General features: G+C 68.4%; 122 protein-coding genes, 1 tRNA gene, 1 rRNA gene, 1 other RNA gene and 1 riboswitch. Of the genes, 90 read left to right on the top strand and 35 right to left on the bottom strand.

Annotated features, from left to right (window positions below; all coding sequences use genetic code 11):
• Positions 1–8: 8 nt before the first annotated feature.
• A complete protein-coding gene (locus BM150_RS21150) occupies positions 9–512 on the top strand; it encodes a DUF3145 domain-containing protein (protein WP_092929324.1) in 504 nt (167 codons plus the stop codon).
• A gap of 40 nt (positions 513–552) precedes the next feature.
• Here BM150_RS21150 and BM150_RS21145 read toward each other — a convergent pair whose 3' ends face one another.
• Complete coding sequence (locus BM150_RS21145; RefSeq protein ID WP_092929322.1) at positions 553–1,221, bottom strand: ABC transporter ATP-binding protein; 669 nt, start codon at positions 1,219–1,221, stop codon at positions 553–555.
• Positions 1,218–2,306 (bottom strand): ABC transporter permease, encoded by a 1,089-nt coding sequence (locus BM150_RS21140; protein ID WP_092929320.1) that lies wholly within the window; start codon positions 2,304–2,306, stop codon positions 1,218–1,220. Before BM150_RS21140 ends, BM150_RS21145 begins: the two co-directional genes overlap by 4 nt.
• Before the next feature lie 286 nt (positions 2,307–2,592).
• Here BM150_RS21140 and BM150_RS21135 point away from each other — a divergent pair, with 286 nt between their 5' ends.
• From BM150_RS21135 to BM150_RS21125, 3 genes are all read left to right on the top strand, one after another.
• Entirely contained in the window at positions 2,593–3,816 is a 1,224-nt protein-coding gene (locus BM150_RS21135) for a sensor histidine kinase (protein WP_245755652.1), read from the top strand.
• Positions 3,813–4,451 (top strand): response regulator, encoded by a 639-nt coding sequence (locus tag BM150_RS21130; RefSeq protein WP_092929318.1) that lies wholly within the window; start codon positions 3,813–3,815, stop codon positions 4,449–4,451. The genes BM150_RS21135 and BM150_RS21130 overlap by 4 nt, the downstream gene beginning before the upstream one ends.
• A 171-nt stretch (positions 4,452–4,622) precedes the next feature.
• A complete protein-coding gene (locus tag BM150_RS21125) occupies positions 4,623–5,225 on the top strand; it encodes a hypothetical protein (RefSeq protein ID WP_092929316.1) in 603 nt (200 codons plus the stop codon).
• A 122-nt stretch (positions 5,226–5,347) separates the two neighbouring features.
• On the opposite strand, the gene BM150_RS21120 is transcribed toward BM150_RS21125, so the two are convergent.
• The 7 genes from BM150_RS21120 to BM150_RS21090 form a co-directional block, all read right to left on the bottom strand.
• Complete coding sequence (locus tag BM150_RS21120; protein WP_092929314.1) at positions 5,348–6,787, bottom strand: acyl-CoA carboxylase subunit beta; 1,440 nt, start codon at positions 6,785–6,787, stop codon at positions 5,348–5,350.
• 109 nt (positions 6,788–6,896) lie between these two features.
• Positions 6,897–8,144 carry a beta-ketoacyl-[acyl-carrier-protein] synthase family protein gene (locus tag BM150_RS21115; RefSeq protein WP_092929312.1) on the bottom strand — a complete coding sequence of 416 codons (1,248 nt, stop codon included), beginning with the start codon at positions 8,142–8,144 and terminating at the stop codon, positions 6,897–6,899.
• Positions 8,141–8,380 (bottom strand): acyl carrier protein, encoded by a 240-nt coding sequence (locus tag BM150_RS21110; protein WP_092630548.1) that lies wholly within the window; start codon positions 8,378–8,380, stop codon positions 8,141–8,143. The genes BM150_RS21115 and BM150_RS21110 overlap by 4 nt, the downstream gene beginning before the upstream one ends.
• Before the next feature lie 70 nt (positions 8,381–8,450).
• Positions 8,451–9,434 carry a beta-ketoacyl-ACP synthase III gene (locus BM150_RS21105; protein ID WP_092929310.1) on the bottom strand — a complete coding sequence of 328 codons (984 nt, stop codon included), beginning with the start codon at positions 9,432–9,434 and terminating at the stop codon, positions 8,451–8,453.
• On the bottom strand, positions 9,431–10,378 hold the full coding sequence (locus BM150_RS21100) for an ACP S-malonyltransferase (protein ID WP_175496951.1): 948 nt from the start codon (positions 10,376–10,378) through the stop codon (positions 9,431–9,433). The genes BM150_RS21105 and BM150_RS21100 overlap by 4 nt, the downstream gene beginning before the upstream one ends.
• Before the next feature lie 213 nt (positions 10,379–10,591).
• A complete protein-coding gene (locus BM150_RS21095) occupies positions 10,592–11,821 on the bottom strand; it encodes a PucR family transcriptional regulator (RefSeq protein WP_175496950.1) in 1,230 nt (409 codons plus the stop codon).
• 77 nt (positions 11,822–11,898) lie between these two features.
• Positions 11,899–12,162: a DUF3263 domain-containing protein gene (locus tag BM150_RS21090; RefSeq protein ID WP_092929306.1), complete on the bottom strand. Its 264-nt coding sequence runs from the start codon at positions 12,160–12,162 to the stop codon at positions 11,899–11,901.
• 266 nt (positions 12,163–12,428) lie between these two features.
• A riboswitch (FMN riboswitch) is annotated at positions 12,429–12,560 on the top strand.
• Between the two features lie 85 nt (positions 12,561–12,645).
• Between BM150_RS21090 and BM150_RS21085 the strand changes: the two genes are divergently transcribed.
• Positions 12,646–13,305: a nicotinamide mononucleotide transporter family protein gene (locus tag BM150_RS21085; RefSeq protein ID WP_092929304.1), complete on the top strand. Its 660-nt coding sequence runs from the start codon at positions 12,646–12,648 to the stop codon at positions 13,303–13,305.
• Between the two features lie 91 nt (positions 13,306–13,396).
• Here the strand turns inward: BM150_RS21085 and aceE are convergent, their stop codons facing one another.
• Positions 13,397–16,171, bottom strand: coding sequence for a pyruvate dehydrogenase (acetyl-transferring), homodimeric type (gene aceE / locus BM150_RS21080; RefSeq protein ID WP_217641797.1), 2,775 nt, complete (start codon positions 16,169–16,171; stop codon positions 13,397–13,399).
• Between the two features lie 419 nt (positions 16,172–16,590).
• On the opposite strand from aceE, the gene BM150_RS21075 reads away from it, so the two are divergent.
• The 4 genes from BM150_RS21075 to BM150_RS21060 all read left to right on the top strand — a co-directional run bounded on the left by BM150_RS21075 (position 16,591) and on the right by BM150_RS21060 (position 18,711).
• Positions 16,591–17,028: a DUF3052 domain-containing protein gene (locus tag BM150_RS21075; RefSeq protein WP_092630533.1), complete on the top strand. Its 438-nt coding sequence runs from the start codon at positions 16,591–16,593 to the stop codon at positions 17,026–17,028.
• A 103-nt stretch (positions 17,029–17,131) separates the two neighbouring features.
• The gene (locus BM150_RS21070) at positions 17,132–17,596 is read left to right on the top strand and encodes a peroxiredoxin (protein ID WP_092929300.1); all 465 of its coding nucleotides are present in this window, start codon (positions 17,132–17,134) and stop codon (positions 17,594–17,596) included.
• A 46-nt stretch (positions 17,597–17,642) separates the two neighbouring features.
• A tRNA-Val gene (locus BM150_RS21065) sits at positions 17,643–17,717 on the top strand.
• Between the two features lie 85 nt (positions 17,718–17,802).
• The gene (locus BM150_RS21060; RefSeq protein ID WP_092929298.1) at positions 17,803–18,711 is read left to right on the top strand and encodes a tyrosine-type recombinase/integrase; all 909 of its coding nucleotides are present in this window, start codon (positions 17,803–17,805) and stop codon (positions 18,709–18,711) included.
• A gap of 857 nt (positions 18,712–19,568) precedes the next feature.
• On the opposite strand, the gene BM150_RS21055 is transcribed toward BM150_RS21060, so the two are convergent.
• Positions 19,569–19,967 (bottom strand): helix-turn-helix domain-containing protein, encoded by a 399-nt coding sequence (locus BM150_RS21055; RefSeq protein ID WP_092929296.1) that lies wholly within the window; start codon positions 19,965–19,967, stop codon positions 19,569–19,571.
• 168 nt (positions 19,968–20,135) lie between these two features.
• On the opposite strand from BM150_RS21055, the gene BM150_RS21050 reads away from it, so the two are divergent.
• The 27 genes from BM150_RS21050 to BM150_RS20930 all read left to right on the top strand — a co-directional run bounded on the left by BM150_RS21050 (position 20,136) and on the right by BM150_RS20930 (position 32,587).
• Positions 20,136–20,432: a helix-turn-helix transcriptional regulator gene (locus tag BM150_RS21050; protein WP_092929294.1), complete on the top strand. Its 297-nt coding sequence runs from the start codon at positions 20,136–20,138 to the stop codon at positions 20,430–20,432.
• Entirely contained in the window at positions 20,429–20,680 is a 252-nt protein-coding gene (locus BM150_RS21045; protein WP_092929292.1) for a hypothetical protein, read from the top strand. Before BM150_RS21050 ends, BM150_RS21045 begins: the two co-directional genes overlap by 4 nt.
• Before the next feature lie 64 nt (positions 20,681–20,744).
• On the top strand, positions 20,745–20,936 hold the full coding sequence (locus BM150_RS23885; RefSeq protein ID WP_139219613.1) for a hypothetical protein: 192 nt from the start codon (positions 20,745–20,747) through the stop codon (positions 20,934–20,936).
• Complete coding sequence (locus BM150_RS21040) at positions 20,936–21,556, top strand: hypothetical protein (protein WP_092929290.1); 621 nt, start codon at positions 20,936–20,938, stop codon at positions 21,554–21,556. Before BM150_RS23885 ends, BM150_RS21040 begins: the two co-directional genes overlap by 1 nt.
• Positions 21,553–21,690 carry a hypothetical protein gene (locus tag BM150_RS24280; RefSeq protein ID WP_175496949.1) on the top strand — a complete coding sequence of 46 codons (138 nt, stop codon included), beginning with the start codon at positions 21,553–21,555 and terminating at the stop codon, positions 21,688–21,690. The genes BM150_RS21040 and BM150_RS24280 overlap by 4 nt, the downstream gene beginning before the upstream one ends.
• Before the next feature lie 3 nt (positions 21,691–21,693).
• The gene (locus BM150_RS21035; RefSeq protein WP_092929288.1) at positions 21,694–22,086 is read left to right on the top strand and encodes a hypothetical protein; all 393 of its coding nucleotides are present in this window, start codon (positions 21,694–21,696) and stop codon (positions 22,084–22,086) included.
• A complete protein-coding gene (locus BM150_RS21030; RefSeq protein WP_092929286.1) occupies positions 22,086–22,577 on the top strand; it encodes a hypothetical protein in 492 nt (163 codons plus the stop codon). The genes BM150_RS21035 and BM150_RS21030 overlap by 1 nt, the downstream gene beginning before the upstream one ends.
• The gene (locus BM150_RS21025) at positions 22,574–22,759 is read left to right on the top strand and encodes a hypothetical protein (protein ID WP_092929284.1); all 186 of its coding nucleotides are present in this window, start codon (positions 22,574–22,576) and stop codon (positions 22,757–22,759) included. Before BM150_RS21030 ends, BM150_RS21025 begins: the two co-directional genes overlap by 4 nt.
• Before the next feature lie 5 nt (positions 22,760–22,764).
• Positions 22,765–23,220, top strand: coding sequence for a hypothetical protein (locus BM150_RS21020; RefSeq protein ID WP_092929282.1), 456 nt, complete (start codon positions 22,765–22,767; stop codon positions 23,218–23,220).
• Position 23,221: 1 nt separating this feature from the next.
• Complete coding sequence (locus BM150_RS21015; protein WP_092929280.1) at positions 23,222–23,989, top strand: hypothetical protein; 768 nt, start codon at positions 23,222–23,224, stop codon at positions 23,987–23,989.
• Positions 23,990–23,997: 8 nt separating this feature from the next.
• On the top strand, positions 23,998–24,294 hold the full coding sequence (locus BM150_RS21010) for a helix-turn-helix domain-containing protein (protein ID WP_139219612.1): 297 nt from the start codon (positions 23,998–24,000) through the stop codon (positions 24,292–24,294).
• Entirely contained in the window at positions 24,233–25,270 is a 1,038-nt protein-coding gene (locus BM150_RS24275; protein ID WP_092929276.1) for an HNH endonuclease, read from the top strand. The genes BM150_RS21010 and BM150_RS24275 overlap by 62 nt, the downstream gene beginning before the upstream one ends.
• Positions 25,267–26,022, top strand: a complete 756-nt coding sequence (locus BM150_RS21000) for a phage antirepressor (RefSeq protein WP_092929274.1) — start codon at positions 25,267–25,269, stop codon at positions 26,020–26,022. Before BM150_RS24275 ends, BM150_RS21000 begins: the two co-directional genes overlap by 4 nt.
• A gap of 19 nt (positions 26,023–26,041) precedes the next feature.
• Complete coding sequence (locus BM150_RS20995) at positions 26,042–26,362, top strand: hypothetical protein (RefSeq protein ID WP_092929272.1); 321 nt, start codon at positions 26,042–26,044, stop codon at positions 26,360–26,362.
• A complete protein-coding gene (locus tag BM150_RS20990; protein ID WP_092929270.1) occupies positions 26,362–26,622 on the top strand; it encodes a hypothetical protein in 261 nt (86 codons plus the stop codon). The genes BM150_RS20995 and BM150_RS20990 overlap by 1 nt, the downstream gene beginning before the upstream one ends.
• Entirely contained in the window at positions 26,622–26,954 is a 333-nt protein-coding gene (locus tag BM150_RS24270; RefSeq protein ID WP_092929268.1) for a hypothetical protein, read from the top strand. The genes BM150_RS20990 and BM150_RS24270 overlap by 1 nt, the downstream gene beginning before the upstream one ends.
• Positions 26,951–27,529 carry a crossover junction endodeoxyribonuclease RuvC gene (locus tag BM150_RS20980; RefSeq protein WP_092929266.1) on the top strand — a complete coding sequence of 193 codons (579 nt, stop codon included), beginning with the start codon at positions 26,951–26,953 and terminating at the stop codon, positions 27,527–27,529. The genes BM150_RS24270 and BM150_RS20980 overlap by 4 nt, the downstream gene beginning before the upstream one ends.
• Positions 27,526–28,056, top strand: coding sequence for a hypothetical protein (locus BM150_RS20975; protein WP_092929265.1), 531 nt, complete (start codon positions 27,526–27,528; stop codon positions 28,054–28,056). Before BM150_RS20980 ends, BM150_RS20975 begins: the two co-directional genes overlap by 4 nt.
• 1 nt (position 28,057) lies before the next feature.
• Positions 28,058–28,252, top strand: a complete 195-nt coding sequence (locus BM150_RS20970; RefSeq protein ID WP_092929263.1) for a hypothetical protein — start codon at positions 28,058–28,060, stop codon at positions 28,250–28,252.
• Positions 28,249–28,701, top strand: a complete 453-nt coding sequence (locus BM150_RS20965) for a hypothetical protein (RefSeq protein WP_092929262.1) — start codon at positions 28,249–28,251, stop codon at positions 28,699–28,701. Before BM150_RS20970 ends, BM150_RS20965 begins: the two co-directional genes overlap by 4 nt.
• Before the next feature lie 146 nt (positions 28,702–28,847).
• A complete protein-coding gene (locus BM150_RS20960; RefSeq protein WP_092929260.1) occupies positions 28,848–29,222 on the top strand; it encodes a hypothetical protein in 375 nt (124 codons plus the stop codon).
• Positions 29,223–29,378: 156 nt separating this feature from the next.
• A complete protein-coding gene (locus BM150_RS20955) occupies positions 29,379–29,618 on the top strand; it encodes a helix-turn-helix domain-containing protein (protein WP_092929258.1) in 240 nt (79 codons plus the stop codon).
• Between the two features lie 24 nt (positions 29,619–29,642).
• Positions 29,643–30,146, top strand: a complete 504-nt coding sequence (locus BM150_RS20950) for a DUF6221 family protein (RefSeq protein WP_092929256.1) — start codon at positions 29,643–29,645, stop codon at positions 30,144–30,146.
• A 127-nt stretch (positions 30,147–30,273) separates the two neighbouring features.
• A complete protein-coding gene (locus tag BM150_RS20945; protein ID WP_092929254.1) occupies positions 30,274–30,912 on the top strand; it encodes a DUF7341 domain-containing protein in 639 nt (212 codons plus the stop codon).
• A gap of 210 nt (positions 30,913–31,122) precedes the next feature.
• Positions 31,123–31,566, top strand: a complete 444-nt coding sequence (locus BM150_RS20940; protein WP_092929252.1) for a hypothetical protein — start codon at positions 31,123–31,125, stop codon at positions 31,564–31,566.
• A gap of 153 nt (positions 31,567–31,719) precedes the next feature.
• Complete coding sequence (locus BM150_RS20935; RefSeq protein ID WP_092929250.1) at positions 31,720–31,965, top strand: hypothetical protein; 246 nt, start codon at positions 31,720–31,722, stop codon at positions 31,963–31,965.
• 7 nt (positions 31,966–31,972) lie between these two features.
• Positions 31,973–32,587: a hypothetical protein gene (locus BM150_RS20930; protein WP_092929248.1), complete on the top strand. Its 615-nt coding sequence runs from the start codon at positions 31,973–31,975 to the stop codon at positions 32,585–32,587.
• 102 nt (positions 32,588–32,689) lie between these two features.
• Here the strand turns inward: BM150_RS20930 and BM150_RS20925 are convergent, their stop codons facing one another.
• A complete protein-coding gene (locus BM150_RS20925; protein WP_092929246.1) occupies positions 32,690–32,869 on the bottom strand; it encodes a hypothetical protein in 180 nt (59 codons plus the stop codon).
• Positions 32,870–33,468: 599 nt separating this feature from the next.
• Between BM150_RS20925 and BM150_RS20915 the strand changes: the two genes are divergently transcribed.
• The 22 genes from BM150_RS20915 (at position 33,469) to BM150_RS20810 (ending at position 51,119) form a co-directional block, all read left to right on the top strand.
• Entirely contained in the window at positions 33,469–33,924 is a 456-nt protein-coding gene (locus tag BM150_RS20915; RefSeq protein WP_217641796.1) for a phage terminase small subunit, read from the top strand.
• Positions 33,908–35,530, top strand: coding sequence for a hypothetical protein (locus BM150_RS20910; protein WP_092929242.1), 1,623 nt, complete (start codon positions 33,908–33,910; stop codon positions 35,528–35,530). The genes BM150_RS20915 and BM150_RS20910 overlap by 17 nt, the downstream gene beginning before the upstream one ends.
• A gap of 13 nt (positions 35,531–35,543) precedes the next feature.
• Positions 35,544–37,025, top strand: a complete 1,482-nt coding sequence (locus tag BM150_RS20905) for a phage portal protein (RefSeq protein ID WP_092929240.1) — start codon at positions 35,544–35,546, stop codon at positions 37,023–37,025.
• The gene (locus tag BM150_RS20900; RefSeq protein ID WP_139219609.1) at positions 37,022–38,029 is read left to right on the top strand and encodes a hypothetical protein; all 1,008 of its coding nucleotides are present in this window, start codon (positions 37,022–37,024) and stop codon (positions 38,027–38,029) included. The genes BM150_RS20905 and BM150_RS20900 overlap by 4 nt, the downstream gene beginning before the upstream one ends.
• 45 nt (positions 38,030–38,074) lie before the next feature.
• Positions 38,075–38,854 (top strand): hypothetical protein, encoded by a 780-nt coding sequence (locus tag BM150_RS20895; protein WP_092929236.1) that lies wholly within the window; start codon positions 38,075–38,077, stop codon positions 38,852–38,854.
• 12 nt (positions 38,855–38,866) lie between these two features.
• Entirely contained in the window at positions 38,867–39,718 is an 852-nt protein-coding gene (locus BM150_RS20890; protein ID WP_092929234.1) for a major capsid protein, read from the top strand.
• A 14-nt stretch (positions 39,719–39,732) separates the two neighbouring features.
• A complete protein-coding gene (locus BM150_RS20885) occupies positions 39,733–40,086 on the top strand; it encodes a hypothetical protein (protein WP_139219608.1) in 354 nt (117 codons plus the stop codon).
• Positions 40,087–40,095: 9 nt separating this feature from the next.
• On the top strand, positions 40,096–40,689 hold the full coding sequence (locus BM150_RS20880) for a hypothetical protein (RefSeq protein WP_092929231.1): 594 nt from the start codon (positions 40,096–40,098) through the stop codon (positions 40,687–40,689).
• A complete protein-coding gene (locus tag BM150_RS20875; RefSeq protein ID WP_092929229.1) occupies positions 40,686–41,012 on the top strand; it encodes a head-tail adaptor protein in 327 nt (108 codons plus the stop codon). Before BM150_RS20880 ends, BM150_RS20875 begins: the two co-directional genes overlap by 4 nt.
• 10 nt (positions 41,013–41,022) lie before the next feature.
• Positions 41,023–41,358 (top strand): hypothetical protein, encoded by a 336-nt coding sequence (locus BM150_RS20870; protein ID WP_092929227.1) that lies wholly within the window; start codon positions 41,023–41,025, stop codon positions 41,356–41,358.
• Between the two features lie 14 nt (positions 41,359–41,372).
• Positions 41,373–41,732, top strand: a complete 360-nt coding sequence (locus BM150_RS20865; RefSeq protein ID WP_092929225.1) for an HK97-gp10 family putative phage morphogenesis protein — start codon at positions 41,373–41,375, stop codon at positions 41,730–41,732.
• Positions 41,729–42,175: a DUF3168 domain-containing protein gene (locus tag BM150_RS20860; protein WP_092929223.1), complete on the top strand. Its 447-nt coding sequence runs from the start codon at positions 41,729–41,731 to the stop codon at positions 42,173–42,175. Before BM150_RS20865 ends, BM150_RS20860 begins: the two co-directional genes overlap by 4 nt.
• An 11-nt stretch (positions 42,176–42,186) precedes the next feature.
• The gene (locus tag BM150_RS20855) at positions 42,187–42,606 is read left to right on the top strand and encodes a phage tail tube protein (RefSeq protein ID WP_092929221.1); all 420 of its coding nucleotides are present in this window, start codon (positions 42,187–42,189) and stop codon (positions 42,604–42,606) included.
• Positions 42,603–42,980, top strand: a complete 378-nt coding sequence (locus BM150_RS20850; protein ID WP_092929219.1) for a hypothetical protein — start codon at positions 42,603–42,605, stop codon at positions 42,978–42,980. The genes BM150_RS20855 and BM150_RS20850 overlap by 4 nt, the downstream gene beginning before the upstream one ends.
• Positions 42,977–43,321, top strand: a complete 345-nt coding sequence (locus BM150_RS20845; RefSeq protein ID WP_092929217.1) for a phage tail assembly protein T — start codon at positions 42,977–42,979, stop codon at positions 43,319–43,321. Before BM150_RS20850 ends, BM150_RS20845 begins: the two co-directional genes overlap by 4 nt.
• A gap of 18 nt (positions 43,322–43,339) precedes the next feature.
• On the top strand, positions 43,340–45,619 hold the full coding sequence (locus tag BM150_RS20840) for a phage tail protein (protein WP_139219607.1): 2,280 nt from the start codon (positions 43,340–43,342) through the stop codon (positions 45,617–45,619).
• 1 nt (position 45,620) lies between these two features.
• Positions 45,621–46,481, top strand: coding sequence for a hypothetical protein (locus BM150_RS20835; protein WP_092929213.1), 861 nt, complete (start codon positions 45,621–45,623; stop codon positions 46,479–46,481).
• A 3-nt stretch (positions 46,482–46,484) separates the two neighbouring features.
• Positions 46,485–48,938, top strand: coding sequence for a hypothetical protein (locus BM150_RS20830; protein WP_092929211.1), 2,454 nt, complete (start codon positions 46,485–46,487; stop codon positions 48,936–48,938).
• A 5-nt stretch (positions 48,939–48,943) separates the two neighbouring features.
• Positions 48,944–49,633, top strand: coding sequence for a hypothetical protein (locus tag BM150_RS20825; protein WP_092929209.1), 690 nt, complete (start codon positions 48,944–48,946; stop codon positions 49,631–49,633).
• A 65-nt stretch (positions 49,634–49,698) separates the two neighbouring features.
• Positions 49,699–50,016 (top strand): hypothetical protein, encoded by a 318-nt coding sequence (locus BM150_RS20820; protein ID WP_092929207.1) that lies wholly within the window; start codon positions 49,699–49,701, stop codon positions 50,014–50,016.
• Position 50,017: 1 nt separating this feature from the next.
• Positions 50,018–50,872, top strand: a complete 855-nt coding sequence (locus tag BM150_RS20815) for a peptidoglycan recognition protein family protein (RefSeq protein WP_092929205.1) — start codon at positions 50,018–50,020, stop codon at positions 50,870–50,872.
• Positions 50,862–51,119: a hypothetical protein gene (locus BM150_RS20810; RefSeq protein WP_092929203.1), complete on the top strand. Its 258-nt coding sequence runs from the start codon at positions 50,862–50,864 to the stop codon at positions 51,117–51,119. Before BM150_RS20815 ends, BM150_RS20810 begins: the two co-directional genes overlap by 11 nt.
• A gap of 47 nt (positions 51,120–51,166) precedes the next feature.
• Here the strand turns inward: BM150_RS20810 and BM150_RS20805 are convergent, their stop codons facing one another.
• From BM150_RS20805 to BM150_RS20780, 7 genes are all read right to left on the bottom strand, one after another.
• Complete coding sequence (locus BM150_RS20805; RefSeq protein ID WP_175496948.1) at positions 51,167–51,676, bottom strand: type II toxin-antitoxin system VapC family toxin; 510 nt, start codon at positions 51,674–51,676, stop codon at positions 51,167–51,169.
• Positions 51,669–52,412 (bottom strand): hypothetical protein, encoded by a 744-nt coding sequence (locus BM150_RS23875; protein ID WP_139219606.1) that lies wholly within the window; start codon positions 52,410–52,412, stop codon positions 51,669–51,671. Before BM150_RS23875 ends, BM150_RS20805 begins: the two co-directional genes overlap by 8 nt.
• A 138-nt stretch (positions 52,413–52,550) precedes the next feature.
• Entirely contained in the window at positions 52,551–53,702 is a 1,152-nt protein-coding gene (locus BM150_RS20800; RefSeq protein ID WP_092929199.1) for a methyltransferase domain-containing protein, read from the bottom strand.
• Positions 53,689–54,672: an ATP-grasp ribosomal peptide maturase gene (gene tgmB / locus BM150_RS20795; protein WP_092929197.1), complete on the bottom strand. Its 984-nt coding sequence runs from the start codon at positions 54,670–54,672 to the stop codon at positions 53,689–53,691. Before tgmB ends, BM150_RS20800 begins: the two co-directional genes overlap by 14 nt.
• An 18-nt stretch (positions 54,673–54,690) precedes the next feature.
• Positions 54,691–55,032, bottom strand: coding sequence for a putative ATP-grasp-modified RiPP (gene tgmA / locus BM150_RS20790; protein ID WP_245755651.1), 342 nt, complete (start codon positions 55,030–55,032; stop codon positions 54,691–54,693).
• Between the two features lie 278 nt (positions 55,033–55,310).
• Entirely contained in the window at positions 55,311–55,670 is a 360-nt protein-coding gene (locus BM150_RS23870; RefSeq protein WP_139219605.1) for a hypothetical protein, read from the bottom strand.
• Positions 55,663–55,869 (bottom strand): hypothetical protein, encoded by a 207-nt coding sequence (locus BM150_RS20780; RefSeq protein WP_092929193.1) that lies wholly within the window; start codon positions 55,867–55,869, stop codon positions 55,663–55,665. The genes BM150_RS23870 and BM150_RS20780 overlap by 8 nt, the downstream gene beginning before the upstream one ends.
• A gap of 339 nt (positions 55,870–56,208) precedes the next feature.
• Here BM150_RS20780 and BM150_RS20775 point away from each other — a divergent pair, with 339 nt between their 5' ends.
• The 6 genes from BM150_RS20775 to BM150_RS20750 all read left to right on the top strand — a co-directional run bounded on the left by BM150_RS20775 (position 56,209) and on the right by BM150_RS20750 (position 63,369).
• A complete protein-coding gene (locus tag BM150_RS20775; RefSeq protein ID WP_217641795.1) occupies positions 56,209–57,066 on the top strand; it encodes a helix-turn-helix domain-containing protein in 858 nt (285 codons plus the stop codon).
• Positions 57,063–57,260: a DUF397 domain-containing protein gene (locus BM150_RS20770; RefSeq protein ID WP_092929189.1), complete on the top strand. Its 198-nt coding sequence runs from the start codon at positions 57,063–57,065 to the stop codon at positions 57,258–57,260. Before BM150_RS20775 ends, BM150_RS20770 begins: the two co-directional genes overlap by 4 nt.
• A gap of 1,070 nt (positions 57,261–58,330) precedes the next feature.
• Positions 58,331–58,912, top strand: a complete 582-nt coding sequence (locus BM150_RS20765) for a TMEM165/GDT1 family protein (RefSeq protein WP_092929187.1) — start codon at positions 58,331–58,333, stop codon at positions 58,910–58,912.
• A 107-nt stretch (positions 58,913–59,019) separates the two neighbouring features.
• The gene (locus tag BM150_RS20760; protein WP_092929185.1) at positions 59,020–60,081 is read left to right on the top strand and encodes a saccharopine dehydrogenase family protein; all 1,062 of its coding nucleotides are present in this window, start codon (positions 59,020–59,022) and stop codon (positions 60,079–60,081) included.
• A 200-nt stretch (positions 60,082–60,281) separates the two neighbouring features.
• Entirely contained in the window at positions 60,282–60,665 is a 384-nt protein-coding gene (locus BM150_RS20755) for a hypothetical protein (RefSeq protein ID WP_092929183.1), read from the top strand.
• A 223-nt stretch (positions 60,666–60,888) separates the two neighbouring features.
• Entirely contained in the window at positions 60,889–63,369 is a 2,481-nt protein-coding gene (locus BM150_RS20750) for a beta-glucosidase family protein (protein ID WP_092929181.1), read from the top strand.
• A gap of 107 nt (positions 63,370–63,476) precedes the next feature.
• On the opposite strand, the gene BM150_RS20745 is transcribed toward BM150_RS20750, so the two are convergent.
• Genes BM150_RS20745 through BM150_RS20730 form a run of 4 tightly spaced genes read right to left on the bottom strand, consistent with a single transcriptional unit; the run spans position 63,477 to position 72,014 of the window.
• A complete protein-coding gene (locus BM150_RS20745; protein ID WP_092929179.1) occupies positions 63,477–64,760 on the bottom strand; it encodes a DUF2399 domain-containing protein in 1,284 nt (427 codons plus the stop codon).
• Positions 64,757–68,968 carry a TIGR02680 family protein gene (locus tag BM150_RS20740; protein WP_092929177.1) on the bottom strand — a complete coding sequence of 1,404 codons (4,212 nt, stop codon included), beginning with the start codon at positions 68,966–68,968 and terminating at the stop codon, positions 64,757–64,759. Before BM150_RS20740 ends, BM150_RS20745 begins: the two co-directional genes overlap by 4 nt.
• Positions 68,965–70,221, bottom strand: coding sequence for a TIGR02678 family protein (locus tag BM150_RS20735; protein ID WP_092929175.1), 1,257 nt, complete (start codon positions 70,219–70,221; stop codon positions 68,965–68,967). Before BM150_RS20735 ends, BM150_RS20740 begins: the two co-directional genes overlap by 4 nt.
• Positions 70,218–72,014: a DUF2397 domain-containing protein gene (locus BM150_RS20730; protein WP_245755650.1), complete on the bottom strand. Its 1,797-nt coding sequence runs from the start codon at positions 72,012–72,014 to the stop codon at positions 70,218–70,220. Before BM150_RS20730 ends, BM150_RS20735 begins: the two co-directional genes overlap by 4 nt.
• 133 nt (positions 72,015–72,147) lie before the next feature.
• Here BM150_RS20730 and BM150_RS20725 point away from each other — a divergent pair, with 133 nt between their 5' ends.
• Positions 72,148–73,089: a cobalamin biosynthesis protein gene (locus BM150_RS20725; RefSeq protein WP_092929173.1), complete on the top strand. Its 942-nt coding sequence runs from the start codon at positions 72,148–72,150 to the stop codon at positions 73,087–73,089.
• Positions 73,090–73,113: 24 nt separating this feature from the next.
• Here BM150_RS20725 and BM150_RS20720 read toward each other — a convergent pair whose 3' ends face one another.
• Both BM150_RS20720 and tnpB read right to left on the bottom strand, forming a co-directional pair.
• The gene (locus tag BM150_RS20720) at positions 73,114–74,004 is read right to left on the bottom strand and encodes an SURF1 family cytochrome oxidase biogenesis protein (RefSeq protein WP_092929353.1); all 891 of its coding nucleotides are present in this window, start codon (positions 74,002–74,004) and stop codon (positions 73,114–73,116) included.
• A 74-nt stretch (positions 74,005–74,078) separates the two neighbouring features.
• Positions 74,079–75,437: an IS607 family element RNA-guided endonuclease TnpB gene (gene tnpB / locus BM150_RS20715; RefSeq protein WP_092929171.1), complete on the bottom strand. Its 1,359-nt coding sequence runs from the start codon at positions 75,435–75,437 to the stop codon at positions 74,079–74,081.
• A 55-nt stretch (positions 75,438–75,492) separates the two neighbouring features.
• Here tnpB and BM150_RS20710 point away from each other — a divergent pair, with 55 nt between their 5' ends.
• On the top strand, positions 75,493–75,696 hold the full coding sequence (locus BM150_RS20710; RefSeq protein WP_139219603.1) for a helix-turn-helix transcriptional regulator: 204 nt from the start codon (positions 75,493–75,495) through the stop codon (positions 75,694–75,696).
• 48 nt (positions 75,697–75,744) lie between these two features.
• On the opposite strand, the gene BM150_RS20705 is transcribed toward BM150_RS20710, so the two are convergent.
• Both BM150_RS20705 and BM150_RS20700 read right to left on the bottom strand, forming a co-directional pair.
• Positions 75,745–76,638 carry a fructosamine kinase family protein gene (locus tag BM150_RS20705; RefSeq protein ID WP_092929169.1) on the bottom strand — a complete coding sequence of 298 codons (894 nt, stop codon included), beginning with the start codon at positions 76,636–76,638 and terminating at the stop codon, positions 75,745–75,747.
• Positions 76,639–76,720: 82 nt separating this feature from the next.
• On the bottom strand, positions 76,721–77,278 hold the full coding sequence (locus BM150_RS20700) for a low molecular weight protein-tyrosine-phosphatase (protein ID WP_092929167.1): 558 nt from the start codon (positions 77,276–77,278) through the stop codon (positions 76,721–76,723).
• A gap of 151 nt (positions 77,279–77,429) precedes the next feature.
• Between BM150_RS20700 and cobC the strand changes: the two genes are divergently transcribed.
• Genes cobC through BM150_RS20680 form a run of 4 tightly spaced genes read left to right on the top strand, consistent with a single transcriptional unit; the run spans position 77,430 to position 81,341 of the window.
• Positions 77,430–78,563: an Rv2231c family histidinol phosphate aminotransferase CobC gene (cobC, locus tag BM150_RS20695; protein ID WP_092929165.1), complete on the top strand. Its 1,134-nt coding sequence runs from the start codon at positions 77,430–77,432 to the stop codon at positions 78,561–78,563.
• Positions 78,560–79,420, top strand: a complete 861-nt coding sequence (locus BM150_RS20690; RefSeq protein ID WP_092929163.1) for a Nif3-like dinuclear metal center hexameric protein — start codon at positions 78,560–78,562, stop codon at positions 79,418–79,420. The genes cobC and BM150_RS20690 overlap by 4 nt, the downstream gene beginning before the upstream one ends.
• Positions 79,417–80,151, top strand: a complete 735-nt coding sequence (locus BM150_RS20685; RefSeq protein WP_092929162.1) for a zinc ribbon domain-containing protein — start codon at positions 79,417–79,419, stop codon at positions 80,149–80,151. The genes BM150_RS20690 and BM150_RS20685 overlap by 4 nt, the downstream gene beginning before the upstream one ends.
• The gene (locus BM150_RS20680) at positions 80,148–81,341 is read left to right on the top strand and encodes a bifunctional RNase H/acid phosphatase (protein WP_092929159.1); all 1,194 of its coding nucleotides are present in this window, start codon (positions 80,148–80,150) and stop codon (positions 81,339–81,341) included. The genes BM150_RS20685 and BM150_RS20680 overlap by 4 nt, the downstream gene beginning before the upstream one ends.
• A gap of 16 nt (positions 81,342–81,357) precedes the next feature.
• Here the strand turns inward: BM150_RS20680 and BM150_RS20675 are convergent, their stop codons facing one another.
• Positions 81,358–82,521, bottom strand: coding sequence for an ROK family protein (locus BM150_RS20675; RefSeq protein ID WP_092929157.1), 1,164 nt, complete (start codon positions 82,519–82,521; stop codon positions 81,358–81,360).
• Between the two features lie 179 nt (positions 82,522–82,700).
• Here BM150_RS20675 and BM150_RS20670 point away from each other — a divergent pair, with 179 nt between their 5' ends.
• The 14 genes from BM150_RS20670 to BM150_RS20605 all read left to right on the top strand — a co-directional run bounded on the left by BM150_RS20670 (position 82,701) and on the right by BM150_RS20605 (position 98,229).
• Positions 82,701–84,137, top strand: coding sequence for a sugar porter family MFS transporter (locus BM150_RS20670; protein ID WP_092929155.1), 1,437 nt, complete (start codon positions 82,701–82,703; stop codon positions 84,135–84,137).
• A gap of 220 nt (positions 84,138–84,357) precedes the next feature.
• Positions 84,358–84,760, top strand: an RNA gene (gene rnpB, locus BM150_RS20665) — RNase P RNA component class A.
• Positions 84,761–85,127: 367 nt separating this feature from the next.
• Positions 85,128–85,916: a class I SAM-dependent methyltransferase gene (locus BM150_RS20660; RefSeq protein WP_175496947.1), complete on the top strand. Its 789-nt coding sequence runs from the start codon at positions 85,128–85,130 to the stop codon at positions 85,914–85,916.
• Positions 85,917–86,403: 487 nt separating this feature from the next.
• Positions 86,404–86,676, top strand: coding sequence for a hypothetical protein (locus BM150_RS20655; RefSeq protein WP_092929349.1), 273 nt, complete (start codon positions 86,404–86,406; stop codon positions 86,674–86,676).
• 38 nt (positions 86,677–86,714) lie between these two features.
• Positions 86,715–87,305, top strand: a complete 591-nt coding sequence (locus BM150_RS20650; protein WP_092929151.1) for a hypothetical protein — start codon at positions 86,715–86,717, stop codon at positions 87,303–87,305.
• Positions 87,280–90,210: an ATP-binding protein gene (locus BM150_RS20645; RefSeq protein WP_092929150.1), complete on the top strand. Its 2,931-nt coding sequence runs from the start codon at positions 87,280–87,282 to the stop codon at positions 90,208–90,210. Before BM150_RS20650 ends, BM150_RS20645 begins: the two co-directional genes overlap by 26 nt.
• Positions 90,211–90,212: 2 nt before the next feature.
• Positions 90,213–92,210, top strand: coding sequence for a hypothetical protein (locus tag BM150_RS20640; RefSeq protein ID WP_092929148.1), 1,998 nt, complete (start codon positions 90,213–90,215; stop codon positions 92,208–92,210).
• Between the two features lie 27 nt (positions 92,211–92,237).
• Positions 92,238–92,864 (top strand): hypothetical protein, encoded by a 627-nt coding sequence (locus BM150_RS20635; RefSeq protein ID WP_092929146.1) that lies wholly within the window; start codon positions 92,238–92,240, stop codon positions 92,862–92,864.
• A gap of 1 nt (position 92,865) precedes the next feature.
• Positions 92,866–93,855, top strand: coding sequence for a C40 family peptidase (locus BM150_RS20630; RefSeq protein WP_092929144.1), 990 nt, complete (start codon positions 92,866–92,868; stop codon positions 93,853–93,855).
• A 131-nt stretch (positions 93,856–93,986) separates the two neighbouring features.
• On the top strand, positions 93,987–94,418 hold the full coding sequence (locus tag BM150_RS20625; RefSeq protein WP_092929142.1) for a hypothetical protein: 432 nt from the start codon (positions 93,987–93,989) through the stop codon (positions 94,416–94,418).
• Between the two features lie 77 nt (positions 94,419–94,495).
• A complete protein-coding gene (locus BM150_RS20620; protein WP_092929140.1) occupies positions 94,496–94,699 on the top strand; it encodes a hypothetical protein in 204 nt (67 codons plus the stop codon).
• A gap of 6 nt (positions 94,700–94,705) precedes the next feature.
• Positions 94,706–96,226, top strand: a complete 1,521-nt coding sequence (locus BM150_RS20615; RefSeq protein WP_092929138.1) for an RNB domain-containing ribonuclease — start codon at positions 94,706–94,708, stop codon at positions 96,224–96,226.
• Positions 96,227–96,377: 151 nt separating this feature from the next.
• Positions 96,378–97,043 carry an NADPH-dependent F420 reductase gene (gene npdG, locus BM150_RS20610; protein ID WP_092929348.1) on the top strand — a complete coding sequence of 222 codons (666 nt, stop codon included), beginning with the start codon at positions 96,378–96,380 and terminating at the stop codon, positions 97,041–97,043.
• Between the two features lie 205 nt (positions 97,044–97,248).
• Positions 97,249–98,229, top strand: coding sequence for a glutathione S-transferase family protein (locus BM150_RS20605; RefSeq protein ID WP_092929136.1), 981 nt, complete (start codon positions 97,249–97,251; stop codon positions 98,227–98,229).
• Positions 98,230–98,344: 115 nt separating this feature from the next.
• Here BM150_RS20605 and panB read toward each other — a convergent pair whose 3' ends face one another.
• Positions 98,345–99,238, bottom strand: a complete 894-nt coding sequence (panB, locus tag BM150_RS20600) for a 3-methyl-2-oxobutanoate hydroxymethyltransferase (RefSeq protein WP_092929346.1) — start codon at positions 99,236–99,238, stop codon at positions 98,345–98,347.
• A 205-nt stretch (positions 99,239–99,443) separates the two neighbouring features.
• Here panB and BM150_RS20595 point away from each other — a divergent pair, with 205 nt between their 5' ends.
• Positions 99,444–100,277 carry an arylamine N-acetyltransferase family protein gene (locus tag BM150_RS20595; protein ID WP_092929344.1) on the top strand — a complete coding sequence of 278 codons (834 nt, stop codon included), beginning with the start codon at positions 99,444–99,446 and terminating at the stop codon, positions 100,275–100,277.
• A 93-nt stretch (positions 100,278–100,370) separates the two neighbouring features.
• On the opposite strand, the gene BM150_RS20590 is transcribed toward BM150_RS20595, so the two are convergent.
• From BM150_RS20590 to BM150_RS20570, 5 genes are all read right to left on the bottom strand, one after another.
• Positions 100,371–100,997, bottom strand: a complete 627-nt coding sequence (locus BM150_RS20590) for a hypothetical protein (protein ID WP_139219602.1) — start codon at positions 100,995–100,997, stop codon at positions 100,371–100,373.
• 106 nt (positions 100,998–101,103) lie between these two features.
• On the bottom strand, positions 101,104–101,289 hold the full coding sequence (locus tag BM150_RS20585; protein ID WP_092929342.1) for a DUF397 domain-containing protein: 186 nt from the start codon (positions 101,287–101,289) through the stop codon (positions 101,104–101,106).
• Positions 101,290–101,351: 62 nt separating this feature from the next.
• Positions 101,352–101,549, bottom strand: a complete 198-nt coding sequence (locus BM150_RS20580; RefSeq protein WP_092929132.1) for a DUF397 domain-containing protein — start codon at positions 101,547–101,549, stop codon at positions 101,352–101,354.
• A 57-nt stretch (positions 101,550–101,606) separates the two neighbouring features.
• Complete coding sequence (locus tag BM150_RS20575) at positions 101,607–101,807, bottom strand: DUF397 domain-containing protein (RefSeq protein WP_092929130.1); 201 nt, start codon at positions 101,805–101,807, stop codon at positions 101,607–101,609.
• Complete coding sequence (locus BM150_RS20570; protein ID WP_092929128.1) at positions 101,794–102,672, bottom strand: helix-turn-helix domain-containing protein; 879 nt, start codon at positions 102,670–102,672, stop codon at positions 101,794–101,796. Before BM150_RS20570 ends, BM150_RS20575 begins: the two co-directional genes overlap by 14 nt.
• A 135-nt stretch (positions 102,673–102,807) precedes the next feature.
• Here BM150_RS20570 and BM150_RS20565 point away from each other — a divergent pair, with 135 nt between their 5' ends.
• Positions 102,808–103,233 (top strand): hypothetical protein, encoded by a 426-nt coding sequence (locus BM150_RS20565; protein ID WP_092929126.1) that lies wholly within the window; start codon positions 102,808–102,810, stop codon positions 103,231–103,233.
• Between the two features lie 178 nt (positions 103,234–103,411).
• On the opposite strand, the gene BM150_RS20560 is transcribed toward BM150_RS20565, so the two are convergent.
• Entirely contained in the window at positions 103,412–105,187 is a 1,776-nt protein-coding gene (locus BM150_RS20560; protein ID WP_092929124.1) for an NAD+ synthase, read from the bottom strand.
• An 86-nt stretch (positions 105,188–105,273) separates the two neighbouring features.
• On the opposite strand from BM150_RS20560, the gene BM150_RS20555 reads away from it, so the two are divergent.
• The 4 genes from BM150_RS20555 to BM150_RS20540 all read left to right on the top strand — a co-directional run.
• The gene (locus BM150_RS20555) at positions 105,274–106,851 is read left to right on the top strand and encodes an alpha/beta hydrolase (protein ID WP_092929122.1); all 1,578 of its coding nucleotides are present in this window, start codon (positions 105,274–105,276) and stop codon (positions 106,849–106,851) included.
• Between the two features lie 173 nt (positions 106,852–107,024).
• Entirely contained in the window at positions 107,025–108,368 is a 1,344-nt protein-coding gene (locus tag BM150_RS20550; RefSeq protein WP_092929120.1) for a glutamine synthetase family protein, read from the top strand.
• Positions 108,369–108,418: 50 nt separating this feature from the next.
• The gene (locus BM150_RS20545) at positions 108,419–112,222 is read left to right on the top strand and encodes a hypothetical protein (RefSeq protein ID WP_092929340.1); all 3,804 of its coding nucleotides are present in this window, start codon (positions 108,419–108,421) and stop codon (positions 112,220–112,222) included.
• Between the two features lie 583 nt (positions 112,223–112,805).
• A 16S ribosomal RNA gene (locus tag BM150_RS20540) occupies positions 112,806–112,958 on the top strand; the annotation flags it as partial.

Below are 112,958 nucleotides of genomic sequence, written 5' to 3'. Positions count from 1 at the left end.
GGGCAGCAGTGAGCACGTGTGACCATACAAGCGGTGTCGTCTACATCCACTCGTCACCCGGGGCGGTCTGCCCGCACGTCGAGTGGGCGATCGCGAGCGTGCTCGATACCCGTCTCGGGTTCCGCTGGACCGCCCAGCCCGCCGCTCCCGGAGAGCTTCGCGCCGAGAACATCTGGTACGCCGAGCCCGGAACCGCCGCACGGTTGGCCGGGGTGTTGTGCACCTGGCCGATACTGCGTTTCGAAATCACCGAGGATCCCGGCCCCGGGACGGACGGCGAACGGTTCTGCCACGTCCCGGAGCTGGGGCTGTGGCGGGCCCGAACCGGTGCGAACGGCGACATCGTGGTCGCCGAGGACCAACTGCGCACCCTGGTCGCCGACTGTCAGGACGTGGACAGCATGCGACATCGTGTCACCGAGCTGTTGGGGACCAGCTGGGACGAGGCGTTGGAGCCGTATCGGGGGGCGGGTGAGGGGCCGCCCGTCGAGTGGCTGCACAGTGTCGGCTGACGTCGCCTCCTCCCGGTTCCACGCCCGGGCGCGAAACTCCTTACCCCGACAGTTTTCCGTCGTGTATCGCCACGGTCCGGTCCGTCTGCGCCAGGTGCTGGGTGTCGTGCGTGACCAGCACGGTGGCGACACCGTACTGCCGGGTCACGTCCCGGAGCAGTTCCACGATTCGCGCGCCGCGCTCCTGGTCCAGGGCGGCGGTCGGCTCGTCCACCAGCAGCACCTCGGGACGGGCCGTCAACGCCCGTGCGATGTTGACCCGTTGTCGCTCCCCGCCGGAGAGCCTGCTCGGCCTGCGGTGCTGCTTCCCCGACAGCCCCACCGTGGCCAGCAGCTGAACCGCCTTGTCCCGTGCCTTCCGCGCGGAACGCCCCCGCATGTGCTCGGTGACCTGCAGCTGTTCGACCGCCGTCAGCGATGCCACGAGGTTGTGCTGTTGGAACACGATTCCGATCCGGTTCAGCCGCAGCCTGCTCAGCGCCGCACCGTTCAAACCGGTGATATCCGTTTCGCCCACGTGGACCGAACCCGCCGTGGGCCGGACGAGCCCCGCAGCCACGGCGAGCAGGCTCGACTTGCCCGAGCCCGAAGGCCCGGTCACCGCCAGCAGTTCGCCGGGGTCGACTCGCAACGAAACCTCGTCCAGCGCGTGCACAGTTCGTTCCCCGTCGGGATAGGTCAGCCCGATCCCGTGCAGTCTCAGACTCATCGTCCAGCTCCCAACGCTGTCAGCGGTTCCACGGAAGTTATGCGGCGTACTGCCAGCGCCGCTCCGACCATGCCGAGCGCGATCATCACCAGCACCGGCACCAGCGTCGTGCGCGCGGTCAGTTCGAACGGCACCACCTCGCCCGCCGCGCTGCCCAGCGCGACGCCCGCCGCTCCGCCGAGACCGGCCCCGGCCAGCAGCACGATCAGCGACTGGGCCAGCGCGTCGCGCAGCAGGTACCCGGTGGAACCGCCGAGTGCCTTGAGCACCGCGACGTCACCGCTGCGCTGAATCGTCCACACGGTCAGGAACGCGCCGATCACCAGTGCCGAGATGGCGTACAGCAGTAGCCGCATCGTCAGCAGCGAGCCGTTCTCGGACGAGAACGAGCCGACGGCTTCCAGGCTGTCCCCGACGGTCGCCGAGAGCGTGTTCGCGGCCGAATCGGCCTCGGACAGCCGTGCGTCCGGTTCCGCCTCCACGCTCAGGACCGTGGCGAGCGGCGTTTCCGCTCCCGCGCTCCGCGCGGTACGCAGCTCCCGCCAAGTGTCCAATGTGGTCCAAATTACCGGGGTGTGGCTGTAGAACTCGTCCGAGGTGATCGCGCTCACCGGCAGCTCGCCCGCGGTGGTGGACAGTCGATCACCGGTGTGCAACCGCTGTTCCTCGGCGAGGGAACGGCTGATCACCACGGCCGAGTCGGATGTTCCTGTCGGTGCGGAGGGCGCGTCCGGTGGCAGGCCGAACACGGTGGCGCTCGCCTCGGAGCCGTTCGGGGTTCCCACGCGGGTGGTCGTTATTCCCAGCGGGCTCACTCGCCGCACGCCCGCCGTGTTCTCCCAGACAGCGCGTTGTCGCGGTGTCACGGTGCTGTCCGCGAAGGACTTCTCCGGTTGTTCGTCCCCCGCGCCACCGAACACCAGATGTGTGGCGGGGAGGTTTCTGACGGCCGATACCGACCGATCGGCCAGCCCCGAAGTGAGTCCGGAGAGCAGCACGATCAGCAGGGTGATCAGCGCTACGACCGAACCCATCAGCGCGAATCGCCCCTTGGCGAAGCGGATGTCTCGGATGGCGACGAACACGGGTCACTTCTCTCCTGGTGGTTGTGTCTGAACCGCTCCCCGGCGCTCGGGGCCGGGGACTGTCACCCACTCTCGCCGGCCCGCCCCGCGCCGCCATCGACATCGGGATCGATATCCGGGTGTCGTTCGGTCGAGGCGAAAGTCAATCGAACGATTGATGCCCCGGCCGGACAGCCGTGTGGAGACTGGTTCCGGGAGTCCCCGGGCGATTTCCGGGGCACACCCGAGCGGTGCTCCGCCGCCCGCGAACCGGCAGGGCCGGGCACCGAACCGCTAAGCTGCCGGAGTGGGAGGGAACGAGTCGTTGACCGGGCACGACCCCAGTGACTCCGTGGTGCTGCGTGTACTTCGCACGGCGCTGCACGCGGGTTTCTACCTGCTTCTCGCGGTCGCCGTCGCCCGGTTGTTCACCACCTCCCAGCCCCGGGGCGTCATGATGTTCGCGCTGTTCGGGGTGCTCGCGCTGGCGGTGCTCTACGCCGTGGGAGCGCTACCTCGCCGCGTTGCCTACAACCGGCGGACCGCTTTGCTCTGGCTGGCCTGCGTGACGGCGCTCTGGGCCGCCCTGCTGGCTGTCAGCCCGGATTTCTCCTGGATAGCCTTCCCGCTGTTCTTCCTGCACATGCATCTGTTGCGCGGTCCGCACGCCGTCGTGGCCGTGGTCGTCGTGACCGGGCTCGTGATCGCCACCCAGCTGGCGCACGCCGACGAGTTCAGCGTCGCCGTGGTCTTGGGGCCGAGCCTTGGGGCAGGATTCGCGGTCCTCGTGGCCTGGGGATACGCGGCCGTCCACCGCGAGAGTCAGCAACGTCGTCTGCTGATCGAGGACCTGCGACGGACACGCTCCCAACTGGCCGTCTCCCAGCACGAAGCGGGCGTCGCCGCCGAGCGGGAACGTCTCGCGGGCGAGATTCACGACACGATCGCACAGGGGCTTTCCAGCGTCGTGCTGCTGCTGCGCGCCGCCGAGGCCGCGTTGCCCGCCGGAGCCGACACCGCACGCGGTCATCTCGTGGAGGCTCGTGACACCGCTTCCGAGAATCTCGCCGAGGCGCGCGGACTGGTCAGCGAGCTCGGTCCGCCCGCGCTGAGCGAAGCCGGGCTCGCCGATGCGCTGCGCAGGCTGTGCGAGCGCGTCGAACGTGAGTCCGGACTGCGTTGCCGGTTGCGGCTCGACGGAACCGCTCTCGGTCTGCCTGCCGACTACGAGGTGGCCCTGCTGCGCGCCGCTCAGGCGAGTCTGGCCAACGTGGTGCAGCATGCCGGGGCCGACTCGGCGACCGTCACGCTCGGATACCTGCGGACCGAGGTCACGCTGGACGTCTACGACGACGGTGCCGGTTTCGACCCGGAGTCTCCGCGTGCTCCGCGCCCGGACGGCAGCGGCTTCGGACTGCGATCGCTGCGTGAGCGGATCGAGCGGTTGGGCGGTGTGTTCGAACTTGAGAGCACCGGCAGCGGAACCGTCGTGGCGATCAGGCTTCCGCTGCGCGAGGAGGTGAGTCGGTGAACGAGCCGCTGCGGTTGCTGCTGGTCGACGACCATCCCGTCGTCCGCCGCGGTCTTCGCGCCATGTTCGACGAACGTTCCGACATGCTGGTGGTGGCCGAAGCGGGCGACGGTCGTGCGGCGCTGGACGCACTGGCGGACACCAGCGTGGACGTGGTGCTGATGGACCTGCGCATGGGGAGTGGCACGGACGGCGTCACCGCCACGGGGCGGATAACGGCCCTGCCCGATCCGCCCGCGGTGCTGGTGCTCACCGTCTACGACACCGACGCCGACATTCTGGCCGCGGTGGAGGCAGGAGCGACCGGGTACATGCTCAAGGACTCCCCACCGGAGCAGCTGGCCCAGGCGGTCCGTTCGGCGGCGCGGGGTGAAACCGCACTCGGCCCGAACGTCGCTGCCCGGCTGTTCGAGAGGCTGCGCGGCCCCGAGGAGGCGTTGAGCCCGCGCGAGGTGGAGATACTCCGGATGCTCGGACAGGGACTGTCCAACCGAGCGCTCTCCCGAGAGCTGTTCATCAGCGAGGCGACCGTCAAGACGCATCTGGTGCACATCTTCGACAAGCTCGGGGTGGACAACCGCACCGCGGCGATCACCACCGCCATCCAGCGAGGAATCATCCGCCCCACCCCGTAACCGGACTTTCCCGGGCCGAAGCGGGCGGCGATTTCGCGAGAAACCGACGCCGCCTCGACGCCGTCCGGCGGATCCTCTCGACGTTTCGTGAGCGGGTGACTCCGCACGGCAGGCTCCCACCGGTGTCGGTGTGGATCGAGCGGTGATTTTCCCGTATGGCACGCTCGTGGTGTGCCGTCGAAATCCGTGTCCTCCGAGCGAGGGCTGTTGCTGTGGGCGCTCCCGGTAACCGCGGTGGCCCTGCTCGGTGCGGTCGCAGCCGGTTTGTTCGCGCGGAACGTCTACGGCGACGTGGCGCAACGTGCCGAACCGGTTCCCGAGAGCTCCGCGTCGCCCACTCCGGAGGGCGATCCTCCCGGCACTCGAAGGGTCGCCCTGAGCGAGGGTGCCCGGCGGCATCCGGACGCCGAGGCCGTGCAGCAACTGCTGCAACGTCACTTCAACGCGATCAACAAGGACAAGTATTACCTGTGGCGCAGCACCGTGGTCCGCGCCAAGCGGATCAACCAGCCCTATGAACAGTGGCAGGACGAGTACCACAGCACCGAGGACGGAACGGTCGTGATCCACCGGATCGTGCCGGGACCCGAGGCCACGATGCGGGTGGTCATGTCCTTCATCAGTACGCAGGATCCCGCCGACGCGCCGAAGTCGATGCCCGCGGGGTGTCTGCGCTGGCGGGTCGTCTACCGGATCGTTCCCGTATCGGAAGGATTACGGCTGGGGCAGGGACTGCCGGACAGTTCGTTGTCGAAGCGCTGTGCCGAAAACTGATCAGCACTGTTCGCCGCGCGGGTCGTCGCTACCTCCCGACGTCGGACACCCGGAGCGGAGCCGGCGGGCGACCCCGCCGCGCGAGTAGCTCGACGACCCGAGCGGAAAACTTCGGTGAGCACTCACAGCGGAATGTTGCCGTGGGAGCCGCGTCGCGGTTCGGCCTCGTTCAGTGCCTCGGCCAGCCGTGCTCGGGTGTCAACGGGATCGATCACCTCGTCGACCACCCCGATCGCCTTGGCACGGTCCACACCGCCCGAGACCCGCTGGTGCTCCTCGGCCAGCCGGTCCTGCAGCGCCTCCCGCTCCTCCTCGGGAGCGGCCGCGATCTCCTTGCGGTGCAGCACGCCCACCGCCGCGCGGGCTCCCATCACCGCGATCTCGGCCTCCGGCCAGGCCAGCACGGTGCCCGCACCCAGTGAGCGGGCGTTCATGGCGATGTAGGCACCGCCGTAGGACTTGCGCATTATCAGGGTGACACTCGGAACGACCGCCTCGCCGAAGGCGTGCAGCAGCTTGGCGCCCCGGCGCACCACCCCGCCCCATTCCTGGTCCACGCCCGGCAGATAGCCGGGAACATCGACCAACACGACCAGGGGAACACCGAACGCGTCGCACATCCGCACGAAACGGGCCGCTTTCTCGGCGGACAGCGAGTCCAGGCAGCCACCCTTGCGGATCGGGTTGTTGGCCAGTACGCCCACTGCCCGTCCACCGAGCCTGCCCAGGCCGGTGACCATGTTCGGCGCCCATTCGGCCTGCAGTTCCTCGAAGACGGCTTCCCCGGAGACGTCGGTGTCGAGAATTCGCCGGATCACCGGTTTGACGTCGTAGGCCCGCCGTGCCGTGTCGGGCAGCAGCGCTCCCGGATCCTCACCGCGGGCCTCGACGGTGTCGAGATCGAAATCGCCCTGGTCGGCCAGCAGACCTGTCACCCGACGGGCACGCTCGTAAGCGTCCGGTTCGTCCGAGGCGACCACGTGCACCACGCCCGACTTGGTGCCGTGGGCATCCACACCGCCGAGCCCCTCCTGGTCGATCTGCTCACCGGTCACGCTGCGCACCACGTCCGGACCGGTGACGAAGACCCGTCCGGACGGCGCCATGATGACCACGTCCGTCAGCGCCGGACCGTAGGCCGCACCACCCGCGGCGGGCCCCAGCACCACCGATATCTGGGGCACGCGTCCCGAGGCCCGGATCATCGCCGCGAACACCTGACCGACCGCGTCCAGTGCCTCGGCGCCCTCGGGCAGGCGCGCGCCACCCGAGTGCCACACACCCAGCACCGGGCATCCCTCGGCCACGGCGGCGTCGATCGCGGCGACGATGCGGGAACACCCCGCACTGCCCATCGCCCCACCCTTGACCGTTCCATCAGTGCAGTAGGCGATGACGGGTGAGCCGCCGATACGGCCGCGCACCGCCAACACTCCGCTGTCGTCCCGCTCGTACAGCGCGACGATCGAATCGGTGTCCAGCAACTGCGACAACCGCAGCTCGGGGTCGCGGGGATCCCAGTCTGTCCCCGATGTTTCGGAATGAGACGCCACTGCTGTCACGGGATTCTCCGATATCGAAAGTGGGGCGGTGTCAGGTTCGGGAATCGTCGTCACCCTGGTTGCCGGTGACGTGGTCGGTGGAGTGTCGGCCGCCACGCTCGTGGTGACATCAACTCCTGGTGAATGCCAGTGCGACGTTGTGGCCACCGAACCCGAAGGAATCGTTGACCGCGGCCGCCGCGTTCGTCTCGCGAGGTTCGCCCGAGATCACTTCGAGTTCGACCTTGGGATCGGGGTTCTCCAGATTTCGGGTCGCCGGAACCACGCCGTGATACAGCGACAGGATCGTGACGATGCTCTCCACCGCGCCCGCTCCGCCGACGAGATGCCCCAGGGCACCCTTCGGGGCTGTCAGCACCACGTCGTCGCCCAGCGCCTTGCGGACGGCGGTGGCCTCACCCACGTCGCCGACCACCGTGGAGGTGGCGTGCGCGTTGACGTGCCCGATGTCCGTGGTCGACAGTCCGGCGGTTCCGATGGCGGTGTTGATCGCGTTGATCTGCCCGAGACCGTCGGGATGGCTACCCGTGATGTGGTAGGCGTCGGCGGTGATGCCCGCCCCGGCCAGCCGTCCGTAGATCCTGGCACCGCGCGCCGCCGCGTGCTCGGCACTCTCCAGCACCACGACACCGGCACCCTCGCCCATGACGAAGCCGTCCCGGTCGACGTCGAACGGGCGGGAGGCCCGCTCCGGCTCGTCGTTGCGGGTGCTCAGCGTGCGCGACTGCGCGAAGCCCGCCACCGTGATCGGGTGGATGCACGCTTCCGCTCCGCCGGCGACGACCACGTCGGCCCGTCCGGAGCGGATCATGTCCATCCCGGTGGCCAGCCCCTCCGAGCCCGAGGCGCACGCCGCGGCCGGGGTGTGCACTCCGGCGCGTGCCCTGAGTTCCAGGCTCACGTGCGCGGCGGGCCCGTTGGGCATGAGCATCGGGACCGTCAGCGGTGAGACCTTGCGCAGCCCCTGGGACTTCAACGTCTCGTGCTGATCCAGCAGTGTCAGCGGACCGCCGATGCCGGTCCCGATGGCGACGCCGAGCCGCTCGGGATCGACGGGCTCCGCGTCCTCGGAGGGAAGTTCGAAGCCCGCGTCACTCCACGCCTGGTGTGCCGCGATCAGAGCGATCTGTTCGCAGCGGTCCATGCGCCGCAGCCGGACCCGGGGCAGCACCTCGTTGGGCTCCACCGCCAGCGGAGCGGCGATCCGGCTGGGCAGCTCGTAGGTGTCCACCCAGTCGGCTTCGATCGTGCGGGTGCCGCTGGCGCCGTTCAGCAAACCGTCCCAGGTGGACGCGACGTCCCCGCCGAGCGGAGTCGTCGCGCCCATCCCGGTGATCACAACGTCCTTGGTCGTCATGCGTTCTTGACGATGTAGTCAACCGCATCGCCCACGGTCTTGAGGTTGGCCAGTTCATCGTCGGGGATCTTGACCCCGAACTTGTCCTCGGCCTGGACGGCGATCTCCACCATGGACAGCGAGTCGATGTCCAGGTCGTCGACGAAGGACTTCTCGACGGACACTTCCTCAGCGTCGACCCCTGCGACCTCTTCGACGATGCTCGCCAGGCCCGAAGTGATTTCCTCGTTCGTCACGTTCGTTTCCTTCCTGCTTCGATTCGCTCGACGTCGTCGGCCGGCGCGTGCCGACCGGTTCTTCGTCCGGTCACGGACAAATGATCACCTGGCCGCCGTAGGACAGTCCCGCCCCGAAGCCGACCAGTAGCAGCACGTCACCACTGTTGATCTCTCCTGTCGATCGCATGTGATCGATCGCAAGTGGGATCGAGGCGGCCGACGTGTTGCCGGAATGCACGATGTCACGAGCCACGACGAGATCGTCACGGGCTCCCTGTTGCCGCAGTTTCTTCGCCACGGCCTCGACGATTCGCAGGTTGGCCTGGTGCGCGACCAGAGCATCCACATCGGACAGCCGCAGTCCCGCCTGTTCCACCGCTCGCGCTGCTACCGGCGCCACCTCCGATGTGGCCCAGCGGAAGACGGTCTGCCCCTCCTGGTAGATGTAGCGGTTCTCCCGCAGGTAGATGGTGTCGACCATGTCACCGGCACTACCCAGTGCGGCCGGGCCGATGGCGGGTTCCTCGGCCGGTCCCACGACCGCTGCGCCCGCGCCGTCGGCGAAGATGATGCAGTTGGCCCTGTCCTCCCAGTCCAGCCATTCCTGGAACCGTTCGGCACCGATCACCAGCACGCGGTGCGCCGAACCACCACGGATGAAGTCGGAGGCGGTGCTGAGGGCGTAGCAGAATCCCGCACAGGCCGCGTTGAGATCGAACGCGCCGGGAGCCGTTATCCCGATCCGGTCGGCCACCTGGGCCGCGGCGTTCGGGATGGGGCCGGGCATGGTGCAGGTCGCGATGATGACCTGATCCACATCGGCGGGGGACAGCCCCGCGTCGGCGACGGCCTTCGAACCCGCCTCCACCGCCATGCTCACGACCGTCTGGTCGTCCTCGCCGAGCCTGCGGCTGACGATCCCCACCCGTTGCTGGATCCACTCGTCGTTGGTCTCCACGTACTGGGTCAGGTCGTCGTTCGTGACGACCCGGTTGCCCTGCGCGCTGCCGAAGCCGAGGACCCGGGTGGCCGCGGGGCCACTGGTCTGGCGCAACGTCGAAGGTTTGCTCACGAATCGCTCCCGGAGTCGGCCCGGCCGTGTTCGGCCAGTACTTCCGCGACCTTGTCCAGGTCGGCGGGGGTTTTCAGTGACACCGTCTTGGTGCCCTTGAGGTCACGGCGAACCATGCCCGACAGGGTTCCCGCAGGCGGGAACTCGATCGTGGCGGTGATGCCGAGCTCACCGAGAGTGGCCATGCAGGAGTCCCACCGCACCGGCCGAACGACCTGTTCGACCAGCCGGTGCAGGATCTCGTCCCCATCGGTGACCGCCGTGCCGTCGGCATTCGACAGCATCGCACGTCCGGCGTTCGACACGGAAAGCTTGTCCCCGTGCACCCGCAGCGCCTCCCGCGCGGGCGCCATGAACTCGGTGTGGAACGCACCGGCCACGGCCAGCGGTCGCACCCTGCTGTTCTCCGGCGGGTTCTCGGCCAGCTCCGCCAGCGCCTCTTCACGGCCCGCGGCGACGATCTGGCCCGCCCCGTTGCGGTTGGCCGGCCGCAGTCCGAGCTGGTCCAGCCGGTCCAGCACCTCGTCCTGATCGCCACCGAGAACCGCCGACATCGAGGTCGGCTCCGCGGCGCAGGCGGCGGCCATCTCCCTGCCGCGTATCGCCGCCAACGACATCGCGTCCTCGAAGCTGAGCACACCCGCGATGGCCGCGGCCGCGAGCTCGCCCACCGAGTGCCCGGCCACCGGTGCGTCGAGCGGCAGCTCGGGGTGGCGTCGCCACATCTCCTCCGCCGCGAGTAACGTGCTCGCCACCACGAGTGGTTGGGTGACAGCGGTGTCCTTTATCTCTTCGGCGTCGGCCGTGGTGCCGAGTCTTACGAGGTCGAGACCGGTGGCCTCGGACCACTCGGTCAGCCGTCGCTCGGTTCCGTCCAGTTCCAGCCACGGTTGGAGCATGCCGGGCGTCTGGGCGCCCTGGCCGGGGGCTAGCAGCGCGATCACACTCTTCACTGAACACGTCGCAGCCGGGGTGACGTGATGCTGACATCAACTAAGTCAATGTCGATTTTTTGTGGAAACCCTACAAAGGGGTATCCGCCGATGGTGCTAACCGGTCACGGCAACCCTTGTTGATTGTGACCGGTGAGTGACCACCGGATCAACCGTGCGTTCCGCCCGGCGGCGAATGTGGCCCCGGTCCCGTCGCCGCACGGCTCACCACACCCCGCGCGACCTGGCCAGCCTGCCCACCCCGAGCGCCACCCGCAGGGTGTGCGCCCCGCGCGGATTGGACGGGCTGCGCCCGGTCACCTCGGATATCCGGCGCAACCGGTAGCGAACCGTGTTGGGGTGCACGTACAGCTTCCGTGCGCAGCTCTCCAGCACACCTCCCACCTCCAGGTAGGTGTCCAGCGTCTCCAGCAGCGTGCCGCCCGACTCGTTCAGCGGTGACACGATCGTTTCCACCAGCAGCCGTTCCGCCTCCTGGTCACCCGCCAGCGCCCGCTCCGGAAGCAGATCCTCCGAAGCCACCGGTCGAGGTGCCTCCGGCCAGGCGACCACGGCACGCAGTCCCGACATGGCGTCCTCCGCCGACCTGTGCGCCTCGGCCAGACTGGGCACGGTCGGCCCGATAACCACCGGACCCTCCTCGAAGGCCTCGGCGATGGTGCTCGCCGGATCCCGCACGGCGCGTCCGTCCGATGCCTCGCCGAACACCACCACCAGTCTGCTGCCCTGCACGACGAGCAGTACCGACCTGCCCGCGCGGGCGGCTCTGCTGCGTACCTGGTAGACGATCGTCGGCGGGTCGTCCGACGGCGCGCTGCCGACCATCACCGTGGCCTCCGAGGACGGTTCCCAGCCCAGCGCCGCCGCGCGGGAGAGCAGCGACTCCTCCGTGTCGCCCCGGACGATCCCGTCCACCACCAGCGCTTCCAGTCGCGCGTCCCAGGCGCCGCGGGCTTCCGCCGCGGCCGCGTACGAGGTCGCGGCGGCGAACGCGATCTCCCGGGTGTAGCGCAGGATCGACTCCGTGAGCAGGATCCGCTCCCGCTCGTCCTCGGCCAGGTCGGGCAGCTGTTGCTCGAAGACGTCGATGGCGGTGCGCACCATCTCCAGCGTCTGGCGCAGGCTGATCCACCGGGACAGATCCCTGGGGGCCGCCCGGAACGCCTCGGCGGTGAGCCTGATGGACTCGGAAGGGTCCTGCAGCCAGGAGACGAAGTTGGACACCCCTGTCTGGGTCACCAGCAGTATGTTGGAGCGCTGATCGGCGGGAAGCCGGGAGAACCACGTCAGCCGATCCTCCATGGCGGTGATACTGGCGGTGGCCAGTCCCCCGGAAGCACGCTCCAGCTTGCGCAGGGTCCTGCCCGACAACTCGGTGCGTTCGGTCTTCGACACGTTCGTGTCGTGGGTTTCCGGTTCACTGCCACCCGCCATGTCGCCAGCTTCGCACACCGCTCGGTTCGCACGACGTGGTCAGGTGGCCCGTTCGCCGGGCGGAGCGGGGGAGGCGGTCAGGAGGGGGTTTCGGGTCCTCTCGTGCCGGTTCCGCCGGCGTCGTCCCGCTGCGCGATCCGGCCGTCCCGGACTCGTAACAACCTGTTGACCAGGGCGGGGGAGGTGGCCAGTGTCTCGGGGTCGTCCAGCAGCCGGTTCAGCCGTTGGTAGTAGCGGATGGCGGACAGCCCGAACCGCTCCTGGATGAGCCGTTCCTTGGTTCCCGAGTGCCGCCACCACTCGTTCTCGAAGGCGAGAATCGCCCGGTCGGTGTCGTTCAACCTGACTCTCCCTGGAGACGAGATGGCGGCGAGCTCCACTGGCCCGGTGAGCTCCACGGGCGGAGTGAAGCGTGGGGATTTTCTCCGGCGGCTCACGGGCCGTCGCCACGACGCGATCACCGGGTGGGCGCGGTGCATCGGTCCGCCGCCAGTCTACGCCTGGGGGCGCGGGGCCCCGACAACGCGAACGGTTCACGGTGTTCCACCGCACACTCCGATCTTGGAAGTGGCCGGGGAGCGTCGTTGTTGTCCACGAAGAGCGAAACGTGCGCTCCGGGGCTCGGTGAAAGTCCGAACCGGCGGTGACAGTCCGCGAACCGTGTTCCACTCCTGGTGGATCGGCCGATCCGGTGAAACTCCGGAACCGACGGTGAAAGTCCGGATGGGAGGAAGCGCACGCCGACCGCGCTCGGCCCTTGGTGCCGCGCGGTTCGGTGTCGCTGCCCCTCGCGTCCCCGAAGGACGTCTCGGAAGGAGTGGGCAGTGCGGACGATCGCCGAGTGGTTGCTCAGCAGCGGTGTCGTCGTTCTCGGACAGTCGATTTCCTGGGCGGAGCTGGTCGGTCAGCTGTGCGCGCTGGCGGTGGTCTTCCTCGCGCAGCGACGCACCCTGGCCACGTGGCCGGTGCAGATCCTGGCCACCCTGCTGCTGTTCGCGGTCTACGCCGCCGCGGAGCTGGGTGGCATGGCCTTCCGGCAGGTCGTGATCATGTCGATCTCGGTGTACGGCTGGGTTGCCTGGTACCGCCACCGCGACGCGGTGCACGGCGTGATCGTGCGCCGTGGCACGGCCGGTGAGCGGTGGAGCCTCCTGGCGGCGCTGCTGCTGGGCTCCGCCGTGTTCGGCGCGCTGCTGCGGGTGCTGGACGCCTCCTGGGCGCCCTGGCCGGATGCCTGGATCTTCGTCGGCACCGTGGTGGCCTTCTGGGCCCAGGGGCGGGGACTGCTGGAGTTCTGGCTGATCTGGCTGGCCGTGGACGCGGTCAGCGTGCCGTTGCAGCTGGCGTCGGGCCTCTGGTTCAGCGCGGTGATCTACCTGGTGTTCGCGGCGCTGGTGCTGCACGGCTGGTTCAGCTGGCGGCGCACCGCCCGGCGGCATCGCGACCGATCGGATGCCGGGCACGAAACCCTGTCGACAGGGTGAGTCGGCCGCCGCCGCTTCGGGTGAATCGTGCTGCTCCGGTGGGTGCCACGGGCGGCGGTCGGATCCGCACCGCCGCCCGTGCACACGCGGCTCAAGCGTCGCCGGACTCCGAGGTCTGCGGACCGGCCGCCCGCACGTCGTCGATCCGGTAGCGGGCGGCTGCCTCACTCACCCTCGACCGGTCGATCTCCCCGCGCCGCGCGAGCGCGGCGAGCGTCGCCACCACCGTCGACTCGGCGTCCACCAGGAAGACCCGCCGCGCGGCCGGACGCGTGTCGGAGAACCCGAAGCCGTCCGCGCCGAGCGTGGTCATCTCCCCCGGCACCCACGGGCGGATCAGATCCGGTACGGCACGCATCCAGTCGCTGACCGCCACCACCGGCCCCGATTCGGGGCGCAGCGCGCGGGTGACGTACGGCTCGCGCCGCTCGGCGTCCGGGTGAAGCAGGTTGTCCCGGTCCACCGCCTCCGCCTCACGACGGAGTTCCGTCCAGGACGTCGCCGACCACACGTCGGCCGCCACGCCCCACTCGGTGGCGAGCATCTCCTGTGCGCGCAGCACCTCCGGCATGGCCACCCCGGAGGTCAGCAGCTGTGCCCGGGGGCCTGGGCCCTCCGCGCGGTTGTAGCGGTACAGGCCGCGCAGCAGGCCGTCGACGTCGATCCCCTCCGGTTCGGCGGGCTGCTGGTAGGGCTCGTTGTAGACGGTGAGGTAGTAGAAGACGTTCTCCGGCCGTTCCCCGTACATCCGGCGCAGTCCGTCGCGGACGATGTGGGCGAGCTCGAACGCCCAGGCGGGGTCGTAGGAGACCACTCCCGGATTGGTGGCCGCCAGCAGCTGCGAGTGGCCGTCAGCGTGCTGCAGCCCCTCGCCGACCAGGGTGGTACGCCCAGCGGTGGCTCCGAGCAGGAAACCCCGCGCCATCTGGTCGCCCGCGGCCCAGAGGCCGTCGCCGGTGCGCTGGAACCCGAACATCGAGTAGAAGATGTATACCGGGATCATCGGTTCGCCGTGGGTGGCGTAGCTCGTCCCGGCCGCGGTGAACGAGGCGACCGAGCCCGCCTCGTTGATCCCCTCGTGCAGGATCTGGCCCTGGTCGCTCTCCCGGTAGGCCAGCATCAGCTGGTAATCCACCGGCGTGTAGGTCTGGCCCGCCGGGTTGTAGATCTTCTGGGAGGGGAACATCGAGTCCATCCCGAAGGTGCGCGCCTCGTCGGGAATGATCGGCACCAGCCGCGGCCCGATCTCGGGATCCTTGGCGAGGTCCTTGAGCAACCGCACGAACGCCATCGTGGTCGCCACTTCCTGCTTGCCCGAGCCCTGGCGCACCACGTCGTAGACCTTGTCGCCGGGCAGCACCAGCGGTTTGGCCGGTGTGCGGCGTTCCGGCAGGTAGCCGCCCAGCCTGTTCCGGCGCTGCCGCAGGTACTGGATCTCCGGGGCGTCCTCCCCGGGGTGGTAGTAGGGCGGCAGGTAGGGATCCTGCTCGAGCTGGGCGTCCGAGATCGGGATGCGCAGGCTGTCCCGGAACAGCTTCAGGTCGTCCAACGCCAGCTTCTTCATCTGGTGCGTGGCGTTGCGGCCCTCGAAGTGGGCTCCGAGCCCGTAGCCCTTGATGGTCTTGGCCAGGATGACCGTGGGCTGACCGTGGTGCTCCATCGCCGCCTTGTAGGCCGCGTAGAGCTTGCGGTAGTCGTGTCCACCCCGGCGCAGGCCCCAGATCTGGTCGTCAGTGAAGTTCTTGACCATCTCCTTGGTGCGCGGGTCCCGTCCGAAGAAGTGCTCGCGCACGAACGCGCCGTCGTTGGCCTTGTAGGTCTGGTAGTCCCCGTCCGGGGTGGTGTTCATCAGGTTGATCAGCGCGCCGTCCCGATCGGCGTGCAGCAGGGAGTCCCACTCGCGTCCCCAGACGACCTTGATCACGTTCCAGCCGGCGCCGCGGAAGAACGCCTCCAGCTCCTGGATGATCTTGCCGTTGCCCCGGACCGGGCCGTCCAGCTGCTGCAGGTTGCAGTTGACCACGAACGTCAGGTTGTCCAGTCCCTCGTTCGCCGCCACCTGCAGCATGCCGCGTGACTCCGGCTCGTTCATCTCGCCGTCGCCCAGGAAGGCCCAGACGTGTTGGTCGCTGGTGTCCTTGATGCCGCGGTCGCGCAGATACCGGTCGAACCTCGCCTGAAAGATCGCGTTCATGGGCGAGAGGCCCATCGACACCGTGGGGAACTCCCAGAACCCCGGCATCAGACGCGGGTGCGGGTAGGAGGGCAACCCGCCTCCCGGGCCGGCGTGGGAGTACTCCTGGCGGAACCCGTCGAGCTGGTCGGCGGACAGGCGGCCCTCCAGGAAGGCCCGCGCGTAGATGCCGGGGGAGGCGTGCCCCTGGATGTAGAGGTGGTCACCGCCGCCGGGGTCGTCCTTGCCCCGGAAGAACCAGTTGAACCCGACCTCGTAGAGGCTCGCGGAGGAGGCGAAGGAGGAGATGTGCCCGCCCACGCCGATGCCGGGGCGCTGGGCCCGATGCACCATCATGGCGGCGTTCCAGCGCATCCAGGCCCGGTAGCGGCGCTCGGTCTCCTCGTCACCGGGGAACCAGGGCTCCAGCTCGGTCGGGATCGTGTTGACGTAGTCGGTACCGGTCAGCGAGGGCACGCCCACCCCGGTCTCGCCCGCGCGCTGGAGCAGCCGCAGCATCAGGTACCGGGCCCGCTCCTTACCCGCGACGGACAGCACCGAGTTGAACGACTCCAGCCATTCCTCGGTCTCCTCCGGAGCGATGTCCGGGATGTGCGAAGCCAGACCGTTTCGAATCACCCGCACACGTTGTGGGGAGTTCGCGCCACCGGTCTCGTTGTTGTGCGGGGTCAAGGGGTCTCCTGAGGACGTCGTGCGCGTGCTCGCCGGAGGCTCGCGATCCGGCAGCCTCATCGTCTCCCATCGTGCTGCACGGATGCGAACCGACACAGTTACCACTCGGTACGAACACGACCCGGGTTGTGTGGTGGCCGTAGTACCGTCAGTCTCGTGGCGTGACTCGTAACGAACAACGCGAACATCGCTTCGATTTCGCGGGCGCGCGCTCGCGCGGGAGGCCGGTGTCGTCCCCGAAAGCGGGGGCGGATGCTGTTCGCTGTTCGGTCACTGTCAGTGTTGATACGTCGTATCGTGCGATCTGCGGTTGCGTTGATGCCCGTCGACGGTGTTCGCTTACGGCAAGATCGTGCAAACTTGTCTCGTGCGTCGGGTGAACCACCCGCGCACATGAGAATTGGAGGAGTGAGAAAGCCGTGGTCGCCGCGGAAGACGCCGGTAGGAACGAAACCGACGTCGCCGAGAAGCTCGATATCGAGCCAGACATGGTGGTGCAGGAGATCGGCTGGGACGAGGATGTCGATGACACCGTCCGAGAAGCGATCGAGCAGCGTTGCGGAGGCGAACTGCTCGACGAGGATGCCGACGAAGTGGTCGATGTCGTCTTGCTGTGGTGGCGTGACGAAGACGGCGATCTCACGGACACACTTCTCGACATCATGGCGCCACTGGCCGAGGAAGGCGTCATCTGGGTGATGACGCCCAAGACCGGCCTCGATGGGCACGTCGAACCCAGCGACATCGCCGAAGCAGCCGCCACTTCCAACCTCGCACAGACCTCCAACCTGAGTCTCGGCGACAAGTGGACGGGAACCAGGCTGGCCTATCGCAAGCCCGCCAAGACCAAGCGGTGACGACTCCTACGCGCCGGTAACCGGATGGCTGCCGGTGCGCTCGTCGTACCGATCGGTGTAGGTTCGGCGCCGGAAAGCTGTCGTCGAACAGAAGGGTGGGCGCATGACGCTCGAGGTCGGTGCCACAGCGCCGGACTTCACGTTGCCGGATTACAACAAGGAGAAGGTGTCGCTGTCGGATTTCCGCGGCGACAAGAACGTGTTGCTGGTCTTCTACCCGTTCGCCTTCAGCGGTGTCTGCCAGGGCGAGCTCTGCCAGGTCCGCGACGACCTCGGTGATTTCCAGAACGACCGTGTCCAGGTGCTCGGAGTCTCGGTCGACTCCTCGTTCGCCCTGAAGACTTGGGCGGAGCAGGAGGGCTACACCTTCCCGCTGCTGTCCGACTTCTGGCCGCACGGTGAAGTCGCCAAGGCTTACGGAGTCTTCAACGAGCAGGCGGGCATGGCCAATCGGGGAACCTTCCTCATCGACACCGAGGGCAAGGTTCGATTCGCCGAGATGAACCAGCCCGGTGAGCCTCGTGACCAGGACGCCTGGCGAAAGGCGCTCGCGGAAGTATCCGCGTGACACCTCGCGATGGCCGACCTGTAGGATACGGGTCGGCCATCGGCGAGGGCGCATAGCTCAGCGGAAGAGCACCTGCCTTACAAGCAGGGGGTCGCTGGTTCGATCCCAGCTGCGCCCACCATGCCCCATCTGACCAGCGAAAATAATTGTCGGCTCGGAATTCGTGTCCGTTGCACAGCGCACAGCGACACGATAATTTCGCCCCCATGCGAGAGCACTGGGACGACCTCATCCGCGACTTCGGCAAGACTCTGCGACGAGAGAACAAAGCCGCCAAGACCAGCGAGACCTACCTGGCTGCGGTGCGAAGTCTGGTCGACTACCTCGAGGAGCAGCACCAGCTCCCTGCCGTCGACGCGATCACCCGTCGCGAGATCGGCGACTGGATCACCCACCTGCTCGAGACCCGCTCGGCGGCCACGGCCAACGTGCGCTACCGCTCGCTGCAGCAGTTCTTCAACTTCCTACTCGACGAGGAAGAGATCGGTTCCCATCCGATGGCGCGGATGAAGCCTCCGCACGTTCCCGAAACTACCGTGCCGGTGCTGCCACTGGAGACGGTCAAGGCACTACTCAAGCAGTGCGACGGTAAGGACATGATCAACCGCCGTGATGCCGCGATCATCCGACTGCTCATCGACACCGGAGGGCGACTGTCCGAAGTCTCGCGCATCACCCTCGACGATCTCGACCTGGACCAGGACCAGGTGATGGTGCTCGGGAAAGGGCGGCGGCCACGGATGCTGCCGATCGGATCGAACACCTCGCTGGCACTGTCGCGCTACATCCGGGTGCGCGCCAAAGACCGCTTCGCGAGCCGAACGTCTGCGGTGTGGTTGGCTGAGAAGAACAAGGGGCCGCTCACCGATAACGGCATCAAGCTCATGCTGCGCCGTCGCGGCCGCGCCCTGGATTCGCCGATCCAGAACCTGCACGCCCACCAGTTCCGCCACACCGCCGCCCACGAGTGGCTGGCCGCCGGCGGCAACGAATCTGATCTCATGCGCCTGATGGGGTGGCGCTCGCCGCAGATGCTGCGCCGTTACGGCGCGTCCCTGGCCGACGAGCGCGCCCGCGAGGCACACCGCACCATGGCGTTGGGAGATCGCATCTAAGCGTCGAAAAGATCGTCCAAAACGTCGGCTGCTTTACGGGCAATTTCCCCGAGACTGTTCATTCCCGCGTTCAAGACACACACCGGAGCATTCGGATTGTTGATGCAATTGTGTTCGTGGGGGTCTTCTTCGGCTGGGGGAGTGGGAGATTCCTCGTCCCCCTCCTCGGGAGCCGGCGGAGTGGTGGGCTCCGGTTCCTGAGTGTGCTGCGGCGGATCTGGCACCGGAGAAGGAAGGTCGGTTTCCGAAGAAGGCGGATTGTTCTGTATAGGAGGGGCTGCGGTATCCGAGGCGGTCTCGGGTGCCGATGATGTGGACCGGGGCGGTGCGCTGGGCGTGGACGTCATCGTGTCCGATCCCGCAGGCTCCGGGGAGAGGGATGGCACGGGGGACGTGGGTACGGACCTGGGGGAAACAGGAGCGGCGAGGTCGGGCTCGTCTGCGGTGTAGGGCAGGCTGATCACCGCCACGACGGCTGCTGAGGTCATCAGGCCCGCGGCCGCCGTGGTAGTGGGGGACTGCTGCCCGCGGTGGAGACAGGTACTGGCCGCAGCGACCAGCGCCCCGAGTAGCGTTTTTCCGCCCTGGATCACCCGGAGATGCGGTGCGCGTCGCTGTGCGGGCACGTGCGCGTCGAGCTCGTCCGATGTGGTCGATGCCAATGTGGTCTCAGCTAACAGTCTGGCTGTTTCGTGGCCACTGATCCGTCGTTCTGCTCGACGCGCGCACCGTAGTGCGATACCGGCTAGGACGAGCGCCGCTACCGCAATCACTATTGGTAAAACGATCGTCAACACGCGGTTATCTTTTCCCATGAGGCCGCGTGATCACATTGTTTTTTTCGAACTGTGACCTGGTTACATTACCCGCGTGTGGTTGGGTGGCTGCTGTTCGTCTTCACGACGCGCCCGGTACTGATAGATGTAGGACCATCGCATGTCCTCCGACAGATCGGTGATCGCCCAGATCTGCCGTTCGACGTCATCCCGAAGTGCGGGGCCAGCTCCAGTCTGGGCCTCGTCGGTCAGCGTCGGTTCGCCCCCGGAGATGACCTCTTCGGCGCTGCCCGGTGCCCACCCGAGAGCAGTCTCTATCTTGTAGAGACTGGTAGCGCTGACGCGTTCCCCGGACTCCAGCGAGTCAGCCGTCCTCTTGCCGATGCCGGCGGCCTGAGCCAACGCGCGTCGGCTCGCCATGCCGAGGTCGATCCTGCGTCGGAAGACTGCGGACCCGAGTCGCTTCCTGCCCGTGCTCACTGGTGCATGGTTTCGCACTTTGGGGCGTGTATTCAAAGCGTGACCCGGAGGTCTGTTATCCCGTGGCGCATTAGTTCGCATTGTTTCGCACTATATAGGGTCCCCTTACTCTGATCAATGGTGCGCGTTGGGTTGACTTAATGAGCCCAACTTGCATAGTCTTGCGACATGCCGAAAGCAGGACCGCGACTACGCCAGGTGCGCTACGAGCTCGACCTATCGGCGGCCGATGTCGCCGCCCAGGTGCGGATCACCGAGGGCGCTGTACGCAACGTGGAAAACGGGAGCACCAAGGCCTCGATGCGGCTGTTGCATCGTTTCGCGCGGTTGTACGGGGTGCCCGTGGACGAACTCATCGCCATCGGCAGCGATGAGGGTCCTGACCGCCCCCCGGGGCATCCCCCGGGTCCGCGTCGTCCGGAGCCGAGCCGGCCTCCCCGTGATGAGACGGCGGTGTCGGCATGACCCCAGAACAGCGAGCCCTCCGCGCCCGGATCGGGGCGCACGCCTCCTGGGCCAACACCAGCGACCGGACCGCGCGGACTTCCACCGCTCGCCGGACGTTTCTCGAACGCTTCGAGCAACAGGTCGATCCGGCCGGCGAACTGCCTGAGCAGGAACGCCTGCAGCGGGCCACCTCCGCCCGCAAGGCCTACTTCGCGCAACTGGCCGCGCGCTCAGCCGACGCGCGCAAAAAGCGCAAATCCAGCTGACCCACAAAAACGGGGCCGCCCGGGCAGGGGCGACCCCACATCACCGGAAGAGATGAGGTCTCCGATGACCATGTTCCAGACTACCGCCCCTGGTGGGGCGTGGCGGCAGCCGACTGCGGCTCCGCCGATCCCGTTGTACGGCGTCGAGTGCTCGATGTGCTGGCGTCCGGCCGTCTATGTCGATCGGTCACGTCGGGTGCACCACGCCAACGCGGACTACGTCTGCGTGCTGCCGCGGGTGGAGGTGTCCGACTGATGACCACCACTGATCAGACCACCGAGCACGAGCAGCTGCGCCAGCGGCTGTGTGCCACGTTGGAACTTTCAGCGAACACTGACGTCGACGCGCTTGTGCGGATCGTCTCCGACATCGCCGCGACCCGCACGGCGCAGAACCAGCTGATCGCCACCGATCGGCAGCGGGCCGAGACCGCGGCCGGGCTGCGGCTGGAGCTGCGGGAGGTCCGCCGGCGGGCCGGCAGTTGGTTCCACGTGGCCAAGTACTTGGTGCGTCAGCGCAACCGCGCTCGGGAGCAGCGGGACGCGGCTCGTGACCAGCGCAACCAGGCGTGCCGCGGCACCGCGGCCGCGTTCGAGCAGGCTGCCGAACTCCGCGCCGAGCTCACCGAGACCCGAAAGCGCCTGGACCGGGTGGGGCAGCAGCGGGACCTGTGGGCCGCGGCCGCCGACGAACACCAGCAGCGGGCCGACCGGGCCGAGCAGCGGGCTCGGCAGTTCCGCGCCGAACGGGACGGGGCCCGGCAGCGGGCTGAGGCGCTGCATCTCTCGCTCACCGCCGCGCTGGGGCGGGATCCCGATAGCCCCCGCGTCCTGGATCGACTGCGGCGTCTGGTGCGCCGCGGGGCGAGCGGATGAACCGGCGCGCCGGGCTGGTCGGGGTGGTGGTCGGCGCGTGCGTCGGCCTCGCCCTGGCCGCCCTGATCCCCCGCCTTCCCGACGACATCCGGTGCCCGTACTGCGGGCAGACCCACCACCCGGAGGAGCACTGACTGATGACCGACATCACCACCGGCCCCGTTGTGGCCGGAATTGATCTGACCTCGGCGCTGCAGTCGGCCGCAGCCGAGCTGCCCGCCCCCGACGAGTTCGACGACACCAGCGACTACCTCGAGGCCCTGGCGCTTGGGATGCACGCCCAGCTGCTCGGCCCCGCCGAGGATCACCCGATGGTGCTGGCCCCGAGCCTGCCGAACCAGGTCGGAAACGAGGGCTTCGCCGAGTGGCTGATCGAGCAGGGGCGCATGGCGGTGCTGGTCGATGACCAGGCGATCAGCCTGATCGCGTCCGCGCTGACCCACGAGATGACCGCCGATGCCGCCCGGGATGCGGCCCGGGCGCTGCTGGCCGCAGCCAACCACCACGACGTGCACTGGGGGAATTCCTGATGGCGGAGACACCCCGCGCCAGCGACCTGCGGACCTACCTCGACGGGTTCGAAGAGCGCCTGGCCACCCAGCTCGGCCAGAACGTCACCGAGCTGCGCGCCAGTTCCCCGGAGCTGCTCGCACCGGTCGACGGGCTGCGGGCCGTGCTCGAGGTGCACCGTCCCCACACCGCTGGGCTGATCCGCCGGTGCCGCCACTGTGGCGGGCAGGCGTGGTGGCCGTGCCCCACGGTTTCGGCCGTGATGGACGCTTTCGGATTCGGGCTGCCGGAACCGGCATCTTCGGACGTCGCGGCCCCATCGCCGACGGGGCCAGCGGCAGAGACACCGATCGACCTCGACGCGGCCCGCCAGCGTCTGTCCGCCCAGACGATCCGTATCCGGCTCGACGACGACGCCGCGCTCGCGTGGCGCATGGGAGAGATCGAACTCGCGGCCCGCGCCACGATGGACAAGCTCAGCCGCGGGGAGCTGCGGGGTGACCCGTCATGACCCGCGCCCTACTGGTCCTCGCTCTGGCCCTGGCCATGCTCGTACCCGCCGTGCTCCTCGCCAGCGCCGCGCTCGACCTGTCCCTGATCGCCGACCAGGCGCTCGGATGGGGCGCCGCGGTCACCGCCGGAGTGGCCGGGCTCCGCGAACTACGCCGAACGATCGGAGGCACGCCGCAATGACTGCAATGACTGCTCTGTACTGGACCATCTATGCCGAGGCTGACCCGTGCGCCCTGGAGCGGTGCGGCGGTGAGCACAACACCGAACGCGGCATCTGGATGCAGACCATGAGCAGCGCAGTACACGCCGTGATTGACCTGCACGTTCCGACCGACGACGGCCGCTACTGCGACGCGTGCGGACTGGACCGCGACGAGGGACCGACCCCGTGGCCCTGCCCCACGGTGCGCGCCATCGCCGACGCGCTGCTGATCGGCACCGAGGAGGACGGGCAGTGCCCCTCCTGCGACCAGCACGGCTCACCCCACCGGTGCACGTGGGGCGTGCGCCTTGACACCACCACCGATGGCGATGGTCGCTCCACCCGACTCATCGTGCAGCCCGCCGACGGGTCACACGTGGCCTCCGAGGATGTCGAGTGGCTGTGGCAGCTCGTCAATGGATACAAGGGAGGGGAATGAGTTGAGCACCATCACTGTGTCCACAGCGGACCTGCTGCAGCTGTTGAGCGACTTGTCGCAGACCGCGACCGCGGACCCGGACGCCGGGGCGATCGCCGGCGTGTTGCTGCACACCGAGACCGGTGCGCTCGACGACGAACCGGGTCGCACTGAGCTGCTGGTGGCCACGAGCACCACGGGTCAGGTGGTTGGCCACGCCCACATCCCGTGTGAGGGCAGCATCCCGGTGCCGATGCTGTGCCCGATCGACGCGGTCAAGTCGGTCATCAGCGTGTTCAAGCCGGCGGTCAAGGCCAACAAGCAGCACCACGTGACCCTCCGACGGGAAGGGTTCAGCGTCACCGTGTCCGAAGTGGCCGATGCCGCTTTGTTCGAAACCGAGGATGCTCCGGAACGGCTCACGTTGAGCTTTGGGTTGGGCAACCCGGCCGACTTCCCGTACGTGTGGCCGCTGCTGGTGCCACACACCGAATCACCGGTGCTCGACCACGAGTCCGGACAGAGCATTCCTGCGGTGCCGCGGGTGGATCTCACCCACCCGGCGGTGACCCCGTTTGCGCGGGTGGCCCGATCGAGGGGCGCGCCGATCGAGCTGTACCCGTATCACCAGCGTCGCGCCGTGCACGTTCAGATCGGCACCCGCTACCGCGGGGTGCTCGTGCCGAGCAGCTACGACGACGCCGCGCTGGCCCGCCAGCCGGAGCAGGTGGCCCCGCCGGCCGACATCTACGCCCCCGAACGGCACTTCTTCGAGTCGGTCCGCCCATGACTCGTCCGGTGACCAGCCCGCACGCGATCGAGGCGTGCCTGCGGGGCAGCGAGCCCGCCGAGGCGCTGTCCACCACGGATCGCGAGCACCTGGTGCGCCGCTGCTGCGAGGCCGGCTGGACTGATGCCGAGATCGCGGCCCGCACGGGCATGACCACCTACACCACCGCCCGCATCCGCACCCGGCTGGGACTTCCGGCCGGGTGCGGGTGCGCCGAGCACGACGACACGGAGACCCCACCGGATGCCCTGGCTGCGACTGGACGACGTCGGCTACGACGACCCACAGGTACGCGCGGTGGGTAACGCCGCCTACGGCGCCCTGACCCGGTTGCGGCAGTACGCCTCGGCCCAGCGCACCGACGGCTGGATCCCTGCCAGCAAAGCGAAGGAGATCGCCTCGCGGGCCGAGTTGCGCGCGCTGACCACCGTCCGCGTCGGCGACGGCCCTCCGATGTTGCACAGCCCGGGCGACGACTGCGAGTGCCTCGAGTCGGTGACCTGGACGGCCGAGCAGGGCGGCTACTGGGCGCACGGTCACCTGGACCGCAACCCGAGCCGGTCGGAAAACGACGTGCACAAGGCCAAGCAGCGCGAACTCAAGGACAAGGAACTCCGCCACGCGGTGAAATCCCGCGACGGGGACCGGTGCCGTTACTGCAGCCGCATTGTCAAGTGGGCCGACCGCAAGTCCGCCTCCGGCGGGGTGCTCGACCACGTCGACCCGACCGTGGCTGGCGGCGCAGAGAACTTGGTGGTGGCCTGCCGCGGCTGCAATTCCCACAAGCGCGACTGCACGCCGGCGGCCGCCGGGATGGACCTGCTGCCCCCACCGGGCGCAGACCCGGATCCGACCCACGCCGAACCCACGCCGGATCCACGCACCACCCACGCAGAACCCGGATCAGACCCGGATCCGACCCGGGCCAGATCCGACACCGGGACCGCGACCACTCCGGAGACCGACTCACCTCCGAAACCGGACGTGACCTCGGATCCCACCCCGGAGCCGCACCCCGTCACGTCCGGAACCGACATCCAGACCACGACCACAGGTGCGACCCAGAACGCAATGACTGTCGGGACGGGACGGGGCGGGCCGGGCACAGGTACCGGCACAGATCGACCACGGGCCCCCCGAGCCGGAGACGCCGGCCCCACCGGACGCAGACCGACTACTGGCCCCGCCACGACACCCCGCAGCCAACTGGGACCGAACCCCTACCTCCGCACTCCCAACCCAGCCGCAGGAACAGCAACCGAAGGAGGAATGCCCCGATGACCGAGCTGGTCCCCTTCACCTACGGACACCACCAGATCCGCACTCTCAGCCGAGACGGTGAACCCTGGTTCGTCGCCACAGACGGATGCCGCGTGCTCGACATTCGCAACGTCGCGCAGGCCGTAGGGCAGCTCGACGACGATGAGGTATCTACTACATATGTCACCGACAGTAGTGGTCGGCGACAGCAAGAGACCTACATCGTCAACGAACCCGGGCTGTACTCGCTGATTCTCCGGAGCCGCAAGCCAGAGGCACGGGAGTTCAAGCGTTGGGTCACCCACAGCGTGCTTCCGCAGATTCGCCGCACCGGTCGCTACGAGCTCGCCGAGCAGCCGCAGGTGCCGCAGTCCTACGCCGCGGCGCTGCGGGCCCACGCCGACGCAGTCGAAGCCGCCGAGGCCGCCGAAGCTCGGGCCGCCGGGCTTGAGCCGGACGCCCGGTCGTGGCAACAGCTGGCCGAGGCCCACGGCGACCACTCGGTGCGCGAAGCCGCCCAGGCCCTCTCCCGCGCTGGGATCCGCACCGGGCAGAACAGGCTGTTCGCGTCCCTGCGGGATATGGGCTGGATCGACCGGAGCGGCCGCCCGTATCAGTCCCATGTGGACGCCGGGCGGGTCACGCTGCGCACCACCAGCTACACCCACCCGCACACCGGAGAGCCGACGCTGTCGGCCCAGGTGCGCATCACCCCGACGGGGCTGGCCGCGCTGCGCGAGGAGCTCGGCGAGCACCAGGCCGCCCTCCTCTGATCTTCCGGAAGGACTTCGTATGCGTGCGTATCGCTCCCGCAGCACCAGCGACACCCCGTCGCTGGCCAGCACCGAGATGCTGACGGCCGTGCGCGACGGGCACATCGTCGAGACCCACCACCCACGGCTCGGCGTGGTGCCGTGCTGGACCACGCGGGCCGCCGGGTGCGGATGGGTGCGGCTCGGTGAACGCGCCGTCGAGGCCGATCCGGACACCCCCGGGCCCGTCTGGATCGGCCAGGCCGACACCCGCGTGCTCGACCGGCTGATCGCCGACGGCCGGATCCGCCACACCCGCCGCGGCTACCGCACAGCCCCCAGTTCGAAGGGAGCCTGTTGATGTCGATCGAAACCGTTCTCGAACCGCCGCTGCCCGACCTCGACGACGGCGATGATGACGAGCCCACCCTCGATCTGCTCGTGGCCGTCACCGAACCGGACGAGACCCGCCGCGGCACAGTGACCCAGCTGCCCGCCGAGGCGGATTTGGCCACGGTGGCCGACGAGTGGGTGCGCGCGCTGCTGGCGGCCGCCGAACTCCGCGGGCCCGCTTTGGCTGAGGCAGTCCGCCGCCGCATGGCCGACGAGAGGAACCACTGATGCTGAAGACGTACTCCGAGCGCGTTCTCGGATGGCTGGTGCGCGTGGCCCTGCTCTGGTGCGGCGTCACCGCCACCACGGCGATGCTGGTCGGTGCTCATGACGAACTCGTGGTGGCCCTGCTGCTGGCTGTGTTCCTGGGCATGACCCTGCTCGCCGAGCGGCTCGACCATCTCCTGCGGACACGTCCGGAGCCTGGCCCTTGCCTGGAGTATCTCGACGGCTTCGACGACACGGTGCTGGCCTGCGCGCTCCGGGACGGACACCGCGGCGGTCACGAATCCCGCGATGGCACCAGGTGGGCCCGTCTGCGACAGGGGGAGCACCGGTGAGCACACGAACCGCTGCGACCACGGTGGCCGCGATCGACCCGTCGCTGGCCTCGACCGGGCTGGCCCGGCTGACCACCCGCGAGGGCCGGTGGGTGGCCGAGACCAGCCTGGTCACCTCCACCGGACGGCGCTCCGACACGCTGCGCCAGCGGCACCAGCGGCTGCGCGACATCACCACCGACGTGACCGACTACGTCGCCGACGCCGACCTGGTCGTCATCGAAGGGCCGGCGATGGCCAGCCGGGGCGGCTCCACGGTGGACCGGCACGGGCTGTGGTGGCGCATCGTGGCCACGGTGACCGACCGCAGCACCCCGATGCTGGTGGTGCCGCCCACCAGCCGCGCGAAGTTCGCCACCGGCAAGGGCAACGCCGACAAGGCAGCGGTGGCGGCCGCGGTGGTGCGGATGTGGCCTGAGGCCGACATCGCCACGTCGGACGCGGCCGACGCGCTCGCCCTGGCCTCCCTCGGCGCGGCCGCGGCCGACCTGCCCGTCCCGTTCCCACTGCCGCAGTACCGCACCGACGTCCTCGCCGCTGTAGTTCCCGAACCGTCGAAGGAGCACACCCCATGAGCACCGACACCGAACAGACCGTCTGGATCTCGCCAGCCATGGCCGCCCGCGCCGAGGCCCTCGACCGGGCTCACCGCGTACTCTCCGGACGCGGGCTGACCTCCGCAACGCCAGCCGCGACGGACCTGATCGCCGTGGCCGCCTGGATTACCAGCGGCCCCGGGCCAGACAACGATGGCGACGCCGACGCCGACATCGCTTCCCTGACCGCCTTCGGTCCCCAGCACGACGACGCCGTTGACGATGACGAGCCCGCAGACGCGGACGCCGATCCGGTCTGCGAATGCTGCTACAGCCTCGCTGACGTCGCCGTCCCCCGCCGGGCGCAGTACCACTGGAAGCACCGCGACGGGACGCACGCGGCGTACCTGTGCCACGGCTGCACCCGCAACTGGCTGCGCGAGGCTGTCCAGTCCGGAGACTGCGAGATGCTGCCCGGCCAACTCGCCGTGCTCCTGCGGGAGGCCACTCCGGCCGACCTGGCCCGCATCGTCAACCGGCAGAACGACCGCACGCGGAGGCGGTGACATGCTCGGAGAGTTCGACGGGCAGGGCGCGGCCACGACCACCCTGATCGGAGACACCACCACACCCGTCCAGCGCGCGGCCGCCGCCCGGTTCGTGGCCTCGCGCGCGGCCGATGCGGCCGATCTGACGCGGCTGCTGTCCATGCTCGACCTGACCGCGGCCGAGGCGGTCACCACAGAGAGGGGAACCCGATGAGCGACGAGACCACCGACCGCATGTGGGTCGTGCTGCGTGACGACCCGTCCAGCACCATCCCGGTCGCCGTGTGCGGCACCCGCGCGCAGGCCGTCGAGCTGGCCGAGCTGCTTGGCGAGCCGCACCGGGCCGAACCGGACGGGGTGCCGGTGCTGCCCGCCGGTGCCGCGGTGCGGGTGCGCCAGTGGTGGTCGTGCCGCGCCACCGTCGAGGACGGGCGCGTCTCCCTCGGAGAGCCGTTCCTGCTTCCCGGCGCTGCCCGGCCTCTGGGACCGGGCGAGGATGACCAGCCCCAGGGGACGGTGCAGCTCGACGAGGAGGCCGCCGAGCTCGAACGCGCGGTGCGCGGGCAGCGCGTGCGGCACCTGGCCGCCTATGCCACCTCCGCCGAGCGGGCCCGCGAGTTGGCGCGTCACCGGGCTCAGGGCATCGCTGACCAGGACATCTAAAAAAAATGCGCTCGATGTCTCACTATCCCCTTGCGATAGTGGGACATGAGGCGCATAATGGGAGATGTCCGCACGGGACAGCCCCCGGGAAACCGGGAGCCGCACCTCCCTCCGGGGGCCAACTCAATAGTGGAAGGGAGAAACCCATGGGAACGCCTTCAGATGATCGGGTGTACGGGGTTCGCACCGTCGACACGCTCGGCGAGGACCTCTACCTGATCGCCGGTCGGATCCTCTCCGACCTCAAGGCTGACCAGGCCGAGGGGAACCTGCCCGGTAACGCGGTGATCGTGACCGCCGTCCAGGGCAGCACCATCACGGTCCAGGCCCACGTGGTGCACACCCACCAGGGCGAGCCCGCCGATCGCACCGCGATCCGGTCCCGCGCCCTGACGGTGATGGACCGCTACAACTGGATCGGGAAGAAGAACCGGCACGATGTGCGGTTCACCCCGAGCGTGACGGTGCGCTACGTCCGGTCCCGACTGGACGCGGCGTCCCTCGGATCCGTCATCGGGTAACCGATGACCAGGGGCGGCACCCACCAGGTGCCGCCCCGCCCCTTTCCCTTCCCGTGGACACGAAAAAACCCCGGGGTCCGCACGCCCCGGGGTTCGGATCGGAAGAGAGAAACTCCGCCGCCGAGCATAGCGGCCACACCACCAGGAGCCAACCCCATGCCCGCACCCCGCGCCAACCGCGACACCCCCACGCTGCGCGCTGTCTACGAGGCCGACCAGCGCGTGGCCGAGCTCGAGGCCCAGCTCGAGCAGGCCAAGGCGAAGCGGCTCGAGGCGATGCTCGCCGCTGCGGCCGCCGACGATCCGGTGACCCCCATCGCCGAACAAGTTCGTATGTCGCGTCGGCACGTCACCCGCGTGCTCCGGCAAGCCGGATACGACCCACACGACGACTGACACCACCGAAACGAGGCAGGAGCTATGACCGACGACCCGATTGACCACTTGCTCACGTTCGTAAGAGATCGACTCGACGAGGACGATCGAGCAGCGAGGAACGCCACGCGCGGCCCGTGGCACCACGAACCGGACGGGCCGTGGGAACACCAGCTGACCGCCGACGACGCCGAGCTCCCGGTGGCCTACGACATGGGAAACGACAACGCCGCGCACATCATCCGGCATAACCCTGCCCGCGTGCTCCGGCAGATCGAGGCAATGCAGCAAACAGTTGACGAGTATGAGCGGCTACGCCGCGACCGCGCCCGTAACGAGGCGGCCTCAGCCGAGCTGGCAGCCGAGATCGACCATCAAGAGCAAACGGGCGAATGGGCAGGCCCCGGGCTGCCGGACGTTCGGCTGCGCGGGATACGGCGCGAAAGCGACTACCTCAGCGCGATGGAGCCAGCGTTGCGGCGCATCTTGTACAGCGTGGCGTCGATCTGGTCCGACCATCCCGATTACCAGGCGAAGTGGAGAGCGTGACTGGCTAAAGCAGGAAAAGGCCGGTGCCGCCCCACCAGCGGCACCGGCCCTTCGTCCCCGCACACACCGTCGCATCCCTGCGTGGCGCTCGGACTGTATCGCGACCGACTGACGAGGGGACTCCGCCATGGCCACCACGCTCGAAACCGCCGAACTGCGCGAATCCGTCGACAGGCTGCGGGCCCACGCCGCTGACCTGCTCGACGCCCGCAGCCGCCCCGTGATGCGCGACGACGGCACGGTCACCGCCCACCCGGAACCGTCGCTGCTCGACCAGCTGCGCGACGCGATCGCCCCGGGAACCGACCGCCGCCCCGGCACCGGCGCCGGTTCCCGCACACCGATATCGATCGAGGCACATGACCGGCTCGCCGAGATCGACGCCACCAGCACCCGGATCCAACAGGCACTGGCCAGCCCGCCCCACCGGGACGTGGCCGAACGGCTGCGCGGCATCGTCGCCACCGTCACCGCCACCACCGACCGCGAATCCATCGACACCGTCACCGCACACCTGAACCACTGGGTGCGGGAGATTCGCGTCCTGTTCGACCCGCCGCGCCGGTTGCACGTGGCCGCGCCCTGCCCGGCCTGCCAGACCCGCATGGTGGCCACCACCGGAGACGACGGGGAGACGGTGCAGACCCCGGCGCTGTGGGTCGACGGCCAGACCGGGTGCCGCTGCCACGCCTGCGGCCACCACTGGCCGACATCGCACTTGGAGCACCTGGCGGCCGTGCTCGGGTGCGTGCCGCTCCCGGAGTGAGTAAAGCGGTGCCCGGCACCGTCCGGGGACGGGTGAGACTGCCGGGCACCGCTGAGACTCCACCGTGACAACAGTGGGAGCGGCTCCAAAATACCTCGAAGGTACCCCCTTCCCAAGTGGTTTCCAACTCTGCTATAGTTGTATGTGTTGTGAGGGAGTGAGACCCCGACCAACAAGCACCGTGACAACACCAGAGAGGAGCCTTCAGGCATGACCGAGTGGACGACCAACGTCGTACAGGTCACGATCCGGGCAGCGGGAGACGTCGACGGCCGTGTCGACGTCAGCAACGTCGGAACACCGGAAGCGGTGGTCAGTCTGACGATCGGCAGTTCGCTGTGCCGACTCGTGTCCCGGGTCACCACCCGGAAAGTTCGGGAGAACTGGGAGCGGGCCGGGATCAACACGAACCGCCTTCCCGAGCGAGTCAGCCAGACATGGCTCGGCCCGGATCTGGGAATCGCTCCGGTCGGTGCGGTGGTCAAACTGGTTGATCCCCCAGTGGCCTCCCACCTTGTTCCCCGGAACGATCAGCACCGGCGGCCGGTGCACCTGGCCATTCAGGTAGGCCCGGTGGTCTGGGTGGTCCTCGACAGGACTGCCTACCGCACGATGCTGGACCTGTGGCGACGCGCCGAACGAGCCTTCGGCTAGTCCAACCGGGGTGCCCCGACCACGGGGCACCCCGCCTCTCGGTTCTCCACACAGCTCGCTGTTGTCCACAGCGAGCGCACATGACCCTGTCGGTTCCTCGACCCGCTTGCCACGGTTTCCCCCAGAAACCGACCACCAAGCAAGGAGCAACCCATGCACACTTGGACCACCAGCACCACCACGAGCGACCACACCGGCACCGGCGCCACCGCCCACGAGGCGTGGCGCGCCGCCCTGGACGCCGCAGCCGAACTCATCCACACCGGCACCGACGAGACGATCACACTGACCGTCGACGGCCACAGCGCTCACCTGCAGCCCCAGACCGAGACTGACGACGTCACCGCGACGCTGCACACCCTGGACACGATGCGCGCCAGCATCCTGGCGAACGTGTGAGGCCGCGATGATTCCCGACGGACACACCCCCATCGACCGGGACGGCGTCGCCGCCCTGCACGGACTCACCCCCCGCCAGGCAGCGCGTCGACGCCCCTGGAACCAACCTGGTCATCCGGAACCACTCACCCGAGGACGTCCCACCAACAGCCGCCCCCGGCTGTGGGACTCGTATCAGGTCGCCGCCTACGCCACCGGGCATCCGGCCCCGCCGCTGCCGAACCGGCACCAACCCGGCGACCTCCTCGACCGGATCGAAGCCGCCGAATACCTCGGCCTCACCCCCACAGCGTGGGAACGCGACACCTACCGGGCACGCGTTCCGGAACCCGACGCCAGGCCGTACAACGTGCCGCACTGGCACCGATCCACACTGGACCGCCACGCCGCCGACCGCGCTCGCCCCCGCGAACCCGCCGGTGGCAGGCCCGCTGGAGCGCGGGACGCAACACCGCGACGAGACCTCGCGGCACGGGTGGCGGAACTGGTCGAACACCACCGGTCCCAGCACGGGCGCGTGAACATCGCGGCCATCGCCCGGGAACTCGGCATCGCCTACAGCACGGCCCACAAGTACGCACACAGCCACGATTCCGCTTCCCCTCCCCGGAATCGACAGTGACGCGCTGATCGTGCATACTGTGGGCGCTCAGGCGAGGTGTGCCTAAAGCCTAAAAAAGGGCCCGTTTCCGGCGGTTCGGAAACGGGCCCTTACGCGTAGCGATCACTGATCAGACGTCTTCGCGACGCTCTCCCATTTTCCGGGCGCGTAGATAGCGTCGATGTTGTTCGGACCAAGACTTCCGCGCTTATAGAGAACGAGGTGACCGTTGTCGAGCTGGACTTGCTCGGCCTCGGGGTACTGATCCGTTTTGTTCGCATGAATGCGCACGTTGTAACCCATATTCGGATGGTCGTCTGGTCCGAGCGCACTGTTACAACCGGGGGTGCGATGGCACGCGGTGGATTGCGCCCGTGCCCGACCCCAGGGTGTGGCGAACTCACCCCCGGGGGGCGGTGCGCGGGCTGCGCGCGCTCGGCGTCACAGGCCCGGGGCAGTGCTGCCCAGCGTGGCTACGACGCGCGGTGGCAGCGCACCCGTGCCCGGTATCTACGGCAGCACCCGTACTGCGAGTGCTCCGATTGCGCGCAGCTTCCGGCGATCCTGCGCCCGGTGGCCGAGGATGTGCACCACCTGGACGGATTGGGTCCGAAAGGCCCGCGGGGCCATGACTGGTCGAATCTTCAGGCGTTGACTCATGCCTGCCACGCGCGGCACACCGCGCTCGAGCAGCCCGGAGGGTGGCACGACCGGCAGCAGCACTGATCGTGGCCGCGCTCGGTGACCGGCGGCGGCCGCCGGTGGGGGGAGGGACCCCTGCCGGGGTGGAGCCGTGGACCGCCGGGGAGGGCTCCGCGAAGTCTGTCAGGTTCAAAAGGTCCTCACTATCACGCGCCGTAGTCGGGAGGGGGTGGCTCATGCCGCGGGGAGGGTCCCGCCCGGTGTCCGGGCCGCCGCCGGACCCGAACGCGTTGCGCCGTAACCGGCTCAGCGATCAGGCGGGCTGGACGATGCTGCCGGCCGAGGGCCGCGCCGGTGAGCCGCCGGCCTGGCCGCTGGTCGACGTACACCCGCGCGAGTGGGATCTCTGGCGGGAGCTGTGGACGCGGCCGCAGGCGGTGGCCTGGGAGCAGTTCGGGCTGGAGCTCGAGGTCGCGCTGTTCGTGCGCAAGCTGACCGATGCCGAACGGCCCGGTTCGTCGGTGGAGCTGCAGAAGGTGATGCGCCAGTTCCTGGACGGTCTCGGCCTGTCGGTGCAGGGGATGCGGCGGAACCGGTGGCGGATCGCGCCGCAGGAGTCCGAGCAGGACCAGGCCGCCGAGCAGAGCCCGCGGCCGCCGGCGCGTCGTTCGGCGCGGGACCGGTTGAAGGTCGTGGCCCATGGCGACGGGAGCTGACGCCGACGAGTTCGTGGTCGACTTCCCGACGCTGTGGATCGTGCCCGATTGGATCGAGGCACACTGCCCCGTTCCGGACGGGATCCACGCTGGTTCGGATATGGAGCTGTACCGGTGGCAGCTGTGGTGCACCGTCAACCACTACCGAGTAGCGCCGACTGCGGAGGCCGGCCAGCTCGCCCCGGCCTTCGCCTATCGCCGCAGCCAAGTCGTTGCGCCGCAGAAAACGGGCAAGGGCCCGTGGAGCGCGTCGGTCGTCGCGGCCGAGGCGGCCGGGCCGGTGCTGTTCGCCGGGTGGGCCGCCGGCGGTGAGCTGTACCGGTGCCGCGATCACGGGTGCGACTGCGGCTGGGTCTACGAGTACGAGCCGGGCGAGCCGATGGGCACCCCGTGGGCCACGCCGCTGATCCAGCTCATGGCCACGTCCCAGGACCAAGTCGACAACGTCTACCGACCGCTGCAGGCGATGACGAAAAACGGGCCACTTGCCGAGCAGATGCGGGTGGGCGAGGAGTTCATCCGCATCGGCGAGCGGGGCCGTATCGACGTGGTCACCAGCTCGGCGCTGTCCCGGCTCGGGAACCCGATCACGTTCGCACTGCAGGACGAATCCGGCACCTACACCCACACGAACAAGATGGTGCGGGTGGCCGAGACGCAACGGCGCGGCCTGGCCGGCATGGGCGGTCGGGCGATGGAGACCACCAACGCCTGGGACCCGTCGGAGTCCTCGGTGGCGCAGCGGACCGCGGAAAGCCGTCGCCCTGATATCTGGCGCTACCACCCGCAGGCCCCGAGCGGGCTGTCCTACACCAACAAGCGAGAACGTCGGCAGATTCACCGGCGGGTCTACGCCGGGTCCGACCACGTCGATCTGGACGCGATCGAAGCCGAAGCCGCCGAGCTGCTCGAGAAAGACCCGGCCCAGGCCGAACGGTTTTTCGGCAACCGTGTGGTGTCCGGCACCAGCTCGTGGATGGACCGGTCCGCCTGGAAAGGCAGGCAGACCCAGCGTCGGATCCGTCCCCGCACCCGGCTGGTGCTCGGGTTCGACGGCTCCGACATCGACGACTGGACCGCCATCCGCGCCGAAACGCTGGACGGCTTCCAGTTCACCCCGGTCTACGGGCCGGACGATCGGCCGACGATTTGGAACCCGGCTGAGTTCGGGGGCCAGGTGCCGCGGCTGGAGGTCGCGGCCGCGATGGATCAGCTGATGCGCCGCTACGACGTGGTGCGGGTCTACGCCGACCCGCCCTACTGGGAGTCCGAGGTCGACGACTGGATCCAGCGCTACGGGGAGAAGCGGGTCATCCGGTGGTACACGCGCCGGGTGGTGCAGATGCACGCCGCGGCCGAACGGCTGCTGACCGACGTGACCAAACAGGACTCGACGTTTACCCACGACGGGTGCGAGATCACCACCGACCACGTGGGCAACGCCCGCGCCGCGGCACGGCCCGGTGACCGGTACGTACTGGTCAAAGCATCACAGGCACAGAAGATCGACGCGTGCGTCACTTCGGTGTTGGCGCATGAGGCCGCCGGCGACGTGATCGCCGCCGGCGAGGCCACGAGGAAACGGACTCGGGTCTACACCGCGTGAAGAGGGGAGGCGCATGGCCACCGAGGAACAGGCCCGTCAACTCGTCACGCATCTCGAGGCAGAGCTGCTGGCGCGGGCGGGACCGATCGAGCTGCGCTGGCAGTACTACCGGGGCGAACAGCCGCTGAAGTTCGCCAGTGAGGAGTTCCAGAAGTATCACGGCAAGCGGTACCAAGGCTTCTCCGACAACTGGGTGCAGGTCACCGCCGACTCGCCGGTGGAGCGGCTGACGACCACCGGCATCAAGCCCGCCGGTGCCGAACAAGCCGATGCGGACCTGTGGCGCGTGTGGCAGGAAAACAGCCTCGACGCCGACTCCCAGCTGGGGTTTCTCTCATCGGTGGTGGCCAACCGGTCGTATGTGCTGGTGTGGGGCAACCCCGATGACGAGTCCACTCCGGTGGTCACGTTCGAAGACGCACGCTCCTGCGTGATCGCCTACGAACCGGGATCGCGGCGCAAGCGCCGGGCGGCGCTGCGCCGGTGGCAGGACGGTGACGTCGAACAGGCCGTGCTGTATCTGCCCGACGAGGTGTGGAAGTTCGAACGCAGCTTGGTCAAGCCGGAGAAGTCGCCGCAGATGACCGCCGCGGATGCCGACCTCGACGAGATCGAGGAGGAGGACACCGGGCCGGGGCCGTGGCAGCCGCGCGAGATGGGTGATGCCGAGCCGAACCCGCAGCCCAACCCCATGGGTGTGGTGCCCGTGGTGGAGCTGCCGAACCGTCCGATGCTGGTCGACGAGCCGATCTCGGATGTGTCCGGGGTGATCGCCATGCAGGACGCGATCAACCTGCTGTGGGCGCAGCTGTTCACCGCGTCCGATTACGCGTCGTTCCCGCAACGGATCGTGCTCGGAGCGGAGCGGCCGACGATCCCGCAGCTCAACAACAAGGGCGAGGTCATCGCCGAACGCCCGGTGGATCTGGAGAAGTTCGCCGTCGACCGGGTGCTGTGGGTGGAGGGCGACGACGCCAAGATCGCCGAGTGGTCGGCGGCGAACCTGGACACCTACACCTCGGTGATGGAGGTCGCTGTCGGCCACATCGCCGCCCAGACCCGCACCCCGCAGCACTACCTCATCGGTAAGCTCGCGAACCTGTCCGGGGACGCGTTGATCGCGGCCGAGACCGGGCTGGTGCAGCGGGTCAACGAGAAACAATTGTGGTTCGGCCAGGCGCTGCGGGAAATGTTCCGGCTGGTCGCGCTGGCCCAGGGCAACGAGGCCAAGGCCAAGGCGGTGGCCGGCGGGTCGGTGCTGTGGGCCGATGCCGAGTCCCGCAGCCAGTCCCAGATGGCCGACGCGCTGCAGAAACTCCGAGACATCGGGTTCCCCTTCGAATGGCTGGCGCTGCGCTACGGGCTCACCCCCACCGAGGTGGCCGACGTGATGGCCATGAAGCAACGGGAAGCCCAGGTCGATCCGGTGGGGCAGTTGACGCAGATGATGTCGCAGCAGCCCGGTACGGCCGGTTCGGCTGAGGGGCTGTCGTGAGTCCGTCACCGGCGGCGCGGCAGCACCAGCAGCAGCGACGCGAACTCGCTTCCACTACTGCCCGGGCAGCCGGGCGGATGTGGTCCGACGTGGATACGGGCGACATTCAGGGCTCGTGGTCGTCCCAGCTGGCGGCCGTGGTCGCGATGCTGACCCAGGCGCAGGTGACTGCGGCTCGGCAGGCGGAGCCGTGGTTGAACCAGCAGCTCGGCACCAGCGACTCCAACGGCCAGGTGGTGCCGGAAGCGTTCTCCGGGCACTCCTCGGACGGCCGGCTGCTGTCCGGGATGCTGATGTATCCCGCGTGGGTGGCACTCTCCCGGATCAAACAGGGGCTGTCCCTGGCCGCCTCGATGGCCTCCGGGGCCGCGTTCCTCGATCTGCTGGTGCGTACCCAGGTGGCCGACGCCGGGCGTGCCGCCGACTCGGTGGGCATGGCCGCCCGCACCGAAATCGCCGGGCACGAACGCGTGGTGGGGCTACCGGCCTGCGGCCGGTGCATCATCCTCGCCGGACGGCTCTACCGCTGGTCGGACCACTTCCTACGGCACCCGCGCTGCGACTGCACGATGCAGCCGGTCACCACCGAAGAATGGCGCAGCCGCCGGCCCGACAACAACCCACGGGACCTGTTCGCGCAGATGAGCAGCGACCAGCAGACCAAAGCGTTCGGACAGGCAGGGGCGCAGGCGATCCGGGACGGGGCCGATGTGGGCCAGGTCGTCAACGCCCGCCGCGGGATGACCACGGCCACCGCCTACGGCCAGCAGGTGCGATCCACCACCGAGGGCACCACCCGACGGGGCCAGTTCGGCCGCTACCGCACCGGCGAGGACGGCACGCTGCAACAGCGCTCCGACTCCGAGCTGACCCGGCAGAGCGGGCAGCGCTACCGCAGCGCACAGACGCCCCGGCTCATGCCGGAGGAGATTTACGCACGCGCCGAGGACCGCGAGCACGCGATCCGGCTGCTGCGTCAGTACGGCTACCTGCGTAGCCAGTAATCCGCGCGCACCGCGCACACGTACGTCCCGCAAGGGGAGATCAGTATGTCTACACAGGACAACATCCTGCCCACGCATCCTGTCACCGGCGAGACCGCGCTCGGACTTACCCGCCGCGGCCCGATCTGGCCCGTGGCCGGCGCCGCTCCGGAGGAGGATCCGGCCGGCCAGGACCCCGGCACCGAGACCGGCGAGGACGACACCGGTGAGGCCGGGAACAGCGCCCAGGGCGATGACGGCGGCACCGGTGACGACGGTGACCAGTCCGGGCAGTCCGCGCTCGGCGACGCCGGAAAGAAGGCCCTGCAGGACATGAAGGGCAAGTGGAAGTCCGAGCGGGAAAAGCGCAAGCAGCTGGAAGAGCAGCTGGAACAGGCCCAGACCCGGCAGAGCACCAGCACTAGCGGCACCGGCACCGGTGAGACAGATACGGAGGAGGTCCGCCGTCAGGCGGACAAGGAGGCCACTGCCAAGGCCAACCGCCGCATCATCAAGGCCGAGGTGAAGGCCGCCGCGTCCGGAAAGTTGGCCGATCCGGCTGACGCGGTCCGGTTCCTCGACCTCGAACAGTTCGAGGTCGACGAGTCCGGCGACATCGATTCCGACGAGGTCGCTGAGGCGATCACCGAGCTCGTCACGAACAAGCCCTACCTGGCCGCGCAAGGCGGTAAGCGATTCCAGGGCACCGCGGACTCCGGAGCCCGCAAGGGCAACACGGGTCCGAAACAGCTCACTCGCGACGACCTGAAGCGGATGAGTCCCGAAGAGATCACTGCCGCCAAGAAGGAAGGCCGTCTCAACGACCTTCTCGGGCGCGCGAACTAAGGAGGGGCCACCATGGCCATCACCAACTTCATCCCGGAAGTCTGGTCCGCGCAGCTGTTGACCTCGCTGAAGAACTCGCTGGTGTATGCGCAGTCCAGCACGGTCAACCGCAACTACGAAGGCGAGATCAGCAACTACGGCGACTCCGTGCGCATCACCAACGTGGTGCGGCCGACCGTGGGCACCTACACCGCCCACACCGACATCACCGTCGAAGAGGTCTCGGACGAATCCCGAACCCTGGCGATTGACCAGTCGAAGTACTTCGCGTTCGAAGTCGACGACATCGAGTCCCGGCAGGCCCGCGGCGGCGTCATGGACGAGGCCGCCAGCGAGGCCGCCTACGTGCTGTCCGACACCGCGGACGCGTTCCTGGCCACCACGATGCAGGCCGGTGTGGCCGCGTCGAATCAGCTCACCGCCGTCGGTGACGGCACCACCGGGGCGACCACGAGCGAGCTGGTGCAGCTGCTGATCGACATGAAGGTGCGCCTGGACGAGGAGAACGTGCCCAGCCAGGGCCGGTGGGTGGCCATCACTCCGGCGATCCACGGCTCGCTGCTGAGCTCGGACCAGTTCGTGCGGGCCGACGCGTCCGGCAGTACCCAGGCCCTGCGCAACGGCATGGTCGGCCGCGCGTTCGGGTTCGACGTGTTACTGAGCAACAACGCCCCGGCCGGTGCGTCCAGCGGCAAGACCGTCATCGCCGGCCACGCGATGGCCACCTCGTATGCCGAGCAGATCAACAACGTCGAGGCGATGCGGCTGGAGAAGCGCTTCTCCGACGGGCTGAAGGGGCTGCACCTCTACGGCGCGAAGGTCATCCGTCCGACCGCGCTCGTGACCTGCGACGTGACGCTGTGACCAGGGAGCCGAGGATGAGCGAACCGAGATGGTACCGCGTGAGAGGCCCGCTCGGCGCGGTGTTCGCCGTGCAGGTCCCGTCCCGTGGGGTGGACGAGCGCACGTTCCGCCGGCGCGTGGCCGACGGGGAGTGGACAGTCCTCGAACGCCCGGGCGACACCGAGAAGACCGACCCCGACCACGCTGACGGCACCGTCACCGAGGAGACCGGGGACGAGGCGGACACCGCTGCCGCGCCGGATCGTCCGGCCCAGTCCGCCGCGAAGTCCGACTGGATCTCCTACGTCGTCGGTGCGCTGGGTGTGCCGCGCGCCGAGGTCGAGTCCTACACCAAGCAGGACTTGATCGACCTCGCCGACGAGGCGTGAGGGGGCATTATGGCGTTGCCCCCGCTGGCCACGGTCGCCGATCTGGACGACCGCGGCGTCACCGTCGACTCCAGCGAGACGCGGGTGGTGGAGACGGCGTTGGCCGCGGCCAGTGCGGAGATTCGGGACGCGGCCGGCTGCCCGATCAGCCAGACCACCTCCACCGTGGAGGTGGAAGCCCCGTCCGGTCCGTGGCTGCGGCTGCCGGCCCCACCGGTGGAGACGGTCACCGAGGTGGCCCTCGACGGGCAGACGGTGTCCGACTGGCGCCTGGTCGCCGGCACGCTGTGGCGCCGGGCCGGCTGGCTACCGCAGCACGGTCCAGGCGTGGTCACGGTGACCTACACCCACGGGCTGCCCACCGTGCCGGAGGATCTGGTGCACCTGGTGTGCCGGATCGCGGCCACCACGCTGATGGCCTACCGCTCCGCCCCGGACGGGTCCGCGCTGACGGTGGACACCGTCACCAGCGAACGCATCGGGGACTACTCGGTCAACTACGACAACGACGGCAAGACGACCGAGGTCGAACTGTCCGACCGGCTGCGGTCCCGCATCGCCGCACGGTTCGGTAACAGCGCGGGCATGGTGGGCACCCGATGAGGCGCGGCATCACCCACCGGCTGATCGAGACCGCCACGGTCGAGCGCTCAGTCTCCACCCCGGACGGGGCCGGCGGCTGGACCCAGACGTGGCAGCAGGTGGGCACCGAGCCCGCCCGGCTGTCGCAGCCGCACCCGGCCGAGCAGACCACCGCCGACCGGTCCGAAGCCCAGGTCAGTCACGACGTGTACCTGCAGCCGGACGCCGACGTGCGCCGCGGCGACCGGCTGTCCCTGCGCGGGCTGGTGCTCGAGGTGGCCGCCGTGGTCGAACCGAGCGTGCCGATCTACCGCAAAGCGAGCTGCACCAGCACACAACCGTAAGGAGAAACCGATGGCCACTGTGGAGGCCCAGGAGCTGGCGGCCGCCGGCACGGACGGGCTGACCTGGACCGCGGCCGCATCCGGTGGCGACGAGGTTCCCACCGGACGCGGCCTGGTGCTGCTGATCCGCAACACCGACACCGCCGCGCACACGGTCACGATCACCACGCCGGTGACGGTGCGCGGAGTGGCGGTCGACGACGTGACCCGCAGCGTGGCCGCCGACGGCGTGGCGGCCGTGCCGATGGTCGACGAGCTCTACCGCGATCCGGCCAGCCGGCGGGCCGCGCTGTCCTACGACGCGGCCACCGGCATCGAGCTGGCCGTGCTGCGCCTACCGCGCTGAAGGGAGGGTCCGCTATGGCCAGAGCGACGCTGCGTGGCGACAAGCGGCTGCATCACCAGCTGCGCCGGCTGCGCCACCAGGCCCCGGAGATCGCCGCCGAGGCGGGACAAGCCTGGGGCGAGGCGGTGCAGGCCGATGCCCGCTCGCGGGTTCCCGACCGCACCGGCCGGCTCAAGCGCGGCATCACCGTGCAGGTCCAGAAACGGAGCCTGTCGTTTTCGGTGGGCACCCATAATGGTCCGTTCTATGGGCACCTGGTCGAAAACGGCACCAGCGATACCCCGGCCCAGCCGTTCCTGCTCCCAGCGTTTACTGCCCACCGCGGGGACATCGTGCGCTACGTCCGGGCCGCGGTGGAGACGAGGCTGCCATGAGCGCCATCGAACCGCTGCAGCACACGGTCTATCGGAGGCTGGCCGACTCGACCGCGCTGGCTGAGCTGGGCTGCGACGTCTACGACGAGGTTCCCGAGGCGGCCGAGCCGCCGTATCTGGTGCTCGGCGAGTTCACCGAGGACGCCGCGGACTCGCACACCACGGTCGGCTCGATCGTCACCGTGACGATGCACGCGTGGTCGAAATATCGCGGCTACCGCGAGACCGCCCGAATCCTGGACGCGGCTGATCGCGCGTTGCACCGCACCCGCCCGACCGTGGACGGCTACCGGGACGTGGGCATCACGGTGCAGAACCGGCAGTACCAGCGCGACCCGGACCCCACGTTGCGGCACGGCATCGCCCGCTACGAGGCGCGGTTGACCCGCGACAAGACCACCACCGCTGGCGAGCTGGACCTCGCCGGCGTCGACGAGCAGTAAGGAGAGTTCCCATGGCGGGACTGAACGGCTTCGGGGTGATCGCCGAACTCGGCGACGGGGCCGGGGCCTACACCCCGATTGCGAACGTGACCAACGTCGGCGGCCCGGAAACGGAACGCGAAACCGTCGACGTCACCGCCCACGATTCCCCCGGTGGGTGGCAGGAATTCAGGGGCGGCTTGAAAAACGGCGGCGAAGTATCGCTCGAGCTGAACTACGACCCGCGCGAACACGACACGCTGCTGGCCGAGTACGACCAGGACGACCCGCGGCCGTGGCGCATCGTCTGGCCGAATTCGATCGGCTACATGACCTTCGGCGCGATCATGACCGGGTTCTCCCCGGAAGCGCCCACCGACGACAAGCTCGCCTGCGAGGTCACCCTGCAGGTCTCCGGTAAGCCCGAAACGTTCGAAGGAGCCCCCGCATGACCACCACCGACCAGAGCGCCGAGTCGACATTGCTCACCCGTGAGGCGATCCTGGCCTGCGACGACGAGGTCACCGAGATCGTGTCGGTGCCCCAGTGGGACGGGACGGTGCGCGTCACCAGCCTCACCGGTAAAGAGCGCGACCGCATCGAAGCGCACATGATCGGCAAGGACGGCAAGGCCAAGCTCGACAACCTGCGGGCGCGGGTGGTGGCCGCGTCGGTGGTCGACGAGCAGGGCCGGCGGCTGTTCGCCGAGACCGATCTCGAGGCGCTGTCGGGCAAGAACGCCGCTGCGTTGGATGCGATCTTCACCGTGGCCCAGCGGGTCTCCGGCATGTCCGACAAGGACGTGGACGAACTCACGGGGGAATGAGGACGCGGCCAGGCCGGAGGTTCGCCTTTCGCCTGGCCGCGCACCTCGGATACACCGTCGACGAACTCCTAACTCGCATCACCGCTCGCGAGCTTGCCGAGTGGCAGGCGTTCGAACGCCTCGAGGGACCGCTCGGCGGAGCTCGGGGCGACGTGCACGCGGCCATGATCACTGCCGCGATCACCAACGCCAACCGCAGTAAAGGCCCCCCGAAGAAACCGGCCGAGTTCCTGCCGCAGTGGGACAAGGCCATGGCGACGCGGCAGCAGACCGCGGACGAGATGTTCGCCCAGGCCAAGGCGATCACCGCCCGGCTGGGCGGCACGAACCACACAACATAGCGCGAGGGGGTGGTGCTCGTGGCCACCCTGCAAAGGTTGCTCGTCTCGCTGGGCATGGACGAGGGCGACTTCACCAACAGCATCGGCCGTGCCGAGAGGCGGCTGTCACGGTTCCGCAGCGACGTCGACGCGACGTCGAAGAAGGTCGCCTCGTTCGGTAAGTCCCTGTCGCGGGTGGGCAAGTATGCTGCGTTCGCGTCGCTGGCCAATTCCGCCAGCGGGTTGACCGCGGCGGTGGTGCCGGCGGCCGGGGCGCTGTGGATGCTGCCCGGCGCGGCCGCGGCCGGCGGGGCCGCGATGGGCACCCTGGCGGTGGCCACGTCCGGGTTCGGCGACGCGCTGTCGAACATGGACGATCCGGAGAAGTTCGCCGAATCGGTGGCGCAGCTGTCCCCGAACGCGGCCGCGGCGGCGCGCGAAGTGCGGGCCCTGTCCGACGAGTGGTCCGGGCTGGCCGACAGTGTGCAGCAGTCCGCCTTCGCCGGAGTCTCCGGCGAGATCGAGACGCTGGGATCGACCTACATTCCGGTGCTGAACACCGGCATGACCGCTCTCGCCGGCTCGTTCAACGACGCGGCCATGGAAGCCAGCGGGTTTCTGCAGCAGGCCCAGACGGTTTCCGACGTGGAGGCCATTCTGGCCGACACCCAGACGACGCTGGACAACACCACCGACGCGGTCGAACCGCTGCTGTCGGCGCTGCGCGACATCGCGGCCGTGGGCTCCTCGGTCCTGGCGGACGTCACCGGCGGCGCCGGGGACGCGGCGCAACGGTTCGCCGATTTCGTCTCCGCTGCCCGCGAGTCCGGCCAGCTCGAGGAGTGGATGCACTCCGGGTTGGAGACGCTGCGGCAGCTGGGCACCATCGCCGGTAACGTCGGCTCGGGGCTGAAAGCGATGTTGTCCGCGGCTGATGCCAGCGGCGGCGACTTCCTGGCCACGTTGGTGCAGCTGAGCGACCAGTTCGCCACCTGGGCCAACTCCGCCGAGGGGCAGGAGCAGCTCGCGCAGGTCTTCCAGGTGCTGCAGATGATCTCCGGGCACCTGGCCACGATGCTGCCGATCGTGGCCTCTGCCGTAGCCGACGTCGTCTCCTGGTTCACCGCACTACCGGCACCGGTGCAGCAGGTGGTCACGGGTTTCCTCGCTGCGAGCCTGGTGGCCGGAGTGCTGATCAAGAAGTTCTCCCCGCTGATCGCAGTGCTGGGCCGGCTCGGTGGAGCGTTCCTCACCAGCGCGACGACCCAGGGAAAAGCGGTCAACCGCATCCTGAAAGGACTCGACAGACTCAAGAGCGCGATCGGAGCTGCCACGGCCAGCGTTGCCCGGTTCACCGCCCGGGTGGCGGCACGATTCGCAGTGATGGCCGCCCGGGCAATCGCGAAAACCACGATCATGGCCGCCCGGGTGACAGCACAGTTCGTGTTGATGGCCAGCCGCGCGCTGGCGCAGATGACGGTCATGGCCGCCCGGGTGGTGGCCCAGTGGGCGATCATGGCAGCCGGAGCCATGGCCCGGGCCGTGGTCATGGCCGCGTCCTGGCTGGTCGCGATGGGCCCGGTCGGCTGGGTCATCGCTGCTGTCATTGCCCTGGTCGCGTTGATCATCGCCAACTGGGACCGCGTGAAAAGGTGGACGGTCAAGGCGTGGCGAGCAGTTTCCGACTGGGTGGCGAAGGCGTGGGGCTGGATCGTCGACACGGTGACCGGAGCCGGTCGTGCCGTGTGGCGCGCGGTCCGAAACGCGTTCCAGTCGGCCTACGACTGGGCCGTGCGCAAGGCCGCTGAGCTGGTCGTATGGGTGCGCGGCCTACCGGACCGCATCCTGTCCGCGCTGGGCAACCTGGGTTCGCTGCTGCTGGATGCCGGGCGCGACATCATCCGCGGACTCTGGGACGGCATCAAGTCCATGGCCGGCTGGGTCGGCCGCAAGATCAAGGGACTGGTGTCCAACATCGTTCCCGGACCGGTCGCCGACGTGCTCGGCATCAGCTCGCCCTCGAAGGTGATGGCCGAGCTGGGCCAGTGGGTCCCGGAAGGGCTGGCCGTCGGGATCGACGCCAACACCGGCTCGGTCGAGGCGGCCACCCGCGACATGGCCTCCGCGGCCGCGACCATGCCCACCCCCGAACCACGTTCGGCGCGGGAGCAGGACACGGCGGTCTCGCCGGAGCTGCTGGCCGCGCTGCGCCAGGCGGTGACCGAGGGGATGCCCGACGAGCTGGTCATCGACCGGCGCGGCGGGCGCGTGCTGGCCCACGTCGTCAACGACATCAACGCATCAGACAGGAGGCGATGACGTGGCCACCACCTATCTCGGACGGCTCGGTGGGCTGCGCCAGATCCGCCCTCGCACCGACATCAGCACGAAACCGACACGCATCGGCGGCACCCACACCGCCCTGTCCGGGCGGCGCACCGTTGACTACCTCGGCACCCAGCTCACCCACACCCTGGCGCTGCCCCGCATGCGCCCGGACGAGTACGCGTTCTTCCAGGCGATCCACGAGCGGCACGTGCCGGGGCCGCTGCGGCTGCTGTGGCCGGCGGACATCGGCCGCAACCGGCTCTCCCGGAGCTCGGCGTCGATGTCGCGGGGCGGGCAGGATCTGTCCACCCTGGACGCCACCGGTGGCAGCCTCACAGGGACGGGTGCCTGGCCGTCGGCGGCCCCGCCGGTGGGCCGCGGGGTGCGGTGGGTCAACGCCGGGCCGGGGGAGGCGATCCGGATCGACCGGGGCAGGCCCGCCCCTGTGCTCGAGGGCGAGACCGTCACCGCTTCGCTCTACGTGCGCTCCACCGCGGAAGACGAGGTGCAGCTCGGACTCAACCACTACGGCGACGACGGGGCGGGCGGGGGCTATCTGGGCAGTCCGACGCTGGCCGACCCGGTGACCCTGACCGCCGACACGTGGACCCGGTTGTCGGTGACCACCACACCCGGCGTGGCCACGTGGGCTGTGTCCCCGGCGGTGCTGCTGGTTTCCCAGCCGTCCGGCTCGTCGGAAATCACGCTGGCCGCCGCGCAGGTGGAGGCCGCTGCGTCGGCCTCGGACTGGACGCAGGGTGGGGGAGCCCCGGTGGTGGTGGTCGACGAGATGCCGACCACCCGTCCCTACGTGCCGTACGTGACCCCCGAGCTGACCCTGATGGAGGTGTGACCGGTGCAGACCCACGGCGGCCAGGAGGCCGCAGACGTGATCGAGGGGAACGAACGCGAGTTCTCGGCGGTGCTGCGTGTCGACTGGAACCGCAACGGACTCTATGACCACCCGCTGTCGGACCTGTCACCCTACGTCGAGGACATCTCCGTGGGGCGGGCGTGGTCCTCGTCCATCCCGGACGAGGTGCCGGTCGTGTCCGGCTCGGCCGCCGCCGAGCTGTCGATAACCCTGGCTGGAACCTACGACGGGATGCCACTCGCGTCCGCGATGTCACGCTTCAACCCGCACGGACCGGTTTACGGCGCCGAGCTCGCGGGCTGCGAGATCACCTACGACATCGAGGTGCACACCGAAGGCGGCACGGTGACCTACCGTCAGATGGTCGGTGTGACCCGACGGCCGAGGATCACCCGCGACGACGGCACGGTCAGCCTCACCGCGCTGGATCGAGAAGAGAAAACCCGGTCCCCCGTATCCATGCCCCGGTGGGCGGTGTCGCGTTACTGGCAGGACCAGGGGCGCAGGCAGGCTCAGCTCTGCGATGGGCAGTGGTTGATCGACCATGCGCTGCGGTCGTGCGGGGTGTCCCCGACCGGGCAGACATGGATGACCTGGTCGGATCTGGAGATCCAGGAAGGGGACACGCAGGACATCAACAAGGCGCGTTGCGTCATCACCGGAACCGGCGGCCTCGCCCCCAGCGTAGGGTGGTACGACAATTTCACCGCCCAACGATTTCCGAATGTCGAGGGCGGCGCGCCGGACATGTACGTTGTCGACGGCGTACAGGATTCGGCATTGTCGGACGATCCGCAAGCACCACTACCGTTGTGCTTCAACGATCATGACGCGGATTACCTATCGAAATACTGGGTCGATGATCGGGACACATTGTTTCCCGACAACACGCACTATCTGTCAGTACAGCTCGTCACCCGCTCCGGTGCGCAACACACCACCAACGATGTCCCACTCATCGGAGTACGACTCAGTCGGCGCGACATCGAAATGTACGTCTCCGAGGGAGATGTATGGCTGCTGTGGCGCGATCTGGAAGCCGGCACGTTCCACACCACCCAGCGCTACACCATCCCCACAGGGCAGGACTCGGTGCACGTCGAGGCAGCATTCGAGCACAGCCCCGAAAATGGGCTGCGCGCCTATGTCGGTTTCGACCGCACTCCGAATCCGTGGGTGCAGTTCTCGACGGATCCGCCGCCGGAGTCGACTCCGTGGGATCCACTCATCGGCCTCGTCACGGTTCATCGAGTAGTCAGGTTCAACGACCTGATGTATCAGCACAACGACTGGGCAGACGCCCGCCAAAGCGTGGACACGCTGGTGAAAACCACGGATTACCAGGCAGCGTTGGACACCTCGAAAAACAAGCTGACGCATTTCCCACGTGCCCGTTCCGGCGACGACGCGTGGACCATCATCAAAGACGTAGCCGACGCCGAAGCGGGCGCAGCTTTCTGGGACGAATACGGTATTTTCAGGTTTTGGAACCGCGACCGCCTCGCACAGAAACGTAACAATGCGGTGCGCACGCTCACCGTGGACGGCCTGTCATCGCTCGAGATGTCGACAAACCTCGACAGCGTCCGCAACGTATACACCATCGAAACGCAAACCACCATCGGTGTGAACGGCATCGCCTACGAGGCCGACGATCCCGACCTGTTTCGGGTGCCAGCCAGCAACGATGAACAGGACAATCGATTCCGCATTCCCGTAGACAATATTGTGCTTCCCCGCCCGTGGACACTGGTCCAGCATGACACCCTCGGCGACGAGGGGAGCGGATTCGCACAATGGTCCGACCAGGTCGCACATGGATTCGTGCCGCAATGGCTGGAAAACGAAACCTGGTCAGAGGATCAGTTCAAGGATTTGCTCAATATCCAGTACTGCTGGCTCGACCGTGACGGGCAACTAACGTTCCAAATCAGTAACGGGTTCGCATTCCCGATGCGACTCGCGATGGACCCGACCTCGTCGGGAGGGGAGTCACGAGGTGCGCTGCGCATCATGGGGTCGCTCCTAGAGGATCGCGGTAGCACCACCACCACGATGCGCGACACGACCTCGGTCCAAAAGTACGGGCGCAGGAACTTAAAATTGTCCGGCGATTGGCATCACGACACTGGTCAGGTCGAGGGGCTCGCCTCGGAGCTATTGGCGCGTACTGCCGAACCGGTCCCGACTACCGACGACATCGACATACCCGGGGATCCGCGCCTGCAGTTGGGCGACACGATCGAGATCGTCGACACTACTTCCCGCGAGGGATTCGGAACGTTCCGTGCCCAGATCTACGGGATCAGTAGAAAATTCTCGGCTAATAGCGGACTGACCGACACGCTGTCGGTGGAGATCGTACGCGATCCTGTGCAGGGAATCTGGGACGACCCCGCATATGGCATTTGGGGACAATCACTCATCTGGAGCTAGACGCGATGGCAACGATTTCGCACGTCGAGCCTGGCAGCGTTGCCAGCTCGACCCACCAAAACGGGCTGATCGACCAGCTCAACGCCAACACCGACGACATCGCCGCGAACAATTCACGGATTATTACCGTCGAGGACCGGCTGAACCTCTATTCGAACGCCGGTGATGACGCTCGATACGGCGATCAAATCTCGAGCATGACCCGATTTGGCCGCAGCATTGAGCCTTTGTCGAACGGTTATCTGACGATGGTGGCTGCTATTTCGCCGCAGGCCGTGACCGTCTCCGAGGTGCGGCTCGGCGTCAACGTCGCCGCCGACAACACGTCCGGTACCGGTGATTTCGAAATGAGGTTCTACACCGGACCCGACACGAACACTCTCACCGCGGTAACCGCGACGTTTACCGATGTGGACGCGGTCACCAGTAACCAGCTCGCCGTGATCGCGCTACCGAGCTCGGTCTCCCTATCACGGGGGCAGGTGGTGGCACTCGGCATGCGTGCCACCGGCTACGACGCCGCGCCGAGCCTTACCTCGACCAGCCCGGCCACCGGGATGCAGCCGATCATCAACCCGGAACCCACGGTGTACAGCTGTTTCGCACAGACCACGAACGCGATCGGGTCCAGCGCGAACATGGCGTCGAGTTTCTGGACAAGTTCGAATCAGATCTACTGGTTCGCCCTCGCATAAAGGAGACATTCCGTGGACGTCGGTACACAGCACACCGGCCTATTCCGTCGCTCCGAAGGAGACCCATGACTGAGACACCGACCGACGTGGCGCTGGGCTACGTCAAGGAACAGCTGGACGGGCTGCGAACAAGCATGCAGGACGAGTTGGCAGCGATTCGCAGCGATCTGTCCGCCATCACCTCGGAAATGCGATCGCACATGGCCGAACACGGCCCGCGGGTAGCAGTCCTCGAGCACCGAGTTGCCCAGGCCGAGCAGAACCTCGCCAACCTGCAGGCCGCCCGCACCCGCGACCGCGGGCTCCGGTGGGCCCTACTGGTGGCCATCATCGGCGCTGTTCTCGGTTGGGTTCCCACCCTCGTCACGTTGACCGGAGGCTGACATGCCACCCTCACCGCCCTATATTCCCGCCAACCTGACCGGCGGGCCGCAGGAGCGCATCGATCGGATCGTCATTCACGGCACGGTGAAGCCCGGCACCTACTGCGGCGCAGCCAAGGACTTGGGCGCGTACTTCCGGGATCTGCAGGAGCCGTCGGATTCTGAAGGTCGGTGGGCGAGCTGCCACTACGGCGTCGACCCGTGCGAGACGTACCAGTACGTCTACGACCACACCATCGCCTACCACGCGCCGCCGAACGACGGTTCGATCGGCGTCGAGCTGTGCGATCCGCAGTCCGGGCCTGACGCCCGGTGGGACGACGAGCAGCACCAGGCGATGCTCGACCGCGCCGCCGAGCTGGTCCGCCAGCTGTGCCGGGCCTACGACATTCCCATGGTCTGGCTCTACCCCGACGACCTCACCGCCGGCGGCCGCGGGATCACCGACCACGAAAACGTCGGCCTCGCCTGGGGCCAGACCTCCCACATCGACCCCGGCTGGTCCACCAGCCGGTCCGATGACTTCATCCGACGAGTTCTCACGGAGGAATCCGACGTGTCCTACGACGACGCCGCCCGCGCTGTGCGGGACGTACTCACCGAAAAGACGCACCAGAGCAGGGTGCCCGGAAGCGATGTGACCTTCAGCCTGACCGATTCCATTCTGGATACCAACCGCTTCGCTTACGACCTGTTCTCCGCTGATGGATCAGGTGCGATGAGCACGGAGCAGCTGCGCCAGGTGGTGCGCGACGAGGTCGCCAACGGGCTCGGCGCCGGCTACGAGCAGGCCGCCGACGCCATCGCCCTGCGTGTCGGACAGCGCATCGTCGGGGGTGGTTCGGATGAGTCGTGACTACCTGCGCAGTGTGGCGCGCACCTGGCTACCCATGGTATGGGGCGCGGTGGTGGGCTGGCTGGTCACAGCCGAGATCGTGCCCGCCAGCATGGCTCCGGAGATCCAGGCCAGCCTGATGGCGGGTTCGGTGCCGATCGTAGGAGGGCTGCTCTACGCTGCGGCCCGGTGGTTCGAACTCCGTCTGCCCCGATGGGTGCGACGGCTGGTGTTCGGCTCGGTTGTCGAGCCGAACTACAACCAGTGATAGATGTGCCCCGGTGGTTGGCACGGAGGTCAGAGGCGTGTGCGTGTCTAGATCTCGAGACTGAGTTGATCCTCGGAGCTGTCTGAGGTCGAACTGTCTGGGATCTGTGGCTCGCACACGGTTAGGCCGCTGATCTTGTCGCCGATCTTCAGTAAGTCGTTGTCCCAGGTGTAAAGAGTTTCGCAACGTGCGAGTTCGGCGGCCGCAAGTATGGAGGCGTCAAACCCCTTGAGGTCATGTTCCGGTGCCAGCTCAGCAGCTCGTCGTGCGACGCGTTGGTCAATCGAGACGAACACGTACGTCCTGCGGTTTAGCCACTCCTGGGCTCGCTGGATACGTTGAGCTCGCTCGTGCTTCCCGCCATGATCGCCTCGTATTGCTCCAGCTCCCAGCAACTCTGGGGCAACGATCGAGGGAAGCACGACAGTGTGTAAGAGGCCGTGCTGCTCGAACACCCATTTGGATGGTTCCTGTCGTTGTTGATGGGGATCCGGCTCCAGCAACGTCGCGAGGATGACGCAGGTGTCGGCCGCCACCCGTGGCAACAGATCAGTCACGCTGCCTACGCACCACCTCGACCGGGTCCATTCCACCCGTCCAATCGCTGCCGAGAATGTTAACTAGTTCATCGATTCGCGCTGGAGGCCCAGGGTCGGGCAATACGTCGATCTTTTCCAGCGTGATTCGATCGACTTGTCCGTCCGCGTTGTGGTGCATCATCCCCCATGCGCACACGTCATAGGTCACTGCACTGGCGACTGTTCTCCTGAGCTCGTCGGGCACCTTGATCTCGACGGTTTGCAGGGTTACTTCATCGGTCACCCCAGCTATCCAGGTCGAGTCGTTGTATCGAAACAACCGACCCTGGATAGACCCGATGGAGTCGGGCCAACGCTCTAGACTCTTTTCCGCATTATGCAACAGTGCTTCGTCGATGAGAGCCAGTGTTTTACCGAGGGCGATTCGCACATCATCGACCCCACGCTTCTCGCGGACCTTGCCTAGCTTGGTGACTTGACGAACCGCATCAGGTGACCACCCAGTGGGGATACCAGGGCGTTCGGCAAGTTCATCAAGACCGCGGCTTACAGTGGTCGCGACGTCAGGTCGTCCTCGCAGTTCGACCTTGTACGAACCGAGCTGAAGACCAGTGATGTTCCATTCCGGCTTGTCATCCGCAGGCTGCAGCTTCTCTAAGAGCTTGAGCAGGTGGTTAAGGCCCTCAGTGAGTGCTCGAGGGTCCATCTGGCCATGCGGTCCATTGATGTCCAAGTAGACCTCACCGGCTTCCATGACACACACCTCCTCTCAAGCCCTATCATGCCCTACCGCACTCGTCTGTGTCTGCGTCATCGAACACATCGTTATCCGTGTCGAGGCAGAGCCCACGAAGCGCCCCGGACTCTTCAGTCCGGGGCGCTTCTTTCGTGGTTACAGGGGCCAGTGGACGGCGCTGTCGGGGTGGTCCATCCAGAGCCACTGGTGGTGGGCGGTGGCGGTGATGCCGAGGCGGGGCCATTCGGGTTTGCCGTGGGTCAGCCAGGTGCGGTGGGCGTGTTCGACGGGTTCCCACAGCGGGGTGGGGCCGGTTTCGGTGACCTCGTGTCGACCGTCGCCGGAGGCGGTGAGGGTGATGTCGGCGGCCGAGCCGTCGGGGGCGGTCATGGTGGCCGCGGCCGGTTGGGCGGTGTCCGGGTCGAGGCGCATGCCGATTGTGACGCCGGCGGGCAGCCCGTGGAACTGGGCCAGCAGCCACACCACGGTGTTGTCCCACCAGGGAGTGGGTGGTGTGGCCGTCGTCCGGCTGCGGGAGTTGCCGGTATCGGGCGGTCGGTGCTCGGTGGGGGCGGTCGAATCGGCACTGCGCATTCCCATGAACGAGGCCCACTGGCCGGCGAACCGGCCTTCCAGCCGGTCGCCACTGTGGTGGAGGAGAGCGAGTCCGCCGGCGTTGATCGCTGCGGGCATCACATTGACGAGCACCGTGCTGCCTGCAGCGAGCTGGTCGGCCCAGGGCCACGGCACCCGCGGTACCGAGCAAGTGGCGATGATGCGGTCGTAGGGAGCGTGCTCGGGCAGTCCGTCCGCGCCGTCGCGGCAGGCGAGGGTGGGATGGTGCCCGATGCTGGCCAGCCGGTCGCGGGCGGCCTCGACCAGAGCAGGGTCGATGTCGACGGAACACACGTTGCGGTCACCGAGCCGGTGGCACAGTAGCGCGGTGGTGTAGCCAGAGCCGGTGCCCACGGCCAGCACCCGGTGTTGGTCGTGGACGTCGAGCAGTTCCAGCATGGATACGATGAGGTCGGGTTTGGTGCTGCTGGACAGTGGGTGATCTCGCTCGTCGAGCGAGGTGACCAGCGTGGTGGGGGAGTAGGCCGCGTCCAGGCCCTCCGGCGTGGCCGTGTCCACGGACTCCCATTCGTAGTGCTCCGGGGTCTGTCGGTAGAAGGTGGGAACCAGTTCGTGGCGGGGCGTGGCGGCCACGGCCGATTTCCACGCGGGGGTGTGCAGCGCCCCGTCAGCCTCCAGCCGGTCGGCCAATCGCCTCGCCAGATCGGTCCAGGCGTCCTCACGCAGTGACACGGTGGCGCTCCTCGTGGTCGGTGGGGTCTGAGGTGAGCAGTTCGGCCAACTGGTCGGTGATCGCCGCACCGGTGGCAGCCTCGAGCCACCCGTACTGCCCGCCCGGGTTGATCTCCAGAAAGATCCACTGCTCGTCGGGTGTGATCACGAAGTCCAGCGCGCCATAGTGCAGACCGAAGTGCCGCATCAGTGCGCGCACGCCTTCGGTGACCTGCTGTGGTGGGTCGATGAGTTCGTAGTGCAGTGCGCTGATGTCGCTGCGCCAGTCCACGCGTGACGCAGCGCTCTCCGCATGTATACGCACAGTAGTAATTGTGTCACCAACAGCGATGACGCGTGCCTCGGCCTGCTTTGGTGCCCACCGCTGGGCCAGGTGCACTGTCGACTCGATACCGGTCAGGTCGTCGAGATCAGCCGTGTCGAGTACGCGTGTCCAGGCCACGGAGTGGGTGTCGTCGTTGGTGAGGCTGGTGTTGCCGAGCATCTTGGTCACCGTGCGGCCACGCCGTGCGAACGAGGTGAACGTTGCCGGTTCGTTGGTCACCGCGGTCTCGGGTACGCACAGGCCGAGTTGGCTCGCTGCGGCGAGTTGCATCGGTTTGTACGCCGCGTCGGCCAGTCGAGACGGGTGGTTGACCCACACGGCCGGCAGTGAGGCCAGCACCCCGCCCAGGCCGTACTTCGCTTCGAGGAACGCGTGTTGACGGACCTGCGGTTCCCACTCGTTCGGGAACTGGAACGCCTCGGGCGCGCGGTAGTACACGCCGGTGACTTCGGCCAGATCGATGGTGCGCGCGGGAGTGGTCAGGTGTCCGCACCAACGGTCCCCGCGCAGCTCGGCGGCCAGGCCGAGCTGCGCGGGGAACCATCCGGTGTTCACCCGATACACCCGCGTGCCCCGTCGCTGGACGGCTTCGACCATCGCGTCCGCGCTGGGATCGATGTCGCGAGCGAGGATGAGCACTGTCACGGGTGAAGCCCTTTCGGGTCAGTTCGACTCGGGCATGTCCGGGGCGAAGTCCTTGGCCGACCAGTCCTCGGAGGGACCTTCGTTGCCATCCATGTTGGTGCTGGTCATGCCCATGTGGAGTTCATGCAGCGGCATGCCTTCGTCGTCGACAGCGAGCTGGCGATCGTGGTCGTAACGACCGTTCAGTTCCCTGCTGGCCGAATCGCCGACGGCAACCATGTTCCGTAGTCCCCACGGCCGGGGGGCAGGACCGGCGGGCTGTGTCTCCTGAGGACGCGCCAGTGGGAACTGGGCCGAGTGCGAGGCCACCGGGTCATAGGCGAACGCTTCAGTCCGCTCATCGGTGAACATCGTCGTCATACTTCTCCTTTCTCGCAGGGCAGTCCTGCCCTGCACGTGTCTCCGACAGTTCGGGGGAACCGCCGGGCATTCCCGGTAGGACCGGGCTGGATTCCGCTGGGCCGGCGGTTGTCACAGGGGAGCCGGCCCGGCGGCAACGGTTCGACGACGGCCGGGGGATATTCGCCAAACCGTGATCGGGGTGGACGCCCGGCCGATGCCTTCGGGGGCAGGCACCGGCCGGGCAGGACGGCCCGATGCCGGACGTCGGGGGGTGTCAACGGCACCGGACCGTGGTTCTACAGGGCGTGTAGCCCGGCCAGGGCACGTTCGAGCAGATCCATCGAAGGCCGCTCGTCGGGCGCGGTATCCTGGGTGGGCCGACCCGGTAGCTTGGTCCTACCGGGTCGGCGCTTTACCGCCGCCGACAGCGGAAGCGTCCCGCGCCAGTGCGACCGCCGAGGTCGCCCGATCGCGGGCATGATCTCGGTGGGTGCCGCGTCGGCTCGCACCTCGTCGGTCATGGTCTGTCCTGCCTGATGTCGTAGCCGCTCGACGGTAAGCGCGCCCGGCCCCGTGTAGGCATGACGAGCTCGCCGTGGCGGATGGTGGCTGCGAACTGTGTGGTCCTGGCAGGACACGGGTAATGACTCAGGCATCGGAACCACTCCCCTCGATCACGGTGGCACCGTCCAGCTCGTCGGCGTAGCGCCGGAGACGGTCGGCCAGCAGTTCGAACACGTCAGCGGCCTCGCGGCACTGCCGACCGGTAGCCACCCGACCGGGAATATCGTGCGAGAGCTGCTCCATGCGCCACTGCTCGTGCGCGACCCACATCGCGAATTCCCCGGGGGTCATGCCCGCTCACCTGCCCGGATCGCTGCGTCCAGTACGTTCCGCAGCAACTTTGCTTGCGCGATCGTCCACCGTGTCTGGTTGTAGATGGTCGGCGTGTCAATCTGAATCACGTCGGGCGTGTGCGGCGAGATCCACACGCGTACCGATCCGTTTCCGCCTTCGTGGCAGCAGCGCACCCGAGTTCCCGGGTGCGCCACCTTGTATCTCTGTGGCATCGGTAACCTTCCGTGTGTTCGCGCAACCAACTTGGTTGCATGACCAATATGTCGGTGGCGAAACCAGTACACAATGGCCCGATTGGGCGACACTGAGTACTGAATTTCTTTGTACGATTGGTTCATGGCTGCAACCAGCGGAACGCCACGTGGTCGGGCATTGGCAGCGGCACTTCGAGAAGCACGAATTTCCCGGAATGTTGGCCTGCGTGACCTGGCGAGAAGCGTCAGGATCTCGCATACGCTCGTGTCGCAATGGGAGCACGGTCATCGCCTGCCAAAAACCGAAGACGTCGCGACCGTGCTGACAGGGCTCGGTGTAGATGCCGCTGAACGCGACCGCATCATCGAGCTTGCCCGCAACGCGGGAGAGAGTGACTGGCTCACCTCCGGCATCCCTGGCATGTCTCAACAGATGGCCGGAATGCTCGAATGCGAGCGAGCAGCGTCGGACATCATCGACTGGTCGCCGCTGCTCGTCCCAGGGTTGCTGCAAACCTCGGACTATGCGCGGGCGATCCTTGGCGCTGGCGACGCTCCCCGCGAGCAGGTGGAACCTCGCGTCCTCTTTCGCTCCGGCCGCCGCGACATCTTCAACGGCAACCCGCCGACACGACTACACGCGCTGATCGGCGAGTCAGCGTTGCGACTGCAGGTAGGGGGCGACTCGGTGTTGGCCGACCAGCTTCGTTACCTGCTCAAAGTCGTTGAGTGGTGGGACAGCATCACCATTCAGGTAGTGCCGAACAAGACGGACTGGCACCCCGGATCGGCGGGGCCGTTCGTGCTGTACGAGTTCGACGATAGTCCACCCATCGTCCTGCTGGAGCACCATAGATCATCGGTGTTCTTGTACAACGAGGACGACCTGACCGAATACAAGTCGGCGGCGGATACGCTTCGGAAGGATGTGGCGATGAGTCCCGAGGCCACTGCGGAACTCATCGCCAGTGCCGCCGACGAAATGGAGACAACATCATGACGGTACCGCACAGCCCCGATAACTGGCGCAAGTCTGCCTACAGCGGGCAAGACACCAACTGCGTCGAGGTCGGCCGCATCCCCGATGGTGCGGCGGTGCGTGACACGAAGGACCGCTCCGCGGGCTACTTCACCACCACCGGCTCGCAGTGGTCCGCGTTCATCGACGCGGTGAAGAGCGAGCGGTTCGGCTGATCGCCGCTGATCGTCAGAGAGCGAAACGCCCCCGGTGCGCCCGGGGGCGTTTTTACAGCTCGACCGGGTCTCGCCGCGAGGTAGGCGGTGCGAGGTCCAGGTGGGTAGGCCCGCGATACCCGTGATCGTTATCGGACTGTTCGGATACGACGAGGAAGATCGTTTAGCGACACGATAACTGTGGCCGCATCGCTCGTAGCCGACCTGCATTTACGCAGGCAGAGCACAGCGCAGAAGCGTCGATGTCTTACAAGCAGGGGGTCGCTGGTTCGATCCCAGCTGCGCCCACCCTCTGTCAGCTGCGAAAACGAGTCCTGCCGTGATCGGTAGGACTCGCTTCGTCTTCTCTTGGTCTCAGTTCCGGTCTCGGTCCGTGACGCCGCCTTCGCATTCTCGTGCGTTTTCGGTGGGAACCGTTCAGAAAGTGTGTAGAAACGTGCACTCTCTGAGCCGTCGTATTACTACGCGGCCTTGACCGCACCCGTGGGTGCGGTCTTCCCGTGGCGATACCCTGCGCCAGCGGAGCTGGTCTTACCGAGGTTTCCAGCGGGCTTGTTTACCGTCCCGGCGCAACTCTCCGTGGACGCCGCCGTAGCGGACGATCAGGACCTCGGGGCGGCTTGGCGTTCGCTACCCCGAACTCCTTCACCACGGACAGTATCACACTGTTTGGCACACAGTTACACAGGAGCGGGAACAGCTAACAACCCCGTGAACGCGACCGCGGCGCACCACCTCCCTCCCGACGATTTCGCGAGAAATCGACGCCGCGGTGATGTGGTGCCGTATTTGTCGTCGTGCGGCCACGCATTTCTTTTCTGGCTTCGGGGAAACGATTGTTTCGGGTCGGCGAAATCGATTTTTGGTCGTTCTGCGCAATTGGATCCATTTGTGGTTTACGACATTGGATGTTGATTTTCGCGGGAATGTGGGTAATGTGGGCGAAGCCGACCGGAAGTGGTGTTCCTAAAGGTGCTGTCGTGCCGAAATGCCTGTGCACGGGTTCGCTCCGGTTTCGGTGATGAGACGCGGCGGGATGTTCGATCCGCCCCGACAAGTTTGGAGCCCACGTGCTCGTGAGCCTCGCGCTCAGCTCCGTCGCGATTTTCGTCGCGGAGCTGGGTGACAAATCGCAACTGCTCGCCATGACGTTCGCGACGAGATACCGTGCCTGGCAGGTTCTGCTGGGAATCACCGTGGCCACGGTGCTCGTGCACGCCCTTTCCGTGGCGTTGGGCTTCGGAATCGGTAGCGCGCTGCCGAACGGGTGGGTGGAGCTCTGCGCGGGCGTGGCTTTCCTGGGGTTCGCGCTCTGGACACTGCGTGGCGACGAACTCGACGATTCCGGAGACGCCGCCGCGTCCCGCCGCGGCGTCCGTGCCGCCCTGCTGGCGGTGACCGTGGCGTTCATGCTCGCCGAGCTGGGCGACAAGACGATGCTGGCAACCGTCACGCTGGCCACTCGCCACGACTGGCTGGGCACGTGGCTCGGCTCGACGCTGGGGATGGTCGCGGCGGACGCGCTGGCCATCGTTGCCGGCCTGCTGCTGGCTCGGCGCCTGTCCTCACGCGCCGTGCGCTACGGAGCGGCTTCGCTGTTCGCGGTGTTCGGGGGATGGATGATCATTTCCTCACTTCCCTCGATCGGGTAGGTTTGTCGCTCGGCGCGATACGGTGCCGGGTTCCGACGTGGAGTCCGACACGGTGCGCGCCTCTAGTCGCGGCGTGATACCCGACCGTCGATCGCGGAGGCTGGCCCATGGTCTGGATGCTCTACGGCGCCACCGGTTACACCGGCCGGTTGGTCGCGGAGCTCGCCGTGCGACGCGGACACCGCCCGGTGCTCGCCGGACGGGACCCCCGCAAACTCGCCGCCACCGCAGTGCCGCTCGGACTGGAGTACCGAACGCTGGACCTGCGGGACACCCACCGGCTCGACGCGTGCCTGCGGGAGGTCGACACCGTGGCGCACTGCGCCGGTCCGTTCTCCGCGACCTCGGCTCCGATGGTCGATGCCTGTCTGCGTACCGGGACCCACTACCTGGACATCACGGGCGAGGTGGACGTTTTCGAGGCCGCCTTCGAGCGGGACTCCGAGAGCAGGGCCGCGGGTGTGACTCTGTTGCCCGGCGCCGGTTTCGACGTGGTGCCGACCGACTGCCTGGCCGCGATGGTCGCTGCCGAACTGCCCGACGCCACCGATCTCGATCTCGCGTTCACCACCACCGGTGGCATCAGCCCGGGGACGCTGAAGAGCGCGTTGGAGGGCGTGTCGTTGGGCGGTCGGGTCCGGTTGGAGGGCGCCCTGCGTGACGTGCCCGTCGGTTGGCGCAGACGCACGGTCGACTTCCCCGGGGGACAGCGAGTCGTGACCTCGCTGCCCTGGGGGGATGTGGCGACGGCTTACCGCACCACGGGCATCGGCAACATCACGGCCTTCGCGGGGCTGCCCGGCCTCGACCGGATGAATCCGACCGCCGCGCGTGTCACCCGGGACCTGTTCGGCAAACCCCGGGTTCGACGCATCGCCAACACCGCGATCGACGCCTTCGTACGGGGACCGGGCCGTGGCAGCAGGTCGGCCAGCCGTGTGGAGGTCTACGCCGAGGCCGGTGACGCGGCGGGCAACGCGGTCAGTGCCGCGCTGATCGGGCCGGACACCTACGATCTCACCGCCGACGCGGTGCTGCGTGTCGTCACCGCGATCGAGGCTGGTGAGGTTCCGGTCGGTACGCGCACCCCCGCCACGGCTCTCGGCGCCGACTTCGTGCGTTCACTCGAAGGGGTGCGTGTGGTGGAGCCCCGGTACTTTCCGGCATAGGGACACCCGGAACGCTGTTGTGACTCGGATGTTCGGCGGACGCGATCGAACCGGTTCGGGAGCCGGTAAGGGGCCCACGGTGCTCCGAACGGATGATGTTCGAGCGCGTCGCGCCAGTTCTGTGATCGATTTCAGTACGCTCGGTTCGCGAGTCCGGCGGGCGCGCGGCAGCTCGCACTCCCGAACGTGGTTGGAAGTTCATGACCGAGCACGCCGATTCGATCGAGCTGACACTGGTACCGGTGACCGGGACCGACCGTGCCGCGCTGGACCGGCTCACCTGTTCGTTGGAACACGAACTGCTCGGGCTGCGGATCGAATCCCTGCAACGGCGTGACCGTGATCCCGGCCTCGGCGACATCCACGACGAGCGGGTGGGCACCCGCGAGTTCGTGGTGCGCGGTCTGCTGTCCGGCTCGGGTGTCCGGAAGATCGTCGCGTTGGTGCAGTCCTGGTTGCGACGCAACAACCAGGAGAGCGTGATCCTGCGGCTGGGCGCGGACAGCGTGGAGATAACCGGTTCCCCCACACGCAAGGCGCACCAGCTGCTCAAGGACTTCTACCGCCGCTACGACGAGGAGTGAGCACCGGCGCCGTCCACTTCGCTCCGTCGTCCGCTCACTGCGCCGCGCGGTATCGACGACGGCAGGAGTCGTGACACGGCTGGGAACGTGACACGGTCGGGGAGCGACGGGCCGTTCGCGGGCTCGTCTCGCTTGTCGGTTCCCGTGCGACCGATGCCGTAGGCTCCGCCACCACGCCTTCCCGGCCGAGAGCGATTCCAGGATCGCGGAGGAGGAGTCCGTCATGAGACCACCGCACATCACGGACGAGCGCATCGAGGAACTGCTGGGGCGCCTCGACGTCGAACGCAAGGTCCGACTGATCAGCGGTGCCGATTTCTGGCACACCCCCGCCGAGCCCGCGATCGGGTTGCGAAGTGTGCTCCTCTCCGACGGGCCTTCCGGAGTGCGCGGTGAGTTCTGGGACGAGCGTGATCCGTCGAGCTGCCTTCCCTCACCCACGGCCCTCGCCGCGACCTGGGACGAGTCGACGGTTGCCCGAGCCGCCGGACTCCTCGCCGCCGAGGCGCGACGCAAGGGGGTGCACGTGGTGCTCGGCCCGACGATCAACCTGCACCGCAGTCCGCTCGGCGGCAGGCATTTCGAGTGCTTCTCCGAGGATCCGCTGCTGACCGGGCGGACGGCCGAGGCCTATGTCACCGCACTGCGGGAAGCCGGTACGGCCGCGACCCCGAAGCACTACGTCGCCAACGACTCCGAGACCGAGCGCTACACCGTCGATGTCCGGGTAGACGAGCGCACCCTGCGCGAGGTCTACCTGGCTCCGTTCGAACGCGTGGTCGCCGCCGGCGCCTGGCTGGTCATGTCCGCTTACAACGGGGTGAACGGCCACACCATGACCGAACACCCGTTGCTGACCGATCCACTGCGCGCGGACTGGGGATTCGACGGGGTGGTGGTTTCGGACTGGACCGCGGTGCGCAGCACGGATTCCGCCGCGGCGGGCAACGATCTCGCCATGCCGGGACCTTCCGAGGTCTGGGGTGAGCCGTTGCTCGAAGCCATCCGTGCCGGACGGATCACCGAAGCCACCGTCGACGAGAAGGTGCGCCGGATCATTCGGCTGGCCGCGCGCGTCGGCGCGCTCGACGACCCGACCCAACTCGACGACCCGACCCCGTTCGATGATCCGGCCCCGCGTGATGCCCAGCCGACAGCGTCGGACCGGAGCCGAATCCTTCGTGAGGTCGCGGCCGACTCGATGGTGTTGCTGCGCAACGAGGGGCCGTTGCTGCCACTGCGGCGTTCCGAGCTGGGCAGGGTGGCCGTACTCGGCCACAACGCCTCGGCCGCCCGAATCCAGGGAGGTGGCAGTTCCAGCGTGGTGCCGGAGTACACGGTCTCACCGCTGGAGGGACTGCGCGCGGCGCTCGAACCCACGACCGAGGTGGTCCATCGCGAAGGGGTGACCGTCCGGGACGGACTCGAACCGGTTCCGGCCGAGATGCTGACCGATCCGGAGACCTCGGAACGCGGAGTGCGGCTACGCTTCCGCGGCGCGCGGGGCGAGCTGCTCGCCACCGAGCACCGTGAAACCGCCCAACTGATGTGGACCGGCTCGGAACCGCACGGAGCGGACACTGTCGAGGTCATCGCCAGGGTGCACCCGACAGCGGGCGGACAGTACGAACTCGGCGTGGCGGGTGTGGGGCAACACACCCTGTCGGTCGACGGTTCGGTGGTGCTGGAGCGAACGCTCCAACCGGAAGGCGACGATCCGGCGGCGGGCGTTCTCGCCCCGCCGTACGCCACGGTGCCGGTGGAGCTCGAACCGGAGCGTCCGTTCGACGCGCTCGCCACTCATCGGGTGTCCGGTGCGCCGCTCAGCGCCGTGACACTGGGGCTGCTCCCGGCGCGACCGGACGAGGAGCGCGAGTTCTCCGAGGCGGTGTCGGCCGCTTCCGAGGCCGATGCCGCCGTCGTCGTGGTCGGTACCACCGCGCGTACCGAGAGCGAGGGCTTCGACCGGGACACGCTCGTGCTGCCCGGCAAGCAGCGCGAACTCGTCCGCGCCGTCGCCCGGGTGAATCCGCGCACCGTCGTGGTGGTGAACTCCGGCGCACCGGTCGAGCTGGAGTGGCACGAGGAGGTTCCCGCCGTGCTGCTGAGCTGGTTCCCGGGACAGGAGGGCGGTAACGCGCTGGCCGACGTCCTGCTGGGGGAGAGCGAGCCGGGTGGTCGGCTGCCGACCAGTTGGCCGCTGCGTCAGGAGGACGTGCCCGTGCTCGAAACCCGCCCCGACCACGGGAAGCTGGTCTACACCGAAGGTCCGCACCTCGGTTACCGGGCGTGGCAGCGAGCCGGTCGGCGGCCCGCGTACTCCTTCGGGCACGGCCTGGGGTACACCGAGTGGGAGTACTCCGCACTGCTGGGGCCGGACCGGATCGGTGCCGGGGAGGACGCACTGTTCCTGGTGCGGCTGAGCAACACCGGCGATCGGTACGGCAAAGAGGTCGTGCAGCTGTACCTGCGGCGGACCGAGTCGGCTGTGGACCGTCCCGCACTGTGGTTGGCGGGATTCGCCACGATCGAGGCCGCCCCCGGTGAGGAGGCGAGCGTCCCGGTGCGGCTGGAGGCCGCCGCGTTCCGGCACTGGGATTCAGCCGCGGGCGGCTGGAGTTTCGAACCCGGCACCTTCACCGTGCTCGCCGGACGCGGCGTCGCCGAGCTTCCGCTGCGCGCCGAACTCACGCTCGACGCTTGAGCTCTCCCGGGCCGTGCAGCGCGGCTGATCGCGTGGTGGCAACCGGTGTCGTGGTCGCCACCCGCGGCGTCAATTTCTCGCGAAATCGCCGGGACACCCGACTCCTGTCAGGCCACCGGGCCGTCGAGGCCGTTCCGCAGGTCGTGCAGCAGATCGTCGAGTACGATCTCCTCCTCGACGGCACGTCCCGCGCTGGACATGACCTCGGCGAGCTCGGGGTCCCACGGTGCCTCGGTGGGGTTCTCGTCCAGGATCCGCAGGTCGGTGCGCCGGGCGGCGGCCCGGTTCACCGTCTCGCGGTAGTCCGCCGCCGACATCCGCCACGGCACGAATCCCGGCCGCTCGTACAGCGCCCCCGCGACGGAGAGCCCCGTCCAGTCGAAGTCGCAGTGCAACCGCAGCACCGCCCCGTCGGCCCGCAGTCGGTCGAGCAGTTCCAGCGCCACGGTGCCGGGACGTCCGGAGAGGCACACCAGCGGGTGCCGGACACCGGCGGTCACGGCGGCTTCGAGCGTCCGCGTGTTCTGGCACACCGCGATCACCGTGCCCGGTTCGACCAGGGGTTCCGGGGCGGCCCGGAGGTCGAGGAGTGTCAGGTGCGTCGGCAGTCCCAGCTCGGTGCGTTCCCGCACGGTGCCCGACCACGCGTCCTCCCCCGACAGTGGCAGTGCCCAGCAGGGCACCGTGGCCGAGATTCCGTCCGGCGTGACTCCGCAGCGTTCCCACAGGGTCCGGCGTTCGCGCTCACCGCCCGGTGAGTCCGTGCCGTGCGCCATCGATGCTGCACGCAGCACCACGCGGCTCAACGTGGTTCCGTTGTCCAGCTCGTACTCGCTCCCGGCGCACCGCGCTGCCAGCTCGGTGCGCGACCACCGGACCCGTGGTTGCCGATCCGGGTCCAGCACGAGACGTGCCAGTACGGCGGCGGCCCGTTCCGCGGTCGCGTCCAGGTCCGAGTCGGCCACCCGCCCGTACTGTCTCACCCAGTCGGTCCACGCCGCGGCCCACGGCTGTTCCGCCAGGCCGTGCTCGGCCAGCGCCGCGTTCAGCACCCCGACGGTCCGGTCCTGTTCGTGTCCTCGGCGTCGCGAACCCGACTCCTGCCGGGTGACCGGTCGTTCGTGCAGGATCTCCAGCAACCGTTCCAGGTCGACGCCGGGTCCGCCCGCGCGCAGCGATTCATCCAATTTGGACACATTGATCCTGGTTCCCTGCCCCCACATGGGGCGGCCGTAGACCTCGCCCACCTTCTGGCGGGTCCGCTCGTCCGGCAGCTCCAGCCGGAACGTCGCGGGACGGTCGGCGGCCTCCAGCGCCTGCCTGGCGCGTTCCCAGAGGCCCCGCAGCTCCGGCAGGTCCCAGACGGCGCGAATGCTCTCGGGATCGTTCAATGTTCCGTCCGCTCCAGACCGCGACCGTTCCACACGGTGTGGGTGCAGGCGATTCCGTGCCCGCTGCGCGGTCGCAGCACGTCGTAGATGTGCATCTTCGGGATCTTGGGGGAAACTCCCCAACCGCTCGGCCAGGTGATCATCCAGTCCATGTCCAGATCCACCAGCAATCCCAGCATACGTGCCACCGTCGGGTCGTCCAGGCGCTCGAACGCCTCGTCCAGCAGTACGAGCCGCAACGGGTCGTGCTGCTGGGCCGCGGACTCGATGGCGTCGTAGAACGAAGCGGCCGCCGCGAACAGGGTCACGTAGGACACCAGCCGGGTTTCCCCCGAGGACAACTGCCGCAGTCGCCGCACTCGCCGCTGGTTGTCGGGGCCGGAGTCGCGGACCCGCACCGTGAACTCGTACCAGTCCCGGTAGTCCAGCGCCTTGGACAGGATCTCACCGTAACCGCCGGAAACGCTCTCCCGCTGCGACTCGATCAGATCGGTGAAGACCCGCCGCAGCAGGGCGTCCTCCTGCTCCCCGCGTTCCGCGAACGGTTTCCGGACCACCTCGATGGCCTGCCGCATGTCCTCGCTCAGCGCGGTGGCGGGCTGCCAGTCCAGCTGCACGTGCACCCCCTGGCTGGAGCGCGCCCCCTCCAGCACCCGATTCATCCGGTCGCACAGATCCCGGGCCACCGCGATCTGGTCGCGCAGCCGCTCCGCGAGATCGCGGATGAGGTAGTCGGCGAAGATCGACCGGTACTGTTCGTTGAGGTACTCGCGCTGCTCGGCCAACCGCCGGTTTATCCGCAGGGCCGCCTCGGCGACGGGCAGCGGCCCCTCCTCGCCGATCACGGTCACGGTCAGCACCTCGTCCTCCTCGGCCGTGGTGACGTCGAAGTGACCGCTCAGCGACTGCTTCAGCGGGTGCAGCTTGTCGTGCACCGCCTTGGCCGTCGTGCTGCCCGGTGACGACCGGGCCACCGCGGTGGACAGCAGCGCGGTCACCGACTCCTCGACCCCACCGGGTTCTTCGGGCAGCTCCCCTTCGGTGGCGGCCACGGCCGCCGCCCACAGTCCCGGTAGTTCCATCGCCCGACGCAGCGCGCTCGCCGCCTCGTGGCTCTCCGACTCGCGTTCGGACAACCGGGCACGAGCCGCAGTCAGTTTCTCGTCGAGCTTCCCGGCCTCCTCCCGGGCGGCCGAGACCTGCTCCCTGACCTCGGGTAGCCGCTCGCGGAGCTGTTCCTGCTCCCGCGTCAGCTCGGTGACCTGTTCGGCGACCCGCCTGCCCTCGTCGTCGACGGAGGCGGTCAACTCCGCCAGCGCGGCGGCCTGCTCGGCGTGGTTCGCGCAGTGCTGCTCGGCGAGTGACTCCGCCGCCATCCGGTCGGCCACCGTCGCGTCGTGGTGCAGCACCGTGGTGCCCAGCTGCTCCAACGTGCCGAGGCATCGGGAACCGATCGCCTCGCGCAGGGTTCCCAACGCCCGTCGGGCATCCGTGGCGGACCGGTTGGCCTCCTGCAGCGCTTCGGTCTCCGGGTTCAACCCAGCTCGGCCCGCCGCGCGGGACAGCTCGGAACGCATCGCCTGCCAGCGCGCCTCCGCCTGTTCGTGGACCTGCCGCAACCGGTTCGCGGTGCGCTGTGCCTCGTCCGCGTCGTCGACGGCGCTGCTCAGCCTCGCGTGCGCGCTGAACAGTTCGTCGTCGTCCGGGTAGGACTCCAGCTCGCGCTCCAGCGACTCGGCACGCCGTGCCGAGTCGGCCCGCTGCCGTTCCACCTCACCGAGCTCCGCCCGAAGTTCCGCCAGCTCGGCCTCCAGCTGGGTGATGCGCTGCTGCCGAGCGGCACCGCGAGCCCCAGCGCCCACGTACTCGGCCGTTTCCTTGCGCCACGCGCCGTAGAGCACACCGCTGCGCCAGCGGCCGTCGCTGAGCACCGCCGTTTCCGCCGTGTCGTCCACGGCGACCGAGCGCAGCAACGCCTCGATCCGCGCCTCGGGGACGGGGCAGTCCGGTTCGGCGGCGGGCACCAGTAGGTCGGACAGGGATCCCCCGGTGAGCCGCTCTCCCGGGGTCGCCACCACGTCGGAGGTGGCGACGTCGGTGGCGGTGCCCTCGGTCGTCACCCACGCGTTGAGCAGCCCGCAGGCCTCCAGCGCACCTTCCAGCGCGGCGCGTTCGGGCTCGGACAGCGATTCCGCGAAGTCCACCAGTCGGTAGAACGCCTCGCCCGAGTCCGGATCCCGTTCCGCGGTGGCCCAGGAGGGCGAGGCCGGTACCCGCTCGCCGCCGGAACGCAGTTCCGCGAGTTCGGTGTCGCGTTCGGACACCGCCGAACGGGTCTCCGCCAGCTTCCGGTCCAGCTCGGTGATGCGCATCCGCACGCGATGCAGCACCGGCTGCGCCCACTCGCGCATCCGCTCCCGAGCGCCGCGCGCCGCGAAGCGGTCGGCTGTCAGCTGTTCCGGTGTCGGCGACTCCGGAGGCGGGGGTGTTCCCGCCGCCTCGCTCACCAGTGCGCCGTCGTGCCACCAGCGTCGAACCCGGTCCAGCCATGTCACGGCGGTGTCGTACAGGTCCTGCCGTACCTGGTTGCGCCGTGCGGCCGCCTCCGTGGCGGTCACCTTCGCCGCTTCGGCCTGCCGTTCGGCGTCGGAGACCTCGGCCCGCTGCCGATCCGTCTCCTCGGCCTGCTGCCGCAGTGCCAGGGTCAACGCACCGCGTTCCCGCGCGGCCTCGATTGCCCCGGCGGCGTGCTCGTCGACCTCACGCAGCCGCGAGGCGAGTTCCTCGGTGTCGGGTTGTGGGGGGATGTGCCGTGCCACGTCGAGCCATTCGGAACCGCTGTCGGCCGTGCCGCGCACGACCTCCCAGCGGACCGTGGCCTCGGTGGGAGGCATCGTCGGTATCGCCGGTGCCAGCGAACCGTCCAGCCCCGACGCCCTGAGCCCGGCATCGGCCTGCTGGCGGTGCTGTTCGGCCGCGTCGATGTCCGAGCTCAGTCGTTCCAGCATGCCCAGCACCGTGGAGACCGAGCGCTGTTCCTGGTCACGGTGCCGTTCGGCCGTGCGCAGCGCGCCTTCCGCCGCGGAGCGCTCGTTGTCCACCAGCGCCCTGCGGTCGTGCAGATTCTGCAGCTCGGTGTAGGCCGGGCTCTGTCGCAGCGCCCCCAGCGAGGAGTCCAGCTCGCGGTCACGCCGCTCCAGCTCGCCCACCCGTTCCTCGCTCGCGGAACGTTTGTCCAGTTCGGATCGGTACCGCTCGGCCAGCTCGTCGATCGTGGTGTGCAGCGAGTCGCGCCGCCTGGCCGCCTCGCGGGACGCCTTCGCACGCGTGCGCAGCACTGTCAGCGCGTAGTCCGCGTAGGTGGTCAGGAACGAGCTCAGCGCGCTGTCGGCCGTGGTCAGCCGCAGGATGTTCTCGCGGATGGACTCCAGGTCCTCGAACGAGGTCGCCAACCGCTGTATCAGCGTCGAGTCCAGCGGCGGCAGCGCGTCGGACAGGATCTGTTCGAGCTGTCCCTCCTGCACCCGCAGCCCGACGTCGGGATTGCGCAGCGTGCGCTGCAGGTGCAGCAGATCGCCGTAGCGCTCCGGGGTGATGCCGTAAACCGTGCCCGCGATTTTCGCCCGGAAGGACTGCTCGTCGTGCAAGCACTCCGCGCCCAGCTCCTCGCGCAGCTGGGGCTGGCTCAGCGGCACCTCTCCCGGACCGATCAGCCGCAGGTCGTGCTCGATCCGGCGTTCGGTGACGAACCGCCACGAATCGCTGATCTGGTTCGAGGTCGCGGTGGCCTTCACACCGATCCCACAGGTCAGAAACCGTTCGGAGCCGTCGTGCGAGATCCTGGACAGTTCCACCCAGGCATAGCCGAGTCGGTTGCCACCGCTCTCGCGCTCGTCGAGCATCAGCCGCTTCATGCTGACCGTGTCGAATCCCTTGGACCCGATCTGCCGCAGATCACCGTCCAGGCACAGCGGCAGCAGCAACTCCAGGGTCCGGGACTTCCCGGAGCCGTTGGTCCCCTGGAAGATCGCGCGTCCACCGCTGAGGTCGAACGTCTGGTTGGCGTACTGCCAGATGTTGACCACGCCGCCCCGCCGCAGGCGCCACCGGCTGCCGCCCCCTTCCCCTCCGGGGGATTCTCCGCCGGAAGCGGTCGAAAGGTGCTGTGCTGCCGCACTGTCGGGCTGCGTCACCGCTTCCGTGCTCACCGGGCGGGTTCTCCTTCCGGATAGTCGAACAACGCTAGGTCGGGTACCGCCGTTTCGGCGGGGGGTTCGGTTTCCCGCTCCGCCGGTGCCGGTTCACCGTCGGGGATCGGTAGCCAGCGGTGCGCGCTGGGGCTGAGCAGCCACCACTCCGGATCCCCGGACTCGTGCGGGATCAGCACGCCCACTCGCCGCAGCAGGTCCACCACCATCGTGACCAGCGATTCCGGGTCCTCGATCGCCCGGCGGGACCAGGCGGCCGGATACCTCTCCAGCAGCTCCCCGCAGACCCTGCCGAAATCCTCCCGCGCCACCGGGTGCCGGTGGTCGCCCTCCCTGGCCGCTGAGCCGTCCAGCAGCCGCGGAATCGCGAGCTGGGCCACGCGCGCCACCGTCGAGCTACCGGGGAACGACGTGTCGTTGAGGTAGTCCTGCGGGTCGGTCGTGGCGATGCCCTCCGAACGCGACTCGGCGACGATACCGAAGTACCGCTCCAGCAGCCGGGTCTCACCGGCACGGTGCCTGCGCAACCAGTTCGCCTGCGAGTCCGGGAGATCCCGGTAGTGCACCACCGGATCCTCCACCAGCCTGCGCCGCACGGCCTGTTCCACAGTGGCCGCGTGCACGCCCGCACTGCCCGACGCCAGCTCCACCAGCCGTTGCGGACCGTCGGCCTCCGACAGCGGTCCGGTCACGAGTTGACCGAGCAGATCGGTGTCGACGGTGATCAGCGCTTCCGCCGTGGCGTCGCCGGCGAGCGGGCCGACCGTGCCCTCGGTCTCGGTGAGCACCCCGAGGGCGACCAGGTGGCGCAGCGCGGTGGCCAGTGCCCTGCGTTCACCGGGCTCGTCGTCGATCGTGATCCCCGCTTCCACCGCGGCTCCACGAACGTCGTCGATCAGCCGTGACAGCAGCACCTGCTTTCCGCACCCGGTCAGCGCGGCCAGCGTCAGCGCCACGTAGGCGTAGCCACGCGGGGTGAGGGTGGGGACCGCCCTGGTGGCGTCCCGGCTGGGGCCGGACTTGTACAACCGCGCGTACCGCCTGCGGATCACCAGCCGGTAGCCGAGCAGCGTGGCGAACAGTTCCCGCAGCACCTCGCGGTGGCGGTAGATCATGCCCAGCAGGTCGCCGTCCTGACTCGCCGCGTGCAGTAACGGGCGGCGCAGCAGCGTCCTGGCACAGCGCACCACGTTGGCCGCGTCTATATCGCCGAGTCGGTCGAACCCCGGAACCGAGGTCTCCCGTGTTCTCATCGGATCGCTCCGTCGGTGACGTTCTCGTGGTTCGCGGCGCCGGTCGTGGTGAACCTCCCGGACATCTCGGAGACGTCCAGTTCCACCGCCGTGTCCCGCAGGGTCAGCTCGCCGCGCACGCTGGAGATCGTGGTCGGGCCCTCCGGGCTGTGTCGGATCCGCAGCCGCAGTCGGTGAACCGGTTCCAGCGCCGTGCGGGTTTCGGCCGGATCCTCCCGATCGGCCATCGCCAGCGTCAGCAGTTCGCACAGTACTTCCAGCGCGTCGGCGGAGAGCCTGCTCCCCGCCAGGTTTTCCGCCGCCGCGGCCAGCTCCGCCACGGCAGCGGCACGTCGCTGCTGCTCGGCGCGGCGTTCGTCCAGCAGTTGCCGCTCGGTCATGGGATCGTGCAGTACCCGCGAGGTGCCGCCGCTGCCGCTCCGATCGGCGCGGTTGCGGACGTTGACCGGGATCTCCACGCGGTTTCCCGCCAGCCAACTGGTGGCGTGCTCGTCCCCGTCGTGCGGCGGGGCGGGCTGAAAACACCGGGAGGAGTACAGCCCGAAAGCGGCGGCGTAGAGCCGATGCGCCCCGGCCTGGTCCGAGTCGTCGAACCAACGCGCCAGGTGGAGCAGATCGCTCCGGCGCCCCGGTACCGGCCCACCGCCCGAGGTGGCGTGCTTGACGCTGGCCAGCAACGAGCCGATCGCGCGTGCGGTGGCCTCGCGCAGGGCCGACACCTGGCTCGGCCTGCCGGGGGAGTCCAGGAACCAGTCGGTGAGTTCCTGCCAGTCGGCCCCGGTCCTGCCGCGTGCCCGTTCCACCTCGTCACCGAGGTCCTCCACGGTGCCCAGCGCCGCCAGCAGTTGGTCCCGACGCCGCGCCAGCACGCTCAACGACGCCGCGATCGGCTCGGTGTGGCGGATCACGTCCTCGACCACCGACTGGATGTATTCCACCAGCAGATTCCGGAAACCGGATATCTCGCCCGCGTTCAGGTGATGCCTGGTGACCACCTGACCGAGGTAGGCGTAGAAGTCGCGAACGGTGTCGGCGAGTTCGGAGTGCTGCAGGAAGACCGTGGTGACCTGTTCCGAGAGGCGTTCCCTGGTCTGCTCCGACAGGGCCTCGGCGCTCGTCTCCTCGGGAAGCAGCTCCACGATCCCGCTCAGCCCGCGTTCGATGGCCGGCAGCAACTCCTTGGAGACTTCCCGGGCGCCCTCGGGAACCCGCAACAGCGCGTCCACGTCCCGCTGCACCCGGACACCCAGCTTGCTCACCTGGAAGCGGACACTGCCGTGCTGGAACTCCGCGATGCTGGACGCGGTCGTCTCACGTCTGCCGTGGGTCAGGTTGCCCCACTCGCGGAGCTTGCGCAGCCGTTCGACCACGGTCGACAGTTCGGACTCGCCCTCGGCGATCCTGCCCTCGCGCTCGGCCACCGCCAGCGTTCCCGCGACCTCCGCCGCGGAGAGATCCGCCAGCAGCGTGGAGGTGAACAGCCGCATGATCGTCAGGTAGGTGCGGTGACCGCTCACCTGCAGGTGACGGTAGAGCAGCAGGCGTCGTTCACCGGAGTCGACCTCCGCGCCCGCCGGAAGGTCCCGTTCGGCCGTCGGGCTGTCCGGGACCTCGTCGCCCGCGGCGGCTGTTCCGCTGTTCGGGGAAGCGGTTCTCGCGAGGTCCGCGCCGTCCGTTCCGGCCCCGGTGATCCGTTCCGGCCCAGGTTGACGTGCGACCGGGGCGCCGTGGGGCGGCACGGCGTTCGGCATCGCCCCGGAGCGCGGCTCGACGGCTTCGTGATCGGCGGTCACGGTCAGCCACGATAACCCCGGTCGCGGGTGCCACCGAAAACACTCCGTTACTCGTGGCCTCGGTGCGCCTCGTGTCGTCACGGAAAGGTAGCGTGCGCCACGGACGTGGTCGACCTTGCGAGGAGGAATTGCCGTGAGCTCGGGGCGGGCGGTCGGTTTATTACTCGGCGTAGCCGCTGACGCGGTTCTGGGGGATCCGAAACGCGGACATCCGGTGGCGGCGTTCGGCAGGACCGCCCAACGGGCCGAGTCGGTCACCTACCGCGACAGCCGTTCGGCAGGCGTGCTGCACACCGCCGGGTTGGTCGGCGCGACCGTGGGACTCGGTGTGATTTCCCAGCGGATGGTCCGGCGTTCGCCGGTCGCCGAAGCGACGTTGACCGCCCTGACCACCTGGAGCGTGCTCGGCGGCGCCTCCCTGGCGCGGGAGGGCAGTGCGATGGCCGCTCATCTGGACTCCGGTGAGTTGGCGGCGGCGCGTTCCAGACTCCGCGGACTGTGCGGTCGCCGCGCCGATGATCTCGACAACCAGGGACTGGCGCGTGCCACGGTCGAATCGGTGGCGGAGAACACCTCGGACGCGGTCATCGCCCCGCTGTTCTGGGGAGCCCTCGCGGGAGTTCCCGGTCTCGTCGGTTACCGGGCGGCCAACACGCTCGACGCCATGATCGGGAACCGGAGCAGCAGGTACCGCGCGTTCGGCTGGGGCGCGGCGCGGCTGGACGATCTGCTGAACCTGCTCCCGGCACGCACCACCGCGATGCTGACCGTGGTGTGCGCACCGGTGGTCGGTGGCTCGGCACGCGAGAGCGGCCGGATCAGGCGACGGGACGCCTCGGCGCACCCCAGTCCCAACGCGGGCCAGGTCGAGGCGGCGTTCGCCGGGGCGCTGCGCGTCAGGCTGGGAGGACGGATCGACTACGAGCACGCCGCCGAGACCCGCCCCGTGCTGGGGGAGGGGCGTACCGCCGACGGTGGCGACGTCACGCGGAGTGTCGAGCTGTCCAGACTGATCGGCACCGTGGGGGGTGCGCTGGCCGCGGTGACGGCGCTGGTCGTCGGCAGGCGGAGGTGAGCCGTTCCGCGAGGAGTTCGCCGGTCAGGTACCCGCCGAGTTCCGCTGCTCACGGTTCTCCTGTTCCCGTCGTTCCTCCGCCGCGATCAGCTCTGCGACCGACATGCGGGATTTCCGCTTCCGCCCGCCGGTCCCGGGGCTCCCCGCGTCCGGCGTTCCTCCGGTCGAGGTCCGGCCGTTCGGGGTGCGGGGCGAACGCGCTTCGCTGTGAACCAGATACCCCAACGCCAGCGGCGCCATGATTCCGAAGATGATCCACTGCATCGCGTAGGAGAGGTAGGGACCGGACTCCAGCCTCGGCAGCGGCACCGCCTGCAGCACACCGGGCTGGTCGGATACCAGCGTGAAGTAACCGGAGCGCATCGGGATGTCGACGCCGCGCTCCACCGTGTTCGCGTTGATCGCGTACGTCCACCGGTGGTCGTCGTGGCGGAACGTCGATCGCTGCTCGGCGTCGTGCTCGTTCGCGCGGATCCGCGCCGTCACCCGCACCGTTCCCTCCGGGGCGGCCGCGTACTCCGGTGCCCTGGTCGACTCCACCGGGCGGATGAAGCCGCGGTCCACCAGCACCGTCCCACCGTTCTCCAGCCGGAACGGGGTCAGCACCTCGAAAGCGGGTTCGCCGAGTACGGTGCGCTGCCAGGCCAGCGTCTCACCCCGGGAAAGGTAGTGACCGGTGAAAGTCACCCGTTTCCACTCGGTCGAGGAGCTCGGCGCCTCCCCACGGGGCAGCACCTCACGCAACGGCTTGGGCTCCGCCCGCATCGACGCCCGGATCGCGTCGTTGCGCACCTGCGTCTCGTTGTGCCTGCTGAACTGCCACGGTGCCAGCACCGTGAAGCAGAGCGTGGAGAAAACAGCCACCAGCAGGAGCGACGCGATCCAGCCGGGGCGCAGTAGAAACCCGAAACGCACGGGTCCACGGTAGGCCGGGCGATGGCCGGTGCGCCGCACGGGTCCACCCGGTAGTGGGCCGTTCAGGAAACGTGTCAGAGTGTTCCTGAGCCGTCGCCTTGCGGCGCGGCGTTGACCCCGGTTCCGTCCGGGGTCTTCCCGTGGCGATACCCGGTGCCAGCGGAGCTGGTCTTAGGTGGGTTTCCAGCGGGCGTGTTTTCCGTCCCGACGCAACTCGCCGTGGACGCCGCCAGGCCCGCGAGGTTGCGGGCCGCGTTGAGGTCGCGATCAGCGGTGTGGCCGCAGTGATCGCAGGTGAAGACGCGGTCGGACAGGCGCAGTTTGGCTTTCACCACGCCACAGTCCGAGCAGGTTTTCGAGCTGGGGTAGAACCGGTCGGCCACGATCATGGCGCGGCCGTGCCAGGTGGTTTTGTAGTCGAGTTGGCGCCGTAGCTCGCCCATGCCCACGTCGGCGATGTGGCGAGCCAACCGACGGTTGCGTTTCATGCCCTCGACGTTGAGGTTTTCCACCGCGATCGTGTCGTACTCGCGCACGAGTCGGGTGGAGAGTTTGTGCAGCCCGTCGCGGCGGGCGTTGGACACCCGCGCGTGCAGTCTCGATACGTGCCGCTGGGTCTTGTGCCACCTGTTCGACGGGGTTCGCTTCGTGCGTTTGTCCGGCCCTACGCGCCTGGCGGCTTGCCGTTGTAGGCGGCGAAGTTGGCGTTGCGCACGGTCGAGGTGTTTGGGGTTGGCGATGGTTTCCCCGGTGGACAGCACCGCCAGTGACTTCACCCCGAGGTCGACACCCACGGTGCCGCCGGTGGTGGCAGGGTTGGGTTCGGTCTTGGTGATCTCCACCGAGAACGACACGTGCCACCGGCCGCGCCGGTACGACACGGTGGCCGACCGGATACGGGCGGTGCCGCGTTCGACGTGCCGGGCGAGTGTGCGGGTGGACTCGCAGGTGCGTACCAACCCGATGCGGGGCAGCTTCACATGCCGCCGGTCCGAGCTTGCGAGCCCGAACTGGCCGGTGGTGAACCGGCATGAAGCGCGGTGCCGCTTGGACGTGAACCGGGGGAACCCGACCCCGCGACCGGCGCGCTTGCCGGTGCGGGAGGTGTGCCAGTTGTCCAGCGCGGTCGCGAGGTTCGCCAGCCCGGACGAGTACGCCTCCTTGGAGTTCTCGCTCCACCACGGTGCCGCCGCGTGCTTGGCCGCGTTCCAGGCTTTGCGCAGGCTGTAGGCCGACCAGTTCATCGTCGGCGTGAGGTCGGCTTCCGCGACCCCGTAGGAGGCTTCGGCGTCCCGCTGGTTCAGCACGGCCTTGACCTGCGCGAGTGCCCAGTTGTAGGCGAACCGCGCCGCGCCACAGTGCGAGCCCAACATGGCCCGCTGCCGCGGCGTGGGATCGAGAGCGAACTGGTACGCCTGCAACACCGTGGTCATGCTGGGTCACCTCCCTCGTGACGTCTGGCTTGATCACAATATACCATACTTGAGTATGGCTAACTTGGATGGCTTGCTCTCCGCCCCACAAGCGGCCGAACTGCTCGGGATCAGCGTCAAGACGCTGTACCGCAACTCGTACGTCTACGACGACTTCCCCCGGCCGACCAAGGTCGGACGCACCGTGCTCTACGACCCGGACGAGCTACGCGCCTGGCGCTACGAACACCCACCACGGAAACGCACAATCACACGTTGACATGTTCTTCCACAGAACCACCAACAGTTGGAAACCCCGTCTCCCCGCTCAGAACGAGCGCAGCGCCTCCCGGGCGACCGAGTGCGCCTGTCTGGCGAAGCCTCGGCCGAACAACACGCCGTGCACCAGCAGCGGGAACAGCTGGTGTATCCCCACCCGCTCGCGCCAGCCCGGCGCCAGTGGTGTCTCCGCCTCGTAGGCGGCCAGCACCTGATCCAACCGGGGACAGCCGAACAACCGCAGCATCGCCAGGTCGGTCTCGCGGTGCCCACCGTGCGCGGCCGGGTCGATCAGCCACACGTGAGTCGTGCCCTCCGGACCTCGCCCCCAGTGCACGTTGCCGCTCCACAGGTCACCGTGCAGCCTGGCGGGCGCCTCGTCGGCACCGGGAAGTTCGCCGAGTCGTTCGCAGAGTTCGGTTATCGGCTCCGCCTCCGAGCGGTGCAGCGTGCCCGCGTCCACCAACCGCCGCACGTAGGGCTCCACGCGCAGTGTGCCGTAGAAGGTCGGCCAGTCCGCCACGGGTTCGTTGCGCATCGGGGCCAGACCGATCCACGCGTCGCGGAGGCCGCCCGGAGGTGGGCAGCCGTGCGCGGTGGCCCCGGCGGCGTGCGTTCGCGCGAGCGCGCGCCCGAACTCCGCCGCCGCCTCGGCCGTGGGAGAGCTCTCGGCCACGTGCTCGGTGACCAGCCACTGCTCGTCCTCGCCGAAGACCTCGGGTACCCGGGCCGCGCCCGCCTCGGCCAGCCACCGCAGCGAGGCCGCCTCCGCACGCAGGGCGTGCGGCATGTTCGGCGGGGCGGCCTTGGCGAACACGCTGCGGCCGTCGTCGAGTCGGACCTCGTATGCGGCCGAGGCGTCACCGCCGCCGAGACGACGAGGCTCCGCCACCTGGGCACCCGTCAGTTCCGCGACTGCCCCGGCCAACCCCGGATGGCTCATGGCATCTCCCTCGATCGGGTTGTCGGATCGTGATTTCCGGTCAGCTCCGGTCGTTTCCGCCGTCGACCGTTGCGACGAGTGCTCACGACGCCGTCTCGGAGGGGGACGTCGTCTCGGCCGAGGAGGTGGAACTCCGCTCTCCCGAACCGGGCAGTCCCAGGCCGGTCCTGACCCGGTCGAGCAGTCCGGGGACAGCGGCCTCGATCATCTCCATCACCCCGTCGAAACCGCGCTCGCCACCGAAGTAGGGATCCGGCACCTCAGCCCACTCGTCGGACTTCGGGTCGAACGAGCGCAGCAGCCTGACCCGCTCGGCGTCCTGAACCTCGTCCCGGAGCACGCGCAGGTGTCCCGCGTCCATGGCCAGCAGCAGGTCCGCGCCGAGGTGGTGCTCGTCGAGCTGCGCGGCGGTGTGCTCGGTGGGGTAGCCGTGGTCCGCCAGCACCGCGTTGGTGCGCGGATCGGCCGACTCCCCGACGTGCCAGGGTCCGGTACCCGCGCTGGACACATCGACCCGGTCGGAGAGCCCGGCGCGTCTCAGGTGCTCGCCGAACACCAGCGCTGCCATGGGGGACCGGCAGATGTTGCCGGTGCAGACGAACGAAACGTGGAAGGCCTTGGTGGTGGAATCGAATGTCACACCCCCAGTGTCCCGTCGAACGGCGTCGTCCGGGCGCCGGGTTCTCCCTCGTGACGCTTTCCGACGCCCCGCCGAGTCCCGGCGTCCGGTGGTTCCGGCGGCACCACCGGCGCTGTCCGGTCCGACCCGCGCGGTAGCTAGACTGCCGGGGATGACTCGCCGGGACGACAGGGAGATGCTGCGCCATCACGGAGATGTGGACGCCGCTGGCGAGCTGCTCGACTTCGCGGTCAACGTCCGGCTGCGACAACCCCCGGAGTGGTTGCGCGACCGGCTGATCGCCGCGTTGGACAGGCTGGGCGGTTACCCGTCCGCCGAGGACGACCTCGCGGCCCGGTGCGCGGTGGCTCGACGGCACGACCGCTCTCCCGAGGAAGTGCTGCCCCTGGCCGGGGCGGCGGAGGGATTCGCGTTGTTGCCGACCCTGCGCCCGGAGCTGGCCGCGGTGGTGCATCCCTCGTTCACCGAGCCCGAACTGGCGCTGCGCGACGGTGGTGTCGACGTCACCCGCGTGCCGCTCGACCCGGCCGACGGATACCGACTCCGGCCGGAGGCCGTGCCCGAGCGGGCCGACCTGGTGGTGCTGGGCAATCCCACGAATCCGACCTCGGTGCTGCACCCCGCCGAGACACTGCGCTCGCTGGCCCGTCCCGGACGGGTCCTGGTCGTGGACGAGGCCTTCGCCGACGCGGTGGTCGACGAGCCGGAATCGCTGGCCGCCGAACGGATCCCCGGGCTGCTCGTGCTGCGTTCGCTGACCAAGATGTGGGGACTGCCCGGGCTGCGGGTCGGATACGCGCTGGGAGAGCCGGAACTGCTGCGGCGGTTGACGCACCGCCGCCCGCACTGGCCGGTGGGAACGCTCGGATTGGAAGCCCTGCTGGCGTGCTGTGAACCCGACGCCGTCGCCGAGTCGCGAGGCGCGGCGGAGCTGCTCGCCCGGTGCCGCGACGAACTGGCGGCCGAGCTCGCCGACATCCCGGGAGTCCACGTCGCCCTGCCTGCAGCGGCCCCCTTCCTGCTGTTGCGGGTGCCGAACGGTCCCTCGGTGCGCGCGGGGCTGCGGCAACACGGCATCGCGGTACGCCGGGCCGACACCTTCCCCGGACTCGACGAGGACCACGTCCGGGTGGCCGTGCGCGGCGACGCGGAGAACGCCCGACTGGTCTCAGCGTTACGGGAAGTCGTCGTGCCACCGGCCTCGCCGGAGTGGGAACACGCCGACGAGGAGCCGGTCGCCACCGTTACCGAAAACCGATCCACGACACGGGAAGCGACTCGATGACCACACGGATCAGGGACGTGCTCGACGTACTCGAAGCCGCCTACCCGCCGAGTTACGCCGAGTCGTGGGATGCGGTCGGGTTGGTCTGCGGCGATCCCGATGCGACGGTGGAGCGTGTGCTGTGCTGCGTCGATCCGGTCGAGGAGACCGTCGACGCCGCCGTCGAGCAGGGCGCCCAGCTGCTCGTCTCGCACCATCCGCTGCTGCTGCGCGGGGTGCACGCCCTGCCCGCCGACGATCCCAAGGGCCGCCTGCTGCACCGGCTGATCCGTGCCGGGATCGGGCTGTACTGCGCCCACACCAATGCCGACACGGCCAGCCCCGGTGTTTCCGATGCGCTCGCCGCGCGGCTCGGACTGACCGTCACCGGTCCGCTCAGTCCGCACCGGGAGGGGGCCGAAACCGGGCTGGGCAGGTTGGGAACCCTGCCCGAGCCCGAACCGTTCGAACGATTCGTGCACCGGGTCGCCGACGCGCTGCCCGCGACCTCGTGGGGGGTGCGCGGGGCGGGTGATCCGCGCCGTACCGTGCGACGGGTCGCCGTGTGCGGCGGTTCCGGTGACTCGAATCTGGATGCCGCCGTCGAGGCCGGGGTGGACGCCTACGTCACCGCGGATCTGCGGCACCACCCGGCGGCCGAACACCTCTCGCGTGCCGATGTGCCGGACACGCGTGTTCCCAACCTCGTCGACGTCGCGCACTGGGCCAGTGAGTGGCCCTGGTGCGAGCAGGCAGCCGATGTCCTCGGCGCGGCGTTGCCCGATACTGTCGAAGTCCTCGTCTCCGCGTGCCGCACCGATCCATGGACGGTGCACGCGCACGCCACGGACACCGATACTGGGAGGAAGCCCGAGTGAAAGCCGATCCCGCCGCACAACGCAGGTTGCTCGAAGTCGCCAACGTCGATGCCGAGCTCAACCGCATCAACCACCGCAGGCGGTCGCTTCCGGAGCTGGAACGGATCGGCGCCGCCGAGCGCGAGGTGCGGACCAAGCAGGACGCGTTGGTGGCAGCGCGGACCACACTCGACGATCTGCGCAACGAGGTCGAGCGGCTGGAGAACGAGGTCGATCAGGTGCGGTCGAGGCAACAGCGCGACCGCCGGATGATGGATTCCACCGACTCCTCCAAGCAGTTGGAGGACCTGCAGCACGAGATGAGCACCCTCAGCAGGCGCGAGGCCGCGCTGGAGGACGACATGCTGGAGGTCATGGAGCGCCGCGAGGCCCAGGAGGCCGACGTTTCGCACGCCCAGCAGGAGGTCAACACCGCGGAGTCCGAGCTGGAGGACGCGCGGCACGCTCGTGACGAGGCGTTGGCCGACCTGGAAAGTGACGAGGCCAAGCGACTGGCCGAACGGGAGTCGCTGGTCGCGGACATACCGCAGCAACTTCTGGACCTCTACGAACGGATCAGGCAGCAGCGTGGTTCGGGTGCCGGGTATCTGCAGGGCAGCAGGTGCGGCGCCTGCCGTCTCGAACTGGACCGGGCAGCGCTCGCCTCGGTGCGGGAGGCCGCGGCGGACGACGTGGTGCGCTGTGAGGAGTGCGGCGCGATCATGGTGCGCACCAAGGAGTCGGGTCAGTGAGCACACGGGTGATCGTCGAGGCCGATGGCGGGTCGCGCGGTAATCCGGGCGCGGCGGGTTACGGAGCGGTGGTTCGCGACGCCGCGGACGGACGGGTGTTGGCCGAACGTTCCGACGGGCTGGGGGAGACGACCAACAACGTCGCCGAGTACCGCGGAATGCTCGCCGGGCTGAACGCGGCCCTGGAGCTCGGTGCGGCGGAGGCCGAGATCCGGTTGGACTCCAAACTCGTCGTCGAGCAGATGTCGGGCAGGTGGCGGGTCAAGAACCCGACGTTGCAACCGTTGGCCGCCGAGGCCCGGCGACTCGTGTCGCGGTTCACCTCCGCGCGGTTCGAGTGGATTCCACGGGAGCGCAACAAGCACGCTGACCGGCTCGCCAACGAGGCCATGGACAGGCAGGGTGACGGCGCGGACCCGGTGGCCGAAGCCGGATCGACGGTGCCCGCCGGCGCCGGGGAGCAGCCCGAACCGACCGAGTCGGCCACGGTGACCGAAACGGCCGGGGCCGATTCCACGCCGAGTGGCGTCGCCAGCTGGAGCGGTGCCGTGGGAGCCCCGACGCGGTTGTTGCTGCTGCGGCACGGGCAGTCCCCCATGTCGGTGGACAAACGCTACTCCGGGCGCGGGGACGTGCCGCTCACCGAGCTGGGGAGGCGACAGGCGCGGGCCGCTGCCGGGCGACTGCTGACGATGGACGAGCTCGTTCCCGAGGAGGGAGCGGTCCCGGTGCTTTCCTCGCCGCTGAGTCGGGCTCGCGGTACCGCCGAGGCGGTGGCCACGGCCATCGGCGGGCAGCTGGTGCCGCACGAGGGGTTGGTGGAGACCGACTTCGGCGCCTGGGAGGGACTGACCTTCACGGAGGCGGCACAGCGGTATCCCGAGCTGCATCGCAGCTGGCTCGGTGATCCGGCGGTGACACCACCGGAGGGCGAGAGCATGAACGCGGTCTTCGAGCGGATCGACGAGGTGCGGAACCGGCTGCTGTGGGATTACGCGGGACGGACGATCGTGCTCGTCACCCACGTCACCCCCATCAAGGCGCTGTTACGCATGGCCCTGGGGGCAGGGCCGGAACTGTTCTACCGGCTCCACCTCGATCTGGCATCGCTGTCGGTGGCCGAGTTCTATCCCGACGGGAACGCCTCGGTTCGGTTGGTCAACGACACTTCACACCTCCGTGGAATCTGACTGTTCCGGACGCCGGTCATAGGGTGAGCTGTTCGTGTGCCAACAGCACGGCGCCGTCGAGCTCGGCATCGCGCAGCGAGCTCGTCTCCAGGCGGCAGGCGGAGTGCGGTAGCGAGGAGCACCGCACCGCCTGCTCCATCGGAAGCCGCAGCACCTCGCCCGCCCCGCTCACCGCACCCCCGAGGACGACCAGATCCGGGTTCAGCACGTTGCGGAGGTAGGCGATCCCGTGCCCCAGCGCGGTACCCGCACGCCGCAGCGCTGCCACCGCCCCGGCATCGCCGCTCTCGGCGGCGGCGAGCACTGCGTCGATGTCGCAGTCGGGTGCGAGCGCGGTGGGGGTTCCGGCCTCGGCGGCCTCACGCACCGACCGCAGAATCGCGGGTCGTGAGGCCACGCTCTCCAGGCATCCCGAGTTGCCGCAGGCGCACTGACGGCCGTTGTCCTCCACGCGGCAGTGCCCGATCTCACCGCCGATTCCGGCGGCGCCCGAGAACAACCGCGAGTCCAGCACCACACCCGCGCCGATGCCCGTGTCGACCATGATCCGGACGAAGTTGGCGACACCGTCGCCCCAGCCGAAGCGTTGTTCCGCCAACGCTCCGGCGTGTGCCTCGTTGTAGATCACCGCCGGGACGCCGAACAGCTCCTCGACCCACTCCCGAAGCGGCACGTCGTGCCAATCCAGGTTGGGGGCCAGCAGGCAGCGCCCGCTGCGGTGGTCGACCAGCCCGGAGACCGAAACCCCGACGGCGGAGACGCGCTCGACGGGAACCCCCGCTCGTTCCGCCGCCTCGCGGACGAGTGGATCCAGCCGGTTCACACCTGTCGCCGCGTCGCCGACCGAGCTGGGAGCCGAGGCCTGCGCCAGCGTCCTGCCGAGTGCGTCGGCCACGGCCACCGAACTGTCGCGCACCCCGAGGTGAACACCCACGTAGGCACGCGCGTCCGGGTTGAAGACCACGAGGTTCGGTCTGCGGCCGCCCGCGACGGCCGCCTCACCGACTCCGGCAGGGATGAGCAGTTCCTCCTCGAGCAGCGAGTCGATGATCGAGGACACCGAGGGCTTGGTCAGACCGGTCGTGCGGGCCACAGCCGCGCGTGAGCGCGCCTGGCCGTCGCTGAACAGCTCGATCATGTGCTGTCGGTTCAGCTGCCGGACCGTCCGTGGGTCGGCCATGCCGCGAAAACCTCCTCGTACGGCTCGCGGGGTACCACCGGCCGCGAGCGCTGTAGCTCTCGGTGATCGATCGAAACCGTTAGTAACAGTCGTTCACCGTATTGACACGCATTAGTAAGGATACGATCCTTACCAACCATTGCTGGGTCACACTTCCCCTTGAGTGCAATGGAGCATAGATGTCCTTCCATTCCACCACCGGCACCTCGGGTGCCGGATCTCACGCCCGCCCACTGCGCACGGTCCACTTCGCTTCGGTGGCGGCGCTCGGCGGGTTCCTCTTCGGCTACGACACCGCCGTGATCAACGGTGCCGTCACCTCGATTCGGGAAGCCTTCGGGGTCGGTTCGGTCGTGACCGGGTTGGCCGTCGCCATGGCTCTGATCGGGTCGGCCCTCGGTGCCTGGAACGCCGGAACGCTCGCCGACCGGTACGGCCGACTGGTCACGATGCGCACCGCCGCCGTGCTCTTCCTGCTGAGTGCGATCGGTTCGGCCCTGCCGTTCACCGTCTGGGACTTCACGTTCTGGCGGCTCGTCGGCGGCGTCGCGGTCGGCATGGCCTCGGTGATCGCACCGGCCTACATAGCCGAGATCGCCCCGGCACGACGCAGGGGACGGCTCGGCACCCTGCAACAACTGGCCATCGTGCTGGGCATCGCGATCTCCCAGGTGGTCAACTGGGCCATCGCGGGTGCGGCCGGGGGTGCTGCGGAGCCACTGCTGGGGCTCGACGCCTGGCAGTGGATGTTGGCGGTGGAGGCGGTCCCCGCGGTTCTCTACGGGGCGCTGGCGTTCACCATCCCGGAATCACCGCGCTACCTGGTCACGCGGGGTCGCTTCGACCGTGCTCGACAGGTCCTGGACACCACCGAGGAGGGCGACGTCGACGAACGGCTCACCGAGATCCGGGATTCCGTGGTGAACGACCACCGGCCTCGGGTGCGGGACCTGCGCAGCGTGCGCTCCGGGCTGCTGCCGATCGTCTGGATCGGCATCGTCCTGTCCGTGTTACAGCAGTTCGGCGGGATCAACGTCATCTTCTACTACTCGTCGGCGCTGTGGCAGTCGGTCGGCATCGACGAGTCCAGTTCACTGCTGCTGAGCCTGTCCACCCAGATCTTCAACGTGCTGGGCACCGTCATCGCCCTGCTGCTGCTCGACAGGGTCGGACGACGCCCGTTGCTGCTGACCGGTTCGGTGGGCATGACGATCATGCTGGGACTGGCCACGTTCGCCTTCAGCCACGCGAACACCGTGGACGGCGAACCTAACCTGGCCAACCCGTACGGGCCGATGGCGCTGATCGCCGCGCACGTCTTCGTGTTCTTCTTCGCCATCTCGTGGGGTCCGGTCGTGTGGGTACTCCTTGGTGAGATGTTCCCGAACCGGTTCCGCGCTCCGGCGCTGGCGGTCGCCGCGGCCGCCCAGTGGCTGGCCAACTTCCTCGTCACCGCCACTTTCCCCCCGCTGTCCGACATCAGCCTGTCGATGACCTACCTCGGTTACACCGCGTTCGCGGCCGTGTCGGTGTGGTTCGTGATCAAGTGGGTACCCGAGACCAAGGGGCGGACACTCGAGGACATGGATCGCACCACCGTGTCGTCGCGGGTCTGAGCGACCGGTTCGACCGGCGGTCGGCGGAGTCGTCGGCCCGCCGGTCCGGGGCGTCGGTTCGCCGTCGGAGTCCTCCCACCTCCGCCCTCGCGAGCGGTACCCGACGTGGCGGGGCCCTCGGCCTCGCCACCACTCGCGAGCGAGGGCGGACGGGAGGTTCCACCAACCGGACACCTGGGGTGAACGCGGCGAGCGACTCCTACTAGAATGAGAGCGCGGACGAGTCGACCGGGCGACCGCGACGGGGTTCGGCCCCGTCGAGGAAAGTCCGGACTCCACAGGGCAGGGTGGTTGCTAACGGCAACCAGGGGTGACCCTCGGGAAAGTGCCACAGAAAGCGAACCGCCCGGCCGTACCGCTCGGTCGGGTAAGGGTGAAAGGGTGGTGTAAGAGACCACCAGCGTCCCCGGTGACGGGGACGGCTCGGTAAACCCCACCCGGAGCAAGGTCAAGAGGGCACCGTTGTCGGTGTCTGCGCGAGTGTTCGAGGGCGGCCCGTCCGAGACTCGCGGGTAGACCGCTGGAGCCCGTCGGTAACGGCGGGCCTAGATGGATGGTCGCCACGCGGGAACGCCTCGGGTGTTCTCCGCGTACAGGATCCGGCTTACAGGTCGACTCGTCCGCTTTCCGGCCGGTGTTTCCGCACCGCCCACTGTCAGTGCTTCTTCCGGGCCGAACACCCGTGGTGCTTGGTATTTCCGCCGGTGCTTCTGGCGCTCCGGCGAAGAGTCCCCACACCGATCCCGATCGCGGTCCGATCACTCGTTGGTTCCACCGAGCCGCTTTCTCGGGATGAGAATCCGGGGTGGCGTGGTAACCAGTCGATGTCGAGCCACCCGGAGCGAGAGCGGGCGAAACGTTTCGCCGGGTGAGCCTTCGCGAAGGGTGGATCGACGACGTACCGCTGCCGCTCGCCGCCGTCTCCCGTGCGGGACGGCGACCAACCCGGGCAGCGGAATCCAACCCCGCCCGTGAAATTGGGAGATCGGCTTGGCAGCAGGGTATGTCTTCGCCTCGGACGACCGGCTCACCGCGGCCCATCTCGGTGCCCTGGACAGGGCCTTCGACCACATCAGCGTCCGACGGCTGCTCGACTGCGGCGTACGGGAGGGCTGGCGGTGTCTCGACGTGGGTGCCGGGAGCGGTTCGCTGGCCCTGTGGCTGGCAGGCAGGGTCGGCCGGCGTGGCGAAGTCGTCGCCACCGATGTGGATCTCCGTGGGTTGCGGCACGTGTCCGCGAGGAACCTGCGAGTCGTCGAGCACGACCTCACCGTGGACCGACTCGCCGAGGGCGGTTACGACCTGGTGCACGGCAGGCTGCTGCTGATCCTGCTCGAAGGACGACGCGAACTGCTGCGGCACCTCGTTGGGGCGCTCAAGCCCGGTGGGGTTCTGCTGCTCGAGGACTTCGACGTCGAGGGAGCGGGAACCGTTTGCGCTCCCACCGAGGTGGACGCGGAGGTCTTCGACCGCGTGTTGTGGTCCTATCTGGACGCCATGTCCGCCGCGGGGGTCGACATACACTGGGGGCGGCACCTCTACGGCGAGCTGTGCCGGACGGAACTACGCCGGATCGATTCCACGGCGACCGCCGAGGTGTGGCGGGGTGGTTCGCCCGGGTGTGAGCTGATCCGGGCCAATTTCACCCAGCTCCGGGAGCGTGTGCTCGCCGACGAGCGGGTCGACCTCGCCGATTGGCGACACGCCATGCGACTGCTGGCGGACCGGCGTTTCGCGATGCGCGGGTTTCTGCTCGTCGGCAATTCGGGGATTCGGTGAATCGTGGTCGTTCTCCGCCGCTGTCACTCGAGCGGGGACCACGTGCGACGATGATCGACACTGGCTTCACGGAAGTGTGATGTGAGATCCGGCATCATCGGTGTGGGCGCCGAGTGATCACCGGGGCCGTTGTCGGAGTTCCGCGAGTCACGAAAGGATGGTCCTCGGTTGGTCACTGTCGAACCTTCCACTCGGGACGGAGCACGACTCGGCGTGGACGAACGGGTGAATCCCCGCCGGATCGTGCGACACGAAGTTGCGCCGTACGAGTGGTTTTCAGTGTCGGCGGGCATGCTGTAAGAGTGACACGTTCGACGCCACACCCGGTGGGCGCTACCACTACTTCCGGGACACGTGCCATGTTCTACTCGATACCGCGTGCCGGGCATCCCCCGGTTTGTCGAAAAAAGCCGACAACCGCTCGTACACAGAGGTAACAATGACCGCCGTGCCACTAGCAGCCCTGGACCCGATCGCAGTGTTCGTCATGACGCGGTCGCCGGTCACGGTGCTCGCCCAGACAGATCTGAACACCGACGGCATCCGGGCATGGATTCTCAACAATCTGCTCCCGCTGCTGCTGTTGACCGTGGCACTGCTGCTGCTGTGGCTGGGTGGCGGCAAGGGCGACAACGCGGGTGTGATGCGCCGTGTCGGCGGCGTCTTCGTCGCCCTGGCGATCATCGGACTCGCGGTCAGCGGTACCGGTGTGGACATCGGAACCTTCATAGCCGGCCTGTTCAGCACCAGCGGTGGGTAACGACCGAGAGTTCGGCCCGATGGGCAGGTGGCAAGGATATGCAGGTACGTACCGACGACGAGATCTACCGGGTGGACGCCGTCTGGCTGGGCCCGCCGAAAGCGACCTTCCCGTGGCGCGCCCGCTACGTCGCCTGGGGCGTGGGGATACTGGTCTTTCTGCTGGTGCTCGCCGCGGAACGTCGGATGAACATCGGCTTCGGTTTCTTCTCCACGGCGTGGGCCGTGGTCATCACGATCGCGTTGACTCGGCTGATCTGCTCCCGAATCAGTCACGAACGACCGCTGAGCGCCGTGATGGTGATGTGGTTGCGTGAACTGACGGCGCCGCGTCGGTCCCTGAAGGGCAGGGGAGGAGCCGCGAGCGCCGCCGCCGTGCGGGTCAGTCCACAACGTCCTCGCCCCGCGCGGTCCAAACAGTCCGGACGTGGGAAACGGGCCGCCCGTCGGAACCGGGCCTCCGCCGGGTCCGCCCCCGCACGACCCGCTCGGCAGGGCGAGGCCTCCCGGTCCGGGCGCGAGGTCCGGCCGCCGCGTGATCGGTCCGGTTCCGCCGGACGAGCCAGTGCCCCCAACAGTCGTGTGCGTAGCAAGGAGGTTCGCGGTGTTCGGTCGCGGGCGAGGTCGTGAGAACGATTCCCAGCGGGCCTCGGGGCAGCAGTACCGTGCCGCGCCGCAGAAGGCGTCGAAGACCGGACGGCGGGGCAAGCACAAGGACCGCAAACCTTCCGGGGAACAGTCCTTGCCCAGCTACACGCCGTCGATAGCGGCCCGCTCCATCGACGGTCACCTGCTGCGTACCGGCCAGGACGTGTTCGCCTGGTACCGGCTCTCCCCGCAGCGCTGGTCGTTCAGATCCGATTCGCAGCGGCAGGACCTCATCGCCGCCATCGCCGGGCAGTACGCCGAGTTGCAGGGACGTTGGCTGCACCTGCGCGTGACGAACCGGCCCTATCCGATCCGGATGTGGGCCGAGGCGCACGTACGTAACGCGCACAACCCGATGCCCGATGTGGCGGGTGCGTTGAGTTTCGACGACTACATGGTCGGGGAACAGCAGCAGCTCATGGGGCGCTCGATGGCCGAGAAGGAGGTCTACCTCGGGGTGCAGGTCCAGACCCGCAACGTGGTCGACCGCGCGGTCGAGCGAGCCGCGCCGCTGCTGCGTCGAGTGTTCCCGGAGGCCGTCGACGCCGAACTGGTCGCTCTGGACAGCGAGATCGAACACCTGGACCAGGTGATCGGCTCGGCGGGGCTGGACGGCAGACCGGTCACCGCCGAGGAAGTCTCGTGGTTGATGCACCGATCGTGCTCGCTCGGGCTGCCCGCCCCGCGCAACCTGCCCGCGACCCCGAGCAGCGACTGGCAACCCGAGGACCTGGCCTCCTTCACCGACGCCGCCGACATGCACCAGGAGCCCTACGCCCCCACGGTCACCGTCCGGGGGCGCACCGGTTCCAACGCCGGTGTGAGCAGACAGGTGGCGGTGCTGACCCTCGGCCAGACGCACGGCCTGCAGATCCCCGAAGTGGACGATCCCTGGCTGCAGCACTCCGACCGGTTGCCCGCACCGGTCGAGTGGTCCGCCCGCATCTACGTCCGTCGTCCGGAGGACGTCGGTGGGGAGCTGCAGCGCCAGATGAACAAGGTTCGCTCCCAGGTGCGCCACTACACCGAGGAGCACGGCCTGGAACCGCCCACCTCGCTCTCCCGGCAGGCGGGCAGGGTGCTGGAGATCGACGACGAGATGACCTCCGGCTTCACCGCGTTGGCCACCCGGGTGCGTTCCTGGTGGCGCATGTCGGTTTCCGGGCCGACCGAGCGTGACGCGCTGCGGCTCGCGCAGCAGTTGCTCGATCTCTACAAACCCAAGGTGGCGATCGAGCACCCCGAGGCCCAGTACGCCATGGCGCGGGAGTTCATCCCCGGTGAGCCGCTCGCCTCGGGGGCCTACATGCGTCGCGGCTCCGTGGTGTGGGCCGCTTCCTCGGTGCCGCAGGCCACCGCCGAGGTGGGGGACCGCAGGGGGGTGCTGCTGGGCGAGACCTGCACCGCCACGCGGCGCCCGGTGGCCTGGGACCCGTGGATGGCGCAGGAGGTGCGCGACGCCTCCGGGCTGACCGCCATGGTCGCCGGTCTCGGCGGTGGCAAGTCCTTCCTCGGCGGCGGTTTGGTGTACAAGACGCTGCGCGCCGGGGCGTACTGGACGTTGCTGGACCCGTCCGGTCCGTTGGCCGAACTGTGTGAACTGCCCGAACTGCGGCCCTACGCGCGTCCGATCAACCTGCTCAACGCGCAACCGGGGATCCTCAATCCGTACCGGGTCGTCGCCGAGCCGGAGCTGGAACACTTCGTGGACGAGGAGGACCCGGAGCGCAGCTGGCGGCGGGAACGCGCGCTGGCCGCGGCCACCAGACGCCGGCTGGTGCTGGACGTGCTCACCGGCCTGCTGCCCTACGACGTCGCCCGGATGCCGCAGACCCGCATCGTGCTGCTGCGCGCGGTCCGGGCCGTCGGCGGCAGGCCCGACGCGCACCCCGGCATGGTGTTCGAGGCGCTGCGCAGGGATGCCAGTGAGCACCACGAGCACGCCGTGGTGGTAGCGGACTTCCTCGACGAGGTTCGCGAACGCATGTCGTTGCTGATCCCGGAAGCCGACGCCGATCCCTACTCGCAGCGCAGGGAGGACCGGCTGACCGTGCTCACCATGGCCGGGTTGACCCTCCCCAAGGACGGCGTCGGCCGCGAGCACTGGACCGACAGCGAGGCCCTGGGGGTCCAGCTGCTCAACCTGGCCGCGTGGCTGACCCAACGCACCGTCTACGAGCGTCCGAAGGAGGAACGCAAGGGAGTCTGGATCGACGAGGCGTTCTTCCTGTCCGAGGTTCCCACCGGGCGGGTGCTGATGAACCGCTTCGCCCGTGACTCCCGGAAGTGGAACGTGCGTGTGCTGCTGTCCAGCCAGATTCCCGACGACTTCCTGCGCATCCAGGGTTTCGTGTCGCTGTTGGACTCGGTGTTCATCGGCAGGCTCGACGACGAGCAGGCCCAGTCCGACGCGCTGCGGCTGCTGAAGGTGCCGGTCGACGCGGGTTACGAGCAGGTCGTCTCCGCGCTGGGGCGCCGCCCCGGACCGTCGCGCAACAGCACCGAACGGGACCGTTCGCCGCGACAGTTCATCTTCGGTGACGGTGACGGCGGCGTGGAACGCATCAGGATTGACTTCAGCGGTCCGCACCTGCAGCACCTGCGCGACTCGCTGGACACCACGCCGGTGGCGGAGGAGTCCGAGGAGAGCACCTCGGGCGGCAACGACGCGCTGACGCCGAACTCCGACTCGATCGCCGAGATCGGCGGTGCCGACTCCGAGGAGGAACCGGTCTCGGAGGAGAGCGAGGAGCTGCTGGAGGACTTCGCCGAGTGGGAGCTCACCGCTGCCGGGGTGGGGCGCGACGACCATCAGACCGAGTCCGACGAGGATCCCGGGAGCAGTAACGGTTACCGGGGCGGGGACCGAGCACGAGGTGTTACCTGATCGTGTGGTTGCTGTTGATCCTGGCGGTGGCGACCACGGCGGTGGTCGCCGGACTCCGACGTGCGGGACGCGGTTCCGGTCGCTCCCCGGCTCCCCGCCGTGGCCGTCGCGGTGCGTTGACGATCGTGATCGCGCTGCTGGGACTGCAGGCCCTGGCCGGCGCTCCCGCCTACGCGCAGCCGTTGGACTGCACCGAACCCCCGACGCCGGGACGTCCCGGCACCGGCATGGTCGGCGCGCTGGACCCGGCGCCGATCGGCGTGGGGCAGAGCGGCAGCGCCTACGACAAGTACGGCTACGCCGGGCAGGTCTGGCACACCTATGACCTCGGTTGCGGGCCGCAGGGGGTCAGCAACCCCAACGCGATGGTCGACACCTGGATCGGCAACCAGCTGTTCAACGTAGCCAAGAACCTGGTGGGCGTGACCAACGCGCTGCACTACTCGCTGCTGTCCGGCGATCTCATGGAACCGCTGGACGACATGATCGCCGAGGCCACCGTGGCGCTGTACGACAGCGTGTTCACCCCCTGGTTCGGCGTGGTGGCGGTGATACTCGCCGTGCTGCTGTTCCGCTACATCTGGCGGGGTGATCTCGCCAGCATAGGAAAGCGGACGACCTGGGCACTCGCGGGGCTGTGGCTTGCCAGCGCCACCTATCTGACCCCGCTGGTCTACACCCAGGCGCTGGACGACGTCGTGATCACCGGAACCTCCGCTGTGCAGGGCGGTTTTCTGCGCGAGGTCGGCGTCGACGAGCGGGACGGTCTGCCCACCCTGCTGCACGACCAGGTGGTCTACCGAGGATGGTTACGCGGCGAATTCGGTGACCCCGACTCGGCCAAGGCCGAGGAACTGGGCATGGAGCTGCTCGACGCGCAGGCCTGGACCAAACGGGAGGTGCTGTCCGGCGCCGCCGACGGTTCCGCGCGGGAGAAGAAGCAGCAGTTCGAGGACGTCGCCTCCCGGATGGGCGGGGCCTACGGCTACCTGCAGGGCGTGGACGGCAGCAGGATCGGTGCGGGCATGTTGAGCATGCTCCAGGCGCTCGCCTACACCACGTTCCAACTGCTTGCCAAGGCCGCCATCCTGCTGGCCCAGTTGCTGCTGCGCGTGCTGATCCTGACGGGACCGCTCATCGGTCTCATCGCGATACTGCACCACGACGTGTTGCGCGGTGTCGGCCGTATCGCGGGTTCCGCGCTGCTCAACGTGGTGGTCATCTCGGCGATGGCGGGCGTGCACACCGTGGTGCTGAACCTGATCTTCGCTCCCCAGAGCGGTTTCGCCCTGCTGACCCAGATAGCGCTGGCCGGACTGCTGACCCTCATCTTCCTGATGATCGGCAAACCGATCCGTCGGATGGGGCAGATGGTCCAGCTCTCGGCCGGCTTCGCGGGCGGGGCGCTGCCCAGTCCTCCCTCGCTGTTCTCCCGGTCGCGCGGGGGACGCTCCGACGGGCAGCAGAGTGGTGCGCAGGACGACTTCTGGGACCGGGTGCGCGCCTCCGGGGGCGAGGAGGACTCCGCCCCATCGGGCGGCGGCCGCTCCGGACACGGTCGTCCCGAGTCCGTGGAGCCTCCGGTGGCGGCGACCTCCGAGCGCATGGATCGGCCCGCCTCGCGGCGCGACGGCGGCCAGGAGGGGGCCGTTCCCGGGGCGGCGATCCCGGCCGCACGCGCGGGTGGCACTTCGGCCGAGGACAACTCCGGTGGCGGACAGCAGCGCCCGGGGGCGACGCAGCGGGCCACTGGAGCGCTGCCCGCTGCCGGGGCCGGCGGCGAGAGCAGCCGCCTGGTGGACACCTCTCCGATCAGCGACGGGTCGTGGAACGAACGCGACCAGGATCCGGTGGTGGTTCCCTCCCGGGTCGGCGGTAGCGGTTCGGTGCGGAGCACGCCGACGGACACGGATCGGCGGCCCGACAACGAGTTCGTCCGGGGGCGACCGGTCAATGTGGTCTATCGCCCCTCGCGTGGGCTGGAGGTCTCCGATGAGTGACGCATCGCTTCGAGAGGGGCGATCCTGATGCCGATCAGAACACACCGCGGCCGTGCCGCCGTCTACCGCAGGTTATGGGGCTGGCCGCTGCGTTCCCCCAAACATCTGATCATGGCGCTGGTGCTGCTGGTCGCGCTGGTCAGCGCCGTCGGGCTGCTGCTCCCCGAGATCTCCTCGCGGGGTGGCGCCGCGCCCCGCACCGACGGCGGTTCCGTCGACTACACCGCCGAGAGCGGGGCGGGCGGGAACGCCACCGAGAGCTCCGACGAGAGCACCGGCCGGGACGAGCTCGGTGGAGCTCCGCCGACGATCTCCGTGCCCAGCGTCACGGCGAAGTCCGCCGCGCCCGATCCGGCGGGCATCGACGTGGTGCGTTCCTGGGTGACGAACTGGGTGCGGCACTCCACCGGTGAGCAGCGGCAGCAGTGGCTCGACCGGTTGCGGCCCCACACCACCCCCGAGTTCATCGGCGTGCTGGAGACCGTCGAACCCGCCAACGTGCCCGCCACCGAACTGACGGGCGACTTGCGAACCCAGCAGTCGACGAAGAACTCCATGCGGGTACTGGCGCCCACCGACGGTCCCACGCTGCGGGTGCACGTGGTCCGGTCGGAGCAGGGCTGGCGCGTTGCCGGTTACGACAGGGTGGACTGATATGCGCAAGATCGCTGTTGTCCTGGTGCTGCTCACCGGTTTCGGTGGGCTGATCGGTGTCGGTGCCGTCACCGGCCTGCTGGCCGGCATGGGAGGTGGCAGCGGCAGCTCCACCTGGTCGGGTTGCAGCACCGCGTTGGCGACCTCGGGGAACTCCGCCCAGCGCGGGCAGCGCATGGCCGCCCGGCTCGAACGCGAACAGCGCGAGATAGCCGCTCGGATCATCCAGATCGGCAAGCAGCGCGAGTTGCCGCCGCGCGCCTGGCAGATCGCTATCCAGGCGGGCAAGACGGAGTCGAACCTGCGCAATCTCAACTACGGGCACGCCGACTCGTTGGGCGTGTTCCAGATGCGGCCCTCGATGAACTGGGGGACCCCGCGGCAGGTGACCGACCTCGGATACGCGATCAACAAGTTCTACGACGTACTGCTCGACGTCGAGGGCTGGAAGCGGATGCGGCCCGGCGCCGCGGCACAGGCGGTGGAGCGTTCGGCGTTTCCCGACCGCTACCACGAGGCCGAGGCCATGGCGGCACACCTGGTCAGCGAGCAGGGTGATGTCGTCGCCGCGCTGAGCGGCTGCGACGAGATGCCGAACACCGGTTCCCTGGTTCGCGAGGCGATCGACTACGCCAAGCGGCAGCTCGGCGACCCCTACGAGTGGGCGGCCGAGGGGCCGGACACGTTCGACTGCTCGGGTCTGATGCAGCAGGCGTATGCCGCCGCCGGGGTGCAGATCCCCCGGGTCTCGCAGGACCAGTACGACAGCGGCGGAGCCAAGGTGGAGCTGTCCCAGGCGAGGGCCGGAGACCTGGTGTTCTGGGGAACCGGGCGACAGTCGACCGAGGTGCACCACGTGGCGCTCTACCTCGGTGACAGCAAGGTGCTGCACGCCCCGCAGCCCGGCGAGGAAGTCCAGATCGCCAAGCTCTGGGACGGCGGCGAGCTGTTGCCGACGGCGGTGCGGCCCACGCTTTCCAGGTCGCGGTGAGCTGTCGTGCGCGATCCCCGAACGACAGCACCGGCAGGAGAGACGGGCACTCGGACGCGATCGCGCCGAGAGTGTCCAGGTCGGTCGAACGGTGACCGAGACGGTTCGCCGCACGCTCCAGGAGGAACAGCATGTTCACCCCCGACCCGATTCCACGGCCCAACGGTCCGCCCGCTTCAAGCACTCCCCTGGGGGACTACCTCTCCGAACAGCACCACGGCGTCGATCAGGCCTATGCCGTGCTGCCGCGTTCGCTGGCCGAGTCCATGCCGCTGCCCTGGCAGCGGCACATGCGGGAGTTGCTGGCCGAGTTCCACCAGGCGTTCGGGCATCTGAAATGGCCGGTCTACCGCGTCGTGCCCACCAGGTACGAGCGACTGGTCGACCTGGACGAGGAGCAACTGGCCGAGATCGGATACACCATGGAGGTCGACGACACCGGCGAACTGGAGTACCGCTCCCGGGACGGCGTGCCGATCGAGCATCCGGAACAGCAGCGCGTACTCGTGCCCTGCCTGGATCCCATCCCGCGTCGACACGGAGGTTCCCGGGGAAGCACCTGATCCGCCTGGCGGGTGTCGTCGGCCGCGCTCGGCGCCGGGAACGTGACATTCCTGTTCCGGCGTGCCAGGCTCGTGTCATGGACCCGAACAGCTGGTTCTTCTGCTTGAAGCACCGACGAGTCGAAGCGCCGGGTGAAGTGTGCCGTTCGCTCAACCGTCTCGGTCCATATCCTGATCGCGCTTCGGCCGAACACGCGCTGGAACTGGCCAGGCAGCGCACCGAAGCGGCCGACGAGGCCGATCTGCGCTGGGAACAGCAGCCAGGGGCCGAGGGGCGCTGAGTACCGATGGCAGCGGCACGGACCTCCCAACGGATCGATTCCGCCGCTGCTGCCGAATCGGAGGACCCGGACGCCGGGGAAGTGGCCCCCGACGGGGCCGTTGTACCGGCCGGGACGGCTTTCGCCGGTATCCGCCGCGAGTTCGGTCTGCCCGGCGAGTTCCCCACCGCCGCCCTGGCGGAGGCGGAACAGGCCGTGGCCGAGCCGCTCTCCTCCGCCGAACGAACCGACGCGACGGGTTTGCCGCTGGTGACCGTCGATCCCGAGGGCTCCAAGGATCTCGACCAGGCAGTGCTGCTGCGGCGGCGGGGGCGTCACGGTTTCCGGGTGCACTACGCGATCGCCGACACGGCCACGTTCGTCGCTCCCGGCGGCGCGTTGGACCAAGAGACGTTTCGCCGTGGCCAGACCCTCTACCTGCCGGACGGCAACATTCCGCTGCACCCGCCGCTGCTTTCCGAGGGAGCGGCCAGCCTGCTGCCCGAGCAGGTCAGACCGGCCGTGCTCTGGACCGTCGATCTCGACAGCCACGGTGTTCCGGTAAGAGTCGACGTTCGCCGCGCCGTGGTCCGTTCCGTCGCGGCACTGGACTACCGGGGGCTGCTGCGCTCCTTCGAGGCGGGCGATCCGCACCCGGCAGTGGAGCTGCTACCGGAAGTCGGCCTGCTGCGCAGGGAGCAGACGACGCACCGTGGGGCGATCGAGCTCGGACTCCCGGAACAGCGGGTGGAGTTCTCGGACAGTTCCGGCTGGCGGCTGGGTCTGCGTCCCCGGATGTGGCTCGAGGCGTTCAACGCCGAGATCTCCCTGCTCACCGGCATGTGCGCTGCCGAGATCATGCTCGCCGCCGGGGTGGGGGTGCTGCGCACGGTGCCCGACCCCGACGAGGAGGCCGTGCTGGGGCTGCGGCGTTCGGCGGAACGTCTCGGGGTCTACTGGCCTCCGGAGCAGTCACCCGCGGAGTTCCTGTCGGCTCTGGAACCGTCGCGTCCGGAGTCGTTGGCCCTGCACGTGGCGGGGACCCGGCTGCTGCGCGGCGCGGGATACACCGCCTTTCGGGACGGCAAACCGGCCGTGGTCGGTCATGCCGGGATCGGTGCCGCCTACGCGCACGTCACGGCTCCGCTGCGACGGCTGGTGGACAGGTTGTGCACCGAGATCTGCCTCGCCGTCGTCGCTGGACGGCCCGTGCCGGAATGGGTTCGGGAGAGCATCGTGGAGCTGCCCTCGGCGATGGGAAATTCCGATCGGCTGGCCTCGCGCGTGGAACGGGCGTGCATCGCGCAGGTGCAGGCGTGGGAACTCGCGGATCGGCTCGGTGAGGTCTTCACGGCGACCGTGCTGCGCACCGACGGCGAGGCGGGCAGGGGAGAGGTGTTCGTGCCCGAGCCACCGGTGATAGCGCGTTGTCGCGGTGCCGAACTGGTTCGCGGTCAGCGGGTTTCCGTGCGGCTCGTCGACGTCGACTCGGCCCGTCGCGAGGTACTTTTCGAACTCGCCGACGCCCCTCCGGCTGATCCCGGGTGACATCCTCGCACCGCCCCGTTCCGAGTCGGCCCGCCCGTCGCCGGATGAACTTCCGTCCGCGGTCGCGAACACACCGTGCCGGTGCGACGCTTTTGGTTACCGTCGGGTAATAAAGTGTGCTGGCACGTGATCGGAGTTGATAGGAGTAATGGTGGTTGACGTTCGGGAACTGACCGTCGGAGTGCTGGGCGGTACCGGCGCGCAGGGCAAGGGGCTGGCCATCCGGTGGGCCCAGGCGGGGTTGCGGGTGTTGATCGGTTCCAGGTCGGCAGCGCGGGCCGCCGAGGCGGCCGAGGAGATCGCCGCGACCAGCGGTGGTTCGGTGCTGGGGCGGAGCAACGCCGACTGCGCCGCCGAGGCCGACGTGGTGCTGGCGGCGCTGCCGTGGGAGGCGCACGCCGACACGCTGCGCGAGCTGCGTTCGGAGCTGGCGAACAAGATCGTGATCGACTGCGTCAACCCGCTCGGTTTCGACAAGAAGGGGCCCTACGCACTGCCGGTCGAGGAGGGCAGCGCGGCCCAGCAGGCGGAGGCGCTGCTGCCGGACTCCAGGGTCACCGCCGCGTTCCACCACGTCTCGGCCGTGACACTGGCCGACACCGACGTCTCGCACGTGGACCTCGACGTACTGGTCCTCGGGGACGACCGGGAAGCCACCGATCTCGTCAGGTCGCTGGCCGACGTCATCCCCGGCGTGCGCGGCATCTACGGCGGCAGACTGCGCAACGCGCACCAGGTGGAGGCGTTGACCGCAAACGTCATCGCGATCAATCGGCGCTACAAGGCACACGCGGGACTGCGCATCACCGACGTGTGACCCGGCCCGCCGCGTCCGCCCCGCATCGCCGCTTCCCGTTCGACTGGCGCCGCCTCGGGGCCCGGTCGACAATGCCTCGTGCGAGGACGCGTTCGGTGGTTCGCGTTCGGCCCCGGCCCAACACGCTCGGTCGGGGCCGAGCGAGGCCCGGGCGGTGTGCTCGGTTCGACCGGCCGAGAGCGAGGGGCCGAGAGCGGGTGACAGCATGAGCGCCGCCGAATTCCCGGCAGAAACGGCCACCACCGGTGAGTGGGTGCGGCAGCGCAACCGGTTCACCGAGCGGGTGACCGCGGACGGGTCGTCGGGTTGGACCGCCCTGCCGGGGCGGTATCACCTGGTGGTGAGTCTGGCCTGTCCCTGGGCGCACCGCTCGTTGATCGTGCGACGGCTGCTGGGGCTGGAGCACGCGATCACGCTCGGCGTCGTCGATCCGATCCGGGACGAGCGCGGCTGGCGATTCACGCTCGACCCGGAGGGACGTGATCCGGTTACCGGGATCCGGTTGCTCTCCGAGGCGTACCTGGCGAGCGACCCGGAGTTCAGCGGGCGCTACACGGTCCCCGCCCTGATCGACGTCGAGTCCGGCACGATCGTCAGCAACGACTACCATCGGCTCACCCTCGATCTCGAGACCGAGTGGCAGGCACTGCACCGCCCCGGAGCCCCCGACCTCTATCCGGCGGAGCTGCGCGGGGAGATCGACGAGATCGACGAGCTCGTCTACCGCGACGTCAACAACGGCGTCTACCGCTGCGGTTTCGCCACGTCACAGCGTGCCTACGAGCGGGCCTTCGACGCGCTGTTCCGGCGGCTCGACCAGCTCTCCGAGCGGCTCGAACGGCAGCGCTACCTCGTCGGCGGGACGATCACCGAGGCCGACATCAGGCTGTTCACGACGCTGGTGCGGTTCGACGCCGCCTACCACGGGCACTTCAAGTGCAATCGGCACAAGCTCACCGAGCTGCCGGTGTTGTGGGCCTATGCCCGTGACCTGTTCCAGACGCCCGGTTTCGGCGAGACGGTGAACTTCGAGCACATCAAGAACCACTACTACCGCACCCACCCGGCGATCGATCCCAACGGGATCGTGCCCGCCGGGCCCGTGTCGGCGGAGTGGCACACCCCGCACGGCAGGGAGGCGTTGGGCGGGAGCCCGTTCGGCACGGGCACCCCGCCCACCGACTGAATCGACCTCCGGGATCGCCCGATGGTCGCCGCCGACGGAGTCGGCCCCTACGGCAGGGCGCCGACTCGCGTCCCGGCTGGTCAACCACCTCTCGCCCGGGAGAGCGGTTCTCGAATCAGTCGAAGCTGTGCTCGGAGGTGGGGAACTCCCCGTTGCGCACGTCGGAGGCGAACTCGCTCGCGGCCCGCGCCAGCTCGTTCCCGACCTCGGCGTAGCGCTTGACGAAGCGCGGGGTCTGGCCGGTATTGAGCCCGGCCATGTCGGTCCACACCAGCACCTGGGCGTCGCACTCCGGGCCCGCCCCGATTCCCACCGTGGGAATCTCCAGCTCGCCGGTGACCCGCTTCGCGGCGTCCGATGAGACCATCTCCAGCACCACCGCGAACGCCCCGACGTCCTGCAACGCCCGGGCGTCGGCGAGCAGGTTCTCCACCTGGTCGCCGCGCCCCTGCACGCGGTAACCGCCGAGACCGTGCTCGCTCTGCGGGGTGAACCCGAGGTGGCCCATCACCGGTATCCCGGCGGAGACCAGCGCCTCCACGTGCGAGGCGTAACGGCGCCCGCCTTCCAGCTTGACCGCGTGCGCCCCGGCCTTCATGAACATCACGGCGGTGTGCAACGCCTGCTCCGGCGACGCCTGGTAGGAACCGAACGGCAGGTCGGCCACCACCAGCGAGTGCTCGGCGGCCCCGGCCACGGCCCGAACCAGCGGCAGCAGCTCGTCGACCGTGATGGGCAGCGAGGACTCGTAGCCGTACACGGTGTTGGCCGCCGAGTCACCGACCAGCAGCACCGGGATGCCAGCCTGGTCGAAGATCCGCGCGGTGTAGGTGTCGTAGGAGGTCAGCATCGCCCAAGCCTCGCCACGACGTTTGTACTCGCGCAGGTGGTGGATGCGGGTCCTGCGACGCGGCGCGGTGGCACCGTAGGGGGCCGAGGTCTCGGCACCGCCCGCGCTGTCGGTGGCGATGCGCGCCCCGGCGGCGCTCGGGGTGTTCTGTTCGGACATGTTCATCCTCTTCCTCGCGGCCCGCACTGCGGGTCCACGGGCTCGTAACGGATGCTTGTCCCCCAACAGTGGCACGGTTGCCGTTCCGGTTCGACAACTTCTGGCGCACGTCACACCGGTCCGCCGCCAATCCGGTGCGGACCGGTTCTCCCGGGCGGCGAAACTCGTTGACTTCCAGCACGCTCGAAGTGTGACTTTCGATGCCATGACGACGATCGAATCGCGACATCTCGATATCGACGAGTGGGAAATCGCCGCTGTGTCGGTGGGCGACTACCTGGCCCGGGTCGGACAGCCCGAGCCCGCGGCCCCCTCGGTGGCGGCGCTGCACGACCTGCACGAGGCGCACGTGCGCACCATCCCGTTCGAGAACATCGACGTGCTGCTGGACAGCCATCCCGGCCTCGGTCTGCGGGAGATCCAGCACAAGCTGGTGGGCCGGAACCGTGGTGGTTACTGCTACGAGCACGCACTGCTGTTCGCCGCCGTGCTCGAACGCCTGGGGTTCACCGTCTCCCGGAACATGGCCCGGGTGCAGCCGCGGCGTCCCGGCCCCTACAGCCACATGATGCTGCTCGTCTGGTTCGACGAGGGGGCCTATCTGGCCGATGTCGGTTTCGGTGCCGGAGTTCCGCACCCCATGCCGCTGCGAGACGGTGCCGAGGTCGACCAGTACGGCATCCCGCACCGGCTGAGCCACGACGGTGCGTTCTGGTACCTGCAGAAGTGGACGTCCGAGGGATGGGAGTCGCTGCACGCCTTTCAGCCGATCCCCAGCCGGGCCGTGGACTACGAGGTGGCCCACCACTACACGTCGACCCACCCGAACTCGCCGTTCGTCGGCAAGCCCGTCGTGATGCGGCCGGGGCGCGGGGCGACGCGCAAACTGCTCGGCGACGAGCTGGTGGTGGAACACGCTTCCGGTGAGGTGGAGCGGACCCCTGTTCCCGGTCACGAACTGGGTAAGCGACTGCGCGAGCTCGACGTCGAACTCACCGAGCGGGAGCTTTCCGCACTGCGGGCCAAACTGGAGGTGTGAGCGGGGTTCGACCGATTCGCGATACCCCCGAGCGCGCGGCGATTTCGCGAGAAATCGACGCGGGCCGAGGGGAAACGGAACTCCGCTCCGAAGTCACCTGGCCGAGGGGGGCTGGTTCTCCTCCCGGACCCCCTGCCGCAACCGTGGTTGGAAGCGCTGCAGCCCCTCGTCGACGATCGTGGCGGCCGTCTTGTTCGGTCCGAGCGAGAGCCGGTAGTGCGGTTGGGGCTCCCCGTCCCGAATGAGGTGTTCCAGTTCCGGGTGGCGTCGCCGGAAGTCGTGCCCGGCGGGGTAGAGGTCCACACGCACCCGTGCCGAGGAGCGGCCGAACCTCGAGGGTGTCCATTTCCGGTGCACCTCGATTTCGGCCAGTTCCTGCCAGCGGATGCTGAAGGGTCGGCCGCGCGGGTCGTGCCAGCGGATGCCGGTGTGTTCGAGCACCAGTTGCTGCGTCCGGGAGATCACGGGCCACAGCAACGCTATGAGCACGGCCACACCGACCAGCGCGGCGCCGAAGATCCCGGAGAACACGCGCGCCGCCGCTGGACCGTCCACGTTGTTCGTGATGCTCCCGAGCAGCACGAGCACCCCGAACGGTCCCAGAACCAGTGCGCCTACCAGCGCGTTTCTGCGCAGTCGCTTGCCGAGGTCGAACACGGCGGGAGTGATCCCCGGGGCGGCTGAGTTCGGACCGTTCGGTTGTTGTCGCTGGGATGCCACGATTCGGCACCGTAGCGTACCGGTGGGTGTTCCAGCAGGCGTTTTCGGATTTTCGCGGGCGTGACCGGCCGAGTGTCGGACCCGGCCGGAGTTCTCCTGCCCTTGATCAGCCGCGCAGCGCCCGCAGGAAGGCGTTCCACCGGTGCGATCCGAAGGCGAGTGTTGCCGCCGCGCGGTTCTTGGTGTCGCGCACCTCGGCACTGTGGCCGGTGAAGCGGACTTCGACACAGTTGTTGTTGCCACCGCTGTAGCTGCTGACGAACCAGTCGGAAGCGGTCGGTTTCGTGGACATGCCCGAACTCCTCGAACGGTCCTGATGGGGATCGTTTCGAAGCATGACCTGGCCGCTCGGGATCACGCCATGTTGTCGGGCAGAGTTCGCACGAAGGAGTTCCACTGCCCGCGCTCGAAGGCGAGTGTTCCCGCCGCGCGGTTCTTGGTGTCGCGCACTTCGGTGCTGTGGCCGGTGAAGCGGACTTCGACGCAGCTGTTGTTGCGGGGTCCGCTGTAGCTGCTGATGAACCAATCGGTGATGGAGTGCTCAGCGTTCATGATCAAAATCCTTCCGTAGTCGGGGTGCCCCGATGAGCGAATCCGAAATACCTATGGCTACGCGATGCGATCAAACAGGGTGCGCAGGAACTCTGTCCAGTGGGTACGGGTGAAGCTCAATGTTCCTGCGGTGCGGTTCTTGGTGTCGCGCACTTCGGTGCCCTGGCTTGTGAAGCGGACCTCGACGCAGTTGTTGTTGTTACCACCGCTGTAGCTGCTGACGAACCAGCGCGGGGAGTGCCTTTCAGCCGTGACCATGACCGAGCTCCTTCACATGTCTGGCTATGAAATCCTGCGATTCCTGTGGTCCGAGAGCTATAGCTCGCAGCCTGTCGAAGGCACGCGTACATTCGTCGATGTCTCGCTGCTCGACTACGTAGACACCAGCTCCGATGAACGTCGGCTGATGGACGATGTCCGGAACAGTGTCTCCGAAGCGGAGTATCTCGATAGGACCGCCGAGCAGGGGATGGTCTACGGCATTCAAGGGCACGACTTGAACCACCACATGTGGATGTCGCTCGACCATCGCCAGGAGATGCTCAAGTTGAGATTGGAGGATCCGCTGGCTTCCTATGGGGCGCCGCAAGGCTGCTTCTCCGATTACGAACCATATGAGTGGTGGATTCGTGCGCTCCAGGAGTTCCTGGCGCTCCAGCCGGAAGCGTACGTGAGTTTCGGAGTCTTCTCTGTCAGCATTCGGCGTGATCGCTTCAGCTGAGCGCATCATGGCCCTGATGTAGTCTTCGTGTTGCAGTAGTCCTGGTATAAGCTCACTGTCGGCGTAGTATATCTCGGTCGCGTCCTGCTCATGATCCAACAGACGCCGGAAGGCTCCGGGAAGCCCATCTGAGTAAACCCTCCGAGGCTTGCGTTGGCGAGCTGCTTGTGCCAGGCCTTTGATCTGTTCACGTGAGTCACTCGGCGCGTGGAAGTAGTCCAGTAGCGACTCGATCTCGATGATCTTCAGTGAAGCCTGTCCACGTTCCAGTCTGCTGATGAGGCTCGCGTCGCATTCGATGACGTCTGCTGCTTCTTTCTGGCTCTTGCCTGCGCCTTCTCGGAGTCTGCGTAGCTCTGCTCCGAGCTGCCGTCGCTCGATAGTGGCGCGCGACTGAGCCATACGGTGACCTCCCGCAACATCACCCGTTCAGGTCCTAGGTGAATCACCTAGGACCGTTTATTCTATGTGTGTAACCAACCACACACTGTCCGTCCAACACGGGCAGTCTATCCAGCCGGTGAGGAGAGGATTTCCGTGCGTTTCGGCTACACCCTCGAACACGGACCAGCGTCGCTGCCCTTCGGCGCCCACGACCCGCTGATCACCAGCCTCGAAGTGGACACCACGAACCGCGATCCCGAGTCACTGCGAGCGGAACTGCGTGACTGGGCGGTCGCCGAGCTCGCGCGCGGCGACTTCGAGTTCGGCCTCTACACCGCCGAGTTCGGGGCCTGGCGTGCCACCAACGGCACCGGCCACTACCTGCGGGTGCTCTACCTGGTCTGGAGCGGCGAGGAGGTGCTCACCTCGTACACCGAGGACAGCCCGGTCAACTTCGCCGGAGTTCGGCTGCTGACCGCGCAGGCCGACACCTTCGAATCGCTGCTCGCCACCGAACGACGGTCCGAATCCCGCGCCGAACGGCGAACGGCATCCGCCTCGCCCGCCCCGGTGGGATGATGCCGGGAAGCCCCCCGACGGGATTACGGCCGGCGTCGATTTCGCGAGAAATCGCCGCGCCAGTACGGCGGTGTGGCCCCGGCTGTGTCAATTTCTCGCGAAATCGCCGGGACGGTGGCGAGAGCCGTGCCAGAGGTTCCGCTGAGGACGAGGCCCGTCAACCGGAACGGCCTCGGAGTCATTCGGGCCGCGCCTCGCGCCACCGATTGGTCACGGGCAACCTGCGGTCCCGCCCGAACGCCTTCAGCGTGATCTTGGTGCCCGGTGGGTACTGCCTGCGCTTGTGCTCCGCCCGGTCGACCATCCGCAGCACCCGCTCCACCAGCTCGGCGTCGAAACCCTCCCGCAGCAGGTCGTCGTAGCCCTTGTCGCCCTCGACGTAGCCGTCGAGCACCTCGTCGAGCAGTTCGTACGGCGGCAGCGAGTCCGTGTCCACCTGGCCGGGTCGCAGCTCGGCCGAGGGTTCCTTGGTTATCGAGCTCTCCGGGATCGGCGGCGTCTCACCGCGCTTCTCGGCCTCCGCGTTGCGCCAGCGCGCCAGCCGCCACACCAGCGTCTTGGGCACGTCCTTGATCGGCGCGAACCCGCCTACCGCGTCGCCGTAGATCGTGGAGTAACCCACCGCCAGCTCCGTCTTGTTGCCCGGGGCCAGCACCAGGTGCCCGTGCTGATTGGACAGCGCCATCAGCGTGATGCCCCGGCAGCGCGCCTGCACGTTCTCCTCGGCCAGTCCGGACAGTCCCAACTGGTCGACGAACACCCGGACCATGTCCTCGATCGGGCGTACCTCGAAGTGGCAGCCGATCCGCTCGGCCAGCTCGGCCGCGTCGGAACGGGAGTGCTCCGTGGAGTAGTGCGAGGGCAGCGACACCCCGTACAGCCCGTCCGCACCCAGTGCGTCCGCGCTCAGCGCCGCGCACACCGACGAGTCGATACCACCGGAGAAGCCGAAGGCCACCGACTTGAACCCGTTCTTGCGCAGGTAGTCCCGCAGCCCGGTGACCAGCGCCCACCACACCTCGGCCTCCTCGGCCAGCGGCTCGGTGAGCCCCTCGTTCTCCTCGGGCTCGTAGGCGGGCAGCGGATCCGGACTCAGCGTGATCCGGTCGACGTGGAAGGCGGGCAGCGCGCGCGGGCGGAAGTGCAGCGGTGTTCCCTGCTCGACCGGTTCGGGGGACACATCGGTGGAGGTGTGGCCGCCCGCGCTGAGCTCCAGGTCGCGCACCAGCAGGTGCTCCGCGAACCGAGGGGCGCGACTCAGCAGTTCCCCGTGGTTCGTGGCGATCATCGAGTCGCCGTCGAAGACCAGCTCGTCCTGCGCGCCCACCATGTTCACGTAGGCCATCGGCGCCCCGGCCTCGGCGGCGCGGCGCACCACCAGCTGGGTGCGCTCGTGGTCCTTGGCCCGCTGGTACGGCGAGCCGTTGACGCAGACCACCGCGTCCACCCCGACCTTGCCGAGTGCCGCGATCGGTCCGCCGTTCTGCCAGATGTCCTCGCAGATGACCACGCCGATGTCGAGGCCGTGGAACCGCACGATCGGCAGGTCGTAGCCGGGGGCGAAGTAGCGCGCCTCGTCGAAGACGCCGTAGTTCGGCAGGTGGTGCTTGAAGTAGGTGTCGACCACCTCACCGCCGTGCAGCAGTGAAGCCGCGTTGCGCACCCCCTCGTCGTCGCGGTCCAGATGCCCCACGATCACCAGCGCCTCGCCGCAGCCCGCGTCCCGCAGCCGCACCGCCAGCGACTCCAACTCGGCGCGGTTGGCCGCCGCGAACGACTTGCGCAGCGCCAGGTCCTCCACCGGATAGCCGGACAGCACCATCTCCGGGAACGCCACGACGTGCGCCCCGCGCGCCACGGCTTTCTCGCTGCGTTCCAGGACCAGTGAACTGTTACCCGCGATATCGCCCACGCAGGGGTTTACCTGGGCCAGAGCTACGCGCAACTGCGGCATGTCCCCATCCTCGCTCAGTGACGCCGCGCACGTTCGCCGGGGCGACCCATCGTGCGGTGTCGGTGTCGCGTGTCACGATCCCGCGCATGCTTCGCCCACGAATCGTGGTCGCCGCTGTCGCTCTTCTGGGGGTTACGACGGCGTGCTCGAACACGCAGGAGTCACAACAGCAGCACAACGAACCATCCGGCGCGCAGAACTCCACCGCCGAGCTGCGGCGCTACTACCAGCAGTCACTCGCCTGGGAGAACTGCGAGTCCTACACCACCACACCCCGCACGGAGAAGCTCTTCGGCGCCGAGGGGCTGGAATGCGCCCGGCTGACCGTGCCGCTGGACTACGACGAGCCCGACGGCGAGACCGCGAAGATCGGCGTGCTGCGCCGGTCCGCCTCCGATGAGCAGGCGCGCATCGGATCACTGGTGCTCAACCCGGGCGGTCCCGGTGGTTCCGGCATGCAGAACGCCGCCGCGCGGGTCTCCGACGTGAAGGGCACCGAGCTCGGCGAGAAGTTCGACCTGGTCGGCTTCGACCCGCGCGGCGTCGGGGCGAGCACCCCTCGCGTCAAGTGCCTCAACGCCGCTGAGAAGGACGCCGCTCGACTGAACTCCGAGGTGATCACCTCCGACGGAGCCGTCGAACGGATCGAGCGGGAGAACCGCCGCTACGCCGAGAAGTGCGCCGAACGCAGCGGTGAGAAGTTGCTGGCCAATGTGGGCACCGCCAGCGTCGCCAGGGACATGGACGTGCTGCGGGCCGCGCTCGGTGACGAGAAACTCACCTATCTCGGCTACTCCTACGGCACGCTGCTCGGCAACGAGTACGCCTCCCGATTCCCGGACCGCGTCCGCGCCATGGTGCTCGACGGTGCTATGTCACCGGGTGAGTGGGACCTGGCCGAGACCGACCTGGAACAGGCCGCCGGGTTCCAGCAGGCCTTCGACTCCTTCGCACAGTGGTGCGCCCGGCAGCAGCGCTGCGCGCTGAGCAGCGATCCGAACAATGCGGTGCGGCGGTTCCACGAGATCACCCGACCGTTGATCGGCAGTCCTGCCTCCACTGTGTATGACGGAAGAAAACTTTCCTACGCGGACGCCCAGACCGCCGTGTATCAGGCGATGTACAACAAGCGGAACTGGGAATACCTCAACATAGGACTGTCCCGACTGGCCAACGGCGACGGATCGGTGCTGCTGCAGCTGGCCGACCTCTACCACCGCAGGGCCGAGGACGGTTCCTACTCCAACATGATGGCCGCATACCAGGCGGTGCTCTGTGTGGACGCCAACCGCATCGGCGGCAGGCAGCAACAGCGCGAACTCAACCGGAAGTACCGGCAAGCCGCCCCCTTCACCGACGACGGTCAGCCGGTCAGCTCCGCCCGCGGCCGCTGTGCCTTCTGGCCCGTCCCGGAGACAGGTGACAAGCCGGAGCCCCGACCGGGGAAACTGCCCGCCACGATGGTGATCTCGACCACCGGAGACCCGGCCACGCCCTACGAGAACGGGCGAGAGCTCGCCGACGCGCTCGGCGGACGGCTGCTGACCTACGAGGGTGAGGGGCACGGGGTGTTCCTCGGCGACAACGAGTGCGTGAACAAGGCAGGGACGCGCTACCTGGTCGACCTGCGGGTCCCCGAGCAGGGCAAGCGCTGCTCGGCCTGATCCAGGTTTTCCGGTCGGGGCCGTGCCCGCCCCACCGGAAGCTCCGCACCGACAGTCCCGCGCCGAGCATCCCGGTCCGAGTGGGGATCGGCCACGCTGTCGGCGGACGTGCCCCACCCACTCGTGACCGAGCGGGTGGGGCACGAACCCGCCCGGACGCTTAGGGTGCGGGCATGGACCGTCAGCAGGAGTTCGTGCTCCGCACTCTGGAAGAACGCGACATCCGCTTCGTGCGGCTGTGGTTCACCGACGTTCTCGGCATTCTCAAATCGGTGGCCATCTCGCCCGCCGAGCTCGAAGGGGCCTTCGCCGAAGGGATCGGTTTCGACGGATCCGCGATCGAGGGGTTCTCCCGCATCTACGAGTCGGACATGGTCGCCAAACCCGATCCGGCGACCTTCCAAGTACTGCCCTGGGAAACCGCCGACGGCGAACACTACTCGGCGCGGATGTACTGCGACATCACGATGCCGGACGGATCGCCCTGCTGGGCCGACCCCAGGCACGTGCTCCGGCGCACCCTCTCGAAGGCGACCGAGGCCGGGTTCACCTGCTACGTGCACCCGGAGATCGAGTTCTTCCTGCTCAAGGATCTGCCCGTGGACGGCAGCGAACCCGTGGCCGCGGATTCCGGCGGGTACTTCGACCAGGCCAGCCACGACGCCGCCCCGCACTTCCGGCGCAACGCCATCGAGGCGCTGGAGGCGATGGGGATATCCGTCGAGTTCAGCCACCACGAGGGCGCCCCCGGGCAGCAGGAGATCGACCTGCGCTACGCCGACGCCCTGACCATGGCCGACAACGTGATGACCTTCCGGTACACGGTCAAGGAGGTCGCGCTCACCCAGAACGTGCGGGCCTCGTTCATGCCCAAACCGTTCAGTGAGCAACCCGGTTCCGGGATGCACACCCACATCAGCCTGTTCGAGGGCGACCAGAACGCCTTCTACCACCCGGAGAATCCCTACGAGCTCTCCGACACCGGCCGGGCCTTCGTGGCCGGGCTGCTGCGACACGCCAGGGAGATCAGCGCGGTTACCAACCAATGGGTGAATTCCTACAAACGCCTCGTGGTCGGCGGTGAGGCGCCCACGGCGGTCTGCTGGGGCCACGCGAACCGCTCCGCACTGGTGCGGGTGCCGATGTACTCGCCGGGCAAGTCCTCCTCCCGGCGCGTGGAGATGCGCAACCTCGACTCCGCTTGCAACCCCTACCTGGCTTACGCGGCCATCCTCGCCGCGGGGCTGCGCGGCGTGGAGCAGGGCTACGAACTTCCCCCCGCGGCCGAGGACGACGTCTGGTCGCTGACCGAGAGCGAACGCAAGGCCGCCGGATACCCCAGCCTGCCGCAGAACCTCAACGAGGCGCTGTCCGAGATGGAGAACTCGGAGCTCATGGCGGAGACGCTCGGCGAGCACGTGTTCGACTTCTTCCTGCGCAACAAGCGGGCCGAATGGAACGCCTATCGCAGCCACGTCACGCCTTACGAGCTTCGCACCCTGATGCCGATGCTGTGATCCGGTCGGGGAGTGCCGACCTCGAAGCCTCGACGGTAGGTTCAGGACCCGTGAACGATCCCCTGGACCACTCCGAATCGAACCAGTGGCCGTCCGCCGATCCGGAAGGGCTCGATTCGGCGGACGAGTTCGTCGACGAGCCTGCCTGGCCCGCCGAACTGCCGGAGGACGAATCGACTCGGCCAGCCGGGGGCGGGAACGGGTTCCCCGCCCCGCACGGCTGCACGGTCGCCCGGCACGGTCAGCTCGCCGGGGCGCGGGTGCTGCGTGACTCGTTCCTGCGGTGCCACCCCGGCGGGCGGTTCACGATCCTGCTGCTGGACTTCGAAGCCGACCTCGAAGCCGACCTGCGGGAGGAGGTCAGCACCCCCGCCGACATCGGTATCGACGATGTCGAGTTCTCCCGGCTGGCCACGGCCTGCGGCGGCGAACCGCTCAACTCGGTCGTGCTCCCCGGGCTGCTCGCCCGTCTGCTGCGCTCCGAACCACTCGTGCTGTATTTGTCGCCGGTGGTCCGGGTGTTCGGCTCGTTCGGGGAACCGCTCGCCGCACTCGGCGACGAAGCGCCGTTGGGCCTCGCTCCCCGTGTGCTTCGCCCGTTGCCCGCCGACGGGTTGCGTCCCGGATCGAGGGACCTGGCCCGGGCGGGCTCGTTCGATCCGAACCTGCTCGCGGTAGCTCACGGCGCGGAACGGGTGCTCGACGAGTGGGCACAGCGGGTGCGTGCCGAACCGGACGCCGCGGCCGAGTTCTTCGAGGGGCTGCCCGCCATGGTCGAACACCGGGTGCTGCGCGACCCGGGCGTGGGGCTGTCGGTGTACAACGCCGGGCAGCGCGAGCTCGAAACCTCCGATGGTTCGTACACAGTGGATGGTCATCCGCTGCGTACCGTCCACTTCGAGGGGTTCGAACCGCAGCGCCCCTGGTTGTTCTCCGCGGAGTACTCCGATCGCCCCCGGGTGCTGCTCTCCGAATCACCGCCGCTGGCGCAGCTGTGTGCCGGCTACCGCAACGCGCTCGTCTCGCGGGGAATGACGGGCGAACGCACCTCGCCGTTCGACGAACTGCCCGACGGTACGGTGCTGCCGACTGCGCTGCGCGCCGCGTACCGGACCCAGTGGCTGTCAGCCGAGTCCTCGGGCGACCCCGTCGTGCCCAGTCCCTTCGAACCCGCCGGGCCGGAACGTGACCCGTTCGCCGAATTCCTGGAGTGGGCGGGCAGCCCCGCCGACGAGCAACAGCGCGCCGCGGGGTGTTCCCGGTGGGACTTCGCCCTGTGGCAGGACGACCAGGTGCTGCGGCGTGACTATCCGCGCCCGCTGACCGACGACGCGGCCGCGTTCCGCGAGTGGTGCGCCGGAGTCGGGGTGGCCAGTGGGCGCGTGCCCGCCCGGTTGGCCCGGAGCAGGGGGACCGACGACTCCGAGATGACCGACCAACTGGGGGTCGCGGTCGTCGGTACCGGACGGCTCGCCGAACTGGTCCGGCTCGCCGTGCGCACCTCCGGCATCCCGAACTCGGACGACGCGCGCTACCCCGTCGTGCTGCGCTGCGATCCCTCGGTGCCCGTACCCGCGGGACACCACCTCATCGACATCCGGCCGGACGGTGGGGCCGATCCGGCCGACACCACTCCCGCTTCCGGCGAACCCACCGAACTGTGGGCGCTCTCGCAGGCGGGCAGGCACGCGGCGCGCCACGTGGGGGTGCAGGCCCGCGTACTCGCGCTGCCGTTCCCGGAGCGGGAGCCACCGGAGCCCGCCACCCGACAGGCCGCGCGGGAACGCCTCGGGATCGACGAGGAATTCGTCTTCGCCGCCTTCGCCGACCACGCCGAGGAGCACCGCGCGAACGTGCTCGGCCTGGTGACCGCTTTCGGTGCCGCCTTCGGCAGCCGCACCGACGTGCGGCTGGTCGTGGCGGTCAGCGGTGCCGCGGAGCATCCCGAGGCGGCGGAACGCCTGCGGTTGGCCACCACCACCGACCACCGGATCCTGCTGCTGGAGCGGGACGACGCCGAGGAGACGGTCCTGGCGGTCGCCGACTGCGCCGTCTCGCTGCACCGGGCGGACGGCGGTGTCGGCGGCGACCGGTACGCGCTGCGAATGCTGCACGCCGCGGGGTGCGGGATTCCGGTGATCACGGTGGAGCAGGGGGCGGTCGGTGAGCTGTTCGGCTCGTCCGGCGCGGTGCTGGTGGGATGCCACGGCAGCGGCGAGCCCGACGTGGAGTCCGCCGCTGCCGCGCTGACCTCGGCCGCCGACGATCCGCGGGAACTCCAGCGGTTCGCCGTCGCGGCGGGCGAACGGTTGTCCCGACAGCTCGCCCCGAGCAGGGCGGGCGAACAGTTGCGGGAGCGGGTGGAGGCGGCCTACCGCAACTGGCGGGCCAAGTGGGCACGTGACCAGCACGCCCCCGACGAGGATCCGTTGCGTCCGTTGCTGATCGCCCGTCACGCGCTGCACCGCCCACCGGAAGTGGGAATGGGTGGGCGCAATGCCGTTACACCCGCGTTGCGCAAGGCCGTGCTCAAGGCGTTGGGCCACTACGACGAGCACATTCGCGACATCATTCGCTCATTGCTGGACGGGGTGGAGAAAACCTCCTCCGAGCTGCTTCGCAGGCAGCAGGAACGCGCCGACGACCTCGACATCAACGCGGTACGCGCCGAGCTCACGCAACTAGCCCAGCGGCAGGAGCAGCTCGGTTCACGAGTGGCGGGAGCCGACGACAGCACGGTGCAGGCCCGTACCGAACTGGCGGAGCACGACCGCAGGCTGCGCGGGCTGGAGGAAACCGGCGATTCGCTCGGTCAGCGACAGCTCTCCGAGCTCGCCGAGCGCATCGACAGCCTCACCGGGGCGGTGGAGCGGACACTGGACCGGGTCGACCGGTTGGAGCAGCGGATCGAGGAGTCGGAGAAGAGCCAGCAGGAACAGCTGGAGAACGGGTTGCGCCGCAGCGCCCTGGACATCGACAACGCGCTGCGCGGTACCGACGCGTTGCGTCGCATCGTGCTGCGGGAGCACGAACGCAACAGCGACACGGCACATCTGCCCGGCACTCCCGTGGTGTGCGAGGCGGGACTGCTGCGGTTGCCGGCCGACGACACCGTGATGCTGCCGTGGCTGTCCTCGCACCACCGCTGGGACGCCGAGGTCTCCGCCCTGATCGACTCCCTGCTGGAGCCGGGTGGGGTCTTCCTCGACGTGGGTGCCTACGTCGGTTACCAGGCGGTCCGCGTGCTCGGCAGGCTCAACCACACCGGGCGTGTGATCGCGGTGGAGCCGGATGCGGGCGCCCGTGAGCTGCTGGAGCACAACGCGGAGGTCAACGTCACCGAACGGCTCAGGGAACGGCTCACCGTACTGGACGGCGCGGCCTGGGACGACGACGGTGAACTGCTCGGGTTGCCCGCGGGGACCGGCGGGGTGGAAGTGACCGCTTCCGAGGGCACGGGCGGGCAGTCCGTTCCGGACGCGCGTGCTTCCGTCGTCCGGTTGCGGGGGGTGCGTCTCGACGGGGAGCTCAACAGTGAGCACGGGATCGGTGAGCGCAACCTCTCCGTGGTGCACGTGGATGTCGGATCCAGGGTGCATCGGATCCTGCACGGGCTGGACGGGCTGTTGCGGCAGCACCGCCCTTCCGTGGTGTGCTCGTTCACCCCCTCGGGAGTACGGGCACTGGGTGACGAACCGAGCGGTGTGTTGGACGAGTTCACGTCCTGGGGCTACGACATCGTGCCGGTGGGCAGGAGCGAGCCGGTGGCACCGGAGCAGTTGATGCGGGCGATCGGTGCTTCGGAGACGAGCACCGTCAAGTTGTGGCTGCGACCCGAGCCGAACACCGAATGAGCCCCGGCCCGGGCGATCGAGTGAACCCGGGGCGAGGGAATGAACTCGGCGTCGAGCACGTTGTGGTCGTGTCCGCGGCTCATGGGCGAGTCGTGTCCTCGGGAACCGCGGTTCACGCTACAGGGGTGACCCCCCGTTCGAGTGAGCTGTGGCGGTGGGCTAGGCTGTAAGAACAAGTGAACAGGAGCCCGCAGGGTTTCGAACGGGCCGGAACGAGCGGGTTGACACCGCTGGCCGGGCCGAGTAAAGTAACTTGGTGCTCCCGACGGGAAGTCGTCGAGAGTGGTTCCGGTGCTTGGCTGATCCGGGTTCTGCTTGGATTCGGACCCCCGTTCTACGGGGTGAACAGCCGGGTGCTAGAGTAAAAACAGAAGCAATCGGGAACAGCCGGAGAGCTTCGGTGACTCTTGATTGTTCGGACCCATCGCGTGGGTGGTGGGTGTGTTCTTTGAGAATTCAACAGTGTTTGTGCACGCGTGTGTGTGTTTGTTTCTTGTCTTTTTTGCTTTGAGTATCAACTCGCATTGTGCCTCTGTTGTGGGGTGTGGTGTGGGTTGTGCTGGGGTTTGATTTTTTCCATGCATTGTTGGAGAGTTTGATCCTGGCTCAGGACGAACGCTGACGGCGCGCTTCACACATGCAAGTCGAGCGATGGCGCCGGTTTTCGGATCGGTGTGCAGAGCGGCGGACGGGTGAGTAACACGTGAGTAACCTGCCCTGGGCGTGGGGATAACCC

This window comes from Actinopolyspora alba (genome assembly GCF_900112765.1).
Taxonomy (GTDB): domain Bacteria; phylum Actinomycetota; class Actinomycetes; order Mycobacteriales; family Pseudonocardiaceae; genus Actinopolyspora; species Actinopolyspora alba.
Note: the sequence above shows the minus strand (reverse complement) of the source record. Positions and strands in the feature narration are given on the sequence as shown.

Bases quoted from the DNA above. Each gene is read 5' to 3' on its own strand.
- BM150_RS21145 (WP_092929322.1), bottom strand. From the start codon at position 1,221: ATGAGTCTGAGACTGCACGGGATCGGGCTGACCTATCCCGACGGGGAA.
- BM150_RS21115 (WP_092929312.1), bottom strand. From the start codon at position 8,144: ATGACGACCAAGGACGTTGTGATCACCGGGATGGGCGCGACGACTCCG.
- BM150_RS21095 (WP_175496950.1), bottom strand. From the start codon at position 11,821: ATGGCGGGTGGCAGTGAACCGGAAACCCACGACACGAACGTGTCGAAG.
- BM150_RS21070 (WP_092929300.1), top strand. From the start codon at position 17,132: ATGACGCTCGAGGTCGGTGCCACAGCGCCGGACTTCACGTTGCCGGAT.
- BM150_RS21060 (WP_092929298.1), top strand. From the start codon at position 17,803: ATGCGAGAGCACTGGGACGACCTCATCCGCGACTTCGGCAAGACTCTG.
- BM150_RS21050 (WP_092929294.1), top strand. From the start codon at position 20,136: ATGCCGAAAGCAGGACCGCGACTACGCCAGGTGCGCTACGAGCTCGAC.
- BM150_RS21045 (WP_092929292.1), top strand. From the start codon at position 20,429: ATGACCCCAGAACAGCGAGCCCTCCGCGCCCGGATCGGGGCGCACGCC.
- BM150_RS23885 (WP_139219613.1), top strand. From the start codon at position 20,745: ATGACCATGTTCCAGACTACCGCCCCTGGTGGGGCGTGGCGGCAGCCG.
- BM150_RS21040 (WP_092929290.1), top strand. From the start codon at position 20,936: ATGACCACCACTGATCAGACCACCGAGCACGAGCAGCTGCGCCAGCGG.
- BM150_RS24280 (WP_175496949.1), top strand. From the start codon at position 21,553: ATGAACCGGCGCGCCGGGCTGGTCGGGGTGGTGGTCGGCGCGTGCGTC.
- BM150_RS21035 (WP_092929288.1), top strand. From the start codon at position 21,694: ATGACCGACATCACCACCGGCCCCGTTGTGGCCGGAATTGATCTGACC.
- BM150_RS21030 (WP_092929286.1), top strand. From the start codon at position 22,086: ATGGCGGAGACACCCCGCGCCAGCGACCTGCGGACCTACCTCGACGGG.
- BM150_RS21025 (WP_092929284.1), top strand. From the start codon at position 22,574: ATGACCCGCGCCCTACTGGTCCTCGCTCTGGCCCTGGCCATGCTCGTA.
- BM150_RS21020 (WP_092929282.1), top strand. From the start codon at position 22,765: ATGACTGCTCTGTACTGGACCATCTATGCCGAGGCTGACCCGTGCGCC.
- BM150_RS24275 (WP_092929276.1), top strand. From the start codon at position 24,233: ATGCCCTGGCTGCGACTGGACGACGTCGGCTACGACGACCCACAGGTA.
- BM150_RS21000 (WP_092929274.1), top strand. From the start codon at position 25,267: ATGACCGAGCTGGTCCCCTTCACCTACGGACACCACCAGATCCGCACT.
- BM150_RS20995 (WP_092929272.1), top strand. From the start codon at position 26,042: ATGCGTGCGTATCGCTCCCGCAGCACCAGCGACACCCCGTCGCTGGCC.
- BM150_RS20990 (WP_092929270.1), top strand. From the start codon at position 26,362: ATGTCGATCGAAACCGTTCTCGAACCGCCGCTGCCCGACCTCGACGAC.
- BM150_RS24270 (WP_092929268.1), top strand. From the start codon at position 26,622: ATGCTGAAGACGTACTCCGAGCGCGTTCTCGGATGGCTGGTGCGCGTG.
- BM150_RS20975 (WP_092929265.1), top strand. From the start codon at position 27,526: ATGAGCACCGACACCGAACAGACCGTCTGGATCTCGCCAGCCATGGCC.
- BM150_RS20970 (WP_092929263.1), top strand. From the start codon at position 28,058: ATGCTCGGAGAGTTCGACGGGCAGGGCGCGGCCACGACCACCCTGATC.
- BM150_RS20965 (WP_092929262.1), top strand. From the start codon at position 28,249: ATGAGCGACGAGACCACCGACCGCATGTGGGTCGTGCTGCGTGACGAC.
- BM150_RS20960 (WP_092929260.1), top strand. From the start codon at position 28,848: ATGGGAACGCCTTCAGATGATCGGGTGTACGGGGTTCGCACCGTCGAC.
- BM150_RS20955 (WP_092929258.1), top strand. From the start codon at position 29,379: ATGCCCGCACCCCGCGCCAACCGCGACACCCCCACGCTGCGCGCTGTC.
- BM150_RS20950 (WP_092929256.1), top strand. From the start codon at position 29,643: ATGACCGACGACCCGATTGACCACTTGCTCACGTTCGTAAGAGATCGA.
- BM150_RS20945 (WP_092929254.1), top strand. From the start codon at position 30,274: ATGGCCACCACGCTCGAAACCGCCGAACTGCGCGAATCCGTCGACAGG.
- BM150_RS20940 (WP_092929252.1), top strand. From the start codon at position 31,123: ATGACCGAGTGGACGACCAACGTCGTACAGGTCACGATCCGGGCAGCG.
- BM150_RS20935 (WP_092929250.1), top strand. From the start codon at position 31,720: ATGCACACTTGGACCACCAGCACCACCACGAGCGACCACACCGGCACC.
- BM150_RS20930 (WP_092929248.1), top strand. From the start codon at position 31,973: ATGATTCCCGACGGACACACCCCCATCGACCGGGACGGCGTCGCCGCC.
- BM150_RS20925 (WP_092929246.1), bottom strand. From the start codon at position 32,869: ATGGGTTACAACGTGCGCATTCATGCGAACAAAACGGATCAGTACCCC.
- BM150_RS20910 (WP_092929242.1), top strand. From the start codon at position 33,908: ATGGCGACGGGAGCTGACGCCGACGAGTTCGTGGTCGACTTCCCGACG.
- BM150_RS20905 (WP_092929240.1), top strand. From the start codon at position 35,544: ATGGCCACCGAGGAACAGGCCCGTCAACTCGTCACGCATCTCGAGGCA.
- BM150_RS20895 (WP_092929236.1), top strand. From the start codon at position 38,075: ATGTCTACACAGGACAACATCCTGCCCACGCATCCTGTCACCGGCGAG.
- BM150_RS20890 (WP_092929234.1), top strand. From the start codon at position 38,867: ATGGCCATCACCAACTTCATCCCGGAAGTCTGGTCCGCGCAGCTGTTG.
- BM150_RS20885 (WP_139219608.1), top strand. From the start codon at position 39,733: ATGAGCGAACCGAGATGGTACCGCGTGAGAGGCCCGCTCGGCGCGGTG.
- BM150_RS20880 (WP_092929231.1), top strand. From the start codon at position 40,096: ATGGCGTTGCCCCCGCTGGCCACGGTCGCCGATCTGGACGACCGCGGC.
- BM150_RS20875 (WP_092929229.1), top strand. From the start codon at position 40,686: ATGAGGCGCGGCATCACCCACCGGCTGATCGAGACCGCCACGGTCGAG.
- BM150_RS20870 (WP_092929227.1), top strand. From the start codon at position 41,023: ATGGCCACTGTGGAGGCCCAGGAGCTGGCGGCCGCCGGCACGGACGGG.
- BM150_RS20865 (WP_092929225.1), top strand. From the start codon at position 41,373: ATGGCCAGAGCGACGCTGCGTGGCGACAAGCGGCTGCATCACCAGCTG.
- BM150_RS20860 (WP_092929223.1), top strand. From the start codon at position 41,729: ATGAGCGCCATCGAACCGCTGCAGCACACGGTCTATCGGAGGCTGGCC.
- BM150_RS20855 (WP_092929221.1), top strand. From the start codon at position 42,187: ATGGCGGGACTGAACGGCTTCGGGGTGATCGCCGAACTCGGCGACGGG.
- BM150_RS20850 (WP_092929219.1), top strand. From the start codon at position 42,603: ATGACCACCACCGACCAGAGCGCCGAGTCGACATTGCTCACCCGTGAG.
- BM150_RS20845 (WP_092929217.1), top strand. From the start codon at position 42,977: ATGAGGACGCGGCCAGGCCGGAGGTTCGCCTTTCGCCTGGCCGCGCAC.
- BM150_RS20825 (WP_092929209.1), top strand. From the start codon at position 48,944: ATGGCAACGATTTCGCACGTCGAGCCTGGCAGCGTTGCCAGCTCGACC.
- BM150_RS20820 (WP_092929207.1), top strand. From the start codon at position 49,699: ATGACTGAGACACCGACCGACGTGGCGCTGGGCTACGTCAAGGAACAG.
- BM150_RS20815 (WP_092929205.1), top strand. From the start codon at position 50,018: ATGCCACCCTCACCGCCCTATATTCCCGCCAACCTGACCGGCGGGCCG.
- BM150_RS20810 (WP_092929203.1), top strand. From the start codon at position 50,862: ATGAGTCGTGACTACCTGCGCAGTGTGGCGCGCACCTGGCTACCCATG.
- BM150_RS23875 (WP_139219606.1), bottom strand. From the start codon at position 52,412: ATGGAAGCCGGTGAGGTCTACTTGGACATCAATGGACCGCATGGCCAG.
- tgmA (WP_245755651.1), bottom strand. From the start codon at position 55,032: ATGACGACGATGTTCACCGATGAGCGGACTGAAGCGTTCGCCTATGAC.
- BM150_RS23870 (WP_139219605.1), bottom strand. From the start codon at position 55,670: ATGCCTGAGTCATTACCCGTGTCCTGCCAGGACCACACAGTTCGCAGC.
- BM150_RS20780 (WP_092929193.1), bottom strand. From the start codon at position 55,869: ATGACCCCCGGGGAATTCGCGATGTGGGTCGCGCACGAGCAGTGGCGC.
- BM150_RS20775 (WP_217641795.1), top strand. From the start codon at position 56,209: ATGGCTGCAACCAGCGGAACGCCACGTGGTCGGGCATTGGCAGCGGCA.
- BM150_RS20770 (WP_092929189.1), top strand. From the start codon at position 57,063: ATGACGGTACCGCACAGCCCCGATAACTGGCGCAAGTCTGCCTACAGC.
- BM150_RS20760 (WP_092929185.1), top strand. From the start codon at position 59,020: ATGGTCTGGATGCTCTACGGCGCCACCGGTTACACCGGCCGGTTGGTC.
- BM150_RS20755 (WP_092929183.1), top strand. From the start codon at position 60,282: ATGACCGAGCACGCCGATTCGATCGAGCTGACACTGGTACCGGTGACC.
- BM150_RS20750 (WP_092929181.1), top strand. From the start codon at position 60,889: ATGAGACCACCGCACATCACGGACGAGCGCATCGAGGAACTGCTGGGG.
- BM150_RS20735 (WP_092929175.1), bottom strand. From the start codon at position 70,221: ATGAGAACACGGGAGACCTCGGTTCCGGGGTTCGACCGACTCGGCGAT.
- tnpB (WP_092929171.1), bottom strand. From the start codon at position 75,437: ATGACCACGGTGTTGCAGGCGTACCAGTTCGCTCTCGATCCCACGCCG.
- BM150_RS20710 (WP_139219603.1), top strand. From the start codon at position 75,493: ATGGCTAACTTGGATGGCTTGCTCTCCGCCCCACAAGCGGCCGAACTG.
- BM150_RS20705 (WP_092929169.1), bottom strand. From the start codon at position 76,638: ATGAGCCATCCGGGGTTGGCCGGGGCAGTCGCGGAACTGACGGGTGCC.
- cobC (WP_092929165.1), top strand. From the start codon at position 77,430: ATGACTCGCCGGGACGACAGGGAGATGCTGCGCCATCACGGAGATGTG.
- BM150_RS20690 (WP_092929163.1), top strand. From the start codon at position 78,560: ATGACCACACGGATCAGGGACGTGCTCGACGTACTCGAAGCCGCCTAC.
- BM150_RS20675 (WP_092929157.1), bottom strand. From the start codon at position 82,521: ATGGCCGACCCACGGACGGTCCGGCAGCTGAACCGACAGCACATGATC.
- BM150_RS20670 (WP_092929155.1), top strand. From the start codon at position 82,701: ATGTCCTTCCATTCCACCACCGGCACCTCGGGTGCCGGATCTCACGCC.
- BM150_RS20655 (WP_092929349.1), top strand. From the start codon at position 86,404: ATGACGCGGTCGCCGGTCACGGTGCTCGCCCAGACAGATCTGAACACC.
- BM150_RS20650 (WP_092929151.1), top strand. From the start codon at position 86,715: ATGCAGGTACGTACCGACGACGAGATCTACCGGGTGGACGCCGTCTGG.
- BM150_RS20635 (WP_092929146.1), top strand. From the start codon at position 92,238: ATGCCGATCAGAACACACCGCGGCCGTGCCGCCGTCTACCGCAGGTTA.
- BM150_RS20630 (WP_092929144.1), top strand. From the start codon at position 92,866: ATGCGCAAGATCGCTGTTGTCCTGGTGCTGCTCACCGGTTTCGGTGGG.
- BM150_RS20625 (WP_092929142.1), top strand. From the start codon at position 93,987: ATGTTCACCCCCGACCCGATTCCACGGCCCAACGGTCCGCCCGCTTCA.
- BM150_RS20620 (WP_092929140.1), top strand. From the start codon at position 94,496: ATGGACCCGAACAGCTGGTTCTTCTGCTTGAAGCACCGACGAGTCGAA.
- BM150_RS20615 (WP_092929138.1), top strand. From the start codon at position 94,706: ATGGCAGCGGCACGGACCTCCCAACGGATCGATTCCGCCGCTGCTGCC.
- BM150_RS20605 (WP_092929136.1), top strand. From the start codon at position 97,249: ATGAGCGCCGCCGAATTCCCGGCAGAAACGGCCACCACCGGTGAGTGG.
- panB (WP_092929346.1), bottom strand. From the start codon at position 99,238: ATGTCCGAACAGAACACCCCGAGCGCCGCCGGGGCGCGCATCGCCACC.
- BM150_RS20595 (WP_092929344.1), top strand. From the start codon at position 99,444: ATGACGACGATCGAATCGCGACATCTCGATATCGACGAGTGGGAAATC.
- BM150_RS20585 (WP_092929342.1), bottom strand. From the start codon at position 101,289: ATGTCCACGAAACCGACCGCTTCCGACTGGTTCGTCAGCAGCTACAGC.
- BM150_RS20580 (WP_092929132.1), bottom strand. From the start codon at position 101,549: ATGAACGCTGAGCACTCCATCACCGATTGGTTCATCAGCAGCTACAGC.
- BM150_RS20575 (WP_092929130.1), bottom strand. From the start codon at position 101,807: ATGGTCACGGCTGAAAGGCACTCCCCGCGCTGGTTCGTCAGCAGCTAC.
- BM150_RS20570 (WP_092929128.1), bottom strand. From the start codon at position 102,672: ATGGCTCAGTCGCGCGCCACTATCGAGCGACGGCAGCTCGGAGCAGAG.
- BM150_RS20560 (WP_092929124.1), bottom strand. From the start codon at position 105,187: ATGCCGCAGTTGCGCGTAGCTCTGGCCCAGGTAAACCCCTGCGTGGGC.
- BM150_RS20555 (WP_092929122.1), top strand. From the start codon at position 105,274: ATGCTTCGCCCACGAATCGTGGTCGCCGCTGTCGCTCTTCTGGGGGTT.
- BM150_RS20550 (WP_092929120.1), top strand. From the start codon at position 107,025: ATGGACCGTCAGCAGGAGTTCGTGCTCCGCACTCTGGAAGAACGCGAC.